This window comes from Azoarcus taiwanensis, assembly GCF_012910885.1.
Classification (GTDB): domain Bacteria; phylum Pseudomonadota; class Gammaproteobacteria; order Burkholderiales; family Rhodocyclaceae; genus Azoarcus_F; species Azoarcus_F taiwanensis.
The window spans coordinates 1-93106 of sequence record NZ_WTVM01000001.1 but is presented as its reverse complement, the minus strand read 5'-3'; the positions used below and the strand labels follow the sequence as shown (position 1 = coordinate 93106).

General features: G+C 63.3%; 89 protein-coding genes. 53 read left to right on the top strand and 36 right to left on the bottom strand.

Features of this window, described 5'->3' with window-relative positions:
• Positions 1–112 precede the first annotated feature (112 nt).
• Genes GPA21_RS00440 through GPA21_RS00430 form a run of 3 tightly spaced genes read left to right on the top strand, consistent with a single transcriptional unit; the run spans position 113 to position 2735 of the window.
• On the top strand, positions 113–1480 hold the full coding sequence (locus tag GPA21_RS00440) for a S41 family peptidase (protein WP_168986234.1): 1368 nt from the start codon (positions 113–115) through the stop codon (positions 1478–1480).
• Positions 1481–1505: 25 nt separating this feature from the next.
• A complete protein-coding gene (locus GPA21_RS00435; RefSeq protein ID WP_168986233.1) occupies positions 1506–1955 on the top strand; it encodes a hypothetical protein in 450 nt (149 codons plus the stop codon).
• Positions 1956–1985: 30 nt separating this feature from the next.
• Entirely contained in the window at positions 1986–2735 is a 750-nt protein-coding gene (locus GPA21_RS00430) for a HesA/MoeB/ThiF family protein (protein WP_168986232.1), read from the top strand.
• A gap of 11 nt (positions 2736–2746) precedes the next feature.
• On the opposite strand, the gene ribD is transcribed toward GPA21_RS00430, so the two are convergent.
• The 4 genes from ribD to GPA21_RS00410 form a co-directional block, all read right to left on the bottom strand.
• A complete protein-coding gene (gene ribD, locus GPA21_RS00425) occupies positions 2747–3841 on the bottom strand; it encodes a bifunctional diaminohydroxyphosphoribosylaminopyrimidine deaminase/5-amino-6-(5-phosphoribosylamino)uracil reductase RibD (RefSeq protein ID WP_168986231.1) in 1095 nt (364 codons plus the stop codon).
• The gene (gene nrdR, locus GPA21_RS00420; protein WP_168986230.1) at positions 3822–4337 is read right to left on the bottom strand and encodes a transcriptional regulator NrdR; all 516 of its coding nucleotides are present in this window, start codon (positions 4335–4337) and stop codon (positions 3822–3824) included. Before nrdR ends, ribD begins: the two co-directional genes overlap by 20 nt.
• A gap of 36 nt (positions 4338–4373) precedes the next feature.
• Positions 4374–5621, bottom strand: coding sequence for a serine hydroxymethyltransferase (glyA, locus tag GPA21_RS00415; protein WP_168986229.1), 1248 nt, complete (start codon positions 5619–5621; stop codon positions 4374–4376).
• Between the two features lie 83 nt (positions 5622–5704).
• Positions 5705–6337, bottom strand: coding sequence for a histidine phosphatase family protein (locus GPA21_RS00410; RefSeq protein WP_168986228.1), 633 nt, complete (start codon positions 6335–6337; stop codon positions 5705–5707).
• Positions 6338–6568: 231 nt separating this feature from the next.
• Between GPA21_RS00410 and GPA21_RS00405 the strand changes: the two genes are divergently transcribed.
• Positions 6569–7129 carry a TRAP transporter small permease subunit gene (locus GPA21_RS00405; RefSeq protein WP_168986227.1) on the top strand — a complete coding sequence of 187 codons (561 nt, stop codon included), beginning with the start codon at positions 6569–6571 and terminating at the stop codon, positions 7127–7129.
• 6 nt (positions 7130–7135) lie between these two features.
• Positions 7136–8527: a TRAP transporter large permease gene (locus tag GPA21_RS00400; protein ID WP_168986226.1), complete on the top strand. Its 1392-nt coding sequence runs from the start codon at positions 7136–7138 to the stop codon at positions 8525–8527.
• A 150-nt stretch (positions 8528–8677) separates the two neighbouring features.
• On the opposite strand, the gene GPA21_RS00395 is transcribed toward GPA21_RS00400, so the two are convergent.
• Entirely contained in the window at positions 8678–9778 is a 1101-nt protein-coding gene (locus GPA21_RS00395; RefSeq protein WP_168986225.1) for a TRAP transporter substrate-binding protein, read from the bottom strand.
• Positions 9779–9936: 158 nt separating this feature from the next.
• Positions 9937–11277: a metalloprotease PmbA gene (gene pmbA / locus GPA21_RS00390; RefSeq protein ID WP_168986224.1), complete on the bottom strand. Its 1341-nt coding sequence runs from the start codon at positions 11275–11277 to the stop codon at positions 9937–9939.
• A 59-nt stretch (positions 11278–11336) separates the two neighbouring features.
• Between pmbA and yjgA the strand changes: the two genes are divergently transcribed.
• Together yjgA and mog are read left to right on the top strand one after the other, a co-directional pair.
• Complete coding sequence (yjgA, locus tag GPA21_RS00385; protein ID WP_168986223.1) at positions 11337–11912, top strand: ribosome biogenesis factor YjgA; 576 nt, start codon at positions 11337–11339, stop codon at positions 11910–11912.
• Positions 11909–12499 carry a molybdopterin adenylyltransferase gene (gene mog, locus GPA21_RS00380; RefSeq protein WP_168986222.1) on the top strand — a complete coding sequence of 197 codons (591 nt, stop codon included), beginning with the start codon at positions 11909–11911 and terminating at the stop codon, positions 12497–12499. The genes yjgA and mog overlap by 4 nt, the downstream gene beginning before the upstream one ends.
• A gap of 18 nt (positions 12500–12517) precedes the next feature.
• Here the strand turns inward: mog and GPA21_RS00375 are convergent, their stop codons facing one another.
• Positions 12518–13213 (bottom strand): protein-methionine-sulfoxide reductase heme-binding subunit MsrQ, encoded by a 696-nt coding sequence (locus GPA21_RS00375; protein ID WP_168986221.1) that lies wholly within the window; start codon positions 13211–13213, stop codon positions 12518–12520.
• A 40-nt stretch (positions 13214–13253) separates the two neighbouring features.
• A complete protein-coding gene (gene msrP, locus GPA21_RS00370; RefSeq protein ID WP_168986240.1) occupies positions 13254–14201 on the bottom strand; it encodes a protein-methionine-sulfoxide reductase catalytic subunit MsrP in 948 nt (315 codons plus the stop codon).
• A gap of 132 nt (positions 14202–14333) precedes the next feature.
• Here msrP and aroG point away from each other — a divergent pair, with 132 nt between their 5' ends.
• Positions 14334–15419 (top strand): 3-deoxy-7-phosphoheptulonate synthase AroG, encoded by a 1086-nt coding sequence (gene aroG / locus GPA21_RS00365; RefSeq protein WP_168986220.1) that lies wholly within the window; start codon positions 14334–14336, stop codon positions 15417–15419.
• 26 nt (positions 15420–15445) lie between these two features.
• On the opposite strand, the gene GPA21_RS00360 is transcribed toward aroG, so the two are convergent.
• The 5 genes from GPA21_RS00360 to GPA21_RS00340 all read right to left on the bottom strand — a co-directional run bounded on the left by GPA21_RS00360 (position 15446) and on the right by GPA21_RS00340 (position 21152).
• Complete coding sequence (locus GPA21_RS00360; RefSeq protein ID WP_168986219.1) at positions 15446–16447, bottom strand: TAXI family TRAP transporter solute-binding subunit; 1002 nt, start codon at positions 16445–16447, stop codon at positions 15446–15448.
• A gap of 4 nt (positions 16448–16451) precedes the next feature.
• Positions 16452–16919 (bottom strand): universal stress protein, encoded by a 468-nt coding sequence (locus tag GPA21_RS00355; RefSeq protein WP_168986218.1) that lies wholly within the window; start codon positions 16917–16919, stop codon positions 16452–16454.
• A 60-nt stretch (positions 16920–16979) separates the two neighbouring features.
• Positions 16980–19184, bottom strand: coding sequence for a TRAP transporter permease (locus tag GPA21_RS00350; RefSeq protein ID WP_168986217.1), 2205 nt, complete (start codon positions 19182–19184; stop codon positions 16980–16982).
• Between the two features lie 98 nt (positions 19185–19282).
• Positions 19283–20266 (bottom strand): TAXI family TRAP transporter solute-binding subunit, encoded by a 984-nt coding sequence (locus tag GPA21_RS00345; protein ID WP_168986216.1) that lies wholly within the window; start codon positions 20264–20266, stop codon positions 19283–19285.
• A gap of 334 nt (positions 20267–20600) precedes the next feature.
• On the bottom strand, positions 20601–21152 hold the full coding sequence (locus tag GPA21_RS00340) for a cob(I)yrinic acid a,c-diamide adenosyltransferase (RefSeq protein WP_168986215.1): 552 nt from the start codon (positions 21150–21152) through the stop codon (positions 20601–20603).
• 112 nt (positions 21153–21264) lie between these two features.
• On the opposite strand from GPA21_RS00340, the gene alaS reads away from it, so the two are divergent.
• Complete coding sequence (gene alaS / locus GPA21_RS00335; RefSeq protein WP_168986214.1) at positions 21265–23886, top strand: alanine--tRNA ligase; 2622 nt, start codon at positions 21265–21267, stop codon at positions 23884–23886.
• A 322-nt stretch (positions 23887–24208) separates the two neighbouring features.
• Here the strand turns inward: alaS and GPA21_RS00330 are convergent, their stop codons facing one another.
• The 5 genes from GPA21_RS00330 to nikR all read right to left on the bottom strand — a co-directional run bounded on the left by GPA21_RS00330 (position 24209) and on the right by nikR (position 28424).
• Positions 24209–25603 (bottom strand): phosphomannomutase/phosphoglucomutase, encoded by a 1395-nt coding sequence (locus GPA21_RS00330; protein WP_168986213.1) that lies wholly within the window; start codon positions 25601–25603, stop codon positions 24209–24211.
• Between the two features lie 65 nt (positions 25604–25668).
• The gene (locus GPA21_RS00325; protein ID WP_339379825.1) at positions 25669–26628 is read right to left on the bottom strand and encodes a hydrolase; all 960 of its coding nucleotides are present in this window, start codon (positions 26626–26628) and stop codon (positions 25669–25671) included.
• A gap of 79 nt (positions 26629–26707) precedes the next feature.
• Positions 26708–26908, bottom strand: a complete 201-nt coding sequence (locus tag GPA21_RS00320) for a zinc-finger domain-containing protein (RefSeq protein ID WP_168986211.1) — start codon at positions 26906–26908, stop codon at positions 26708–26710.
• Between the two features lie 11 nt (positions 26909–26919).
• On the bottom strand, positions 26920–27840 hold the full coding sequence (locus tag GPA21_RS00315; protein ID WP_168986210.1) for a branched-chain amino acid transaminase: 921 nt from the start codon (positions 27838–27840) through the stop codon (positions 26920–26922).
• Between the two features lie 113 nt (positions 27841–27953).
• Positions 27954–28424: a nickel-responsive transcriptional regulator NikR gene (nikR, locus tag GPA21_RS00310; protein ID WP_168986209.1), complete on the bottom strand. Its 471-nt coding sequence runs from the start codon at positions 28422–28424 to the stop codon at positions 27954–27956.
• A 300-nt stretch (positions 28425–28724) separates the two neighbouring features.
• Here nikR and GPA21_RS00305 point away from each other — a divergent pair, with 300 nt between their 5' ends.
• From GPA21_RS00305 to hybE, 25 genes are all read left to right on the top strand, one after another.
• Complete coding sequence (locus tag GPA21_RS00305; RefSeq protein ID WP_168986208.1) at positions 28725–28889, top strand: hypothetical protein; 165 nt, start codon at positions 28725–28727, stop codon at positions 28887–28889.
• An 80-nt stretch (positions 28890–28969) separates the two neighbouring features.
• The gene (locus tag GPA21_RS00300; RefSeq protein WP_211163348.1) at positions 28970–29758 is read left to right on the top strand and encodes a hypothetical protein; all 789 of its coding nucleotides are present in this window, start codon (positions 28970–28972) and stop codon (positions 29756–29758) included.
• A complete protein-coding gene (locus tag GPA21_RS00295; RefSeq protein ID WP_211163347.1) occupies positions 29751–30242 on the top strand; it encodes a hypothetical protein in 492 nt (163 codons plus the stop codon). The genes GPA21_RS00300 and GPA21_RS00295 overlap by 8 nt, the downstream gene beginning before the upstream one ends.
• 2 nt (positions 30243–30244) lie before the next feature.
• Positions 30245–30883, top strand: coding sequence for a cobalt transporter CbiM (cbiM, locus tag GPA21_RS00290; protein ID WP_168986206.1), 639 nt, complete (start codon positions 30245–30247; stop codon positions 30881–30883).
• A 23-nt stretch (positions 30884–30906) separates the two neighbouring features.
• Positions 30907–31674, top strand: a complete 768-nt coding sequence (locus GPA21_RS00285; protein WP_211163346.1) for an energy-coupling factor transporter transmembrane component T family protein — start codon at positions 30907–30909, stop codon at positions 31672–31674.
• Positions 31671–32429, top strand: a complete 759-nt coding sequence (locus tag GPA21_RS00280) for an energy-coupling factor ABC transporter ATP-binding protein (RefSeq protein ID WP_168986204.1) — start codon at positions 31671–31673, stop codon at positions 32427–32429. Before GPA21_RS00285 ends, GPA21_RS00280 begins: the two co-directional genes overlap by 4 nt.
• 387 nt (positions 32430–32816) lie before the next feature.
• Positions 32817–33956, top strand: coding sequence for a nickel-dependent hydrogenase large subunit (locus GPA21_RS00275; RefSeq protein WP_168986203.1), 1140 nt, complete (start codon positions 32817–32819; stop codon positions 33954–33956).
• Positions 33949–34290: a hydrogenase maturation nickel metallochaperone HypA/HybF gene (locus GPA21_RS00270; protein ID WP_168986202.1), complete on the top strand. Its 342-nt coding sequence runs from the start codon at positions 33949–33951 to the stop codon at positions 34288–34290. Before GPA21_RS00275 ends, GPA21_RS00270 begins: the two co-directional genes overlap by 8 nt.
• Positions 34291–34384: 94 nt before the next feature.
• Complete coding sequence (gene hypB / locus GPA21_RS00265) at positions 34385–35443, top strand: hydrogenase nickel incorporation protein HypB (RefSeq protein ID WP_168986201.1); 1059 nt, start codon at positions 34385–34387, stop codon at positions 35441–35443.
• Positions 35440–36615, top strand: coding sequence for a carbamoyltransferase HypF (locus GPA21_RS00260; RefSeq protein ID WP_168986200.1), 1176 nt, complete (start codon positions 35440–35442; stop codon positions 36613–36615). The genes hypB and GPA21_RS00260 overlap by 4 nt, the downstream gene beginning before the upstream one ends.
• 3 nt (positions 36616–36618) lie before the next feature.
• Entirely contained in the window at positions 36619–36861 is a 243-nt protein-coding gene (locus GPA21_RS00255; protein WP_168986199.1) for a HypC/HybG/HupF family hydrogenase formation chaperone, read from the top strand.
• The gene (hypD, locus tag GPA21_RS00250) at positions 36858–38018 is read left to right on the top strand and encodes a hydrogenase formation protein HypD (RefSeq protein WP_168986198.1); all 1161 of its coding nucleotides are present in this window, start codon (positions 36858–36860) and stop codon (positions 38016–38018) included. The genes GPA21_RS00255 and hypD overlap by 4 nt, the downstream gene beginning before the upstream one ends.
• The gene (gene hypE / locus GPA21_RS00245; RefSeq protein WP_168986197.1) at positions 38015–39070 is read left to right on the top strand and encodes a hydrogenase expression/formation protein HypE; all 1056 of its coding nucleotides are present in this window, start codon (positions 38015–38017) and stop codon (positions 39068–39070) included. Before hypD ends, hypE begins: the two co-directional genes overlap by 4 nt.
• Complete coding sequence (locus GPA21_RS00240) at positions 39034–40845, top strand: hydrogenase maturation protein (RefSeq protein WP_246261640.1); 1812 nt, start codon at positions 39034–39036, stop codon at positions 40843–40845. Before hypE ends, GPA21_RS00240 begins: the two co-directional genes overlap by 37 nt.
• Positions 40846–40858: 13 nt before the next feature.
• Positions 40859–42307, top strand: a complete 1449-nt coding sequence (locus GPA21_RS00235; protein WP_168986196.1) for a sigma-54-dependent transcriptional regulator — start codon at positions 40859–40861, stop codon at positions 42305–42307.
• A gap of 19 nt (positions 42308–42326) precedes the next feature.
• A complete protein-coding gene (locus tag GPA21_RS00230; RefSeq protein WP_168986195.1) occupies positions 42327–43331 on the top strand; it encodes an NADH-quinone oxidoreductase subunit B family protein in 1005 nt (334 codons plus the stop codon).
• Positions 43328–44788: a nickel-dependent hydrogenase large subunit gene (locus GPA21_RS00225; protein ID WP_168986194.1), complete on the top strand. Its 1461-nt coding sequence runs from the start codon at positions 43328–43330 to the stop codon at positions 44786–44788. Before GPA21_RS00230 ends, GPA21_RS00225 begins: the two co-directional genes overlap by 4 nt.
• A 19-nt stretch (positions 44789–44807) precedes the next feature.
• Positions 44808–46172 (top strand): PAS domain-containing sensor histidine kinase, encoded by a 1365-nt coding sequence (locus GPA21_RS00220; RefSeq protein WP_168986193.1) that lies wholly within the window; start codon positions 44808–44810, stop codon positions 46170–46172.
• 187 nt (positions 46173–46359) lie between these two features.
• Positions 46360–47529 (top strand): hydrogenase small subunit, encoded by a 1170-nt coding sequence (locus GPA21_RS00215; protein ID WP_246261638.1) that lies wholly within the window; start codon positions 46360–46362, stop codon positions 47527–47529.
• A complete protein-coding gene (gene hybA, locus GPA21_RS00210; protein WP_168986192.1) occupies positions 47526–48509 on the top strand; it encodes a hydrogenase 2 operon protein HybA in 984 nt (327 codons plus the stop codon). The genes GPA21_RS00215 and hybA overlap by 4 nt, the downstream gene beginning before the upstream one ends.
• On the top strand, positions 48506–49666 hold the full coding sequence (gene hybB, locus GPA21_RS00205; RefSeq protein WP_168986191.1) for a Ni/Fe-hydrogenase cytochrome b subunit: 1161 nt from the start codon (positions 48506–48508) through the stop codon (positions 49664–49666). The genes hybA and hybB overlap by 4 nt, the downstream gene beginning before the upstream one ends.
• Positions 49667–49678: 12 nt before the next feature.
• The gene (locus GPA21_RS00200; protein ID WP_168986190.1) at positions 49679–51391 is read left to right on the top strand and encodes a nickel-dependent hydrogenase large subunit; all 1713 of its coding nucleotides are present in this window, start codon (positions 49679–49681) and stop codon (positions 51389–51391) included.
• A gap of 2 nt (positions 51392–51393) precedes the next feature.
• On the top strand, positions 51394–51921 hold the full coding sequence (locus tag GPA21_RS00195; protein ID WP_168986189.1) for a HyaD/HybD family hydrogenase maturation endopeptidase: 528 nt from the start codon (positions 51394–51396) through the stop codon (positions 51919–51921).
• A 1-nt stretch (position 51922) separates the two neighbouring features.
• Positions 51923–52189 (top strand): HypC/HybG/HupF family hydrogenase formation chaperone, encoded by a 267-nt coding sequence (locus GPA21_RS00190; protein ID WP_168986188.1) that lies wholly within the window; start codon positions 51923–51925, stop codon positions 52187–52189.
• Positions 52186–52746 carry a [NiFe]-hydrogenase assembly chaperone HybE gene (gene hybE / locus GPA21_RS00185; protein ID WP_168986187.1) on the top strand — a complete coding sequence of 187 codons (561 nt, stop codon included), beginning with the start codon at positions 52186–52188 and terminating at the stop codon, positions 52744–52746. Before GPA21_RS00190 ends, hybE begins: the two co-directional genes overlap by 4 nt.
• A gap of 99 nt (positions 52747–52845) precedes the next feature.
• Here the strand turns inward: hybE and GPA21_RS00180 are convergent, their stop codons facing one another.
• Genes GPA21_RS00180 through GPA21_RS00145 form a run of 8 tightly spaced genes read right to left on the bottom strand, consistent with a single transcriptional unit; the run spans position 52846 to position 59408 of the window.
• A complete protein-coding gene (locus GPA21_RS00180; protein WP_168986186.1) occupies positions 52846–53241 on the bottom strand; it encodes a CBS domain-containing protein in 396 nt (131 codons plus the stop codon).
• Between the two features lie 12 nt (positions 53242–53253).
• Entirely contained in the window at positions 53254–53445 is a 192-nt protein-coding gene (gene nqrM / locus GPA21_RS00175) for a (Na+)-NQR maturation NqrM (protein WP_246261636.1), read from the bottom strand.
• Positions 53446–53503: 58 nt separating this feature from the next.
• The gene (gene nqrF / locus GPA21_RS00170) at positions 53504–54724 is read right to left on the bottom strand and encodes an NADH:ubiquinone reductase (Na(+)-transporting) subunit F (protein WP_168986184.1); all 1221 of its coding nucleotides are present in this window, start codon (positions 54722–54724) and stop codon (positions 53504–53506) included.
• A 19-nt stretch (positions 54725–54743) separates the two neighbouring features.
• The gene (nqrE, locus tag GPA21_RS00165) at positions 54744–55352 is read right to left on the bottom strand and encodes an NADH:ubiquinone reductase (Na(+)-transporting) subunit E (protein WP_168986183.1); all 609 of its coding nucleotides are present in this window, start codon (positions 55350–55352) and stop codon (positions 54744–54746) included.
• On the bottom strand, positions 55353–56015 hold the full coding sequence (locus GPA21_RS00160) for an NADH:ubiquinone reductase (Na(+)-transporting) subunit D (RefSeq protein WP_168986182.1): 663 nt from the start codon (positions 56013–56015) through the stop codon (positions 55353–55355).
• A gap of 3 nt (positions 56016–56018) precedes the next feature.
• Positions 56019–56846: a Na(+)-translocating NADH-quinone reductase subunit C gene (locus GPA21_RS00155; protein ID WP_246261634.1), complete on the bottom strand. Its 828-nt coding sequence runs from the start codon at positions 56844–56846 to the stop codon at positions 56019–56021.
• Complete coding sequence (locus GPA21_RS00150; RefSeq protein ID WP_168986181.1) at positions 56833–58047, bottom strand: NADH:ubiquinone reductase (Na(+)-transporting) subunit B; 1215 nt, start codon at positions 58045–58047, stop codon at positions 56833–56835. The genes GPA21_RS00155 and GPA21_RS00150 overlap by 14 nt, the downstream gene beginning before the upstream one ends.
• A complete protein-coding gene (locus tag GPA21_RS00145; RefSeq protein ID WP_168986180.1) occupies positions 58047–59408 on the bottom strand; it encodes a Na(+)-translocating NADH-quinone reductase subunit A in 1362 nt (453 codons plus the stop codon). The genes GPA21_RS00150 and GPA21_RS00145 overlap by 1 nt, the downstream gene beginning before the upstream one ends.
• Before the next feature lie 342 nt (positions 59409–59750).
• Here GPA21_RS00145 and GPA21_RS00140 point away from each other — a divergent pair, with 342 nt between their 5' ends.
• The 3 genes from GPA21_RS00140 (at position 59751) to mnmA (ending at position 62036) form a co-directional block, all read left to right on the top strand.
• Positions 59751–60206 carry an NUDIX hydrolase gene (locus tag GPA21_RS00140; protein WP_168986179.1) on the top strand — a complete coding sequence of 152 codons (456 nt, stop codon included), beginning with the start codon at positions 59751–59753 and terminating at the stop codon, positions 60204–60206.
• 65 nt (positions 60207–60271) lie between these two features.
• Positions 60272–60922, top strand: coding sequence for a hypothetical protein (locus GPA21_RS00135; RefSeq protein ID WP_168986178.1), 651 nt, complete (start codon positions 60272–60274; stop codon positions 60920–60922).
• On the top strand, positions 60912–62036 hold the full coding sequence (mnmA, locus tag GPA21_RS00130) for a tRNA 2-thiouridine(34) synthase MnmA (RefSeq protein ID WP_168986177.1): 1125 nt from the start codon (positions 60912–60914) through the stop codon (positions 62034–62036). Before GPA21_RS00135 ends, mnmA begins: the two co-directional genes overlap by 11 nt.
• A 76-nt stretch (positions 62037–62112) precedes the next feature.
• On the opposite strand, the gene GPA21_RS00125 is transcribed toward mnmA, so the two are convergent.
• The 4 genes from GPA21_RS00125 to glnE all read right to left on the bottom strand — a co-directional run bounded on the left by GPA21_RS00125 (position 62113) and on the right by glnE (position 68142).
• Entirely contained in the window at positions 62113–63039 is a 927-nt protein-coding gene (locus GPA21_RS00125; protein WP_168986176.1) for a hypothetical protein, read from the bottom strand.
• Positions 63040–63229: 190 nt separating this feature from the next.
• On the bottom strand, positions 63230–63688 hold the full coding sequence (locus GPA21_RS00120) for a SixA phosphatase family protein (protein ID WP_168986175.1): 459 nt from the start codon (positions 63686–63688) through the stop codon (positions 63230–63232).
• A gap of 83 nt (positions 63689–63771) precedes the next feature.
• Positions 63772–65289, bottom strand: coding sequence for a CYTH and CHAD domain-containing protein (locus GPA21_RS00115; protein WP_168986174.1), 1518 nt, complete (start codon positions 65287–65289; stop codon positions 63772–63774).
• 120 nt (positions 65290–65409) lie between these two features.
• A complete protein-coding gene (glnE, locus tag GPA21_RS00110; RefSeq protein ID WP_168986173.1) occupies positions 65410–68142 on the bottom strand; it encodes a bifunctional [glutamate--ammonia ligase]-adenylyl-L-tyrosine phosphorylase/[glutamate--ammonia-ligase] adenylyltransferase in 2733 nt (910 codons plus the stop codon).
• Between the two features lie 124 nt (positions 68143–68266).
• Between glnE and GPA21_RS00105 the strand changes: the two genes are divergently transcribed.
• The 4 genes from GPA21_RS00105 to GPA21_RS00090 all read left to right on the top strand — a co-directional run bounded on the left by GPA21_RS00105 (position 68267) and on the right by GPA21_RS00090 (position 75328).
• Complete coding sequence (locus tag GPA21_RS00105; RefSeq protein ID WP_168986172.1) at positions 68267–72160, top strand: YhdP family protein; 3894 nt, start codon at positions 68267–68269, stop codon at positions 72158–72160.
• A complete protein-coding gene (locus tag GPA21_RS00100; RefSeq protein ID WP_168986171.1) occupies positions 72157–72981 on the top strand; it encodes a carbon-nitrogen hydrolase family protein in 825 nt (274 codons plus the stop codon). The genes GPA21_RS00105 and GPA21_RS00100 overlap by 4 nt, the downstream gene beginning before the upstream one ends.
• A gap of 72 nt (positions 72982–73053) precedes the next feature.
• Entirely contained in the window at positions 73054–74502 is a 1449-nt protein-coding gene (tldD, locus tag GPA21_RS00095; protein WP_168986170.1) for a metalloprotease TldD, read from the top strand.
• Between the two features lie 214 nt (positions 74503–74716).
• The gene (locus GPA21_RS00090; protein ID WP_168986169.1) at positions 74717–75328 is read left to right on the top strand and encodes a bactofilin family protein; all 612 of its coding nucleotides are present in this window, start codon (positions 74717–74719) and stop codon (positions 75326–75328) included.
• Positions 75329–75346: 18 nt separating this feature from the next.
• On the opposite strand, the gene GPA21_RS00085 is transcribed toward GPA21_RS00090, so the two are convergent.
• Positions 75347–78952, bottom strand: a complete 3606-nt coding sequence (locus GPA21_RS00085; protein WP_168986168.1) for an indolepyruvate ferredoxin oxidoreductase family protein — start codon at positions 78950–78952, stop codon at positions 75347–75349.
• 159 nt (positions 78953–79111) lie between these two features.
• Between GPA21_RS00085 and GPA21_RS00080 the strand changes: the two genes are divergently transcribed.
• A complete protein-coding gene (locus tag GPA21_RS00080) occupies positions 79112–79576 on the top strand; it encodes an Lrp/AsnC family transcriptional regulator (protein WP_211163345.1) in 465 nt (154 codons plus the stop codon).
• Between the two features lie 22 nt (positions 79577–79598).
• On the opposite strand, the gene GPA21_RS00075 is transcribed toward GPA21_RS00080, so the two are convergent.
• Entirely contained in the window at positions 79599–80258 is a 660-nt protein-coding gene (locus GPA21_RS00075) for a lytic transglycosylase domain-containing protein (RefSeq protein WP_168986166.1), read from the bottom strand.
• A 4-nt stretch (positions 80259–80262) separates the two neighbouring features.
• Complete coding sequence (locus GPA21_RS00070) at positions 80263–81987, bottom strand: proline--tRNA ligase (protein WP_168986165.1); 1725 nt, start codon at positions 81985–81987, stop codon at positions 80263–80265.
• A 232-nt stretch (positions 81988–82219) separates the two neighbouring features.
• Between GPA21_RS00070 and GPA21_RS00065 the strand changes: the two genes are divergently transcribed.
• The 6 genes from GPA21_RS00065 to coq7 all read left to right on the top strand — a co-directional run bounded on the left by GPA21_RS00065 (position 82220) and on the right by coq7 (position 86723).
• A complete protein-coding gene (locus GPA21_RS00065) occupies positions 82220–82750 on the top strand; it encodes an RNA pyrophosphohydrolase (protein WP_168986164.1) in 531 nt (176 codons plus the stop codon).
• A gap of 213 nt (positions 82751–82963) precedes the next feature.
• A complete protein-coding gene (locus tag GPA21_RS00060; protein ID WP_168986163.1) occupies positions 82964–83386 on the top strand; it encodes a rubrerythrin family protein in 423 nt (140 codons plus the stop codon).
• Between the two features lie 121 nt (positions 83387–83507).
• Positions 83508–84851, top strand: a complete 1344-nt coding sequence (locus tag GPA21_RS00055; protein WP_168986162.1) for a heterodisulfide reductase-related iron-sulfur binding cluster — start codon at positions 83508–83510, stop codon at positions 84849–84851.
• 22 nt (positions 84852–84873) lie between these two features.
• On the top strand, positions 84874–85461 hold the full coding sequence (locus tag GPA21_RS00050) for a DUF3501 family protein (RefSeq protein ID WP_211163344.1): 588 nt from the start codon (positions 84874–84876) through the stop codon (positions 85459–85461).
• A gap of 49 nt (positions 85462–85510) precedes the next feature.
• Positions 85511–86053 (top strand): CNP1-like family protein, encoded by a 543-nt coding sequence (locus tag GPA21_RS00045; RefSeq protein WP_168986160.1) that lies wholly within the window; start codon positions 85511–85513, stop codon positions 86051–86053.
• 49 nt (positions 86054–86102) lie between these two features.
• Positions 86103–86723, top strand: a complete 621-nt coding sequence (gene coq7 / locus GPA21_RS00040) for a 2-polyprenyl-3-methyl-6-methoxy-1,4-benzoquinone monooxygenase (protein ID WP_168986159.1) — start codon at positions 86103–86105, stop codon at positions 86721–86723.
• Positions 86724–86759: 36 nt separating this feature from the next.
• Here coq7 and GPA21_RS00035 read toward each other — a convergent pair whose 3' ends face one another.
• Positions 86760–87179 (bottom strand): OsmC family protein, encoded by a 420-nt coding sequence (locus GPA21_RS00035; protein ID WP_168986158.1) that lies wholly within the window; start codon positions 87177–87179, stop codon positions 86760–86762.
• A 533-nt stretch (positions 87180–87712) separates the two neighbouring features.
• On the opposite strand from GPA21_RS00035, the gene rplM reads away from it, so the two are divergent.
• The 4 genes from rplM to erpA all read left to right on the top strand — a co-directional run bounded on the left by rplM (position 87713) and on the right by erpA (position 90173).
• Positions 87713–88141 (top strand): 50S ribosomal protein L13, encoded by a 429-nt coding sequence (gene rplM / locus GPA21_RS00030; protein ID WP_168986157.1) that lies wholly within the window; start codon positions 87713–87715, stop codon positions 88139–88141.
• Positions 88142–88154: 13 nt separating this feature from the next.
• Entirely contained in the window at positions 88155–88547 is a 393-nt protein-coding gene (gene rpsI / locus GPA21_RS00025; protein WP_168986156.1) for a 30S ribosomal protein S9, read from the top strand.
• A 106-nt stretch (positions 88548–88653) separates the two neighbouring features.
• Complete coding sequence (gene argC, locus GPA21_RS00020) at positions 88654–89682, top strand: N-acetyl-gamma-glutamyl-phosphate reductase (RefSeq protein ID WP_168986155.1); 1029 nt, start codon at positions 88654–88656, stop codon at positions 89680–89682.
• A gap of 140 nt (positions 89683–89822) precedes the next feature.
• Positions 89823–90173, top strand: a complete 351-nt coding sequence (erpA, locus tag GPA21_RS00015; protein ID WP_168986154.1) for an iron-sulfur cluster insertion protein ErpA — start codon at positions 89823–89825, stop codon at positions 90171–90173.
• 67 nt (positions 90174–90240) lie between these two features.
• Here erpA and GPA21_RS00010 read toward each other — a convergent pair whose 3' ends face one another.
• The gene (locus GPA21_RS00010) at positions 90241–91680 is read right to left on the bottom strand and encodes a peptidoglycan DD-metalloendopeptidase family protein (protein WP_339379824.1); all 1440 of its coding nucleotides are present in this window, start codon (positions 91678–91680) and stop codon (positions 90241–90243) included.
• On the opposite strand from GPA21_RS00010, the gene tyrS reads away from it, so the two are divergent.
• Positions 91654–92850: a tyrosine--tRNA ligase gene (gene tyrS / locus GPA21_RS00005; protein ID WP_168986153.1), complete on the top strand. Its 1197-nt coding sequence runs from the start codon at positions 91654–91656 to the stop codon at positions 92848–92850. The genes GPA21_RS00010 and tyrS overlap by 27 nt on opposite strands.
• A gap of 57 nt (positions 92851–92907) precedes the next feature.
• On the opposite strand, the gene GPA21_RS20580 is transcribed toward tyrS, so the two are convergent.
• A partial coding sequence (locus tag GPA21_RS20580) for a hypothetical protein (RefSeq protein ID WP_211163343.1) occupies positions 92908–93106 on the bottom strand: 199 nt, incomplete at its 5' end.

The following is a 93106-nucleotide window of genomic DNA, read 5'->3' as shown; positions in this document are numbered from 1 at the left end:
GGTTTATACTTTGAGATCCGGCACAAGGGGCAGCCGGTCGATCCGATGCAGTGGATCAGGGTTCGCTGAGTCGGTGAGGGCTGTCGGAAGCGCTTTAATGGATGGGATTGTCATGCGCAGCAAGCTTCAAAAACTGAGTCTGGTCCTGACCGGTGTCATTGCCGGCATTCTGATCAGCCTGAACTTCTCGGCCAGCGCCGACCGCTCGGTGCTGGCGCCGCTGCCGGTCGAAGAGCTGCGGGCCTTCACCGACGTTTTCAATGCAATCAAGCAGGGTTACGTCGAGCCGGTAGAGGATCGCACCCTGATCAATCATGCCATCAGCGGCATGCTGAGCAACCTCGATCCGCACTCGGCCTATCTTGACGCAGAGGGCTTCCGGGAGTTGCGCGAGGGTACTCAGGGCGAGTTCGGTGGCCTTGGCATCGAGGTCGGCATGGAAGATGGCTTCGTCAAGGTGGTGTCGCCAATCGAAGATACGCCCGCCTTCAGGGCCGGCATTCTGGCTGGAGATCTTACCGTCAAGCTGGACGACACACCGGTGAAGGGCATGACTCTCAGCGATGCGGTCAAGCGTATGCGGGGCAAGCCGAATACCCAGATCACGTTGACCATCATGCGTCAGGGCGAATCCGCACCGCTCGAATTCACGATTACGCGCGAAGTCATCAGGGTGCAGAGCGTCCGCTCGCGGATCATCGAACCCGGTTTCGGCTACCTCCGCGTGGCCCACTTTCAGGAGAACACCGCAGAGTCTGTGGTCGATCATCTGAATCGCTTGTATACCGAGGGGCCGCTGCAGGGGCTGGTGCTCGATCTGCGCAACGACCCCGGCGGTTTGCTGCACGGTGCAATCGGGGTGTCTGCTGCCTTCCTGGCGCGCGACACGCTGGTGGTGACCACCGATGGTCGCGCTCCGGATGCGCGTCGCGAATACCGTGCCTCCCCGGAGGATTACCTCCGCGGGCGCCGTGGTGACTTCATCCGGCGGCTGCCCGATGAGGCCCGCGAGGTGCCGATGGTGGTGTTGGTCAATGCAGGTTCGGCGTCGGCGAGCGAGATCGTTGCCGGTGCGCTGCAGGACCATGGACGGGCGATCGTGATGGGCACCCGTACCTTCGGCAAGGGATCGGTGCAGACCATTCTGCCGTTGAACAACGACGCTGCGATCAAGCTCACCACTGCGCGTTATTACACGCCAAGCGGTCGCTCGATCCAGGCGACCGGCATCGAGCCCGACATCCTCGTCGAGGAGACCGAGAATGGCTCGGCGCGGCGGATGCGCGAGGCCGATCTCCAGGGGTATCTCGGAAACGGGCGGGGCGACTCGCGCGCGGAGCCGGAAGCAAGTCCGGAGGATGACGAAGGTCAGGCGCAAAGCCAGATGCCCCGGTTCGAGATGGGCGGCCCCGACGACTACCAACTCGCGAAGGCGATTGCGCTTCTCAAGGGTGAGGACATCGGTCAGAATAACGACTGATAGCTCAGGCACATAGGGGCGCGCCATGCGTCGGGAAACCGCTTACAAGCTGGCAGGCCGCAACCACAATCATCCGGTTGCGGGCGCCGGCCTGGACAAGCAACGCGAAATCCGTTTTACCAAGATGCCGCCCGGCCAGGTGGCGCAGGCACTGCAGTCCCTGCGCATGCTCAAGGGGGTGGTGGTTTCGCCAGGTGAGCGCGCGCTGAGCCTCATCGTGCGCTATTCGATCCTCGACTACTCGCTCGAGATTCTCGAGGATGCGCTGCGCGAGGCCGGATTCCATCTCGATAACTCGCTCTACGCCAAGCTCGTGCGTGCGCTCGTCTATTTCTGCGAAGAAACCCAGCGCCACAACCTGGAGTCTCCCGAGCGCCTGATCAAGAAGTCGAACGAGGTCTACATCAAGGTGTACGACCAGCATCCGCACGGCGATCGCGACGATACGCCGCCTGAATTGCGCGAATACAAGTAGGGCGCATCACGCGTCTTGCCGGGTCTGCTCATGAACGACGAACAGCTTCTGCGCTACAGCCGTCATATCCTGCTTCCCGAGATCGGCGTAGAAGGTCAGGAGGCCTTGCTCGCGTCGAGGGTGCTGGTGGTCGGTGCCGGCGGGCTCGGGTCGCCCGCGTGTATGTATCTCGCGGCAGCCGGGGTGGGAACCATCGTGCTGTGTGACGACGACGATGTCGACCTGACCAACCTGCAGCGGCAGATTCTCCACAGCGAGGCGACTGTCGGCAGACCCAAGGTCGAATCAGGGCGCGAGAGCCTGTTGCGCCTCAATCCGCTCGTCAATGTGGAGACCGTGCATGCCCGACTCGAGGGCGACGCGCTCGACGCCCAGGTCCGGATCGCTGATGTGGTGCTCGACTGTTGCGACAATTTTGCGACGCGCCATGCGATCAATCGTGCCTGCGCGCACCATCGAAAACCCTTGGTCTCGGGTGCCGCCATACGCTTCGACGGACAGGTATCGGTTTTCGATCTGCGGCGCGCGGATAGTCCCTGTTATCACTGTCTCTTTCCGGAGGGCAAGGATGTCGAGGAGGTGCGCTGCGCGGTCATGGGCGTTTTCGCACCCCTGACTGGCATCATCGGCGCCACTCAGGCTGCCGAGGCGCTCAAGCTTATCGTGGGTTGTGGCGTGTCCCTGGACGGACGTCTGCTGTTGCTCGACGGCCTGGGCATGGAGTGGCGCAGCATCTCCCTTGGCCGCGATCCCGACTGTGCGGTCTGCGGCGCGGATTAAAGCCGGGCAGCTTACTGGACGCCTGGCCGGGCGATGATGCGAAAGTCGCTGCCGATCTGTCGCAGGTCACGTATGTGGAGCTTTGTCGCCCCTGCGAGCGAGGTCAGCGCCGGCAGGTTGAACAGGCCTTGCGCCTGATCGCCGACCAGCATTGGCGCGATGTAGAGCAGGATTTCGTCAACACAGTTTTCGCGCAACAGCGATCCATTGAGCTTGAGTCCGGCTTCGACGTGGATTTCGTTGAATCCCCGCTCTCCAAGTTCGCGCATCAATCGTGGCAGATCGACCTTGCCGGTTGCGTTCGGCAGGACCAGAAGCTCGGCGCCGAGGTCGCGCAGACGGGCGGATTTTGCCGGGTCGTCGGTGGCGGTGACGATGAGGCAGCCGCCATTCTCGAGCAGGCGCGCCTGCGGTGAAATCTCGAGCCTCGCATCGATGAGGATCTTGAGCGGTTGGCGCTCGCAAGCCACATCGCGCACATTCAGGCGCGGGTCGTCCTCGCGTACGGTGCCTATACCGGTCAGTACTGCGCAAGCTCGTGCGCGCCAGGCGTGACCATCGCGTCGTGCTTCGGCGCCGGTGATCCACTGGCTGACGCCATTGGCGAGCGCTGTCTTGCCGTCCAGGCTTGCCGCTGCCTTGAGTCGCAACCATGGACGACCGCGGCTCATTCGCGACACGAAACCAATGTTGAGTTCCTGCGCCTCGCTCTCGAGCAGGCCGAGCTCGGCGACGATGCCGCTCGCACGCAGCCGCTCCATGCCGCGCCCGGATACCAGTGGATTCGGGTCGCCCATTGCGGCCACGACGCGTGCGACGCCTGCATCGATCAGGGCGTCGGCGCATGGTGGTGTCCGACCGAAATGGGAGCATGGCTCGAGTGTGACGTAGGCCGTTGCGCCTCGCGCGCGCTCGCCCGCCGCTGCGAGGGCGAGGATCTCTGCGTGTGGCTCGCCGGCCCGTTCATGCCAGCCCTCGGCGACGACGAGACCATCCCGGACGATGACGCAGCCGACTCTGGGATTGGGCGTGGTGGTGTTCAGCCCGCGGGCAGCAAGGCGCAACGCCTGAGCCATTGCGGCATGGTCAGCTGCCGAAAAGGTCATCTTCGGGCGCTTGTTCGTTCTTGCGAGATCCGCGAGGACGACGTGGTCGCGCCTGAACCTCGCGAATCACTTCGGAGAACTCGTCGACATCGGCAAAGTTGCGGTAAACGGATGCGAAACGGATGTACGCGACCTTGTCCAGTTTCTTCAGTTCGCGCATGACGAGCTCACCGACTTTTTCGCTCGCGACCTCCGATTCGCCCATGGAGAGCAGACGGGCCTCGATGCGCCCGATTGCAGCCTCGACCGCCTCGCTCGCGACCGGACGCTTGCGAAGCGCCAGCTTCATGCTGCCGGAGAGCTTGGCGTGATCGAATTCGCTGCGGTTGCCGTTACGCTTGACGATGTGCGGCATCTTCAGGTCGATGCGTTCGTAGGTCGTAAAGCGCTTGTCACAGGCGACACAGCGCCGACGACGCCTTACGACGTCGCCGTCTTCGTTTTCCCGGGTGTCGGTGACCTGAGTGTTCGGGTCACCGCAGAAAGGGCACTTCATGCGCGCTGTGCGGCTTTACGGTTCGGGCGCCAGGGTTCAGCCGTAAACCGGGAAGCGGGCGCAAAGCTCAGCGACCTTGCCGCGCACTTTCTCGAGCACCGCCTCGTCCGTCGGTGCGTCCAGCACGTCGGCGATCAGATGAGCAACTTGCTCGGACTCGATCTCGGTGAAACCTCGGGTGGTCATCGCCGGCGAACCGAGACGGATGCCGGATGTCACCAAGGGCTTCTCGGGGTCGTTTGGAATCGAGTTCTTGTTGACCGTGATATGGGCCCGACCAAGCGCAGCCTCGGCTTCCTTGCCGGTAATGCGCTTGGCGCGCAAATCGACCAGAAACACGTGGCTCTCGGTGCGACCGGAGACGATGCGCATCCCGCGCTCCTCGGACAACACGCGGGCCATCACGCGGGCGTTGGCGATTACCTGTTCCTGGTAACGGCGGAAATCGGGCTCGGCCGCCTCTTTGAAAGCCACTGCCTTGGCCGCGATCACGTGCATCAGGGGGCCGCCCTGCAGGCCCGGGAAGATGGCGGAATTGATCGCCTTTTCGTGCTCGGCCTTCATCAGGATGATGCCGCCTCGCGGGCCACGAAGCGTCTTGTGGGTGGTCGAGGTAACGACGTCGGCGTGGGGCACCGGGTTGGGATAGCAGCCCGCTGCGACCAGGCCTGCATAGTGGGCCATGTCCACCCAGAAGGTTGCGCCCACTTCCTTGGCGATGCGCGCAAAGCGCTCCCAGTCGATACGCAGCGAATAGGCCGACGCGCCGGCGACGATGATGCGCGGCTTGTGCTCGCGGGCAAGTTGCTCCATTGCGTCGTAGTCGATCTCTTCCTTGGCATCGAGACCGTAGGCGACGACGTTGAACCACTTGCCGGACATGTTGAGCGGCATCCCGTGAGTCAGGTGTCCGCCTTCGCTGAGGCTCATGCCCATGATGGTGTCGCCAGGCTTGGCGAAGGCCATCAGCACCGCCTGATTGGCCTGAGAGCCGGAGTTGGGCTGTACGTTTGCGGCTTCGGCGCCGAACAAGGCCTTGATTCGTTCGATTGCGAGCTGTTCGGCAATATCCACATACTCGCAGCCGCCGTAGTAGCGTCTGCCGGGATACCCCTCGGCATACTTGTTGGTCAATTGCGAGCCCTGCGCCTCCATGACCGCATGAGAGACGTAGTTCTCCGAAGCAATGAGCTCGATGTGATCTTCCTGGCGGCGGTTCTCCGCCTGAATGGCGGTCCACAGTTCGGGGTCGGTCTTGGCGATGGTGTCTTGGGACGAGAACATGGGGAGCGAGTCCGGGAGTGGCAGAAAATAAACGGCAAATTCTATCACGCGACTCCGGTCGCGGCGTGCATCGGTACTGCAGGTCAGGAATTGGGAAGCTCGTCGCGCGAAGCGGGCAGATGCATGGTCTCGGCCCACGCGATCAGCGCCCAGCCCTCAGGGCCGTGCTCGACCCAGTTCAATGCGGCATTCGGGATCTTGAAGTCGCGTGGCGACTCGAGTGATTTGCCGGTGACCAGGCGGTGCACGATGTCGAGCACGCCGCCATGAGTGACGACCAGGACCTGCTGCCCGACGTGCCTTTGCGCGAGCGAATGCAGTGTGCTTTCCACTCGCGAGCGAAAAGCCAGAAGAGTCTCTCCTCCGCCCCGGAAGGCATAGCTCGGGTTGCGCGCTTCGAAGGCGGCATAGGCCTCGGGTAGCCTTTGTTTCGCCTCCTCGTAGGTCAGCCCCTGCAAGCTGCCGTAGTGGCGCTCGCGAAGCGCCGGCAGTGCAGTCGGAACGGTGTCACCGGCGATGCTGCGCGCGGTCTCCAAAGCGCGGGCAAGATCGCTGCTGTAGACCGCGTCGAAGTGCTTGCCATTCAGCATGGCCCCGGTCGCGCGGGCCTGTATGCGGCCGTGATCGTTGAGGGGAACGTCGAGATGCCCTTGCAGGCGGCGCTCGGCGTTCCATGGGGTCTCGCCGTGGCGCACCAGGCAAAGCGTCGTAGTCATCGACGAGTACTCAGGCCGTTGCTGATCGTGTGAGGGGTGGTGACGCATGCCATTGGTTTCTTGGTGTTTTCCCTGATGGCGTCGAGCCCGGTAAACGCGCACCCTTCGCCCTTCGAAACCGTGAATCTAGGCTAGAATCCGCGCTTTGGCAAAATCGGCGGCGGTTTTTGCCTTTTCACAAGTCGTTGAAAACGCGAGCGGTCGCGGGTTTTGCTCGGTCAAGGGGGGGCGATGGTGCTCAAAATTCTCGCGTTTCTGATGCGCGCGATCAACATGGTGAACAAGATCGTTGGCAACGTATTTTCCACGTTGGCCCTCGGGATTGTTCTGGTCTGCTTCGCGGTCGTGGTCGAACGCTATCTGTTCTCGACCACGCGACTGTGGATGCAGGATCTCTACGTCTGGCTCAATGGTGCGATGTTCACTGCGGTTGCCGGTTATGCCTTGTTTCGCAACCAGCACGTTCGAGTCGATATCTTTTACCGCCCCGCGTCCAATCGTCGCAAGGCGATCGCCGACCTCATCGGCGTCTGCGCGTTTCTGTTGCCATTCATGTACATCGTGACGACTTACAGCATGACCTATGTGCAGCGCTCCTGGCGCTTCATGGAAGGCTCGGCGAACGTCGGCGGTATGCCGGGGCTGTACATCCTAAAGAGCTTTTTGTTCGTGTTCACCGCTCTGGTGGCGCTGCAAGGACTGGCGATGCTGATTCGCTCGGTGCTGATTCTCGCCAACCGCGAGGATCTTGTGCCGGCTGATTTTCGATACCAATACGACGACAAGGAGTAAGCGGGGATGGATCCTGTATTGCTGGGTGAGATCCTCGCCGGCCTGATGTTTTTCGGTGTGATCGGGATGCTGATGCTCGGCTTCCCGGTCGCGTTCACACTGGCCGGCACCTCGCTGATTTTTGCACTGGTCGGCTATCACCTCGACGTCTTCAACCCGTCGAACTTCGCCGCACTTGCTGGGCGTTACGTTGGTTACATGACCAACGAGGTGCTGGTCGCGGTCCCCTTGTTCATCTTCATGGGCGTGATGCTCGAGCGCTCCAAGATCGCGGAGCAGCTGCTGCTGACGATGGGCAAGTTGTTCGGCAACATGCGTGGTGGTCTGGGTTTTTCGGTGGTCATCGTCGGCGCATTGCTTGCAGCCTCGACCGGCGTCGTCGGGGCCACGGTGGTGACGATGGGTCTGATTTCGCTGCCGGCGATGATGCGGGCAGGCTACGATCCCAAGCTTGCGACCGGCGTGATCTGTGCGTCCGGCACACTTGGTCAGATCATTCCGCCCTCGACCGTGTTGATCTTCATGGGCGACATGCTCGGTGGCATCAATGCTCAGGTCCAGATGGCGCAAGGCAATTTTGCGCCGACACCGGTCTCGGTCGGTGACCTCTTCGCCGGCGCGTTCCTGCCCGGTCTGATGCTTGTCGTCCTCTACCTGTTGTGGGTGGGGTACAAGGCGATCTTCCATCCTGAATCCTGCCCGGCCACCCCGGTGCCGCCGGAAGAACGGCGTGGCCTCTTGAAGGAAGTCTTTGTTGCACTGGTGCCGCCATTGGCGCTGATCGTGGCCGTGCTGGGTTCGATTCTGGGCGGTCTCGCGACGCCGACCGAGGCGGCATCGGTGGGCGCAGTGGGCGCCATCGTGCTCGCGGCACTGCGCTGGCGCCTGAACTTCACCGTACTGCGTGAGGCGATGATCCAGACTGCGACGATCACCTCGATGATCTTCATCATCCTCTTCGGTGCCTCGGTGTTCGCGCTGGTGTTCCGCCAGATGGGCGGTGACAACCTGGTGCACGAATTCCTCAGCAACATGCCTGGTGGCGCGATCGGCGCAATGATCGTCGTGATGCTGATCATGTTCGTGCTGGGCTTCATCCTCGACACCTTCGAGATCATCTTCATCGTGCTGCCGATCACTGCACCGGTGTTGTTGTTACTCGGACTTGATCCGGTCTGGGTCGGTGTGATGATTGGTGTGAATCTCCAGACCAGCTTCCTGACGCCACCCTTCGGGTTCTCGCTGTTCTATCTGCGAGGGGTGGCGCCAAACAGCGTGTCCACGATGATGATCTATCGCGGTGCAGTGCCTTTCGTCGCACTGCAGATCGTCGCGATTGCGCTGCTGTTCATCTTCCCGCAGGTTGTGACCTGGCTGCCGACCGTGCTCTACCGTTGATAGCTCACCGGGGCGCGAGCACAGGTTCGCGCCCGGCTTGATGACGGAGGCGTCGCGTCTGTCGGCGGGCGAAAAAAAACCGGAGGGCAGCCTCCGGTTTTTTCTTGTGAGACCGACACTCTGGTGACGTCGGTCTCTTGCTGATGACGCTCAGCTGATTTTGAAGAACTTCTCGCGTGCTTCGAGGAAGCCGAGGTCGGTGCCCTCGGTACGCGTCCGCAGCGTGTTCAATGCGGAAACGAAGCTCTCCGCCGTCTTCTTGGTCAGCGCGTCGCCACTCTGGCGGATCTCGCTCAGCAGGTCCATGGATGCCTTGGCGCCGGCTTCGAGGATGCTGTCCGGGAAGTGGGAGTGCGTGATCACGCCATGGTTGTTGATCAGCGTAGCTAGCGCACGCGGGTCGTTGGCGTAGAAATCGGACGCGACCTGGTCGTACTCGGCCTGGCAGACATCGCGCACGATCGCCTGGATATGAGCGGGAAGTGCCTGGAACTTGGCCTTGTCGACGACGAGTTCGGTAGCCAGACCCGGCTCGATGAAGCTCGAAGTGTAGTAGTGCTTGCGAACCTGATGGAAACCGAGTGCGAGGTCATTGTACGGACCGACGAACTCGGCAGCGTCAAGCGCGCCGGACTGCAAAGCCTGGAAGATTTCGCCCGCCGGCAGGTTGGTGACCGATGCACCCATGCGCTGCCAGACTTGGCCACCAAGGCCGGGTGTGCGGAAACGCATGCCCTGGATGTCCTCAACGCCCTTGAGTTCGTTCTGGAACCAGCCGCCGGCCTGGGTGCCGGTGTCGCCGGACAAAAAGCCCTGCAGGCCGAACTGGTCGTAGATTTCGTCCCAGACTTCCTGGCCGCCCATGTAGCGCACCCATGCGGCCAGCTCGCGGCTGGTCATGCCGAAGGGCACGCCGGTGAAGAAGGACAGGCCGACGCTCTTGTTCTGCCAGTAGTAGGCAGCACCGTGGCTCATCTCAGCGCTGCCGTCGATGACTGCGTCGAGGGACTGCAGGGCCGGGACCATTTCGCCAGCCGAAAAGACCTGAATCGTCAGTTCGCCGTTTGTTGCGGCGGTGATGCGGTCGGCCAGACGCTGTGCGCCAACGCCAAGACCCGGGAAGTTGCGAGGCCAGGTGGTGACCATGCGCCAGGTGGTGCGGCGCTGGGCGATCGCGGGTGCTGCTACCGTGGCGGCAGCGGCACCCGCGCCGGCCAGGCTTGCCTTCTTGATGAATGAACGACGATCCATGCTTCTCATCTCCTCTGAGTGGATGTGATTCCAGTTGGTAGTTTTTCCGGCAGTTGGACTGCGCTCCGAGATTATAGGCCGCCAGTCATACGCCGGAACCGCGGAAAACCCTTACATACGGGAATGTATTACCGATGCTTGAGCGCTGTCGATGCGAATCAGCTGCCGGCCACCGTCATGCGATCGATGAGCAATGATCCGCAGTGCTTGGCGCTGCGGTCGAGCCCGTCGTTGCCGACCGCGACGATGCCGCGGAACATCTCGGCCAGATTGCCGGCGATGGTGATTTCCTCCACCGGGTACTGGATACGCCCGTTCTCGACCCAGAAGCCCGCCGCGCCGCGCGAGTAGTCGCCGGTAACGTAGTTGACCCCCTGGCCGAGCAGTTCGGTGACGAGAAGTCCACGGTCCATCTTGCGCACGAGGCCGTCGAGATCGAGCTCACCGGGTTCGAGCAACAGGTTGTGTGAGCCGCCTGCGTTGCCGGTGGTCTGCAGACCGAGCTTGCGAGCCGAGTAGGAGGAAAGAAAGTAGCCCTGCAGGACCCCGTCGAGCACAACGTCACGTGCATGCGTCGCGACCCCTTCGCTGTCGAAGGGGCCGACACCGAAGGCCTTGCGCAGGTGCGGTCGCTCACGGATGGTGACCGTGGGCGAGAAGACCTGCTGGCCAAGGCTGTCCAGCAGGAACGATGATTTGCGATACAGTGCGCCTCCGCTCACTGCGTGGACGAAGTTGCCGAGCAGGGTGACCGCGACCGGGGCTTCGAACAGGACCGGGACTTCGCAGGTCTCGATCTTGCGCGCACCCAGGCGGGCGATCGCGCGCTCCCCGGCGAGCCTGCCGACCGCTGCAAAGTCGCCGAGGTCTGCGGCATCCCGCCGCGAGTCGTACCAGTACTCGCGTTGCATGCGGTCGCCCTCGCCGGCGATGACCGAGCAGGATACGCCGTGTCGCGAACTCGCGTAGCCGCCGATGAAACCCAGGCTGTTGGCCGACACGAAGTGCGACTCCTGGGTCGAAATGCTGGCGCCTTCGGAGTTGGTGATCTCCGAGGACACGTCGAAGGCCGCCTGCTCGCACGCGCGGGCATGCTCTATCGCTGCGGCGACAGGCAGGCGCCAGGGGTGGTGGAGATCGAGGTCCATCGACTCGCGTGCGAGCAGCGCCTCTTCGGGGAGGCCCGCGCAGGGGTCGCTCGCGGTGAAGCGCGCGATCGAAAGCGCAGCCTCCACCGTGCGCTTGATCGCCTCGAGCGAGAAATCCGAGGTGCTGGCGTGGCCTCGCTGCTGGCCGACATACACTGTGACGCCCACACCCTTGTCGCGGTTGTACTCGATGGTTTCGACCTCACCCTTGCGTACCGTGGTCGTTTGCCCGAAGCCTTCCGAAACATCGGTTTCACAAGCGGTTGCGCCGTTGTGGCGGGCGTGTTCGAGCACCGTCGAGGCGATTTCGCGTAGGTGTTCCTGACTGAAGGAGAAACCGGGATCGGACATGGGATGGGCGCTGGTCGTAAAGCTATAATGGTACCCCAACCCAACCGGCAAGACTTTCGATGAGCAGCGAACACCCCACGTCGGATGCCGACGACGGCGAAGACTTCTACCGCGGGCCGAGCAAGAGCAGCAAAAAGCGCGAGATGCACGCCCTGCAGGCGCTGGGCGAGGCGCTCGTGGCCTTGTCATCGGATCAGCTTGCGCGCGTGCCGATCTCCGACAGGCTGCTCGACGCGGTGCGTGATGCCAAGCGCTTCACGAAGCATGAGGCCCGTCGGCGTCAGATGCAGTACATCGGCAAGCTGATGCGCGACATCGACCCGGAACCGATACGCGCACAGCTCGAGATATTCAGCGGCGCCTCCAAGGCCGAGGTTGCCAGGCAGCATCGACTCGAGCGGCTGCGCGACGGTTTGCTCGAGGACGAAAAGCGCATTGGCGAAATCGTCGCGCTCTGGCCGGAGGCCGACCTCCAGCACCTCAGGACCTTGCGCCGCAATGCCCTCAAGGAGCGCGAGCAGAGCAAGCCGCCGCGAGCCTACCGCGAGATTTTTCGGGTACTGCGGGATCTGGATCGTTCGGCGGATGACGCAGTCGATACAAGCGAAGAACAAGACGACACGGAGAGACAATGAGCGAATCCATCACCATCGGCCTGGTGTCGATCAGCGACCGGGCGTCCGACGGCACCTACGAGGACCAGGGTATCCCCGCGCTGCGTGACTGGTTGGCGAGTGCGCTGACCTCGCCCTGGCAGGCCGAGACCCGCCTGATACCCGACGACCGCGAGACCATCGAGCGGACACTGCGTGAGCTGGTCGATGAGGCAGGCTGTTCGCTGGTACTGACCACTGGTGGCACCGGTCCCGCGCCTCGTGACGTCACCCCGGAGGCGACGCTCGCCGTCGGTGAAAAGGAAATGCCGGGTTTCGGTGAGGAGATGCGTCGAATCAGCCTCAATTTCGTGCCGACCGCGATTCTGTCGCGGCAGGTCGCGGTGGTGCGCGGGCAATGCCTGATCGTCAATCTGCCGGGCCAGCCCAAGTCGATTCGCGAAACCCTCGAGGGCGTGCGCAACGCAGACGGGAAGGTCACCCATGTCGGCGTGTTCGCTGCGATTCCCTACTGTATCGACCTGATCGGCGGCCCCTATGTCGAGGCGGACGAGACCGTCATCAAGGTGTTCCGGCCAAAACACGCGCTACGACCGCCACAGGCGTGAGCCGGGGTTCGAGCGCAATCATTTGGGCACGATACGAATCACTTTGCCCTTGAAAGAGGGGGAGCCGGGGATCGCGGCGAGTTGACGACGCCGCTCCTGCTCTCGCCACCAGGCGCGAACGCCGAGCAGTGCCGCCAGGATCAGGGCGTAGATCAGTGGTTCTCGTATGTCGGCCTTGACCAGCCACCAGTAGTGCACCACCGCCAGGATGGCGATGCCGTAAACCGAGCGGTGCAGGGCCTGCCACCGCTGGCCGCCCATGCGGCGCATCGCGCCCTGAGTGGACGTGATGGCGAGCGGGATCATCAGCACGAAGGCAGCAAACCCCACGGTGATGAAAGGCCGTTCAAGGATGTCGAGGGCGATCGCGCCCCAGTCGAAATAGAGATCCAGCCAGACGTAGGCGGCGAAATGCAGGCTGGCGTAGAAGAACGCGAACAGCCCCAGCATGCGGCGTAGCCGAATCAGCCAATGCAGACCGGTGAAGCGTCTCAGCGGCGTGACCGCGAGCGTGATAAGCAACATCCGCAAGGCCCAGTCGCCGGTGGCGTGGGTCACCGCCTCGATCGGATTTGCGCCAAGACGCATCGCGAACCATTCATTCGCGAGCAGGAGGGCTGGCGCGAGGCAGGCGGTGAAGACTGCGATTCGAATCGCGACAAGCAGGGCCGGTGCCGGGCTGCGAAGCCCGGCGAGCAGGGAAGAACTGGACATGGGGCGAATGGTAACAGGCGCCGACTGGCCCGGAGGCTGATCAATAGAAGGTCTTCAGGTCCATGCCCTGATAGAGGTGAGCGACCTGGTCGCCGTAGCCGTTGAACATCAGCGTCGGTCGGCGCCGCAACTCGCCGATGCGGCGCTCGGTCGCCTGGGTCCAGCGAGGGTGGCGCACTTCCGGATTGACGTTGGAGTAGAAGCCGTATTCCTGCGGCGCCGCCTTGTTCCAGGCGGTGGCCGGTTCGTTTTCGGTCAGCCGGATCGTGACGATGGACTTGGCGCTCTTGAAGCCGTATTTCCAGGGTACCACCAGTCGGATCGGCGCCCCGTTCTGGTTGGGCAGGACCTGGCCATAGAGGCCGACCGACAGAATGGTCAGCGGATGCATCGCCTCGTCTATGCGCAAGCCTTCGGTATACGGCCAGTCGATGATTGGACGCCTGTTCATGATCTCGGGGTCGTAATGGGTGACGAACTCGACATACTTCGCGCTCCCCAGCGGTTCGACCTCCTTGAGCAAGGCTGAGAGCGGAAACCCGACCCACGGGATGACCATCGACCAGGCTTCGACGCAGCGCAAGCGGTAGATGCGCTCCTCAAGCGGTGCGATTCGGAGCAGGTCCTCGATATCGAAAGTGCGAGCTCTGGCTGCGAGGCCCTCCACCGAAACTGTCCATGGGCGTACCTGCATCTTGTGTGCATGGGTCATCGGATCGGTCTTGCCAGTGCCGAATTCGTAGAAGTTGTTGTACGACGTTACCGATTCGATTTCGGTCAGCCCCTCGTCAGTACTGAACTCGCTCGGCAACAAGGGCTCCAGCTTCCGCACCGAGGCCATTGACGTTCGCGGCCAGGCGCCCAGCGCGAGCGCGCTACCGGCCAGAGCGAGCGCACCGGCGTCGCGCATGAAGCGACGTCTGTGGCGATAAACGTCTTGGGGCGTGATCTCCGAGGGCAGGATATCGGCGGGGCGGCGGATCAGCATTGGGGCACCGTGCGGTTCGTTGTCGTTGTCCTGACTGCGACCGATGTGCGGCAGGAAGGTTCGCATGTCGCGGTGAGCGCTGGCTTCGGGTTAGTATTGTCTTCTTTAGGCAAGCCATATCGAGTCGCAAACATGTCCGCTTCGGTGAAAATCCATATCGACGACGTCCGCATCCAGGAAATCAAGGAGTTGATTCCGCCTTCCCATGTGCTGCGCGAGTTCCCCGCCACGCCGAAGGCGGCCGACGTCGCGTTCCAGACGCGTCAGGCGATTCACCGAATTCTCTTTGGCGCAGACGACCGCTTGCTGGTCATCATCGGACCGTGCTCCATCCATGACACAGACGCGGCGATGGAATACGCGCGGCGCTTGCTGGTGCAGGCTGACCGCCTCAAGGACGATCTGCTCATCGTGATGCGGGTGTACTTCGAAAAGCCGCGTACCACGGTGGGCTGGAAGGGGCTGATCAACGACCCGTATCTGGACAACAGTTTCCGCATCAACGAGGGGGTACGCCTCGCGCGCAAACTGCTGTGGGAAATCAACGAGCTTGGCCTGCCGGCTGGTACCGAGTTCCTCGACATGATTACGCCGCAATACATCGCGGACCTGATCTCCTGGGGGGCGATCGGAGCCCGGACGACCGAGAGCCAGGTTCACCGCGAGCTGGCCTCCGGTCTGTCATGCCCGGTCGGGTTCAAGAATGGCACCGACGGCAACGTGCGGATCGCGGTCGACGCGATCAAGGCTGCGCAGTCTCCACACCATTTCCTGTCGGTGACCAAGGCGGGTCATTCGGCGATCGTGTCCACCCGGGGCAATGAGGATTGCCACGTCATTCTGCGCGGTGGCAAGAGCACCAATTTCGATGCTGAAAGCGTCGATACGGCCTGCAAGGACCTCGCGGCATCCGGCGTGCCGCCCAAGGTCATGATCGACTGTTCGCACGCCAATAGTCGCAAGCAGCATGCATTGCAGATCGAGGTCGCACAGGATGTCGCAGATCAGCTGGCTGCGGGAGAGGATCGCGTCATCGGTGTGATGATCGAGTCCCACCTCAAGGAGGGGCGTCAGGACCTCGTGCCGGGCAAGGAACTCGAATACGGCAAGAGCATCACCGACGCCTGCATCAGCTGGGAAGACAGTATCGGCGTGCTGGATACCCTGGCCGAAGGCGTGCGCGCGCGCAGGGTCGCCCGCGCTGCCAAACTGGAATAGGGCGCGCGGCCCTCGGTGATCTTGCGTCAGTTTTCACCGGCTGGGGCTTCGGCGCCGTGCCAGAAGCGTTCGGCTCCGGGGTGAAGCCGCGTCACGACACCGCGCAGGCCATTGTCACGGTTCAGTTCCCGTGCACTCTCCGACACTGTGTGCATGAAGCTCAGCCCTGGCTCGGAATACAGGGTTTGCAGTGAGTCGGTGACGATATCAGCCGGTACGTCGGCCGACGCGACCCATAGCGCGGCCTCCTGAAAGCTCGGAACCGGGTTATCCACACCAACATACATGCCCTCCGGTATCGTCGTCGGGGTGTAGTAGGGATGCGCGTTCGAGAGTGACTCGAGCTTGGCGGCGTCGAGCAGTGGCAGAACACGCAACGGCGCCTCGCCCGCAAGCTGGATCACGGTGACGCTCGGCATCTCCTCGAACAGCCACAGCGCGTCTACCCGTCCCTCGACCAGGGCATTCGCACCTTGGGATGCCGGCAGGAACACCGCGTCGAAGCGACCCCACAGATTCACAGCCTCGAAATAGTGACGTGCCGCGTTAGCTGTGGCAGATCCTGCCGGACCGATCGAAATGGTTTTACCAGTCAGGTCCGCGACCTGGTCGACCGGAGTGTCGCGCAGCGTCAGCAGATGTCCGGTGACGCCGAAAAGGTGGGTTACTGCCAGCGCAGCCGGCGCCTCCGGGGCGCCCCCGGCTGCTGCCCGGAACAGATCGCCGGCGTAAACGATCGCAAAGCCCGGTTGGTCCCCCGCGAGACGACGCAGGTTTTCCTGGGAGCCGGCCGATGCCGTGTAGGGCACCTGTACGCCCTCCAGAGCGCGCGACAGCAGGGTGGAGAGGCCATCTGCAATGTGCTGCAGTGTTGTTGCATCCGCGCCGCCCGAAATTGGCACCCTGTGTATCTGTGCCTGGGCCAACGAGGCAGCGATGCAGGCCGCAGCGACAGCGAGCGCCCGCATGAATCGCAGCGCTCGGCCCTGCAGGTTCTCCGTCAGGACCGACGGGCTGCTGGCTGGCACCGGATCAGTCCTTCCCGTCGTGATGACCACGGACGATCAGGACGGACACACTCACCTTGCGTACCAGGTTTTCCGCGACGCTACCCAACAGCAGGCGGCGCACGCCGCGGCGGCCGTGCGAACCCACCACGAGCAGATCCGCGCCGGAGTTCTTGACTGCATTCGCGATGAGGTCGTCGGTGTGTTCGCCGTGTCCCTTGAGCAAATGAGTCTTGGTCTTGACGCCGGCGGCCTGTGCCTTTTCCAGCGCTTTCGAGAGCACATCCTGGCCCCCGGTCTCCAGCACCTGCTTGAGCTGTTTGGCGCTGGTCGTCGTCACGCCGCCGGCGTGGAAGACATGTACCAGCTGCTCGTCGATCGCGTGAGCGATCTCGAGGGTAGCATCGTGTGCCTTGGCAACTGCGATCGCCTCTTCCAGTGCTTTCTGGGAGGTCCGGCTGTCGTCGATGGCGATGAATACGTGTTTGTACATGCAATGCTCCTTGGTTTGGCCAGCGCGCCCCTCGGGGTGCGCCGGCCGAGCGCTGTTGAATCAATCCAAGCCGCGCGCGACGTTCTTCGGTGTGACGAACTTGCGCTGGATCAGGAAGACCAGGGCCGCCACCGACAGGCCGATGATATCGGACATCAGACCGCCGGCGATCATGGCGAGCGCCGCGACGATGAGCACGATTCGAAGCGCGCTTCCGACGACTCCGAAGAACCACCCCTGGATGCCGGAAGCGAGCAGATAGATGCCAAAGGCGGCGGTGACGAACGCGTGCAGGTTCTGATGCCATTCGCCTTGCATCAGCAGCGGGGCCGAATAGAAGAACATGAACGGCACAACGAACGCGGCGAGACCGACCTTGAAGCTCTCGACGCTGGTCTTCATCGGATCCGACTGCGCGATGGCCGCACCGGCGTATGCGGCCAGCGCCACCGGCGGGGTGATCGCCGACATCACCGCGTAGTAGAAGATGAAGAAGTGCGCGGTCAGCGGCTCGATGCCGAGCTGGATCAGGCCCGGAGCGATGACGCTGGCTGCCACCGCATAGGCAGCCGTTGTCGGCATGCCCATGCCGAGAATGATCGACACACACATCGCGAAGAACAGCGCGACCAGCTGGCTCTGGCCGGCCAGGCCGAGCAGCATCGAGGAGAAGCGGGTGCCGATGCCGGTCAGCGCGATGACGCCGACGATGACCCCAGCCGCCGCACACACCGCGACCAGTTGCAGCGACATGCGCGCAGCGATCTCGAAGGCGTAGAGGATTTGCTTCGGTCCCATGCGGAACGGCGTGAACCAGCTCACCACAGCAGCCGCGGCCATGGCCAGAGTGCCGGCCCGGATGACAGAGTAACCGAGGAACAGCGCGCCGATCAGCGTGAAGATCGGGATGAACAGGAAGGCCTGGCGCGCCAGTTTGGCGAACTCCGGCAGTTCCTCGCGCGGCAGGCCGCGCATGCCCTTCTTCAGTGCCTCCTTGTCGACCATGAAATAGACCGACAGGAAGTACAGGGCTGCAGGGATTATGGCCGCGATGACGATGTCGGCATAGGCGATGCCGGTGATCTCGGCCATGATGAAGGCGCCGGCGCCCATGATCGGCGGCAGGATCTGGCCGCCCGAAGAGGCTGCGGCTTCGATCGATGCCGAGGTCTGAGGCTTGTAGCCGACCCGTTTCATCAGCGGGATGGTCAGCGAGCCGGTCGACACGACGTTGCCTGCCGAGGTGCCGTTGATGGTGCCCATCAGCGCGGATGAGAAGACCGCGACCTTGGCGGGGCCGCCGCGGGTCCCGCCTGCTGCCGCGAAGGCAAAGTTGACGAAATATTCACCGACGCGACTCGCTTGCAGGAAGGCCGCGAAGGTGATGAACAGAATGATGTAGGTCGACGAGATCGCAGTGGTCGGGCCCAGCACACCGTTGTCGGTATAGAGGAACGCGAAGAAGCGCTGCGGTGCATAGCCGCGGTGCTCGAGTACCCCGGGCAGCCACGGGCCCACGAAACCGTATGCGATGAACACTGCGACGATGATCACCAGCGCGAGGCCGGCGAGGCGGCGGGTGAGTTCGAGGATCAACAGAATGCCGGCGATCGACGCATACATGTCGTTGATGTGCGGGAAAACCTGAGCGCGAATGCGGAGGAATTCGGCGTGGGCGATGATGTAGACGCCGACGGTGATCGCCGCGATGGCTAGCAATACATCAGGGAGCGCAACCCGCCCGCGGTTCCGCGTCGGCGAGGTCCATGACGCGAGCAGTGCGAGTGCCGTGCCGGCGATGATCGGATAGCCGAAGGTCATCAGCATCTTCTCTTTCGGTGCGCCGGTGCGCACGAGGTCGCCGGTGACGATCGCGAAAATGATTTGCCCAAGCGCGGTGAAGATCAGCACCGCGGCAGGGAGCAGGAGAATCCATTCGAGCGGCGTGGCTGACTGCCTGCCGCCGGATTCGGCCGGGAAGGCCCGTGCCGAGAAAAAGATGAAACCCAGTGCCAGGCCGCCGGCGACGTGGATCAGGCGGTATACCCAGGTCTCGAGCGGGTAGAGGTTCATGACCCCTACATGGAAGGCGGTGTAGATGATGCAGGCCGCGGCGAAAATCAGGCCGAGCTTGCCGGTAAACACCCGTTGGTTGGAAACGACGACCTCGGCATCGACGCCTGCGGCGATGTTGTCCTTGTCACGGATCTCGAATTCGTTGCCGCTGTCGGCGGTTGTCGCCTCTTGGGGCGCTTGGCTGGTCATTGGGATGCCTCCCGGTGCTGTTCTCTATGTGCTAACAAAAAGGGCCAGAGTGCCCGTGTTGCAGCGATCTCTGGCCCATCGGCGTCAGGGGGTACGGCTCAGTCCCTGAGTTCGGCCGGGATGTTCACGCCCTTCTCGTCGTAGTAACGGACGGCGCCTTCGTGGAACGGCAGGAAGCCGTTGTTGCCGACGTTCTCGAGCAGGGTTGCGCGCGCTGCGGCGTGGATCTGGACCATGCGGTCATTGTTTTCCATGACCAGCTTGGTGACCTCGTAAGCCAGGCTCGCCGGCATATCCTTGTGAGCGACTGCGAAGTTCCACATCGCGACCGAGTTCTGGTTGTCCGGCTGCACAGTGTAGGTGCCGCCCGGGATGGTGAAGTTGGACACTTCCGGGAAAGCCTCGAGGATCTTCGCATGCTCGTCGTCGTTGAAAGCGAAGGTCACCACGTCGGCTTCGGCAGCCAGTTGAGAGAAGGCGCCGATCGGCAGGCCGGCGGCGAAGCAGAAGGCGTCGATCAGGCCGTCCTTGAGCTGGCTGGCCGCATCGGCTGCGCCACTGTTCGACACGCGGGCATTGACGCCGAGGCTGTCGAAGAAGCGCGGCCAGTAGGTGCCAGGGGTGCCGCCAGCGGGGCCGACGCTTACACGCTTGCCGGCGATGTCGCCCACGTTGTCGATGCCGGAAGCGCGCATCGCGACGCACTGGAATGGGGTTTCGTACATCGGGAACAGCGCGCGCACGTCGGTGTGCGGCAGGCCCGGGGCGAGTTCGCTCTTGCCGGTCCAGGCTTCGTACATCGGGCCCATGGTGACCAGGCCGATATCGTGTTCCTTCATCTGCACCAGGGTCACGTTCTGAACCGGGCCGCCGGTCACTTCGCCGCTGGCGTTGATGCCGAGGGATTCGCCGATGAAACCGGCCAGGCCGTTGCCGTAGACGAAGTAGACACCACCCTGGCTCGCGGTGCCAACGGTGAGGTCGCGTGGCCAGCCGGTGCGATCCTGCGCAAACGAGGCGCCTGCGCTTACCAGCGCGGCGCCGGTGACGACTGCTGCGATCGTTTTGACGATACCTTTCATACCTGTCTCCTGGTCAAGTTGATTACCCGAATGGCACGACTGATTCGCGCCCTGCAAGGGTGGGGTAGCCGGGCAGCCTGGTCGGTACAGGCGACGGTTATGCGTTTGGGAGTGGACAGATGGGCGCGGCATCGAATCGAACTACGACCAGCGCTCTTTCATGTCTCCTCCGTGTGCGCACTTTGCCGTGCGTTCTACCTGGAGGCTGCTGACAGCTCAGGACGTAGATTAGTCGTCGACCTTGCTGGCGGCTATTGTGGATTGTCCGTAGGTCGCGATCGCGTTCGGGCCTCTCCCGGGCCGGAAAGGTGGACCAGAGGGGATCGGCCGGCGCTCAGGCGTTCTTGCCTTTCTGCCACAACACGTCGCCACGACCGCCGGCGCGATTGAGCACCCGGCCGAGCACGAAGAGCAGATCGGAAAGGCGGTTCAGATATTGGCGGGGGCCGTCGTTGACCGCCTCTTCCAGTGCGAGCGCGACCAGTGATCGTTCGGCGCGACGGCAGACGGTGCGCGCATGGTGGGTAATGGCCGCGGCGCGAGTGCCGCCCGGCAGGATGAAGTCCTTGAGCGGTTCGAGATCCTCGTTGAATCGATCGAGCTCGGTCTCGAGATGACTGACTTGCTTGTCGGTGATCATGCTCATGCCGGGAATGCAGACCTCGCCACCCAGATCAAAGAGATCGTGCTGCACGTTGGTGAGCAGCCCGCGGACGTCCTCGGGCAGTTCTTCGGTCAGCAGCAGGCCAATGACCGCATTGACCTCATCGACTTCGCCCAGCGCATGGATGCGGAGACTGTTCTTCGAAACCCGCTTGCCATCACCGAGGCCGGTGGTGCCGGCATCGCCGGTGCGGGTATAGATCTTCGATAGTCTGTTGCCCATGAATCATGTCTCCTGTACAGGGTTACCTTGGCGCGGCCCGATCAAGCCGCATGCTAAACTTTCCGCTTCACCGGCAAGGCCGGTTCCGACGAATTTCCGAATCCGAGTATCCATGAAAAGCGCTGAGATCCGCCAGAAGTTCCTCGAGTTCTTCGAGTCCAAGGGCCATCAGGCCGTCGCTTCGAGTTCGCTCGTACCGCATGACGACCCGACCCTGCTGTTCACCAACGCGGGCATGAATCAGTTCAAGGACGTCTTTCTCGGGTTCGACAAGCGGCCTTATTCGCGGGCGGCCACAGCGCAAAAGTGCGTGCGCGCAGGAGGCAAACACAACGATCTCGAAAACGTCGGCTATACCGCCCGACACCATACCTTTTTCGAGATGCTCGGCAACTTCTCCTTCGGCGACTATTTCAAGCGCGACGCGATCGCGTACGCTTGGGAGTTGCTGACCGAGGTCTACAAGCTGCCCAAGGACAAGCTCTGGGTCACGGTCTATGCCGAGGACGAGGAGGCCTACGGCATCTGGACCGGCGAGATCGGCGTGCCGGTCGAGCGCGTGATCCGCATCGGCGACAACAAGGGTGCGCGCTACGCGTCCGACAACTTCTGGATGATGGGCGACACCGGGCCCTGCGGTCCCTGCACCGAGGTGTTCTTCGATCACGGCCCCGAGATCTGGGGTGGGCCACCGGGGAGCCCGGAAGAGGACGGCGACCGCTACATCGAGATCTGGAACGTGGTGTTCATGCAGTTCAACCGTGATGAGCAGGGTGTCATGCATCCGCTGCCCAAGCCGAGCGTGGACACCGGCATGGGGCTCGAGCGCGTCGCCGCGGTGCTGCAGGGTGTGCATTCGAACTACGAGATCGATCTGTTTCAGAATCTCATTCGCGCAGCAGCCCGCGAGACGGCGTGTGACGATCTCGACAGCCCCAGCCTGCGCGTGATCGCGGACCATATCCGCGCCTGTTCCTTCCTGGTGGCAGATGGCGTGATTCCCGGCAACGAAGGCCGTGGCTACGTGCTGCGCCGGATCATCCGTCGCGCGATTCGTCACGGCTGGAAGCTCGGCGCCCGTGCGCCATTCTTCCACCGCCTGGTCGCCGACCTTGCTGGCGAGATGGGTGCCGCGTATCCGCAATTGGTGCAGGAGCAGTCCCGCATCGTCGGTGTGCTGCGCCAGGAAGAGGAGCGCTTCTTCGCCACGATCGAAAACGGCATGGACATTCTCGAGGCCGAACTGGCCGCGATGGCGCAGCGCGGCGACGCGACCTTCAGCGGCGAAACCGCCTTCAAGCTGCACGACACTTTCGGCTTTCCGCTCGATCTCACGGCGGACGTCTGTCGCGAACGCGAGGTGCAGGTCGATGCCGCGGCCTTCGACACCGCGATGACGCGCCAGCGTGAGCAGGCGCGTGCCGCCGGCAAGTTCAGGATGGCGGTCAATCTCGAGTACGAAGGTCCCGAGACCGCGTTCGAGGGCTACGATCGCCTGGAAACCAGGGCAAACATCCTCGCCCTGTATCGCGACGGCAGCCCGGTCAATGAACTCGCCGAAGGCGAGCTCGGCGTGGTGGTGCTGGATCACACGCCTTTCTACGCAGAGTCCGGCGGCCAGGTCGGCGACTGCGGTCAGCTGCGCGGCGGCAACGGCATCTTCCAGGTCGAGGACACGCAGAAGATCCAGGCAGCGGTGTTCGGTCACCACGGCGTGGTCAAGACCGGCACGCTCGCCGTCGGCCAGGCGGTGCAGGCCCGGGTCGATACCGACGCACGTGCGGCCACCATGCGCAACCATTCGGTGACCCACATCATGCACAAGGCCTTGCGTGAGGTGCTCGGCGCCCATGTGCAGCAGAAGGGCTCGCTGGTCGATCCGGACAAGACGCGTTTCGACTTCACCCACAACGCGCCGATGAGCGCCGAAGAGATCCGTGAGGTCGAGGAGCTGGTCAACGCCGAGATTCTCGCCAACTCGGCGACCCGCGCCGAGACCATGTCGATGGAAGCCGCGCAGAAAACCGGCGCGATGATGTTGTTCGGCGAAAAATACGGTGACGAAGTCCGGGTGCTGAGCATCGGCAGCTCCACCGAATTGTGTGGTGGCACCCATGTGGCGCGCACCGGAGACATCGGACTGTTCAAAATCGTGACCGAAGGCGGCGTGGCGGCCGGAGTGCGTCGTGTCGAGGCGGTCACCGGCGCCAACGCGCTGCGCTATCTGCAGGAGCAGGAGCGGCGGGTGCAGGGGATGTCTGCCCTATTGAAGGTGCAGCCCGACGATGTCGCCGAGCGGGTCGCCGGCATTCTCGACAACGTGCGCAGCCTCGAGAAGGAGATTGCTCGCCTGAAGAGCAAGCTGGCGAGCAGTCAGGGCGACGAGTTGTCCGCTGCGGCGAAGGACGTCAAGGGTTGCAAGGTGCTCGCGGTTACGCTCGAGGGCGCCGACGTGCCGGCGATGCGAGAGACCATGGACAAACTGCGCGACAAGCTCGGATCGGCTGCGGTCGTGCTGGCGTCGGTCAAGGATGGCCGTGTCACGCTGATCGCAGGGGTTACCGCCGATCTGACCGCCAAGGTCAAGGCCGGCGAGCTGGTCAATTTGGTCGCACAGCAGGTTGGAGGCAAGGGGGGTGGTCGTCCCGACATGGCCCAGGCCGGGGGCAACGATCCGTCGGCACTGCCGGCGGCGCTGGACAGCGTCGCGGACTGGGTGGCGGCCAGGCTTTAACCTAGAAACCTCAGTTGACCGCTCTCCGTGATCATGTATGCCTTACAGAGCCTGAGATACACAGCTTCGGCAACGCTCACCCAATGGGTGAATTCGCTACGTGCCCGATTGCACGCCTGGTGCGCCGCCTGGCTGCGTTGCTCCTCCTTGCAGGGAACAACCATGCCGCGTCGTCGCGCCTTGCCAGACGACGCACCAGACGCACACTCGAACACGTCCAACTGAGGTTTCTAGGTTTAAGAGACTCGCAGTCACCAAAAGAATCAGGGCGCCCAACTGGCGCCCTGATTTCGTTCCGGACTCTGCGTGCTGCCGGGCGCGTTCAGAACGGCATCGACAGCCCGGGCCAGATCTTGTCGATCGCAGCGCGGAAGTCCTGCTGGATGCGTGCCAGCGCAGCTTCGCTGTCCGCCTCGAAACGCAGTACCACCACCGGCGTGGTGTTGGAGGCACGGGCAAGACCGAAGCCGTCCGGGTATTCGACTCGCACGCCGTCGATGGTGATGACCTCGCGCGCGCCGTCGAAGCGGGCTTCTTCCCTGAGCTTGCGGACGAGCTCGAAGGGTTCGCCCTCGTTCATCGCGATGTTGAGTTCGGGCGTGCTGATCGCGTCCGGCAGCGCCTCGAGCACCGCAGACGGGTCGGCGTGGCGTGACAGGATCTCGAGCAGGCGGGCGGCGGTGTAGAGGCCGTCGTCGAAGCCGAACCAGCGCTCCTTGAAGAACACATGGCCGCTCATCTCGCCGGCCAGCGGTGCCCCGGTTTCCTTGAGTTTGGTCTTGACCAACGCGTGACCGGTATTCCACATCGTCGGCTTGCCGCCGTGCTCGCGGATCCAGGTGGCGAGATTACGGGTGCATTTGACGTCGTAGATGATCTCGCCGCCGGGCACCCGCGAGAGCACGTCGGCCGCGAACAGCATCAGCTGGCGATCGGGAAAGATGATCGCACCGCCCTTGGTGACCACGCCGAGGCGGTCGCCGTCGCCGTCGAACGCCAGACCCAGCTCGGCATCCGTCTCACGCAGGCGGGCGATCACGTCCTGCAGGTTCTCCGGGCGCGACGGGTCGGGGTGATGGTTGGGAAAGCGGCCATCGACCTCGCAGAACAGATCGACGGTCTCGCAACCGAGCGCCTGAAGCAGTCGCGGCGCAATTCCGCCGGCGACCCCGTTGCCGCAATCGACGACGACCTTCATCGGGCGCGCAAGCTTCACGTCGTCGATGATACGGGCTACATAGGCATCGGTGACCGAGGCGGTGCGCAATGAGCCCGTGCCGTGGGTCAGGTCGTTGTCGACGATGCGGCGCCTCAGGTCGCGAATCATGTCCCCGTAGAGCGTCTGGCCGCCGAGCACCATCTTCAGGCCGTTGTAGTCCGGCGGGTTGTGGCTGCCGGTGACGCTCACGCAGGACTGGGTGCCCAGTTCGTGGGCGGCGAAGTAGGTCAGCGGCGTCGGCACGCAGCCGATGTCGACCACATCCACGCCCGCAGCCCGGATGCCGTCGGCGAGCGCACCGGCCAATGCCGGCCCCGACAGCCGGCCGTCCCGCCCGACCGCGATCTCGGCTTGCCCGCGTGCGCGCGCCTCGGAGCCGAGCGCGTGGCCGATGCGGCGTACCGCGTCAGCGGTCAGCGTCTTGTCCACGATGCCGCGAATGTCGTAAGCCTTGAAGATCTCGGGCGCCGGTGCATCCTGTGTGACGGTGTCGTTCATGCTTTCATCATCATGTTCAGGTCGGGGCTGGATTATCTCAGATACAGAGCACTCCCGCAGTCCGCTTATCGCTGGCGGTCGAAGTGCGCCAGCAGGCGCTGAGGGAGCCATTCCAGCGAGCCCGGCCAGTTTCCGTGGAGAAAGCCGACGTGGCCACCGCGCGGCGGGCATTCGAAGCCCACGCCGGGGCCGAGATCCCTGGCCGTCGGCAGCGCATCCAAGGGTACGAACGGGTCGTTGGCGGCGTTCAGCAACAGGGTAGGGAGTCGGATCCCGCCGAGCGCGGGTTTGGCAGACGCCCGTCGCCAGTAGTCGAAAACGTCCGCAAAGCCGTGTGCTGGCGCGGTGTAGGCATCGTCGAAGTCCTGCAGGCTGGCGGCCCGACGGATGCGGTCTCGGTCGAAGTGGCCGGGGAAGCGCTCCGCCTTCTCCAGTGCCTTCGGGATCAGCGTCTGCAGGAAATGCCGGGTGTAAATCCGGTTCAGGCCTTGCCCCAGGTTCAGGCCAGAGAGAGTGAGATCCAGCGGTGGGCAAACCGCAGCCGCGGCATCGAGGTGTTGCTGCGCGGCCGTCTCCTGCTCACCAAGCCATTTCAGGAGGGCGTTGCCGCCGAGCGATACACCGACCGCGAACAAGGGAGCATCGCAGGCGTTGAGCCGCATCCAGGCCAAGGCCCAGTCGATCTCATGGCTGTCACCCGAGTGGTAGGCGCGCGACAGGCGGTTGGGCGAGCCGGAGCAGCCCCGAAAATGAAACACTGCCCCTTTCCAGCGCCGCGCGGCGACTGCCCGCATCAGGCTGCGCGCGTAATGCGACCGGCTGGAGCCCTCGAGGCCGTGAAACAGAAGCACGAGCGGCGCGTCGTCATCGCTGGGGGTATCCAGCCAGTCGATGTCGACGAAGTCGCCGTCAGGTGTGTCTATACGCTGCCGGCGATAGGGGGGTGTCACACCTTTGCGAGTCAGCGGATACAGCGTTTCGGCATGTCCGCCGGGGAGCCACCATGGCGCACGGTAAGCATTCACGGTATTTGACGCATGGTTTGTGCTGGCAAGGGCGCATAAAACAGAAGGCACCCGTCGGGGTGCCTTCTGCATGCCTGTCTCAGTGATGACCCTTCGGGCGCTCGCCGGTGAAGACGTAGCGCGTGCTGCAATAGGGGCAGGTCACGTCGCCGGTCTTCAGTACATCGAGATAGACCTTCGGGTGACGCGCCCACAGCGGCGCGCCGGGTTGTGGGCAGGCGAGCGGCAGGTCGGCCTTGGTGACCGCCACGGTGATGTCCTTGTCGACGGTTTCGCTCATGACGGCAATCCTCAAACGAATGCAAGCCAGCTTTCGTACTCCGGCGCACGACCATTGACGATGTCGAAGAAGCGCGCCTGGATCTTCTCGGTGATCGGGCCACGGCGACCCTCGCCGATGGTCCGGTTGTCGAGTTCGCGGATCGGGGTGACCTCGGCTGCGGTGCCGGTGAAGAAGGCTTCGTCGGCGATGTAGATGTCGTCACGGGTGAGTCGTTTGGACTGAACCTCGAGGCCGAACTCGGTGGCGACGCGGATCACCGAATCGCGAGTGATGCCGGTCAGCGCCGAGGCGATCTCGGGCTCGTAGATCTTGCCGTCCTTGATCACGAAGAGGTTCTCGCCGGCACCCTCGGCAACGAAACCCTGGGTGTCGAGCAGCAGGGCCTCGTCGTAACCTTCGCGTGTGACTTCGAGGTTGGCGAGGATGGAGTTGGGGTAGGTGCCAGCCATCTTGGCCCGCGGCATGGTCACGTTCACGTGATGGCGCGCGTAGGAGGAGGTCTTTACCCGGATCCCCTTCTCAAGACCCTCTTCGCCCAGATAGGCACCCCAGGGCCAGGCTGCAACGGCGACATGGACCTTGGAGTCGCGCGTGGAGATACCCATCTTCTCCGAGCCGTAGAAGGCGATCGGGCGCAGGTAGCAGGATTCGAGCTTGTTCGCCCGCACGACCTCAAGCTGGGCGTCCATCAACTCCTGTTTGGAGTAGGGGATGTCCATCATGTAAATCTTGCCCGAGTTGATCAGGCGCTGGGTGTGCTCGGCCAGACGGAATATGGCAGTGCCCTTGACCGTGTTGTAGGCGCGGACACCTTCGAAGACCGCGAGGCCGTAGTGCAGAGAGTGGGTCAGCACGTGCGTGGTCGCTTCGCGCCACGGGACGAGCTTGCCGTCGTACCAGATGAAACCGTCGCGATCGGCCATGGACATGGTGAAATCTCCGTCGAATTTGAGGTGAAGGTCCCAGGCGCATCCTGGCGCCAGATAGCCGAGTAGTTTAGCGCAAACTGCGCGCGGCCGGATCCATCGCTTGCGCGCTACGTTCAGCGGCGTGGACGGTAATGGATATGCGGCTCGGCGTGCGGATGGCTGTGGGTGTGGGTGTCGGCGCTGCGTTCGACGCCGATGAGGTTGAGGCTGCCATGATGGACGCCACTCTGTGTGATCACGGCGTCGGCAAAACGCCGCACGCTGTCGGTCGGGCCGCGAAGGATCGCGCATTCGATGCAGTGGTCGTGGTCCAGATGCGCGTGCAGGGTGGAGACGGTCAGGTCGTGGTGGTCATGATGGAGCTCTGTGAGCCGGTCACCCAGGTCGCGTTGATGGTGATTGAACAGGTAGCTCAAGGCTGCGACACACTGTTCGTGTGACGGCTTGCGCAAGCGCGCGGTCTCGATCTCGTGACGCAGCAGGTCGCGTACCGCTTCTGAGCGACTGCGGTAGCCGCGTTCGGCGATCAAGGCGTCGAACGCTTCCGCCAGTTCCGGCTCAAGAGAAATCGTGATCCGCTCCATGCGTGCCAACTCCAAGGGTGCTCTTCGCGCGAGCTTAGCACGCGGAAAACCGCGCCGCATGTCGCGACTGGGCGCGCGCCGTGCGCTGGAAACCGCGTTGGCAGGGATGTCCGGATTGTGGAAACCAGCTTGCCGCGTGCGTGTGCCAGAGCCGACAAGGAGCGTGCGTGCACACAGGGTTTCAAGGGAGCGTCGTGACTGGCACGGAAATTGTTATGAACTTTTTCGGGATTGTTCATAACATTGAGATCCGCCCCGCATCATCGATGCGACGAGGTGGCTCGGAGGAGGGTCTTCAAAGTGCCTGCATCGAATATGCCGCACCGACTGGCGCTGGCCTGTCTGTTGTCGGGGGCCACCGCCGCGCAGGCCCAGAGTCTGCCGGCGCTTGGCGAGGTGGTCATCACCGCGACCCGCACGCGGAGTTACAAGTCGAATCCGAAGCGCCGGCAAGCTGAGAGGTGAGGCTCAGGATGATCACGCAAATAGTCCATACGCCGCGCTTCCCCACAACATGCGCTTTTCTCTGTTCCGGAGTTGTCCAGATGATGCAATCGCTATTCACGGTATCGCTCAGTGCATTCCGTGACCGTGCTTTTCCGTGGGCAGCAGCCTTGTGTGTGTCCGTGCTCGGCATGTCCTCGGCGGTCCTGGCCGATCAGCTCCGATTTCAGGCCAGCGGTGAGGATCTGGCCACAGGCGGATTCGTGGCGCCGCGTCTTACCAAGGATGGCTGGGCGCTGAGCTTTTCCCACATCCAGGTTACGCTTGGCGATGTCGTCGCCCATCAGGCGAGCCCGGCGTTCGAGCCGCAGGCTGGAGGCGAAATCACCGGTCAGGCGCAGGTGGCTTTGCCTGGCGTGGTGACGATTGACCTGGTGACTCAGGCTGATGGTGATGACATGGTCACTTTGGCGGAGTTGCCTGCACCTGCCGGGCACTACAATGCCCTGGCGTGGAGCATGCTGCCCGCACCTGATGGCAAGCATGCCGGTGATAGCCTGGTCCTTATCGGCGAGGCGGAGAAGGATGGCACGCGCGTGGCGTTTCATATTGCCAGTCGCGATGCCGTTCATCACCGATGCGGTGAATACGTTGGTCACGAGCGCAAGGGCTTCGTGACCGCTGGTGCGCCTGGCGAGGTCGAGATCACCCTGCACCTTGATCATCTTTTTGGTCGTGCCGACAAGGCGGCCGATGATCCAATGAACGTGGACGCACTTGGCTTTGCGCCTTTTGCTGGCGGCGGTGAGCGTCAGACGTTCAGCCTCAACGGCCTGCATCTTGGCCATGTGGGCGAGGGCCACTGCGCAGTGGCCCTGGTTGATGACTGAGTCGGGTTTGATGTGGGCCGTTGGCGCGCGCCGGGTTCTGATCACCGGCGCCGCGGCTGCCGTGTGTGCTGCGACCGGGCAGGCGTTTGCGCATGCGGCCTATATTCAGTTGTCGCCTGCGCGTGGCGTCGAGGTTCGGGCGGCCTATGACAGCGGCGAGCCGATGGTCAGCGCGCAGGTACGTATCTACGCGCCTGATGCGCCCGCCCGAGTGTGGCTCCAGGGGCTGACTGACGAGTCGGGCGTGTACCGCTTCGTACCTGACCCGGCAATTGACGGTGCGTGGGCGGTGCAGGTCCGTCAGGCCGGTCATGGAGCGATGGGCGAGATTCGTCTCGAACCCACCAGTGTTCCCGCTGCCGAAGCGGCGCTGCCTTTATCGACTTCGGCGACTGGGCCTGATCCGCTGCAGAAGGCGCTGATGGCCGCCGCCATAATCTGGGGCTTCATCGGCACCGCCCTGTACTTCAAACGGCCGCGTTGATCATGCATCTGCCTGACGGGATCGTGCCCTTGCCGCTTGCGCTTGCTGGCTATGTCGCCAGCGGTCTGATCGCCTGGGCATGCCTGCGTCGCATTGAGCGGAAGCCTGATCCGCGCCGCGAACTGCCGCGCGCCGCCATGCTCACAGCAGCCTTCTTTATAGCGTCGCTGATCTACCTGCCGCTGCCACCGGTAAGCGTGCATCTGGTTCTCAATGGGCTGCTGGGTGCCGTGCTGGGTTGGTTTGCATTTCCCGCCATTCTGGTCGGCCTGTTGCTGCAGGCCGTGATGTTCGGCCATGGCGGCATCACAACGCTGGGTCTGAATGGTTTGATCTTCGGCCTGCCAGCGCTCGCCAGCTATGCGGTGTTTGTGCTGGGGCGCAAGCTCAGTCGAAGTCCGCGCAGCGATGCTCTGTTCGGGTTTGTTGCCGGCGCTTTTGCGGTGGCGGCTTCTGCGCTGCTGTTTGTTCTGTTGCTGTTATGGCAGATGCCGGCGGAGCTCGATTCTGCGCTTGAGCAACAGGCACTGCGGGTTTTCGTCATTGCTCATGTGCCGGTGATGTTGCTGGAGGGGTTGGTGACCGCTACGCTCGTCGCCCTGTTCGTGCGCATTGACCCCGCTCTGCTGGTGCGGGTATGAGCCGGTTGGGGATACAGGCGTTCGTGCCACAGTCGACCGGATCAAGCGCGGTGTTGTCGCGTCGCGACCCCAGGGTCCGGATCGTGCTGCTGTTGCTGCACGCCTTCGCGTTCGCTGCCGTGTCCCAAGTCGCGTTGCTGCCTGTGCTGGTTCTTATTGCCGCTGGTGTCTATGGGCTATCGGGGCTCGCATGGGGGGCTCTGTTGCGGCGCTTGCGCGTGGCGGTCTTGCTGATCGGCCTGCTGGTGATTTTGCTCCCCTTCGTCAGTGGGTCCAGTGTTCTCATGCAAGTGGGGCCAGTTGCGCTATACCGCGAAGGCGTCGAGGCTGCCGCATTGATCGGGGTGCGTTTTCTGGCCATTTTCACGGTGGCGAATGCCTTGCTCGGTTGCGGTGCGCTGTTTGATCATCTGCGTGCCCTGAGAGCACTCGGTGTGCCGGTCTTGATGACCGATCTGGCGATGCTGGTGGTGCGCTACATCGAAGTCGCCCACCACGATCTGCACCAGATGCACCTGGCGATGCAGGTGCGCGGAGGCAAGGGTCATCGTGGCGGGGCGGTGCTGTCGCTTCTGTCCCGAGTGCGTGAGCATGCCTGGCTGATCGCCGCCTTGTTGCTACGCAGTCATGAGCGATCCGAGCGAGTCTACAGCGCGATGCAAGCGCGGGGCTACGGTGCCCGAGGTCTATCCGTACGCATGCCGCCCCTGAACGTCGCGGATCTGGTTTTCCTGATGAGTGGCGGGGCTTTGGCCGCGTTGGTTTTCATCCTTGAGTGGCATACAACATGAGCGTGGCGCTCGCCATTGATGACCTCTGCCTCGCCTATCAGGACCGGGCAGAGGTGCTCACTGACCTCAGTCTGCGAATCGCCAGTGGTGAGCGGGTCGCGCTGGTTGGCCCCAACGGTGCAGGCAAGAGCAGTCTGTTTCTGGCGATTGCGGGCATCCTCAAGCCTGTGTCCGGGCGAATCAATCTTTTTGGCAACGAGGTGAAGCCGGGCGCTTTTCATCCTGATGTGGGCCTGATCTTCCAGCAAGCGGATGACCAATTGTTTTGCCCGACGGTTGAAGACGATGTGGCTTTTGGGCCGCGTAACCTGGGTCTTGACGCCGATGCAGTCGCCGAACGGGTAGCCTCGTCCTTGGCAGTCGTGGGTGCCAGCGAGTTGGCTCAGCGTCCGGTGCACCATCTTTCGGGCGGTGAAAAACGGATTGTGTGCATCGCGGGTGCGCTCGCTCTGCAACCTCGATTGTTGCTGTGTGACGAACCGACCAGCGGACTGGATCTCCGCAACCGTCGTTGCTTGATCAGATTGCTGCAATCCGCACAACAGGCCATGCTGATTGCCTCTCACGACCTCGAGTTTCTACTGGAGGTCTGTGACCGTGCGCTGCTACTGGATGCAGGCAGGATGGTCGCCAACGGTCAGGTGGCGGCAGTGTTCGGTGATGTGGCCCTGATGGAAGCGCATGGGCAGGAGCGTCCCCATTCACTTCACCCGCACCACGTCCGGCATCATCAGCATCCGCGTTCCGACGCCTAGAGTCAGTCAGATCAGGACCCGCGATGTTGTTCTCGCGGCGCGACGGCGTTGTCCACGCTGGCAAGCCACTAGCGCGGGGTGAAAGCGGTAAGACTCTTTGCAGTCGAAGTGTGCCATGCCATCTGCAAGCGACATGACCTCTTGTTGTCTGGAAGCGGGTTTGTCGTTTTGAGTGGCAGGTGCATACTTTGTTTGCAGTCAAAGCCTGCGCCGCAGCCTCGCAAACGGGGTTCTGCGGATCAGTGCCGCGTGGCACGCTTCCTGCAGACGGAGAACGATGATGTTTACGCGCCTCAGCCTCCCTCCCTGTTCCTGTCTTGAGCCGACCCCGGCGCGTCGCATGACGAACGATGGCCGGCGCTATGACGCCTGTCCCGGAGCCGACCGATGAATGGCCTGGGCGGTCTGCATCTTCGGGCGCAGTGGGACGGCCGGGCTGTGAGCGCGGTCAGCGTCGAGAACAGCCGGCCGATGGCGGCCTCAGTGCTGGCTGGCCGCTCGGTGGACGAGGCCGTGTCACTGGTGCCGGTCATGTTCAGTCTTTGCGGAAGAGCTCAAGGCCTCGCAGCGCGGGCAGCGTGCGCGGCTGCCCGGGGTGACGACTTGAGCAAGCTCGACGCGCAGGAGGCGGAGCGTGCGGTCGCGGTGGAGACCGCGCAAGAGCACCTCTGGCGCCTGCTCATCGACTGGCCGGCCTTGTTCGACATGCCTGAGCGCAGAAGCCGTTTCGCATCCTTTCACAAGCGTTTGCGCGGCATCGCCGAGCGGCCTGAGTCGGCCTTCGACGTCGGCGGGGAGTTGTTGGACCTTGTCGTACTGGACTTGTTCGGCGGTTTTTTCCGATCGGCACGCGAACCGGTTACGTTGAGCGAATTCGTGGAATGTGCGCGCGCCAGCGGTGATGTCGGTGAGGTGCTCGCCGCGCTGCTCGACATGGGGGCGTCGGTGCCGGAGTCCGCGGACATGGCGTTGGTCAGGCCGCGCCCGGCTGCGGATTGGGTGGCCTGCCTGGGTGGTCTGCCGTCGCCCGCATACTGTCGGGCGCCCACGCTGGCGGGCGTGCCGTGCGAGAACGGGGTTCTTGCGCGGCAGGCGGACAGCCGAATGGTGTCCAGCCTGATCGCCCACAGGCACCGTATCGCCGCCCGTCTGTTCGCGCGCGTCGTCGACCTAGTGGACTGTGCCAGCCGCTTGCGTCGCCCGCTGGCGGATGACGTGCTGCCGCTGGTGGATGCGATGGCGATGCAGGATGGCATCGGCCTCGCGAGCGTCGAAAGCGCCCGAGGCACCTTGCTGCATGTCGTGAGTGTCGATGGTGACACCGTTGTCGACTACGCGATCGTCGCGCCGACCGAATGGAATTTCTGTCCGGGTGGCCCGTTCGAACGGGAAGCGTCGGGATGGACCGCACCTGATCGCGAAACCGCGTTACGGCGATTGCGAGCGCTGACCCTGTCGCTCGATCCCTGCGTCGAGTACTCCCTCGAGTTGGTGGATGCAGTGGATGACGGAGGTGGGTATGCATGAAATGGCGCTGGCCGAGAGTGTGCGCGGCATCGTCGAGAACGCGGTTCGCGACCGGCCCGGATGCAAGGTCAAGACCGTCGTGCTGGAAATCGGCACCCTCGCCTCGGTGGAAGTGGATGCGTTGCGATTCTGTCTCGAGGTCGTCCTGCGCGATTCGGTGGCCGATGGTGCGAACGTCGAGGTGGAGAACGTGCCGGGTCAGGGGTGGTGCATCGAGTGTGCCGGAAACGTGCCGATCTCGAGCCTGTTCGACGCCTGCCCGGACTGTGGCGGCTACCAGGTGCGTCCCACGAGCGGAACCGAGATGCGGGTCAAGGAGCTGGAAGTCGAATGAATCAAAGAATCCGGAGAGTTTTTCGGTTACACCTGCTGCCATGCGGGGCGCGGCACGCGTCGCCACGGCGACTTTCTCATTGAGGAGCGACAAGATGTGTACGGTGTGCGGTTGCGGCGGTGGCGGGGCGAAGATTGGCACTGCGGCGAGGCGTCCGAAGGCGCGACCGGTCAGCGGCAAGACGGTCGCGTGGCGGCCGGTCGGCGAGCATGAGCACGAGCATGTGCATCTGGACGGCACCCGGCACAGCCACCCGCACGAGCATCCTCACGACCACGATCATGCGCCGGATGAGCACGAGCATGTGCATCTTCACGCAGACGGCACGCGTCACGGTCATGCCCACTCACATCCGCATGATCATACCCATGGCGAAGCGCATGCCGGCGTCGAACATGTGAGCGAGGGCGCCGGGCACATGCACTTTGGCACGGGACCGGCACATGCCCACGTACCCGGCATGTCACAGTCGCAGATGCTTAAGATCGAGCAGGACATCCTCGGCAAGAATGGCGCGCTGGCTGCGATCAACCGGCGCGAGTTCGCCGCCCGTGGCATCTTCGCGCTGAATCTGGTTTCCAGCCCGGGTTCGGGCAAGACCAGCCTGCTGGTGCGCACCATTCGTGAGCTGGCCGACCGTGTCGCGGTGACCGTCATCGAAGGCGACCAGCAGACCGAGTTCGACGCCGAACGAATCCGCGAGACCGGTGTGCCCGCGCTGCAGATCAATACCGGCAAGGGTTGTCACCTCGACGCCGACATGGTCGCCCGCGGGCTGCGCAAGCTGGCGCCGGCCGACGACAGCCTGCTGCTGATCGAGAATGTTGGCAATCTCGTCTGTCCGGCGGCGTTTGACCTGGGCGAGGCGCACAAGGTCGCGATCCTGTCGGTCACCGAGGGCGAGGACAAGCCGCTCAAGTATCCCGACATGTTCGCTGCCGCCGACCTCATGTTGCTGAACAAGATCGATCTGCTTCCGTATCTGGATTTCGACACCGAGCGCGCGATCGATTACGCCCGTCGGGTGAACCCGGCGTTGGTCGTGATCCGGGTGTCCGCGCGAACCGGCGAGGGCTTCGACGAATGGCTGGCCTGGATCGACGCCGGCCTTCAGCGCGCGCGTCGGGATCGCTCCGCGCCCCAGGCTCGATGAACGCGCCGCTGCCGAATCCGACGACTGCGATTGGAGCGACGCTGTCGCTGCCGCGCCTACGGATGGCCGCGCCGGTGCTTGCGTTGGGCGCGTACTTCAAGAACACACCCTGTCTGCTGGGCGAAGGCGGGGCGGTGTTCGGGCTCGATGTCGGTGATCTCGACCGGCCGCAGGCCTGTGCCGAACTGGAGCGGGTGGCCGAAGCCTTGCTCGACCACATCGATTGCACGCCGATGGCGGTGGCGCACGACCTTCATCCGGACTTTCACTCGTCGCGGCTGGCGCAACTGATTGCACAACGGCTGGGCGTGCCGGCGCTGGCGGTGCAGCACCACCATGCCCATGTCGAAACTGTGCTGAGCGAAAACGGCTGGCTGACCGAATTCGACGGACCTGCGCTGGGACTCGCGCTCGATGGCGTCGGCCTGGGCAGCGACGGTGAGGCCTGGGGCGGCGAGTTGCTGCTCACCCACGGGGCGCGCTTCGAACGGCTCGGGCATTTGGTGCCACTGCCCCTGGCGGGCGGCGACCGTGCGGCTCGGGAGCCCTGGCGAATGGCGGCCGCCGTCCTGCACCGGCTTGGCCGCGGTGATGAGATTGCACGCCGCTTTGCAGCGCAGCCGTCTGCTGGCCGACTCGCCCAAGTGCTCGAACGCGCGCATCTGTGTCCGCTCACCAGCAGCATGGGGCGCTGGTTCGATGCCGTGGCCGGACTTCTGGGCGTGTGCGAGGTGATGCGCTTCGAGGCTGAGGCAGCCATTGCGCTGGAGCGGGCCGCACGCGAATACGGCCCGGTCACACCGGAAGCCGGTGACTGGCGTATCGACGAGCGCGGCCGGGTAGACCTGCTGCCCTTGTGCGCACACCTGGCCGATGACCGGGACCCCGGACGGGGTGCCGCGCGCTTTCATGCCGGACTGGTCGAGGCGCTCGACGTCTGGGTGGCGCGAGCTGCCGAGACGTGTGGTACGGAAACCGTCGCGCTGTCGGGCGGTTGTTTTCTGAATGCCATCGTTTCGTCCGGTCTGCGCCAGCGCTTGCGCGCGCGCGGCCTCCGGGTGTTCGAAGCGCTTCAGTTGTCGCCGGGCGATGCCGGCCTCGGCCTGGGGCAGGCGCGGGTCGCGGCGATGATGCTCGCGGCGGGCGCCGAAACAAGCATGACGGAGAGTTGAAAGATGTGTTTGGCCATTCCGGCGCGTGTCGTCGCGTTGCTCGATGATGAAAACTGCACCGTCGACCTCGGGGGCGTGAAGAAGACGGTTTCGCTGGCCCTGGTCGAGGATGTCGTGGTCGGCGACTATGTCATCGTCCATGTCGGCTACGCCTTGTCGAGACTCGACCCGGAGGAGGCGGCGCGCACACTGGCGCTGTTCGCCGAAGCCGGTATCGATCCAGGCAGTACCCCGGAGGCCGCGTGAAGTACGTCGATGAATTCCGCGACGGCGAACTCGCGGCGACCCTGGCCGTCGCGATTGCCCGTGAGGCCGATACAGGCCGGGACTATGCGTTCATGGAGTTCTGCGGCGGACATACGCACGCGATCTCGCGCTATGGCGTGACCGATCTGCTGCCGGCCAACGTTCGCATGATCCACGGGCCGGGCTGTCCGGTCTGCGTGCTCCCGGTCGGGCGGATCGACATGGCCATCGGGCTCGCGCTGGCTCGCCCGGAGGTCATCATCTGCACCTATGGCGACTGCCTGCGGGTGCCGGCGTCGGGTGGTCTGTCGATGCTCAAGGCCAAGGCCCGTGGTGCCGACATCCGCATGGTGTACTCCGCCGCGGATGCGCTGGCGCTGGCGCAGGCCAACCTGGGGCGCGAGGTGGTGTTTTTTGCGATCGGCTTCGAGACGACGACACCGCCGACCGCGCTCGTGCTGCGCGCCGCACGGGAGCAGGGGCTCGGCAACTTCAGCGTGATCTGCAATCACGTGCTGACGCCCTCGGCAATCTCGAGCATTCTCGAGTCGCCCGAGGTCCGGCGTCTGGGTACCGTGCCGCTGGATGGCTTCGTCGGGCCGGCCCATGTGTCCACCGTCATCGGCAGCCGCCCCTACGAGTTCTTCGCCGAGGAATACCGCAAACCGGTGGTCATCGCCGGTTTCGAACCACTGGACGTGATGCAGGCCATCCGCATGCTGATCCGCCAGGTCAACCAGGGTCGGGCGGAGGTCGAGAACGAGTTCAGCCGGGCGGTCAGCCGGGAGGGCAACCTCAAGGCCCAGGCGCTGGTGGCCGAGACCTTCGAGCTGCGGCGCAGTTTCGAGTGGCGCGGCTTGCGTGAGGTGCCTTATTCGGCCCTGCGCATACGACCGCCATTCGCGCGATGGGATGCCGAGACGCGTTTCGATCTGACCTACCAGCCGGTACCCGACAACAAGGCATGCGAATGCGGCGCGATTCTGCGCGGCGTCAGAAGACCGACCGACTGCAAGCTCTTCGGCACGGTATGCACACCGGAGAACCCGATGGGTTCGTGCATGGTGTCGAGCGAGGGTGCGTGTGCCGCACATTACAACTACGGCCGCTTCCGCGATGTGCCGCTGAAGGTCGAGACCATGGAGACGAGCACATGAGTGTGGTGAAACCCGGCTACGTGCGTCCGCTCGACGTCCGCCAGGGCTGCATCGACATGGGGCACGGCGCAGGCGGACGGGCGATGGCGCAACTGATCGGCGAGCTGTTTGCCCCCGCCTTCTGCAACGCCTATCTCGACCGGGGCGACGATGCTGCGGTGCTGCCGGCGCTGGCCGACGGCGAGCGGCTGGTGATGGCGACCGACGCCCATGTGATCAGTCCGCTGTTCTTCCCCGGTGGCGACATCGGCTGTCTGTCGGTGCATGGCACGATCAACGATCTCGTGGTCATGGGCGCCCGCCCGCTCTATCTTGCGGCGGCCTTCGTGCTCGAAGAGGGTTTTCCGCTCGCGGACCTGAAGCGCATCGTCGAGTCGATGGCCGCCGCATCGCGCGAGGCCGGCGTGCCGGTGGTCACCGGCGATACCAAGGTCGTCGAGCGCGGCAAGGGCGATGGGGTATTCATCACCACGACCGGTGTCGGGGCGCTGGCGGTTGGCTGCGAGCTGAGTGGTGCGAATGCGCGGCCCGGCGATGTCGTCCTTGTCTCCGGAACGGTGGGTGACCATGGCATGGCGATCATGGCGCAGCGCGAGTCACTGGCCTTCGATGCCGAGATCCGCTCCGACACTGCGGCCCTGCATGGGCTGGCAGAGGCCATGCGCGCCGCCGCCCCGGGGCTGCGGGTACTGCGCGACCCGACCCGCGGTGGTCTGGCGACGACGCTGAACGAAATCGCCGCCCAGTCCGGGGTTGGCATGGAGCTGCTCGAATCGGCAATACCGGTGCTGCCGCAGGTCGATGCCGCATGCGAGTTGCTCGGCCTGGATCCGCTCTATGTCGCCAACGAAGGCAAGCTCGTCGCGGTCTGCCCCGAATCCGAAGCCGACGGCTTGCTGGCCGCGATGCGCGCGCACCCGCTGGGTGCGAGTGCCGCGCGCATCGGCGTGATCACCGAGGACGCCAACCGCTTCGTCCAGGTGCGGACCGGATTTGGCGGGCGCCGGATGGTCGATTGGCTGTCGGGCGAACAATTGCCGAGGATCTGCTGACCATGCGTGTGCTGCTGCTCACCCACAGTTTCAACAGCCTGACCCAGCGTCTCTATGCCGAACTGGCGGAAGAGGGGCACACGGTGTCGGTGGAGCTCGACATCGCCGACTCGGTGACCGAGGAGGCGGTAGCACTGTTCAAGCCGGACGTGGTCGTCGCCTCCTTCCTGAAGCGTGCGGTGCCGGCATCGGTCTGGCAGCGCGAACTCGTCCTCATCGTGCACCCCGGCATCGTCGGCGACCGCGGTCCTTCGGCGCTGGACTGCGCGATCATGAACGACGAACCCGATTGGGGGGTCACCGTGCTGCAGGCTGAAGCGGAGATGGATGCCGGGCCGGTATGGGCCAGCGTCGGCTTTCCGATGCGCGCGGCGACCAAGGCGAGCCTGTACCGCAACGAGGTCACCGAAGCGGCCCTCGATGCGGTGCGCGAGGCGCTTTCACGGGTGCCGGACTGGCGTGCCGGGTGCTGGCAACCGACTCCACTGGCCGCTTTCGGCCAAACCCGAGGACAGGCGCGACCGCTGATGCGCCAGCACGACCGTGCCATCGACTGGCAGCGCGAGCCGACCGCCCGTGTGCTCGCGCGCATTCGCGCCGCCGACGGCTTCCCGGGAGTGGCCGATGAGCTGTTCGGTACCCGCTGTCATCTGTTCGACGCATCGCCGGCGGTGGTCGATTGTCCGCCTGGGGCGCCTGGCGAGTTGGTCGCGCGTCGTGGCGGGGCTTTGTTGCGTGCGACCTGCGACGGTGCGGTGTGGATCGGCCATGTCAAGCGGGCCGACGCACCCCATCCCTTCAAGTTGCCGGCGGCCGAGGCCTTCGCCGCCGAGGCGGCGGCCTTGCCCGAGTGGGCGACCCATCCATCTTCACTCTCACGGAGCCCGGCCGGGGGCGAGCTGCACTACCGTGAGAGCGCCGATGGCCGGGTCGGGTATCTCGCTTTCGAGTTCTACAACGGTGCGATGTCCACCACGCAGTGCGAGGCGCTGACTGCCGCACTGCACGAGGCCGCGCAGCGGCCGACGCGGGTGCTGGTGCTTGAAGGCGGTGGCGATTTCTGGTCCAACGGCATTCACCTGAATGCCATCGAAGCTGCGGACTCGCCCGCAGACGAGTCGTGGCGCAACATCAACGCGATCGACGACGCCTGTCTTGCGATTCTGACCATGACCGACAAGCTCACCGTGGCCGCGGTGCGCGGCAATGCCGGCGCCGGTGGCTGCTTTCTGGCGCTGGCGGCCGACGAGGTGTGGTTGCGTGACGGGGTGATCCTCAACCCGCACTACCGCAACATGGGCAATCTTTACGGCTCGGAATACTGGACCTATCTGCTGCCGCGGCGCGTCGGCGCCGAGGACGCTGCGGCCATCATGCACAACCGGCTGCCGCTACTTGCGCGCAAGGCGGTCGCCAGCGGCTTTGCCGATGCGGTGCTCGCGGGCGGGCGCGAGGCCTTCGCCAAGGTCTGCGCGCAGCGCGCGCAGGCGCTCGCGAACGACCCGGCGCTGGCGCAGCGGATCGCGCGCAAGGCCGCGCGGCGGGCGGCCGACGAGGCGGCCAGACCGTTGGCCGAGTATCGGGCGTCCGAACTGGCGCACATGCGGCGCAACTTCTACGGCTTCGATCCAAGCTATCACGTCGCACGCTATCACTTCGTGTTGAAGAGTCCGCACTCGTGGACGCCGCGCCATCTCGCGCGCCACCGGGACCTGGGCTGGCGGGTGCCGGACCAGGCCGGTGAGCGGTCCGAGCCGATTTCCAACACCGCCTGAACGAACGGCCGCCATGTCCTCACGCCTGCCCACCGTACTGGTCGTCGATGATGAAGTCCGATCGCAGGAGGCCTTGCGACGTACCCTGGACGAGGATTTCGAGGTATTCACCGCGTCTTCCGCGGCCGAGGCTGTTGCGGTGCTGGAGCGCGAGTGGATTCAGATCGCGCTGTGCGACCAGCGCATGCCGGGCACGTCCGGCGTGCAACTGCTGCGCGAAGTGCGCGAGCGCTGGCCGGACGTAGTGCGCATCATCATCTCCGGCTATACCGACTCGGAAGACATCATCGCAGGGATCAACGACGGCGGTATCTATCAGTATCTGATGAAGCCCTGGCAGCCTGATCAGCTGTTGCTGACGCTGCGCTCGGCGGCCGAGATGCATCGTCTGCAGAGCGAAAACCAGCGCTTGTCGCTCGAACTCAAGGTGTCCGGGCCGGTGCTGACGCAGCGTGTGTCGGGCAAGCGCGCGACTCTGCGCCGCCGCTTTGCGCCGGATGCCTTGCTGCGGGCGCCGGATTCGCCGATGAACGCGCTGTGTGATCTGGTCGCGCGCATTGCCGACTTCGACATACCGGTGCTCCTGACCGGGGAATCCGGCACCGGCAAGGAGTTGCTGGCGCGCGCCTTGCACTACGGCAGCGCGCGTGCCGAGCACGGTTTCGTCGTCGAAAACTGTGGCGCAGTGCCGGATACGCTGCTCGAGTCCGAGCTCTTCGGGGCGCGCCGCGGCGCGTACACCGGTGCCACCGAGGATCGTGAAGGTCTGTTCCGGCAGGCCGACGGCGGGACCATTCTGCTCGACGAGATCGGCGAGACCTCCGCGGCCTTCCAGGTCAAGCTGTTGCGCGTGCTGCAGGAAGGCGAGGTGCGCCCGGTGGGGGCGAGTCGGCCCGTGTCGGTGGATGCGCGGGTGGTGGCGGCGACCAATCGCGACCTCGAAGCCGAGGTGCGTGCCGGTCGGTTCCGGGAAGATCTCTACTACCGCCTTGCCGCGATCACGATTGCCGTGCCACCGCTGCGTGACCGGCCGATGGACATTCCCCTGATCGCCCGGCATCACCTCGATCTCATCGGCGAAAGCCTGGGGCGCGCGTACAGGCCGTTCGATGAGGAGATTCTTTCATGCCTCATCGCTTATCGCTGGCCGGGCAATGTCCGCGAGTTGCGCAACGAGATCATGCGCATGGCGGCGCTCGCCGACGGCGACCGGCTGTCGGTTGCGCATCTTTCGCCACGTGTGCTGCGGGCCGCAGACGACCACCAGGAGGCTGAGCTTTCCCTGCTTGCAGGGCTCGATGGCGATCTGAAGACGCGCCTCGAAGCGCTCGAGGCGCGTATCGTGAATGAAACCATGCTGCGTCACCGCTGGAACAAGACTCACGCGGCAAGCGAGCTCGGGCTGTCGCGGGTCGGCCTGCGCAACAAGCTGGTGCGATATGGGCTGGAGCGACGCAAGTGATGTTCGAAGGAGGAAGGCCATGAATCTGCTCTGGCTGCAGTCCGGTGGTTGCGGAGGCTGCACGATGTCGCTGCTGTGTCATGAGCCCGGCGACGTCGTTGGTGTGCTCCGCGACGGCGACCTTGAGTTGCTCTGGCATCCGGCCCTGTCCGAAGCGACGGGGTCCGAAGCGGTGGATATCCTGCGAGCGTGCATCGAGCGTCGTACGCCGCTTGATGTGTTGTGTGTCGAGGGTGCACTCTTGCGCGGTCCTGGTGGAAGCGGCCGGTTTCACATGCTGGCCGGTACCGGGCGGCCGATGATCGACTGGGTCGTCGAGCTTGCCGCAGTGGCACGATACGTCGTGGCGGTGGGCAGTTGTGCGGCCTTCGGCGGCGTCTGCGGTGCCGGGCCGAATCCGACCGAGGCCTGTGGGCTGCAGTTCGAGGACGAGCATCCGGGCGGTTTGCTCGGGCCGCAATTTCGCGCGACCAGTGGCATGCAGGTCATCAATGTGGCCGGTTGTCCGACGCACCCCGGCTGGGTTGTCGAGACCCTGCTGGCATTGGCGATGGGCGAGTTCGGCCCGGATGATCTCGATGCGTTCGGGCGGCCGCGCTTCTATGCCGAACAACTCGTGCATCATGGCTGCAATCGCAACGAATACTATGAGTTCAAGGCCGCGGCGCGCCACATCTCCGAACTGGGCTGTCTGATGGAAAACCTCGGCTGCAAGGGCACGCAGGCGCATGCCGACTGCAATGTCCGGCCGTGGAACGGCACCGGCTCATGCACCACGGGTGGTTACAGCTGCATCGGCTGCACCGAACCCGGCTTCGAAGAACCCGGGCACCCGTTTGCGCAGACGCCCAAGGTGGCCGGTATTCCCATCGGGCTGCCCTCCGACATGCCCAAGGCCTGGTTCGTGGCGCTTGCGGCGCTGTCCAAATCGGCGACCCCGCAGCGCGTACGTGCCAATGCCACCTCCGATCACGCGCTGGTGCCGCCGGCGATCCGGCAGACGCGATTCAAGGGGTCCCGGTGAGCGACGCACGCCGCATTCTCGTCGGGCCGTTCAACCGGGTCGAGGGTGACCTCGAGGTGGATCTTGATGTGGTCGCCGGCCGGGTTGAAGCTGCTCGCGTCAGCTCGCCGCTGTATCGTGGATTCGAGCAGATCATGGAGGGCAAGCACCCGCACGATGCGATGGTGCTGGTGCCACGCATCTGTGGCATCTGTTCGGTGTCGCAGTCGGCGGCGGTGGCTGCGGCCTTGCGTGACGCGACCGGGCTGATCGCCCCGCCGAATGGTGAACGGGTTGCGAATCTCGTGCTTGCAGCGGAGAACCTTGCCGACCACCTGACGCATTTCTACCTTTTCTTCATGCCGGATTTCGCCAGGGATGCGTATCGCAGGCGGTCGTGGTTCGATGATGCCCGCCAACGTTTCAAGGCGGTGGAAGGCAGCGCGCCGGCAGCGGTCTTGCCCGCACGGGCTGCGTTTTTGCATCTGACCGGGATGCTGTCGGGCAAATGGCCGCATACGCTGGCCTTGCAGCCCGGAGGGGCGTCGCGTGCGGTGGCCGCCAACGAGAAGGTACGCCTGCTTACCCTGTTGCGCGCATTTCGCAGCTGGCTGGAACAAACGCTGTTCGGCGCGCCACTCGAGGAAATCTCGGCGATTGCTTCGAGCGATGCCTTGCACGCGTGGGCGCAACAGCGCGCTGCGGATGCGTCCGACTTTGCCCGCTTTCTGGCGATTGCCAGGGAACTGGGCTTGCAGCGGCTGGGACGAGGGAGCGAGCTGTATCTGGCGTTCGGAGCCTATGAGATTGAAGGCCGGCACCTGTTCGCGCGGGGCGTACGAGGTGTCGGCGAGGCCGGACGCGCCTTCGACCCGGCTGAGATCACCGAGGATGTCAGCCATGCCTGGCTGATGGACGATGAAGCGCGGCATCCTCTTCATGGCCGGACGCTGCCGCTCCTCGACAAACCCGACGCCTACACCTGGTGCAAGGCCCCGCGTCTGGCGGGGGAGGTCGCGGAGTGCGGCGCCTTGGCACGGCAGTTCGTCGCCGGACATCCGCTGATCGTTGATGTCGTCACCCGCGACGGCGGAAGCGTTTTCGCGCGGGTGCTTGCGCGCCTTCTGGAACTCGCACTGGTCGTGCCGGCAATGGAGCGCTGGGTGCGAGAGATACGGCCCGGCGAGCATTTCTGCGTGCACGGCGAGCTGCCGGACGAAGCCAGTGGAGTCGGCCTCGTCGAGGCGGCGCGCGGCGCCCTGGGCCACTGGCTGGTGATCCGGCGGGGCAGAGTAGGCAGTTATCAGATCGTCGCACCGACGACCTGGAATTTCTCGCCGCGCGACCGTGCGGGCGTGCCCGGCGCGCTCGAGCAGGCGTTGGTGGGGGCGCCGGTGGGTGACAATGAGACAGTACCGCTGGCGGTGCAGCACATCGTGCGGTCCTTCGATCCGTGCATGGTGTGCACTGTCCATTAGGGTTTCTTTGGAGCGTGACATGAGCGACAACCCTCCAAGCGATAGACCTGGCGCGAGGCGGCGCGTCAGCCCGGGCAGCGAGCTGGTCGGCGTCGGGGAAGAGGTGTGGATGGACGTCATCCAGAAGATGGATGAGGTGTATTCCGACTTGCTGCAGTACGAGGTGGCGCTCGAAGAAAAGAACGCACGCCTGGAGGAGTCGCAGCAGTTCATCCTCTCGGTGCTGACCTCGATGTCGGACATTCTCGTCGTCTGCGACCGCCTGGGCGTGATCGAAGACGTCAACAGTTCGCTCGAAGACTTCTGCGGCCGCTCGGCCGAGCAACTGCGGGGAACGAGCATCACCGAGCTGTTTGCCGACGAAACCTCTCGCCGGCAGGCGCAATCTCTGCTGGCGATGGCCGGGGACAAGGGCATGTACGATTGCGAGCTTCCGCTGCGTGCCTATGACGGCACGCCGGTGCCAGTGTCGCTCAACTGCACGCCGCGATATAGCGCGGTCGGAAAGTCCCTCGGCATGGTGGTGACCGGCCGCCCGGTGGGTGAGTTGCGCCGTGCCTACCAGGCGCTTCACCGTGCGCACGAGGATCTCAAACGCACCCAGCAGCAGTTGCTGCACTCCGAAAAGATGGCGTCTCTTGGCCGGCTGGTGGCCGGGGTGGCGCACGAACTCAACAATCCGATCAGCTTCATTCTCGGCAACACGCATGCCCTGCGCCGCTACGCAGAACGCATGCACGAGTATCTCGACGCGGTGCATGCAGGCATGTCTCCGGAGGGACTGGCGGCGCTGCGTGAGGACTTGCGGATCGACCGCATCCTGTCGGACCTGTCTCCGCTCATCGAAGGCACGATCGAGGGTGCAGAACGCACCCGCGACATCGTCGACGGCCTGAAGCGCTTCTCGGCGATAGACCGCGACGAGAACAAGTCCCTGGATCTGGTCGAGGTCGTCGAACGGGCTGTGCGCTGGGTCACCAAGGCCGCTCGAGAGCAGTTTCGCGTGAGTCTGTCCCTGCCGGTATCCCTGCCGGTATCCGGCTCCGCCGGGCAGCTGCAACAGGTGGTCATGAATCTGGTGCAGAACGCCTGCGATGCGACCGCCGATATCGAAGCGCCAAGCCTCGAGATCGTGGCCGAAATCCTCGGTGACGAGGTGCAGCTGCGTTTCTTCGATAATGGACCGGGCATCGGTCCCGCGCATCTGCCGCACGTGTTTGACCCCTTTTTCACGACCAAACCGGTGGGCAAGGGTACGGGGCTCGGGCTGGCGATCAGCTACGGCATCGTCGAGCGTCACCGTGGAAGCTTGCGCGCGGAGAACCGACCGGAGGGTGGCGCGGTGTTCACCCTGAGCCTGCCGCGCGACCGGGCGGCACGCTGACGCGGGCTCGGTACTGGAAGCCCGCTTACCGGTGACGGGTTTGCAGTGCGAAGCCGCTTTGCTCCAGAAGTGACAGTCAGGCGGCCTTTTTTCCAAAAACACGCGGAATAATAGTGACTTAGGGAGCAGGCACGTTTCTTGTTAGTGGAGTGCATACATCCGATCGAATCGACGATCCACGGGGGAGATGATGCACAAGGAACTCAAGGAACTTGCCGAAGCCTGGTACGCGCGGCCCATCGAAGACCGACTTGGCATGACGCGGCGCGGCTTCATGCAATTCTGCGCGACGCTGGCAACCACGCTGGGACTGAGTCGGGGCGCGGAAGCCCAGATACAGAAGGCGATCGAACAAGCACGGCGACCGTCGGTGATCTGGCTGCATTTTCAGGAATGCACCGGTTGCACCGAATCCATGTTGCGTGCCGAGCATCCGACGTTGGAGAAGTTGATTCTCGACGTCATATCGCTCGACTACCACGAAACCCTGTTCGCGGCGGCCGGCCACCAGTTCGAGGCCGCCCGAATTCAGGCGATGACCGAGAACAAGGGCAAGTATCTGCTCGTGATCGAAGGCGCGATCCCGACCCGTGAAAACGGCATCTATTGCAAGATAGGCGGGCACACTGCGATCGACCTGGCCCGAGAATGTGCGGCGGACGCCGCAGCGGTGATCGCGATCGGTTCCTGTGCCGCCTGGGGTGGCATGCCTTCGACGTCGCCGAATCCCACGGGTGCCACCGGTGTCGACAGCATCCTCGACAGACCGGTCGTGAATATCCCCGGGTGCCCGCCCAATCCCTACAACTTCCTGGCGACGGTGGTGCATTTCCTGACATTCGGCACTTTGCCGGAAGTCGATCATGAGGGGCGACCGCTTTTCGCCTACTCGCGCCTGATTCACGACCATTGCGAACGTCGCGCGCATTTCGATGCCGGTCGCTTTGCGATGGAGTTCGGTGACGAGGGGCACCGCAAGGGCTATTGCCTTTACAAGCTGGGTTGCAAGGGCCCGGAAACCTATGCCAACTGTCCGACGGTGTTGTTCGGCGACGTCGGCGCCGGCACCTGGCCGGTCGGCTGCGGCCACCCCTGTATCGGCTGTACCGAGCAGGGTGTCGGGTTCGAAAAGCCGATCCACACGCTGGCGCAACTCAAGAGCGTTCATCCGCCGATCAGCTTCCCCCGCATCCACGAGCAGCAGGGCAGCGGGGCGAAGACCGGCGAGGCCGCAGTCATCGCCGCCGTGGCCGGTGCGGCGGCAGGCGCTGGCGCCATGCTGGCCCGCAACCTCGGCAAGGCTCGTCCGGCCGACGCACCGGCCGAGCGCACCGACAAGGACGGAGGCTCGGCATGACATCCCGGCGCGATTTCCTGAGAGGAACTCTGGCTGGAACCGGTGCGGTCGCGGCGGCGGCAGTTGCCCCGCGCGCTGAAGCCCGGCCGATGCCGGAGCGCTCGCCCGACGCGGTGGGTCTGCTGTTCGATGGCACCCTGTGCATCGGGTGCAAGGCCTGCGTATCGGCGTGCAAGGAGGTCAACGACCTGCCGCTCGACTACAACTCGCCGGTCGATGCCCTGTGGGACACGCCGCTGGACACTACGGCGCGAACTTTCAACGTGATCAAGGTGTACAAGGACGGCGATCTGTCCCAGAAGGATTCGGTCGAGAACGGCTATGCCTTCACCAAGGCCTCCTGCTATCACTGCGTTGATCCGTCCTGTGTGTCGGCGTGTCCGGTGTCGGCGATGACCAAGGACAAGGTCACCGGCATCGTCGAGTACGACGCCAACATTTGCATCGGGTGCCGCTATTGCGTCGCCGCCTGCCCGTTCGGGATCCCCAAGTACGACTACGATTCACCGACCGGCGCGATCGGCAAGTGCGAACTCTGCCGTCATCGCACGGAGGACGGCCAGTACGCGGCCTGCGCCGAGGTTTGTCCGACCGGGGCAACGCTGTTCGGAAAGGTCGGCGACCTGCTCGAAGAGGCTCGGCGTCGGGTTGCGCTCGAGCCCGGCGGCACGACGGTCTATCCCCGTGGCGACATCACCAACGGGCCGGACCAAAGTTGGGAAGGGCCGGTCGCGAACTATCAGCAGCACATCTACGGCGAGCACGAGGGCGGTGGCACCCAGGTCTTGCATATCGGCGCGATTCCGCACCAGAAGCTCGGCTTGCCGGCCCTGCCGGAATACTCCTACGCGTCGCGCTCGGAGGGCTTGCAGCACGGCCTGTACAGCGGACTGGTGTTGCCGCTCGCGCTGTTTGGTGCGATGACCTGGGCAGCCCGGCGCAACAGCCGTCATGACGATGAAGAAGGAGGTGAGAAATGAGTTCGCACGGTCATGTCGAGCATGCGCCGGTAGGCGGGCGGTTGTTCACGCCGGTCACCTTCTTTCTGGCGATGCTGGTGATTCTCGCGCTGGCGGTGCTTGGGGTACGTTTCATTCACGGCCTGGGCGCGGTCACCAACCTCAACGACGGCTATCCCTGGGGCATCTGGGTGGTGGCTGACGTGGTGATCGGTTCGGCCTTTGCCTGCGGTGGTTTCGCGGTGGCGGCGCTGGTCTACATCTTCAACCGCGGTGAATACCATCCACTCATCCGTCCCGCGTTGCTCGCGAGTCTGCTCGGCTACACGCTGGCCGGCGTGGGTGTGCTTTTCGACCTGGGGCGTTACTGGAACTTCTACCACATCTTTCTGCCGGGCTATGCACACGTCAACTCGGTGATGTTCGAGGTCGCGTTGTGCGTGTCGCTCTACATCATGGTGCTGTGGATCGAGTTTTCCCCCGCGATCCTCGAGAAGTTCGGGCTGAAGCATGCCCGCAAGAAGCTGGTCGGGACGATGTACATCTTCATCGGCCTCGGCATGGTGCTGCCGATGATGCACCAGTCCTCGCTCGGGTCGCTGTTGATCGTGTTTGGCCACCAGGTCCATCCCCTGTGGCAGACCATGTGGTTGCCGCTGATCTTCCTGCTGACTGCCATGTTGATGGGCTACGCGATCATCCTGTTCGAAAGCTGTGTAGCGGCCGCCGGCTATCGACGCTCGGTCGAGGTGCATCTGCTCAATCCGATGGCCCGCCTGATGCTGTGGCTGCTCGCCGGCTTTCTGGCCTTCCGTTTCGCGGATCTGATCGCTCGCGGCGCGCTTGGCTACGCTTTCGAGGGCAGCCTGCAGGCGATCTTCTTCTGGCTGGAGATTGCTTGCTTTGCGCTGACCTTCTACCTGCTGCGCTCGAGCGAGGCGCGTCGAAATCCTGCCAATCTGTTCCTGGGCGGCGTCGCACTGCTGATGGGCGGCATCCTGCTGCGCATCAATGCCTATCTGATCGGCTACGACCCGGGCGCGCACTGGAGCTACTTCCCGTCGGTGGGTGAGCTCGTGGTCACCATCGGCATCTTCGCGCTGAAGATCCTGGCCTACATCATCATCACACGGCGTTTCCCGGTGCTGCCGCGCGAACACGCGCCAGCCACCCACTGAGGAGAATGAACAATGACGCAACGAATCACGATTGACCCGGTCACGCGCATCGAAGGACACCTGCGAGTCGACGTGGAGGTGGACGATGGGCAGGTGAGCAAGGCCTGGTCGTCGGGCCAGATGTATCGCGGTGTGGAGAACATCCTGATCGGGCGTGACCCGCGCGACGCATGGGCGATCACCCAGCGTATCTGCGGCGTCTGCACCACGGTTCACGCGATCTGTTCGGTGCGCGCGGTGGAGAATGCGCTGGATCTCGAGATCCCCCTCAACGCCCAGTACATTCGCAACCTGATCATTCTCGCGCATGCGGTACACGACCATATCGTGCACTTCTACCACCTGTCGGCGCTCGATTGGGTCGATGTCGTCAATGCACTCAAGGCCGACCCCGACAAGGCGTCGGCGCTGGCCGAAAGCCTCTCGACGTGGTCTGGCAACTCCAGGCACGAGTTCCGCAAGGTGAAGGATCGCATCTCCGGTTTCGTCGCCACCGGTCAGCTCGGCATCTTCACCAACGGCTACTGGGGACACCCGGCGATGAAGCTGCCGCCGGAGGTGAACCTGATCGCAGTGGCGCATTATCTGCAGGCCCTGGAGGTTCAGCGTCACGCGAACAAGATCGTTTCCATTCTCGGTTCGAAAACGCCGCACATCCAGAACGTCGCGGTGGGCGGAGTGGCCAACCCGATCGCCACCGATTCACAGGCGGTGCTGACCATGGAGCGGCTGATGGCGGTGCGCGAGTGGATCGGCAAGCTCGAGGACTTCGTGAAGAACGTGTACCTCGTCGACGTCGGCGTGATCGGTGCCTTCTACCCGGAGTGGACCACCTACGGCCGCGGCATCGTCGACTATCTTGCATCGCCGGACATCCCGCTCGACACCAAGGGCACCCGGTTCGCCCTGCCCGGGGGCTATGTCGCCAATGGCGACCTGGGCCAATACACGCCGATCGGCAGCTTCGCCGACGCCGGGTTTCGCGACGGCGTCAGCGAGGCGATCAAGCACTCCTGGTATACGTACAAAGGTGGTGAGAACGCCTCATTGCACCCCTACGAGGGAGAGACCACGCCGCACTACACCGACTTTCAGGACGACGGCAAATACTCCTGGATGAAGTCTCCGACGTATTACGACAAACCGATGCAGGTGGGGCCTCTGGCCCGGGTGATGACGATGCTGGCGGCCGGCCACGAGCCGACGACGCGTTATGCAACCGAGACGTTGAACCGGGTGTCGTCCATAGCGGGTATCGAGGTCGGGCTGGACGCGATGCATTCGACGATCGGCCGTCATGCCGCTCGCGCGATCTCGTGCGCGGTCCAGGTGGACGAACTGGCGAAACAGTGGGACCTGTTGATTGCCAATATGGCCAGCGGCGACAAGTCGACCTTCAACGCGCCGACTTTCCCGCGCGGCGAGCAGCGCGGCTTCGGCTTTCATGAAGCACCGCGGGGCATACTGTCGCACTGGGTCGTCATCGACAACGGCAAGATCAAGAACTACCAGTGCGTGGTGCCGACTACCTGGAATGCCGCCCCGCGCGACAATAAGGAGCGGCCGGGTGCCTACGAGGCGTCGCTGGTCGGCAACCCGGTTGCCGATCCGGATCAACCGCTCGAGGTGTTGCGGACGGTGCATTCATTCGACCCCTGCCTGGCGTGTGCGGTGCATGTACTCGACACCGAGCACAATCAGGTCGTGCAAGTGAAGGCGGCTTGACGATGACCAGTCTCGACGCCGCAACCGACCCGCAGCGGGCAGTCCTGCTCGGGGTGGGGAACATTCTGCTAACCGATGAAGGCGTCGGGGTCGAGGCGGTGACGCGGTTTGCCGCGACGCATGATCTCCCGTCGGGGTTGTCGGTGCTCGATGGCGGCACCAGCGCTATGGAGATGCTCGACGACCTGGAGGACCTTGACCTGCTGGTCGTGGTCGACTGCGTCCGGGTCGGCAAACCCCCGGCCAGCGTCGTCGTGTTGCAGGACGACGAGGTGCCGGCTTTCTTTCGCACGCGTCTGTCTCCTCATCAGGTCGGACTGTCCGACGTCTTCGCGACCATGCTGCTGACCGGCCGTGCGCCGAGGAGGATCGTCATCGTCGGCGTCCAGCCGGTCGAGGTCTCGACCGCGATGGGCTTGACTGCCGAGATCGAGGCGGTGATGCCGCAGGTAATCGACGCGGTGCGTCGGGCGCTGGCCGAAGGCGGTTACCCCACGCAACCTCGCAAGGTCGTCGCCGGAGCTCACTGAGATGTGCCTGTCCGTCCCGATGCAGGTCGTGGAGAACCTCGCGGACGGCGATCTGGCCATCGTCGAGCGTGCCGGGCGTCGACAGCAGGTCAACATGCTGCTGGTCGGTCCGCAGGGGTTGGGCACCTGGGTGCTGGTTGCGCTCGGATTCGCCAAGGAAGTGGTCGAACCGGGGGAACTCGCGTTGATCGAGGATGCGCTCGCTGCGTTGGCGGCTTCGCTCGACGGTGATTATGACCCCGCGACCCATTTCAGGGATCTCGCATGAGCGAGACTCAGGGCTTTCTGCGCAACGTCCGAGTGCCTGCGCTGCGTGCGCCTGCGGCGCTACCGGCGACGATTCGTGTTGATGACCCCTCACCGGTGCTCGCGGCTCACTACGCTGCGATCGCCACGACACGCATGGCGGGCTTGCCGTTTCTGAATCCGGCGCTTGAGGTCGAGGTTGCGCAATGCCGGCGGTTGGCAGGAGACTGGCTGGCGGTGGTGATCACGCCCTGGAGCATTCTTCTTACGCTGGTGTTCGGCGGGGGCGCGCTATGGCGTGACGCAGGACAGGGCGAGCGAGTTCGCTGCGAACTGCCGGTAGGTGAGATGGCGTTCATCGCCGATGTAGGCGAGAACGGCTTGGGGCCGTTCCTGTATTGTCCGCTGATCGCGCCTGCGCAAGGTATCGAGTCTCAGGCCTGTGCGAGAGCGATCGCGGCCGAGGCGATTGACGCCTGCTTGCAGGCAGCGCCGGTACTCATGCCACAAGCGGATCGGTCGGACAGCGAGCCGCAAGGCCTGACACGGCGAACGTTCCTGCTCGGCAGGCGGGTCTGATCTGAACCAGGTGCAAGGGCGTCCGGCCGCCCTCTGAGCATCAGAGGGCAAAAAAAAGCAGCCCGAAGGCTGCTTTCGCGATTTCTCGTTTGAACAGAATCACCAGAGCTTCTCGAGCGCCTTGAGAATATGGCTTCGGTTGAGCTGGCCGATCAGTTTGCTTTCGCTCACGACCGGATAGCTGCGAAAGGGTTTGGCCAGGAACAGTTCAGCTGCATCTGTCAGGGTGGCGTCGCCCTCGAGGGTCAGCACGTCCTTGGTCATGAATTCACGGACCTGACCACCGCGCTGTTCGTGGTAGGAAGAGTTCAACGCCACCTTGATGCAGTCCTTCTCGGACAGGAAGCCCACGACTTTTCCCAGGTGGTCGACGACCGGGGCGCCGGTCATCTCGTGCTTGAGCAGGTTGTGAATGGCGTCCAGCACGTCCATCTCGGGATGAAAGCTGAGCGGATCTCCGGACATGTAGTCCTTGACGAGCAGTGATCGGAGCATGGTCTCTCCTTTTCAGTTGTTCTGTTCTTGTGCCTGCAGACGGGCGAGTCGCTTGGGGCAAGGCTTGTCGCACCCGGCCTGACACTCGATACCCATCTTGTTCATGCCACCGCAACTGCCTGCAATCGGTTTGCGACCCGCGATAACGCCAATCGCCATGCCGACGATGGCCAGAGCCATGACAAAGAAAGTAACCAGAAACATCGACATAAAGCCTCCTGCAGTGTTTGGCCGGGGCGCCTCGGCACCCCGGCGCGAGGCGTCATCCGCCGAAGTCGTCCAGCATGATGTTTTCGCGTTCGACGCCCAGGTCGAGCAGCATCTGGATCACGGCCGCGTTCATCATCGGTGGTCCGCACATGTAGAACTCGCAATCCTCCGGCGCCGGGTGGTTCTTGAGGTAGTGCTCGTAGAGCACGTTGTGGATGAAGCCGGTATAGCCTTCCCAGTTATCTTCGGGCAGCGGGTCTGATAGTGCGACATGCCATTCGAAGTTTTCGTTCTCGCGCGCGAGCATATCGAAATCCTCGACGTAGAACATTTCGCGCTTGGAACGGGCGCCGTACCAGAAGGAGACCTTGCGCTTGGTCTTGATCCGGCGGAGCTGGTCGAAGATGTGCGAGCGCATCGGCGCCATGCCGGCGCCGCCGCCAATGAAGACCATCTCGGCGTCGGTGTCGCGAGCGAAGAACTCGCCGAACGGCCCGGAGATCGTGACCTTGTCGCCTGCCTTGAGATTGAAGATGAAGGACGACATCTTGCCCGGCGGGACACCCTCGGCGCGCGGCGGCGGCGTGGCGATCCGAACGTTGAGCATGATGATGCCCTCTTCTTCGGGGTAGTTCGCCATCGAGTAGGCGCGCACCACGTCCTCGTCGACCTTGGAGACGTACTGCCAGACGTTGAAGCGGTCCCAGTCTTCGTGGAAGCGTTCGTGGATGTCGAAGTCCTTGAAGTTCACGGTGTGAGGGGGCGCTTCGATCTGGATGTAGCCACCAGCGCGGAAGTCGACATGCTCACCGGCCGGCAGCTCGAGGACGAGCTCCTTGATGAAGGTCGCGACGTTGTCGTTGGAGCGCACGGTGCACTCCCACTTCTTGACGCCGAAGACTTCCTCGGGAACCTCGATCTTCATGTCCTGCTTGACCGCGACCTGACACGACAGGCGCTCGCCCTCGCGGGCCTGACGCTTGTTGATGTGACCGGTCTCGGTCGGCAGGATCGCGCCGCCGCCTTCGAAGACCTTGACCTTGCACTGTGCGCAGGTGCCGCCGCCGCCGCAGGCCGAGCCGACGAAGATGCCGGCGTCGGCCAGTGCGCCGAGCAGCTTGCCGCCGGTGGGCACTTCGATGGTCTTCTCGTTGTTGATGTTGATCTTGACGTTGCCCTGGGCGACCAGCTTCGAGCGCGCGCTGAGAATGATGAATACCAGCGCCAGCACGATGGCGGCGAAAAAGATGACACCTAGAATGATTTCTGCCATTTGGAGATTCCTCGTCGCGTCAGAGCTGGATGCCGGAGAAGGCCATGAAGCCGAGCGACATCAGACCCGTTGCGATGAACGTGATGCCCAGACCCTGGAGGCCGGCAGGGATGTCGGAGTACTTGAGCTTCTCGCGAATGCCCGCCAGCGCGGTGATCGCGAGCGCCCAGCCGACGCCGGTGCCGATGCCGTAGGTGATGCTCTCGCCCAGGTTGTAGTCACGCTCGACCATGAACAGCGTGCCGCCGAGGATCGCGCAGTTCACCGTGATCAGCGGCATGTACACCCCCAGCGCGTTGTAGAGCGCCGGCACGTACTTGTCGAGAAACATCTCGAGGATCTGCACCAGTGCAGCAATGACGCCGATGTAGCAGATCAGGCCGAGGAAGCTCAGGTTGACCTCCGGCATACCGGCCCAGGCCAGTGCGCCGTCGCGGAGCAGGTAGTAGTAGATCAGGTGGTTCACCGGTACCGTGAGGGCCTGAATGAAGACCACCGCGACGCCGAGGCCAAAGGCCGCACTGACCTGCTTGGAGATGGCCAGGAAGGTGCACATCCCGAGGAAGAACGCGAGCGCGAGGTTCTCGACGAAGACCGCGCTGATGAACAGGTTGAAGTAGTTTGCCATTTACGACACCTCGGACTGTTGTGCAGTCTGGATCTTGAAGTCGGGTTTCTCCACTTGAGCCGGCTTCCAGGTGCGTACGCCCCAGATGATCAGGCCGATGATGAAGAACGCGCTCGGCGGCAGCAGCAGCATGCCGTTGGGCACATACCAGCCGCCGTCCTTGGCCAGCGTCAGAATCTGAACGCCGAACAGCGAGCCTGAACCCAACAGTTCGCGGATGAAGCCAACTGCCATGAGAATGGCGCTGTAGCCCAGCGCGTTGCCGAGACCGTCCCAGAAGGCCGGAAGCGGCGGATTCTTCAGTGCGAAAGCTTCTGCACGACCGAGCACGATGCAGTTGGTGATGATCAAGCCGACGAACACCGACAGTTCCCTGGACAGACCGTAGGCGAAGGCCTTGAGCAGCTGATCGACCACGATCACCAGCGAGGCAATGATGGTGATCTGGATGATGATCCGCACGCTCGACGGGATGTGATTGCGGATCAGGCTGATGATCACGTTGGAGGCACACAGCACTGCGATTAGCGCGAGGCTCATCGTCAGTGCGGTGGACATCTTGGTGGTGACCGCCAGCGCCGAACAGATTCCGAGCACCTGCAGGATGATCGGATTGTTGTCGGCGATCGGCTTATTGATCAGGTCCTTTGTTGTTTCAGCCATGGCTTAGCCCCTCTCTGCACGCAGGCGGGCCAGCAGCGGGCCGTAGCCGCTGTCTCCCAGCCAGAAGTTGATCAGGTTCTCGACGCCGCGCGCAGTCAGCGTCGCACCGGCGAGGCCGTCGATCCGGTGCTCGGCGTTCGGGGTGGTGGCCTCGACCGTGCCCTTGATCACTTCGATCACAGGGCGGCCGGCGTCGTCGAATGCGACCTTGCCGTTCCATAGTGCGCGCCAGTTCGGGTTGTCCACCTCTCCACCAAGACCGGGGGTCTCGGCGTGCTGGTAGAACTTGAGACCCTGGATGGTGCGCATGTCGCCCTCCAGTGCGAGGAAACCGTAGAGCGTCGACCACAGACCTGCGCCATGCACCGGCAGAATCAGGGTTTCGATGTCGCCGTCACCGCCGCGCACCTTGTACACCGGCATGTAGGACGGCAGGCGCTTGATATTGGCGGGATCCTCTGCGCGGATCAGCGCCCTGGACAGCTGCGGGTCCTTGCTGGCCCGTTCGATGCTGAAGGTGTTGACGTCGTGCGCGTCGGTGGCCTGGCCATCTGTCAGCCGGATGAGCACCGGCTCGATAGCCTGAAACGCCTCCTGGAAAGTCTGGCCGGGGCGTTGTACGCCAGCAACCTCGACGATGTTGCGAATGCGATCGGCTTCCTGGTTGGCGACCTGCAGCGGGCGCAGGCCGACTGCGGCCGAGGCGACCACGATCGAGCAGGACAGGCAGACCGCGAGTGCCATGAAGATGGTCTTCTTGGGATTGTCGTTCGGCAGCGCCAGGATGGCTCCCAGCGGGCCGCCGGCTGATTTCTGATCAGGCGCTGACATGGCGGCGCTCCCTCCGTCGGATGTTCGATTGGATGACGACGTAGTCGATGAGAGGCGCGAACAGGTTGGCGAACAGGATCGCCAGCATGATGCCCTCGGGGAAGGCGGGGTTGATCGCGCGTATCAGGACGGTCATGAAGCCGATCAGGATGCCGAACACCAGGCGGCCGGTGTTGGTCATCGAGGCAGAGACCGGGTCGGTCGCCATGAAGACGAGGCCGAAGGTCAGGCCGCCCACGACGAAGTGCCAGTAGAACGGCATCGCCATCATCGGTCGCGCGTCGCTTGCGAGCAGGTTGAACAGCAGCGAGGTGGCGATCACGCCGATGACCACGCCAAGCATGATCCGCCACGAGGCGATGCGGGTGTAGAGCAGGAACGCCATACCGATGAGGATCGCCAGCGTCGAAGTCTCGCCCAGTGAGCCCGGCATCAGGCCGACGAAAGCCTGCCACCAGGTCAGGCCGCTCTCGGCGATCGCCGCCATGCCGCCGGTTTCGCCGAGTCCGAGCGGAGTGGCGTGAGACCAGCCGTCGACCGCGACCCAGACCTGATCACCCGAGATCTCGGCAGGATAGGCGAAGTACAGGAACGCCCGCCCGGTCAGTGCCGGGTTGAGGAAGTTCTTGCCAGTGCCGCCAAATACCTCCTTGCCGATCACGACACCGAAACTGATGCCGACGGCCACCATCCAAAGAGGCATCTCCGGCGGCAGCGTCAGCGTGAACAGCATCGAGGTGACGAGGAAGCCTTCGTTGACCTCGTGGTTGCGCACCGTGGCGAACAACACTTCCCACAGACCGCCGACGATCAGGGTCGTCAGGTAGATTGGCAGGAAAAGCAGGAAACCGTGCACCAGGTTGGCGAATGGGTTGGACGGGTTGAAGCCGATACCGAACATCGACAGCAGGCCGCCGCGCCAGTCGTCTCGGGCGACGCCGAGCTCGGCCAGCGCCAGGTTGGCCTGGTAGCCCGAGTTGAACCACGCCCAGATGATGCAGGGAATCAGCGCCACGACCACGTAGCTCATCATGCGCTTGAGGTCGATGGTGTCACGCACGTGCGGGGCAGTGCGTGTGGAATTGTTGGGTGAATACATGAACGTATCCACCATCTCGTAGACAGCGTAGTACTTCTCGAACCGGCCGCCCTTGTGAAACTGCGGTTCGATGCTGTCGAGGAAACGTCGCATGCGTGACATCAGCCTTCCCTCTCGATTTGAGTCAGATTTTGACGAAGCACGGGTGCGTAGTCGTACTTGCCCACGCAAACGAAGGAGCACAGCGCGAGGTCTTCCTCGTCGAGCTCCAGGCAGCCCAGTTTTTGCGCCATGTCCGTGTCGCGCACCAGCAGATAGCGCAGCAGTTGGGTGGGCAGGATGTCGAGCGGCATGACGTCCTCGAAGGCGCCCACTGGCACCATCGCGCGCGGGCTGCCGTTCTGGTTGGCGGTGAAGTCTATCGCCTGTCCGGACCCGCGCTTGAACGCGTTGAACGTGACGTTCAGGAACGAGAACTTGAGCTTGCCTGCCGGATTGAGCCAGCCGAGGACTTCGCGCGGCGAGGTCTCCTCGATGACACTGATCTGCAGGTGGTGGCAGCCGAGGTAGGAGGACCAGCCCGCGGCCCGACGGCCGGAGAGCACCGATCCGGAGATCGCGCGATTGTCCCCGTCATGAACCTCGTCTTCGAGCAGCTCCTCGATACAGGCTCCCATACGGGTTCGCAGCAGTCGCGGCTCCTTGACCTGCGGGCCGGCGAGCGAAACGACCCGCTCGGTGCTGAGCCGGCCGGTGACGAAAAGCTTGCCGATTGCGATGACGTCCTGATAGTTCAGGTGCCACACGGTCTTGTGAGCGTCGACTGGGTCGAGAAAGTGGATGTGCGTGCTTGGCAGGCCAGCCGGGTGCGGACCCTCGAAGCTTGCCGTCACAGCGTTTGCCGGCAGGCCGGAACTCGGCAGTGCGGCATTGGCTGCCTTGCACATCCAGAGCTTGCCGTCGGTCAGGCGCGAGACCACGTTGAGGCCATTGACGAAGGCCTCGCCTTCGGCTTCGATGATCGGCGCGGGATCGGCCGCAAGCGGATTGGTGTCCATTGCTGTGACGAACACCGCAGCAGGGCGGGTGGTCGGGTCGGGCAACTTGCCGAATGGCCGGGTGCGCAGTGCGGTCCACATGCCGGAGGCAAGAAGATTCTCGACGACCTGTTCTCCGCTCAGCCCGGCGAGTTCGCTTGCCGGGTAGGCGGCAAAGGTCTCTTCCTCTTCGGTTTCGTCCAGGCGGATCACCACCGACTGGAGCATCCGGCGGGCGCCCCGGTTGATGGCGACCACTTCGCCGGCGCCTGGCGCGGTGATGCGCACGCCGGGCAGTTTCTTGTGTTCGAACAGGGCCTGGCCCAGCTTGACCCGATCGCCTTCGGCGACGAGCATGGTGGGCTTGAGATCGACATGATCCACGCCCAGAACCGCCACATGTCGAACAGGCCGGGCGGCGTGTATACGCTGCTCCGGCTTGCCGGCAATCGGCAGATCCAGGCCTTTATTGATCTTGATGTGCATAGAGGTCTCGATCGTGGTTGTCGGGCGCCGAGCCGTCTGCCTGACAGCGATTGGTCTGAGCGACCGGCCTCCCGATCGGTCGCATCAGACTGTTGCTGCCGCTCTGCGTCGGCGTGAAAAAATCCGCGCTATTCTACGTTTTTGCGGCGCTCCCATCAAACAGTCTCCAGTGATATGCGAGTTGCGCTAAGGGTTTACGAGCGGTTGCATCTGAACAAGGCCAGTTTTCGTTCGCGCGTACCGGCCGCCATTGCGAATCAGGGCAAGCCCCAAGGGGGCGCACGCGATACAATTTTGGCCTTTGACTGCTGGGCGGGTTCCGGCCGGCGTGCGTGGAGTCGGATGATGCGACAGTGGAAGCCCAACGTGACCGTGGCGGCAATTGCCGAGCGGGATGGGCAGTTCTTGATGGTCGAGGAGCAGACAGACGAGGGGCTACGTTTCAATCAACCCGCGGGCCATCTCGAGCCAGGAGAGTCGTTGCTCGAAGCAGCCGTGAGGGAGGCGCTGGAGGAGACCGGTCATCGTTTCGTGCCCGACAGTCTCGTGGGAATCTATCAGTGGCCGCGTCCGCAGGGCGACATCACGTATCTCCGCTTTGCATTCGGTGGTGTGGTGGCGTCGCTGGACACCGATCACGTGCTGGACGAGGGCATTGTCCGCGCCCTGTGGTTGAGTCGGGACGAGTTGCGCGATTGTGCCGACCGCCATCGCAGCCCGCTCGTGATGCAGTGTGTCGAAGACTGGTGTGCCGGGAAACGACACGATTTGTCGCTGATCAGACATTACGCGGCATGATGCGCGTGATGGTTTCGCCTTGCCGCGTCCGTGCTTGGGTGTTACGAGCGGTGCTCGCAGGGTTCATGCTGTTTTCTGTCGTCGCCCAGGCGGCATCGGATGCGTCCATCGATTTGTGCTTCAATTACGGCTGCAATGCCGAGGTTCCGGTATGGTTTCGCGGGGTGGATCTGGTAGATGTGCGCGAGTTGTTGGCGCAGGCTGCGGATGCCGAATCGGAGCGCGAGGCGATCGCTCAGGCACTGGCACGGCTCTACCGGGTCGCCGGTGAGCAGACCCCGATCTTTGCCGATCGAGCGGGAAATCTTCGAGATGCGGGGGTTGAAGGACGCATGGACTGCATCGATCACTCGACCTCGACCACCCGGTTACTCGAATTGCTCGAAGCAAGGGGGTGGATGCGATTTCACCGTGTGGTCGAGCCGGCGCGGCGGGCCCGCCTCATTCTCCAGCACTTTTCGGCAGTGATCGAAGAGTCTGATGCACCGGCCGTGGGTTCGGTCGATGAGCGGGAAATGGATTATGTCGGTTATCTGCTGATGCTGTGCGATTGCCCGGACGTGCTCGACGACCTCGAAGTGGAAGGGGGTAACGGCCTGGCGGTTGCCCCCGGTGCGCGATTTGCGGTCGACAGCTGGTTTGTCGATCATGGTGAGCCGGCGGTGATCCTGCCGCTGGCGGACTGGTTGAAGGGAGAAGGACCGAATGTCCAGTAAAACGGACCCCAACGGCGCGAAGGTCGTGGTGGGCATGTCCGGCGGTGTAGACTCGTCGGTTGCGGCGATGTTGCTCAAGCAGCAGGGCTATCAGGTCACCGGCCTGTTCATGAAGAACTGGGAGGACGACGACGACTCCGAGTACTGCTCGACTCGGCAGGATCTCGTGGATGTCGCTTCGGTTTGCGACGTGCTCGGTATCGACCTCGAGGTGGTGAATTTTTCGGCCGAGTACAAGGATCGGGTGTTTGCCGAGTTTCTCGCCGAGTACGAGGCGGGGCGGACGCCGAACCCCGACATCCTCTGCAACTCCGAGATCAAGTTCCGCTGCTTTCTCGATCACGCGATGCAACTCGGTGCCGAACGTATCGCCACCGGACACTATGCCCGGGTGCGCGAGTGGCACAACGACGGCCGCAGTGAGTTCCAGTTGCTCAAGGCCGAGGACGGCACCAAGGATCAGAGCTACTTCCTCTACCGTCTGAATCAGGCCCAGCTGTCCAAAACCCTGTTTCCGCTCGGTGACCTGTACAAGCGCGAGGTGCGTCGCATGGCGGCCGAGGCCGGGATGCATGTCGCCGAAAAAAAGGACTCGACCGGCATCTGCTTTATTGGCGAGCGCCCTTTCCGCGAGTTCCTGATGCGCTACCTCCCGGCACGCCCGGGTGAGATTCGCGCCCTCGACGACGATGTGCTGTTGGGCGAGCATCAGGGGTTGATGTATCACACCATCGGTCAGCGCAAGGGCTTGCATATTGGCGGCATCAAGGGACATCAGGACGCCGCAGGTGAGCATGATGCCTGGTACGTGGCCGGTAAGGACGTCGAACGCAATGTGCTTTATGTGGTTCAGGGGCATGAGCATCCCGCGCTTCTGCGTGACAGACTGAGCGCAGCGCAGCTCAACTGGATCGCCGGGCGCGATCCCCATACTCACTGGGTTTATACCGCCAAGCCCCGCTATCGCAGCACCGACATGCCGTGCGAGATAGACCGCATCGAAGGCGGCCGGGCCGAGATCGCGTTCGCGCAGCCGCAATGGGCGCTAACGCCGGGACAAAGCGTCGTCGTCTACGAGTCGACGGTGTGCCTTGGCGGCGGCATTATCGAGTGACGTGGTGCGCTTCGCTCACCGCGTGTGAACGAAGCGACCGCGCCAACTGATTGCTCCGTTGCCTGACTGCAAGCACTCAGTTGGTCGCGTGGCTGCTGAAACGCGCGGTGACGAGTTGCGCGTAGCGCTCGCAGCGCTCGATGTATTCGCGGGTGCTTTTCGGCATTGTGACGCGTGCTCGCGTCACGTAGCTGATCAGCTCTCCACCCTGGCGCAGCAACTGCTGGCCGTCGGCAGCGAGCTGGAGGAGGTCGGGTGTGGCAGCCCCGGCGAGCTTGGGCATGAAAGCCTCGAGGTGCTCGTGCGCTACCGCGAAATCTGTCCAGATGTTGAAGATGTCGGCGTCAGTGCGCAGGGTCTCGCATTTGCGTTTGGCCGCGGTGCCGAGTCGGCTGATCTCCACAGCCGCGCCCTCGAATAGCGGGTTGGGACCGAACGCTGCGCACATCGTCTCGGTCAGCCGATCGATGTTGCGCAGGGCCTGGGCGATCTTGATGTACCGACTCTCGTAGAAGGCCTCGATCGGGATCGAAAAGGCACGAAAGGGTTCACCCCACAACTCGTCGATGCCCTCGTCGCCGCTGATATGGCGAACCAGTTTGCCGAGGTTCAGCGCCTCCTGCAGGCACTGGCCGCATTCTCGCATCAGCGCGCTGTCCTGGGTCACATCGACGCCCTCCTGCTGGAGGTCGACCAGTTTGGTGAAGATGTCGGTGGCGCGGTTGAAGAGGGCGCCTGCCAGCATGGCGCCTTTGACCCGTTTGCGCTCCGGATCGGTTTCCTCCTCGAAAGCCGCACGGGCCTCCTTGAGACGCTTGCCGGGGATGTTGATGCCATGCTCGACATGGTTGAACAGCCGGCGGGTGAGGGCCTCGATGAGGCGTCGCTTTTCGACGAGGCTGTTCTGCGGGGCCTCGTATGCCTTGATCCAGTAACCGTCGTAGAAGACGCGTCTGACGCCGTCATCGTCACGGATCGTTCCGTTTTCAGGGGTCGTGTTCATTTCTCGCTTCGGTCGTTTTGGTCATGCCACCGGAGCTCCGGTGGATGAGCGTTGGCCGAAGGATACGCCTGTTGGCCGGGGGGAAAAAGCCCCAGCGCTCTGTGTGGTTGGTGACCGAACGGATCCGAGTAGGAATGCCCGGCCCGGTTTCTTTGCCCGGGCCGGGTTCTGCACTGGTTGCGTGCTGATCCTACTTGTCCAGCAAGTCGTTGGCGATGACGGTGCGCAAGACGGTCTGGGTTTCACCGTTGCGGACCCGGTTGGTGAACCACCACAGCCCGCCTTTCTTGACGGTCCAGTCGGCCTCGGTTCCGGATAGCAGCAGTGCCGCGATCCGTCCTAGGGTGGGTTGGTGCCCCACGATGAGACAGGCGCCGGAAGCATCCGGCCAGCCGGTGGCGGCGAGTATGTCGGCCACTGTCCGCTCGGGCCCAAGCGCGGAGACGATCTCGAAGTCGTCGGTGAATGCTTCGGCCGTCTGCCTGGTGCGCACCGTCGGGCTGACCATCACCTTGAGCCGCTGCGGTCTGTTGCGTTTCAGCCAGTCTGCTATGCGTTGTGCTTGCTTGATGCCTCGCGGGGTCAGTTCGCGCGCATGGTCCGGTGTGCCATCCACCGCTTCTGCGTGGCGCCACAACAGCAGGTCCATTGCCTCCTCCTTCGTTTTCGAGCTTGCCGCGCACGGCTGCGTCGGCAAGCCACGGATTGTTGCAGAAGAAGATTACAGTGCAGTTACTTGCCCTGAGTGAGCTTCTTCCAGCGAGCGCTTTCCTTGAGCAGCGGAGCGAGTTCCCGAATCGAATTGCGACATGCCTTGGCGTATTGCGGGCCGTGCCAACCGCAGCTGAAAGCTGCCGCGCGTGCGAGTTCGACATCGTCACCCGCCATCGCGGACAGGCGATGACGCGCGACATCGAGATCGTTGATGAAACCCAGCGCATTCTGCGCTTTGGCGAGGGACTTGCCGAAGCGAACCACTTCGCGGGGATGCAGCAGAGGTGTGAAGAACTCGATGCCGTAGCGCAGTTGCTTGAGCGCGATACGCAGGGCGTGCAGGCGCGCCGGTATGAGCGTTCGGGCAGCTTCGAAACGCCTTTTTACGCGCTTGCGTATCCGGCTCAGCTGCAGCCGGGCGAAGGTGCGCAGGTCGACCGAACGGTGCAGTGCGTTTTCCGGCATCGCGTGCAGGGCGGCCATGAAGCCGATGATCAGACGTCCTTGTTCGGCTGGATCCAGCCGGGCAAGCGCCGCGTCACGCGCGCGGTCACGTTCGATGCGCACCTTCTCCTGCAGACGGCCGAGGGCGGCATCCTCGTCTGCGGTGGTGCCGGCCACCGGCGCGAGGATCTCGTCGCTGAGCACATCCAGATCACGGGCATCCCCGAAGCTGTTCGCATTGTTGCGCAGGCGCTCGCTCCAGTCGGCGACGAAGGTTTCCGGCAGGGCGGGGGCAAACAAGCGCAGCAGGGACCGCAGACGTCGCTGGGACACCCGCAGCTGATGGATGAACTCCGGGTTCGTGCTGTCCATGGCGCCGATGGCGTTCGCCTGCCATTGCTGCACGCAACTGAATGCCAGCGTGGTGAAGGCTTCGACCGGGCCTTGATCGGGCGTGATCGTCGAAGCCGCCGCGCGCAGGGGTTCGGCCTGCTGGCCGTTGTGCAGGCGAAAGCCTCGCTCGGCCTTGCTGACGTCGCTTGGCACCAATGGCAGATCGGCGGCGAGGCGGCAGGCGAGCAGCAACAGGTCGAGCGGCTTGCCCTCGACCAACTCGAGTTCAAGCTCGCAGATCGGTGCGACATGCTCACCACACACGACCTCGCCGGTGTCGATCATCAGCAGTATGCGGACGTCGCGTTCGCAGTGCTCGCGTGTTTCACGCCGGAAGCGAGTGGAGAACACCGGCACCAGTTCGTCTCGGCGGGCCTCCAGCAGCTTTCGCACCGCACCCGCGTCTACCTCGCTGAAATCGAAACCGCCGTCGAACGGCCGCTCCCACTCCGGGCGACTCGTCAGCCCGCCAGTCGATTGCGCCGAGCATTTGACGGTCTGCAACAGCAGGCGCCCCTGGCGACGGGTTCGCACGGCGATACGGCGCTTGCGCAGGGCCAGGTCGGCGGTATCGAAGTAGGTATTGTCCAGCGTGCGGGTCGGGCCGGGTTTGGCGGCCGCCTGCACGATGGGGTGGCGGCGCAGCGCGGGAAGGGCCTTGCGCGGCAGGGCCAGCTTGAGTTCGATTTCCTGGCTCATCGGTGTGGACTGTGTCGGAGCTTGCGCTCCGGCACGAAGTCTGTGATTCGAGCGGCCGATTGTACTCCGGGCCCGAATGCGTTTGTGTTACAGCCGAAATCGGGCCGGCCGACAGCCGATTCAGCTTTGCTGCAAGCGCGCAGGCTCCGTGTCGGCGTATGGGTCCGCTTCCGTGGTGCCGAATACGAATCTCCAAAGCTGCATCACCGGCGCGCGCGCTGTTTCGACCTGCTCCACAGCGACGCGCGAGGGCTGGCCGTTGAGTCGCTGGCGGTGTTGCAGGCGCCGCAACAGGCGGTAGGCGTCACCGCACTGAAGCGCGAGCTCTGACGGGATCAGGCCCAGCTCGCCGGCGATCCGCAGCAGCGCGATGTTGCCCAGATTCTCGGTCAGCGCCTGATGTTGATGCGAATGCCACAGCACCAGGTACTGGATGAGAAACTCGACATCGATGAGGCCACCATGGTCATGCTTGAGAGCGAACAGTTCGCTCTTGCCGGCGTGGGCGTCGCGCATGCGGCGGCGCATCGCGAGCACCTCCTCGCGCAACCGAGCCGGGTCGCGTTTCTGACGCAGGATCTCGCAGCGAATACGCTCGAAGCCCTCACCGATACGCGGGTCTCCGGCGGCGAACCGCGCCCGGGTCAGTGCCTGGTGCTCCCACACCCAAGCCGCCTCGAGCTGATACTTGCGAAAAGCCTCGAGCGAGGTTACGAGCAGACCGGCGTCGCCGTTGGGGCGCAGGCGCAGATCGGTTTCGAACAGAGTGCCTGCCGCGGTCTGGGTGGACAGCCAGGTGTTGATACGCTGCGCGAGCCGGGAATAGACCTCCATGGCCTCCGGGGCGTCGTCGTCGAACAGGAAGATTATGTCGAGGTCCGAAGCGTAACCGAGCTCTTTGCCGCCCAGCTTGCCGTAGGCAATTACCGCGAAGGCCGGGGTGTCGCGGTGGGCCTTCTTGATCTTTCGCCATACCAGCGGCACGGTCAGCTCGAGAATGAGGTCGGCCAGTGCCGACAAGTGGTCGGCAAGCCGTTCGACCGTGAGTTTGCCGGCGATGTCCTGGGTCAGCAGCCGGAAGACCTGGGCATGATGCTGTTCGCGCATCATGTCCATCTGCCGCTCCATGTCGGGCTCCTCGGCGTCGAGTGCGGCGCTCAGTTCCGCACGCAGACGGGGCCAGTCCGGTTCGGTTTCCAGATTTCGATCGTCCAGCAGTTCATCGAGCAGAATCGGATGGCGAGTGAGGTATTGCGCCGCCCAACTCGATGCGCCCATGAGGTCCGCGACCCGCTTCAGGGCTTGCGGATATTGCTGCAGAAGGGCCAGATACGCGCCACGGCGGGAAATGGTTTCCATCAGCTCGAGGCAGCGGAACAGGGTCTGATCCGGGCTCTGGGTCGCCGCGGCTGCCTCGACGACCCGGGGCATCAGTGCGTCCAGACGGCTGCGGATATGGTTGGGCAGCTGCTGGTAACGCGAACTGGAATGGATTGCCCCCAGGCGACGTGATACCGCCTGGGGGTCGTCGTAACCGAGCTCGGCGAGGATCGGGTCGACGTCGTCCGGTGAATCGCTGGTGCTCCACACGCGATCGAGTTTGTGGGCTTCTTCGCTGGGATCGCTGAACACGTCGTCGAAATGACGGCTGACCACGCTCCGCCACACCTCGAGTTGCTGGTGCAGCGCGTCGAAACTGTCGAAACCCGCCGCCTGGGCGATCAGCTTGCGGTCGCTCTCTTCGGCGGGCAGATCGTGGGTCTGGGCGTCATCGAGATACTGCAGACGATGTTCGAGATTGCGCAGGAATACATAGGCCTCGCTAAGTTCGGCGACCGTATCGGGTGCGAGAATGCCCCGCTGCGCGAGTTCGCCGAGCACCTTCAGCGTCGGACGGATCTGCAGCCCGGGGTCGCGTCCGCCGCGAATCAGCTGGAAGACCTGGGCGATGAACTCGATCTCGCGGATCCCGCCCGGTCCGAGCTTGACGTTGTCGGCGCGGTCGCGGCGCGTGACCTCGCGCCGGATCTGGGCATGGAGGTCGCGCATCGCATTGATCGCACCGAAGTCGAGGTACTTGCGAAAAACGAAAGGACGAGCGACGGACTCGAGTTCGCGGAAACGTTCGCCGTCGAGCACCCGCGCCTTTATCCACGCGTAACGCTCCCACTCGCGGCCTTGAGTAATGAAGTAGTTCTCAAGCATGTCGAACGAGCACACCAACGGTCCGGAGTCGCCGTTGGGACGCAGCCGCATGTCGACCCGAAAGACCTGTCCTTCCTCGGTTACCTCCGAAAGCGTCTTGATGATGCGCTTGCCGAGGCGCTCGAAGAATTCGAAGTTGCTGATCACTTTGTCGCCACCGGTGTCGCCATCTTCCGGATAGACGAAAATAAGATCGATGTCGGACGAGACGTTGAGCTCCCTGCCGCCGAGCTTGCCCATGCCGATGATGAGCAACTCCTGTATCCAGCCGGTCCGCGAGAGTGGTTCGCCGTGGCGGCGGACCAGCGCGTTGCGGGCGCTGTCGTGCGCTGCCCGGATGCAGGTCTCGGCCAGCACCGTCATGGTTTCGGTCACCTCGGCGAGGTCCGCATTGCCATTGATGTCGCGGGTGATGAGGTGGCACATCACCCAGATGCGCAGTCGCCTCAGTGCCGCGGGCAGGCCGGCTTCATCCGGCGCTTGTCCTGTGAGCCAGTTTCGCATCGTGTCTGCATCGAGCGGCTCGGTGATCGATTCGCGAAGCCGTTCGGCAAGCCATGGCCGGCTCTGCAGCATGCGGGCGAGGTAGCGCGAGAAGCTTGCAGCATTGCTGATGCCGTGTGGCAATTGTTGAGAATCGAAAGACATCGGGTGAGTATCCGGTTCATTGTTAAAATGCTCGATTCGATGCGGACTCGGCATGCATGCAGCGGCGAACCGCGAGTGATCGCCCGCTTGCGATTGTAGCCAAGTCCGCCGGACCGTATTCGACATGGACAACACTTCTCCGCCTGACAGACAGACAGCGGCCTCATCCGAGCAGCGTTCGGGCAGTGCGTTGAATCGCGCGCTGGTCAATGTGGGCATGCTTGTAGTGTTCGCCGTCCTGTTGTCAGCGCTGGTTCTGCGCGAAGTCGTGATGCCGAGGGCGCAGGACTACGTACCCACCGTCGAAGCCGCGCTGGAGCAGGCAATTGGCGCCCCGGTTCGTATCGAGTCGCTTTCCGCCGATTGGCACGGATTCCGGCCCCGCCTGCATGTTCGCGGACTGCGCGTCGTCGGCCCGCAAGGCGAGACGGTGCTCGGCTTCGATGAGGTTGATGCCACGCTGGCGTGGTCATCGCTCGCGCTGTGGCAACCCCACTTTCACCGCCTGGTCATCCACTCACCCCGGCTAACGGTGCATCGTGAGATCGATGGGCGTATGGGGGTGGGTGAGATCGGCCTCGAGCGCGAGCAGGCGGTCGAGAACCAGGCTGCAAGTGCGCTGCTTGCATGGGCGCTGGCTCAGCGTGAGGTGTTGATGCTCGGCGCCAGGGTGCAATGGCTGGATTGGTCGCGTGCCGCGGCTCCACTGGTGGTCGAGCAAGTGGATTTCCGCTTGACCTCGGAGCTTGGGCGCCACCGCTTCGCTATCCGCACCTCGGCCCTGGGCCACTTGTGGCAGGGGCTCGAACTGCGCGGGGATCTCGACAGTCCCGACGCCTTCGATCGTGAGACCTGGAATGGTCAGCTCTACTTCGCCATCGACGAGCTGGATTTCACCGCAGCCCAGTTCTGGCTGGATCTGCCCGAGATGCCGGGTGGCTACGGCAATCTGAGGGCCTGGCTCGATTTGAGGCGCGGGGTGATTCAGGCCGCAACCCTCGACCTTGCGCTGGCTGATCTCGCGGTTCGCCTGGCTCCGGCGCTGCCGCGACTCGAACTCACCGACGTCGACGGCCGAATCAGCATCGCGTCGCTCGACCGCTTCTCACTCTCTTTAAGGGGACTGGGTTTTACTGCCGCCGATGGCGAGCGCGTCGGCCCGCTGGATTTCGAACTGGAAACCGACGGCCCGCTGGATCGGTTTGCCCGCGGGGCGCGGGTGTCGTTCGACCGGGCTGATCTCGCACAGGCCGGCAGGCTGGCCGGCTACCTGCCGTTGTCGTCCGAGATGCGTGAGCTGATCGAACAGACGCAGGTCTCGGGCGTCGTCAGGGACTTCCGGGCGGATTGGCGGCAAGGGGGCTCCTCTGTGGTTCAGTGGCAGTTACGTGCCACCTTCGACGATTTCTCGTCGCAGGCGATCGGGCAGCTGCCGGGCGTCACCGGTTTAACGGGCATGGTCGACGGCGACCGCGATGGCGGTCGGTTCCGGGTCGCAGCCAGCGAGGCGGCGGTGTCGCTGCCCGCGGTTTTTCCGAACCCGACCATTCCTCTGGAGCAGATCTCGGGCGAGGGCAGCTGGGCTCGCCGTGATGGCCAATACGCGATTTCGGTCAGTGAGCTGCGCTTCGAGAATGAAGACGCGGCTGGCACCTTATCGGGTGCTTACCGGCTCGGGGTAGGGCGACGAGGAGAAATCGACATGGTCGCGCGCCTCACGCGTGGCGATGGGGCTGCGGTGCCACGCTATCTGCCGCTTGTGATGAATCCAGCCGCACGGAGTTGGCTGGCATCGGCGCTCGAGGGCGGCACTATCCAGGATGCACGGCTGCAGTTGCGCGGAGAGCTCGATCGCTTTCCGTTCGATGATGGAGCGGAGGGCCAGTTTCTGGTGACTGCGCGGGTGTCCGGGGTCGGCCTCGATTATGCGGAGGGCTGGCCGGCAATCGACGACATCGATGGCGAGCTGCGCTTCGAGGGCCGTGGCATGCGCATCGAGACCGAGCGCGCGAACATACTCGGCGTGGCGCTTGGCGACGTGGTCGCGGAGATTCCGGCGTTTGGTGCAGAGGGAGGCGAACTGCTCAGCGTCAGCGGGCAGGCGCGCGGGGCGACGGCCGATTTTCTGCGCTTCATCGAACAGAGCCCGGTGCGTGGCGTTGCCGGCGCCTTCACCGATGGCATCCGGGCGACAGGGAACGGGCAGCTGAACCTGGAACTGGCGCTGCCGATTCGCAACCTGTCTGCGACACGGGTCAATGGTGAATACGGCTTCAGCGGCAATCGCCTGAGTCTTATCGAGGGTTTGCCGGAAGTGACCGAGGCGCGAGGTCGCGTGCGATTCTCAGAGCGCAACTTCGAGATACCCGAGGCAACCGGCAGAATGCTGGGCGAGGCCTTGAGAGTGCGCGCCAGCACCGACGAAGGCGGCCGTGCGCGTTTTCGCGCCGAGGGGGGCGCGACGGTGCGCGGCCTGCGGGAGCATCAGGATTGGCCGTGGCTGGTCCATCTTTCGGGCAGCACTGCCTGGAGCGCGGACATCGATGTCGTCGAAGCGGGGGTCGATGTGCGTGTCGAGACCGCACTCGAGGGCGTTTCGTCCAGTCTGCCGCAGCCCCTGAACAAGCGAGCGACGGAGCCGTGGCCAAGTGTTTTCGAGATGCGGCTGCGCGAGCGCGGCGCAGTGCGGACGATTGCGCTCGATCTCGGCGGGCGTGCATCGCTCGCGCTGGCGCTCTCCGGTCAGGGCGATGCGATGCGGCTCAGCCGTGGTGGTATGGCATGGGGTCGGGCGCTGGACGAGATCGACGCAGGCATCAAGATCACCGCCGCGTTCGATGCACTGGATGCCGACGCCTGGCGACGCGCGGTGTTCACCGGCAATGGCGAGGACCGGGGCTGGCTCGCCGCCTTGTTCGCGCAGGGCGCGGCCGATGTCTCACTCGGTCGCTTGACGCTCTTCGGTCAGGATTTTCGTGATGCCGAACTCGGTGCCCTCTTTGATGCGAGAGGCTGGCGCGGGCGTGTTGCGAGCGACCGTGTCGCCGGCAGTTTCGACTGGCGGGAAACTGATGGCGGCGTGCTCTCGGCGCGGCTGACCAGGCTTGCGCTCGGCCAGGCCGGCGAACGCCCTGCGGAGACGACGGCGCGTGACGAAGACGCGGAGCCGCTGCGCCGGCTGCCCGCGCTGGACATCGTGGCTGACGATTTTGTTCTCCGTGGTCGCAGCCTTGGTCGCCTTGCGCTGGAAGCCAGAAACGAGAATCCGTTCTGGCGTCTCGACCGTTTCGAGATCGCCAATGACACGGATCGACTCCGCGGGTCGGGTCGTTGGTTGACCGGGAGCGACCTGCTGACCGAGCTGGACTTTCGCCTCGAATCCAGCGATGTCGGCGCCCTGCTTGGACGCGTGGGCTATCCCGACGTGGTCAGTCGCGGTCGAGCCAGTCTGGAGGGCAGGGCGAGCTGGCAGGGGACGCCGTTGCGATTGCATTATCCGTCTCTGTCAGGCGCATTTGACGTCGATGCGGCCGACGGCCAGTTTCGCCAGCTTGAGCCCGGGGTGGGGCGTCTTCTCGGTGTGTTGAGCCTGCAGGCTCTGCCGCGCCGTCTGGCACTCGACTTTCGCGATGTGTTCAGTGAAGGTTTCGCCTTCGAAAGCGTTTCCGGTAGCATCACCATGGATCGTGGGGTGATGGCCACCGAGGATCTGCGGATTGCCGGACCCGCGGCCAAGATCTGGGTCACCGGCAAGGCTGATCTCAACCGCGAAACCCAGGACTTGCGTGTCATCGTGCAGCCCACGCTCAGCGAATCGGTTGCAGTCGGCGCGGCTGCGGGCCTGATCAACCCCGTGGCCGGTGTCGTCGCGCTGCTCGCACAGCGGATCATGGCCGATCCGATCGAACGCATGTTTGCCTACACGTATGAGATCACCGGTACCTGGGCGGACCCCCGGGTGGAAAAACTGAGCGGTACGGCGCGCGGTACCGAGGGTTCTCAGGAGCCAGTTCAATGACGCAGCAAGCTGTGAATGCCGTCGGTGGTCAGATCGCCGCGGTGCAAATGGTGTCGGGGCCGGATGTCGGCCCCAATCTTGAGGTGGCTGCCCGTCTCGTCGCCGAGGCCGCGGAGGGCGGGGCGCAGCTTGTCGCGCTGCCGGAGTACTTTGCGATCATCAGTGGCGACGAGCGCGCCAAAGTCGCTATCCGCGAGCGTGATGGCGTGGGCCGGCTCCAGGACTTTCTCAGCGAAACCGCCAGTCGCCACGGCATCTGGCTGGTTGGCGGCACGGTGCCATTGGTTGCCGAGGCCGATGGCAAGGTGCGCAACACGACGTTGGTGTGCGGACCGGACGGAAAGCGGGTGGCCCGCTATGACAAGATTCATTTGTTCGGCTTTTCGCGCGGGCAAGAACGCTACGACGAAGCCGAAACCATCGAGCCTGGCGACAGCGTGGTCACCTTCGATTCGGCAGTCGGTCGGGTGGGGCTCTCCGTGTGTTACGACCTGCGCTTTCCGGAGCTCTATCGGGCAATGGGTGCGGTGGATCTGATTCTGGTGCCGTCGGCGTTCACCTACACCACCGGCAAAGCGCACTGGGAAATACTGCTGCGTACCCGTGCGATCGAGAATCAGTGCTATGTGATGGCGCCGGCTCAGGGCGGGCGCCATCCCAGCGGCAGGGTGACCTGGGGCCACAGCATGATCGTCGACCCCTGGGGCGAGATTCTGGCCTGTCGCGACGAGGGGGAGGGCGTGGTTGCCGGGCTGCTCGAGCCGTCCCGCATTGCCGCGGTGCGCGAGAGCCTGCCTGCGCTGCGCCACCGCCGTTTGTGAACCGGGCGCCTCATTGATCGTTTTACCGTGTCGCTTGTCCCACAAGCGTTCGCGTATTCACTGGAAGAAAGCATGACTCATCAGACTGACGCTCTCGCAATCGCCGATCGTTACCTGCTTGACCCCAACCAGCTTGGTCACGCGGAGATCGAGCGGGTCTTCGGCACTCTGTTGCACCATCGGCTCGATTATGCCGATCTGTATTTCCAGTATCACCGGTCCGAGGCCTGGAGCCTGGAAGAGGGCATCGTCAAGTCCGGCAGTTTCAACATCGAGCAGGGCGTCGGCGTTCGCGCGGTGTCAGGCGACAAGACCGCCTTCGCCTATTCTGACGATATCTCCTTGCCGGCGCTGACCGCCGCGGCGGAGGCGACGCGGGCGATCGCCGATGCCGGCGGCAGCGGCAAGGCAGCTGCGACATCTCGGCGTCGCGCCGACAAGGCGCTCTACCGCGCTGACGATCCGCTGGGTTCGCTCGACGATGCCGCGAAGGTTGCCTTGCTCGAGAGGCTCGAGGGATTTGCGCGTGCCGAGGATCCTCGGGTGACCCAGGTCATGGCTCATGTCGCCGGCACCTGGGAGGTCGTGCTGGTGGCCCGGAGTGACGGCCGGCTTGCGGCCGATGTCAGGCCTCTGGTGCGGGTGTCGCTATCGGTCATCATGGAAGAGAACGGCCGCCGCGAGCAGGGTAGTGCAGGCGGTGGCGGTCGCTTTGACTATGCCTGGTTCGACGACGAGCGGCTGCGTGAATACGCCAGGGCGGCGGTGCATCAGGCGCGGGTCAATCTCGGTGCCGGACCCGCCCCGGCCGCTACGATGACCGTCGTGCTCGGACCGGGCTGGCCCGGCATCCTCTTGCACGAAGCCATCGGCCACGGGCTCGAGGGCGATTTCAACCGCAAGGGCAGTTCGGCGTTTTCGGGCCGGATCGGCCAGCGGGTCGCCGCGCCCGGGGTCACGGTGGTTGACGACGGCACCATCGCGGATCGTCGCGGTTCGCTGACCATCGACGACGAGGGCAATCCTACCGAACGCACGGTACTGATCGAGGACGGCGTCCTCACCGGCTACATGCAGGACATCATGAATGCCCGTCTGATGGGTGTGGCGCCGACCGGTAACGGCAGGCGTGAGTCGTATGCTCACCTGCCGATGCCGCGGATGACCAACACCTACATGCTCAATGGTGGGCATGATCCGGAGGAGATCCTGCGCTCGGTGAAGAAGGGCCTGTATGCGGTGAACTTCGGCGGCGGACAGGTGGACATCACCTCGGGCAAGTTCGTTTTTTCGACTTCCGAGGCCTATCTCATCGAGAACGGCCGGGTGACCCGTCCGGTCAAGGGGGCGACCCTGATCGGAAACGGCCCGGACGCGCTGACGCGGGTGTCGATGATCGGTAACGACATGGCGCTGGATCCCGGTGTGGGCACTTGCGGCAAGGAGGGGCAGAGTGTGCCGGTGGGGGTCGGGCAACCGACTCTGCGTATCGATGGTCTGACTGTCGGCGGCACTGCCTGAGGATTGGCAGCCGGTACCGGGTGGATGTCCGGCACTATGCTTATGGCGTCTTGTCTGCCCGCCCGGGCTTGTTTGTAAAGATATCTTTCCCCGCGCCGGGAATCATGCGGCAGGGGCGTAAACTGTGCAGCTCAACGTCGTATTGAATCGAGGTGGGGCTGCGGCGGCGATCGGCCGTTCCGAGTGCCCGTCCCGATGCTTGCCAGGAGAAATCATGTTCAACAAGCCCAATCTCTTTCCCAAGACCAACGAACCCCAGGCGCTGCGCAGTGGTCGCCCGGCAGGCGCCCCCACGGGTGCAACCGGCGGGATGAGTGATTCAGGCGGTATGCCCCGCGAAAGTGGCAGCGCACCGTCCTCGAGTTTTGGTGCCGGCAGTGCGCTCGCGAGTGCATCGCGCCGGGAAGAGGCTGCCAAGCCTGGCGAGAGCCGGCTCATCGTTGGCCCGGACGTCAAGCTCAAAGGTGCCGAAATCCTCGACTGCGACACCCTGGTCGTCGAAGGTCGGGTCGAGGCGACGATGGACAGTCGTGTGCTGCGCATTGCCGAGAATGGTTCGTACTCGGGTACCGTTGGTATCGACGTTGCCGAGATCAATGGCAGCTTCGACGGTGAGCTCACCGCGCGCAGTCAGTTGATCATCCATGCTACCGGCAAGGTGAGCGGCAAGATCCGCTACGGCAAGATCTTTATCGAGGAAGGCGGCCAGATCTCTGGTGATATCCGCGCACTCGACGCTGGCGATGCCGGGCGCCGGGTGGCCGGCGCATCGACGTCGTCAGCGAAGCCCGAAGCCGCAGAGAGCAAGACGGAGACCGGCACCTGATCCGCGTCATGCCCGGTCTCATCGCAGGGTGACGACCGGGATGCCCTTGAGGCCTCCCGCGCGGGCCTGATCGAGCATTTTTTCGGGTACCGCATCGGCGAGAACTGGCGCGAGGCCCAAGCGATGCGCGAGCGTCGCCTCCTGCTTCAACACTTCGGCAAGGCAGCGAGCCTTGACATGGCCGAAGCCCCGAATCCGCTCGGCGAGCGAGGCCAGTTCCGTAGCGGTTGCGAGGTTCTCGCTCGAGAGCCGCGGCAGCAGCGATTCGATCAACGCCGCGTAGTGTTCAGACAACGCACGCTCCATGCGCCGCTCGGGGTTGCGTCCAAAGGGGTCGAGCCAGGTGCCGCGAAGCCGTTTGCCTCGTGCCAGCCAGCGCATGGCCTTGTGCATCCATGAGCCGTAGCGGACCTTGGCCGGTGGTCGCCCGTCCTTGCTCCTGACCAGAATCGGGGGTGCCATGTGGAAGGCGAGGGTGAAGTCGCCGTCGAAGGTCTCTTCCAGTGCCTGACGGAAGCGCCCGTCGGTGAACAGCCGTGCGACCTCGTATTCGTCCTTGTAAGCGAGAAGTTTGGCGTAACCGCGCGCCACCGCGTGGGTGAGCGGCAGTGCCGGATCGGCGCCGAGCGCCTCTTCTGCGGCACGGGTGCGCGCGACCAGTTCGGTGTAGCGGGCGGCATAGGCGGCGTCCTGGTAGCCGGTCAGGTGTTGCACTCGATGTGCGACGAGCCCCTCGAGCGTCATCGGCTCCGGCTTTGGCTCCTCCGCCAGCTCCAGCACCGTGGCTAGCTGCTCTGCGGTCAGCCGGCCGAGGTGGAAGGCCATGCGGTTCATCTCCACCGCGACACCGTTGAGTTCGATCGCCCGTTCGATTGCGGCCAGCGAAACCGGCACGCGGCCACGTTGCCAGGCATAGCCGAGGAGCAGCATGTTGGCGCCGATCGAGTCGCCCAGCAGACGCAGAGCCAAATCATAGGCATCCACCATCTCGAGTGCATCCGCACCGGCGGCGAAGCGAAGCTTGTCCTCGAGTGCCTCGGCATGCAGGCTGGCGTCCGGGTTGCGCACGAAGGTGTCGGTGGGGTTTCGATGGCTGCTCGCAATGATGCGGGTACGCCCGTGGCGTACTGTCTGTAGCGCGTCGGCGCTGGCGCCGACGACCAGGTCGCAGGCAAGAAGCAGGTCGGCCTGCTGGGTATCGATGCGGACCTGATTGAGCAGTTCCGGCCGCCTGGCCCAGCGGATGAAAGCCAGTACCGCGCCACCCTTCTGGGCGAAGCCCATGAAATCGAGCTGCGAGCTGGCGAAGCCGTCCAGGTGGGCCGCCATACTGACCAGCGCCCCGATGGTGACCACGCCGGTGCCGCCGATGCCGGTGATCAACATGTCGTAGGGTGCATCCTCGAGCTTCGGTCGGGGCTGCGGCAGGTGTTCGATGAGCTCGCCGAGGCGGTCGCCGGACAGCCTCGCAACGCGCTTGCGCAAACGAGCGCCTTCGACCGATACGAAGCTTGGGCAGAAGCCCTGCACACAGGAGTAATCCTTGTTGCATGAGGATTGCTCGATCTGGCGTTTGCGGCCGAGCTCGGTCTCCAGCGGCAGCACCGACAGGCAGTTTGACTGCGTGCCGCAATCGCCGCAGCCCTCGCAGACCTCGGCGTTGATGAAGATTCGTCTGTCCGGGTCGGGATACTCTCCCTTCTTTCGCCGGCGCCGCTTCTCGGCTGCGCAGGTCTGGTCGTAGATCAGACAGGTTACGCCGTCTATCACGCGCAACTCGCGTTGAACGGCATCGAGCTCGCCGCGGTGGTGAAAATTAGTGCCTGGCGGGAACAGACTCTCCTGGCCGCGGTACTTTTCCGGTTCGTCGCTGACGATGGCGAGCTTTCGTACCCCTTCAGCCTCCACCTGCCGCGCGATGCGTTCGACGCCGATGACGCCGTCCACCGGCTGGCCTCCGGTCATCGCCACCGCGTCGTTGTAGAGGATCTTGTAGGTGATGTTGGCGCGTGCCGCGATCGCCTGACGGATGGCGAGCACACCTGAGTGGAAGTAGGTGCCGTCGCCGAGGTTCTGGAACACGTGCTTGCGACCGGTGAAGCGGCTGTGAGCCGCCCAGTCCACGCCCTCGCCCCCCATCTGAATCAGGCCGGTGGTCGACCGCTCCATCCAGGAGGCCATGAAATGACAGCCGATGCCGGCCTGCGCTATCGAGCCTTCCGGTACCCGGGTCGATGTATTGTGCGGACAGCCGGAGCAGAAGTAGGGCAGTCGCCGCACCGCGTCGCCTTCGTTCGACAGCAGTTCCGGTGCGGTGAAGTCGCGCACATGTTCGCGACGGTCCAGCGCCGGTTTGTGCGCTGCCAGCCATTCTGCAAATGCCGGCATGATGCGTGACGGGCGCAACTCACCGAGGGCGGAAAGCAGTGGGGGTCCCTCGCGGTTTTGCTTGCCGATCACGACCGGCCGCGCGCCGCTCCGGTTGTAGAGCATCTCCTTGAGCTGGCGCTCGACGACGGGTGCCTTCTCCTCAATGACCAGCACCTCGCGCAAGCCGCTCACCAGCGCATCGATACGGGTCGGCTCCAGCGGAAACACCAGGCCGACCTTGTAGATCCGGATGCCTGCCTGCTCAAGATCTTTCAGCGACAGCCCTAGACGACGCAAAACTTCGAGGAAGTCGTAGTGGGCCTTGCCGACGGTGACGATGCCAAGGTCGGCCTGTGCTGCGGTTGTTATCCAGCGGTCGATGCTGTTGTCGCGGGCGAAGGCGCGCACCGCGTCGAGCTTGAGCTCGAGGCGGGCCTCGAGGGCGAGGCTGGGCAAGTCAGGCCAGCGGTAGTGCAGACCGCCACCCGGCGGCGCAAAGTGCGCTGGTGGTGGAAAATCCGTGCGCACCCGGTCGAGATCGACGGTCATGCCGCTTTCGACAACTTCGGAGATGGCCTTGAAGCCCACCCAGTTGCCCGAAAAGCGGGACAAGGCCCAGCCGTAGAGACCGAACTCCAGGTATTCGGCGACGTTGCCCGGGTGCAGCACCGGCATGCTCCACGACTGCATCGTGAGGTCGCTCTGGTGCGGCATCGACGAGGACACACAGCCGTGGTCGTCGCCCGCCACCACGAGTACGCCGCCGTTGGGTGACGAACCATAGACGTTGCCGTGCTTGAGCGCGTCGCCGGCACGGTCCACACCCGGCCCCTTGCCGTACCACATGGCGAATACGCCATCGACCTCGCGATCGGGGTCGTTCTCCACCTGCTGGCTGCCGAGCACCGCGGTGCCGCCGAGTTCCTCATTGATCGCCGGGAGGAACTCTATGTGTGCGTCGGCGAGCATGCCTCTGGCCTTCCACAGCGCCTGGTCGAATCCGCCGAGTGGCGAACCCCGGTAGCCGCTGATGAAACCCGCGGTTTCCAGCCCACGGCTGCGATCGAGGGCGGCCTGCATCAGGGGCAGGCGCACCAGCGCCTGAATGCCGGTCAGAAACACTGTGCCGCCCCCGGCCTTGAGATTGTCGGTCAGGTGGTAACCGTTGCGGACGACGGGCTCGGATTCGCGGGGGATGTCGACTTCAACGGTCGGCAAGTCGCCCCCGCCCACTTGTGCGGCATGGCTTTGCATTGTCTCTCTCCGTTAGCGCCTGGCATCGCAGTGCGTGCCGGCGCATTCTTGTGTTTTTTCAGTCTAGAGCTGCGGAGTGGATCATGCGTTCCTATTCATTCGCGATTCGGAGTATCTTGAGAATAACTTGACTCCAATCAGAACATTAGAGGAATGAGAATGCTTGATCGGATTTCCCGTCGTTTGCTGTACGAATTGCAGAAGGACAGCCGGCTGTCAGTACAGGAGTTGTCGCGCAGGGTCGGCCTGTCGGCGACACCGTGCTGGCGGCGGCTAAAGGAAATCGAGCGTGCCGGACTGATACGTCGTCACACTGTGCTGATCGACCGTGAAGCCGTCGGGCTCAAGGAGTGCCTGCTCGCACATGTCACCCTGTTGCGGCACGCGGGCAATACGGTCGAGGAGTTCGAGCGGGCGGTGCTGGCCCATCCCGAGGTGATCGAGTGTTACAGCACCACCGGCGATGCGGACTATATTCTCAAGGTCGTCGTCGAGGACATGAAGGCCTACGACCGTTTTCTCCATCAGCGCATCTTCACGCTGCCCGGTGTTGCGAACGTGAGGACCGCGGTGGTGCTGCGGGAGGTCAAGTACGACACGGTCTTGCCGGTGGAGGCAGCGTGAGCGGTCGAGCGTGGGACGCCGATCAGTTGGGCGCGCGTGTATCGACGTTGTCGTCGGCAGCGAGCTGCAGGGTCGGGTAGATCCAGTTGCCTTCCCACGCAGTGCGCACCAGATTCGGGTAGGTTGCTCGACCGAGACTGCCGTTGTAACGCCCGAGCGCGCGGAAGAGGTCGCCTTTTTCGATGTCGAGATAATGGCGCAGGATGATGCTGCCGTAGCGCAGGTTCGTGCGCATGTGGAACAGGTTGTCGTCGGGCCGGCCGATGACATCGACCCAGAAGGGCATGATCTGCATGTAGCCGCGCGCGCCCGCGCTGGAAATTGCGTACTTGCGGAACGCGCTTTCCACCTGAATGACAGCCAGCACCAGCTGCGGGTCGAGGCCGGCGCGGGTGGCCTCGTAGTGGATGGTGACCAGCAACTCTTCGCGGTAGCGTTCGTCCGGCACCCAGCGGCGCAGGCGCTCGGACATCGTGGTGAGCCAGCGCTCGCGCTCGATCTCGTCCTCGATCAGCAGTTCCGGCACACCGCGATCACTCACCGCAGCGTGAAGCGCAGCACGCACGCTCGCAGACATTGGCTCGTACTGCTGCGGCCCGGCCATCGCAGGCAACGCCATAGAGCAGCCGATGGCCACTGCCAGAATGCCTGTTACGCGACGCGGGATGCGGCCGAGAGACATGGTGTCAGCTCGCTGTTGTCAGCTTGCCGCGGATGAAGTCGACCGCCTGGGCGAGCGGGATTTGCAGTGCTTCGACGTCACGTCGCCCCTGGTACTCGATGAGCCCGTCCTTGAGACCTCGGTCCCCGATGACGACCCGGTGAGGTACGCCGATGAGCTCCCAGTCGGCAAACATCACGCCCGGCCGTTCGTTGCGGTCGTCGAGGATGACATCGATGCCGGCCTCCAGCAGAGACTCGTAGAGCCGGGTAGCATGCTCGCGGACCGCGTCTGACTTGCCGAGACCCACCGGGCACAGCACGAGCTCGAACGGGGCGATGGCCTGTGGCCAGATGATGCCGCGCGCGTCGTTGTTCTGCTCGATTGCCGCACCGAGGATTCGGGTCACGCCGATGCCGTAGCAGCCCATCTCCATGTGCTGTTCGCGCCCGTTTTCGTCGAGGAAGCGGCAGCACATCGCTTCGGAGTACTTGGTGCGCAGCTGGAAGATGTGGCCGACTTCGATGCCACGGCAGATTTCCAGCGACCCCTTGCCGTCCGGCGAGGGGTCGCCGGCGACCACATTGCGCAAGTCGGCGACTTCGGGCTCTTCGAAGTCGCGGCCGATGTTCGCGCCGACGTAGTGCCAGTCATCGTCGTTGGCGCCGATGACGAAATCGGCCATTGCAGCCACCGTGCGATCCATTATCACCCGCCCCTTGAAGCCGATCGGGCCGAGCGAGCCGGGGTTGGCACCGAAAGCCACGAGGATGTCCTCCGGCGAGGCGAAGGTCAGCGGAGACAGTATGCCCTCGATCTTTTGTGCCTTGATCGCGTTGAGTTCGTGGTCGCCGCGCACCATCAACAGCACCGGCTCGCCCGCAGGCGTTTCGTCGCCTTTGACGACGATCGCCTTGACTGTGGTTTCGACCGGGATCTTGAGATAGTCGGCCAGATCCGCAATGGTCTTGACGCCAGGGGTATGCACCTTCTCCAGGCTGCGCGAGGGGCTGGGGCGTGCGACGCCCGGGCCGAACGCTTCGGCCAGTTCCACGTTGGCGGCGAAGTCGGAGTCGGGACAGTAGGCGATGTCATCCTCACCGGTCTCGGCGATGACATGGAACTCGTGCGAGCCGGTGCCCCCGATTGATCCGGTGTCGGCCGCCACCGCGCGGAAATCGAGGCCGAGCCGGGTGAAGATGCGGGTGTAGGTGTCGTACATGTTGCGGTATTCCCGCTCGAGATCCGCGTAGTCGGCGTGGAATGAATAGCCGTCCTTCATCGTGAACTCGCGCCCGCGCATGACGCCGAAGCGCGGGCGGATCTCGTCGCGAAACTTGGTCTGCACCTGGTAAAAGTGCCTGGGTAACTGGCGATAGCTCTTCAGCTCGCGGCGCGCGACGTCGGTGATTACCTCTTCGTGGGTCGGGCCTACGACGAAATCGCGGTCATGGCGGTCCTTGAGGCGCAGCAGCTCGGGTCCGTAGGCCTCCCAGCGCTGAGACTCCTGCCACAGTTCGGCCGGTTGCACCGCCGGCATCAACACCTCGATCGCACCCGCGCGATTCATTTCCTCGCGCACAATGGTCTCGACTTTGCGCAAGGAGCGAAGACCCATTGGCATCCAGGTGTAGATGCCGGCCGCGACCTTGCGAATCAGTCCGGCGCGAAGCATGAGCTTCTGGCTCGTGACTTCGGCGTCGGACGGGGCTTCCTTGAGAGTGGAGATGAAGAAACGGCTGGCGAGCATTCTTTGGGTGTCCGGGCAACAGGGTGTCAAAGTCGCGATTCTAGCAGTCTGGCAGCAATCGCAAGACGGTGTGCTGCATACCGGACGGTCGCGGCCACTGCGTTCCGCTGTATTGCCCAGTCGGTGTGCCGACGGGCGCACGAATGGAACCGGGAACCGGCGTCAGTGCGCGCTTTCAAACCACCGGCTTCTGTGGAAAAATTGCAACAATTCAAGAATCAAGGGTTAGATCATGCTCGATCGGGAAGGCTATCGCCCGAACGTCGGCATCATTCTGGTCAATGCGCGTAACGAGGTTTTTTGGGGAAAACGTGTTCGAGAGCATTCCTGGCAATTCCCGCAAGGTGGCATCAAGCATGGCGAATCACCACGCCAGGCGATGTACCGGGAACTGTACGAGGAGGTCGGGCTCAAGCCGGAACACGTCAAGATCCTGGGTCGAACGCGCGGCTGGTTGAGGTACGACGTTCCGAAACACTGGATCAGGCGCGAGTGGCGCAATACCTACAAAGGACAAAAGCAGGTCTGGTTTCTGCTGCGTCTGGTAGGGCGCGACAGCGATGTCTGCTTGCGAACCTGCCGCAAGCCGGAGTTCGATGCCTGGCGCTGGAGTGAGTACTGGGTGCCGCTGGACACGGTCATCGACTTCAAGCGCGGGGTTTATCAACAGGCATTGTCCGAGTTGGCTTTGCATTTGTTCCGGCACCGCGCGTTCGAACTGCCCGAGGCCTATCGATCGCTGGCCGAAGCGCGCGACGTCTGACTCGACGGATTCTTTCTCGAAACGGGGATCGCCGGTTGCGATCCTCGTTTTGTTGTGCCTGGCCCGATAAACGGAGTCTATTCAGGTATTAGCTAATCGCAATGACCTGCGTGTTGTCGCTTGGTCTAGAGTGGTCGCACTGGAACGTATCCAGAATCATTCTTTGGGTGCGTTACGGTCCTCTACACCACTTCGTAGCGACAGGAGAGAAGGATGCCTCAATTGAAAGGATCGAAGACCGAAGCCTGTTTGAAGGAAGCGTTCGCAGGTGAATCGCAGGCCAACCGTCGGTATCTGTACTTCGCGAACAAGGCCGACATCGAGGGTCAGAATGATGTTGCTGCGCTGTTCCGCTCCACCGCCGAAGGTGAAACCGGCCACGCCCATGGTCATCTCGAGTTTCTCGAGCAGTCGGGCGATCCGGCGACCGGCATGCCGATCGGCGCTACCCGTGAGAATTTGATGTCCGCGGTGGCCGGTGAGACCCACGAGTACACCGACATGTACCCCGGTATGGCCAAGACGGCGCGCGAGGAGGGGTTCGACGAGATCGCCGACTGGTTCGAGACGCTTGCCAAGGCCGAGCGTTCTCACGCCAACCGCTATCAGAAGGCGCTTGACGCGCTGGTTGACTGAGCGTTGCCCCCGGTGCCCGGGCTTGCGCACCGCGCAGCCCGGGTTTTCATGTGCCGTGCGCGGGCACGACCCGGCACGGCGTGGTCTGCTGATTCCCCCGCATGCAACGTGAGGAGTGGCCATGAGCGTACGCGAAGGAAACCTGGAGGCGCCAACGCGGCACCCCCTGGACTGGAAGAGCCCGGACTTCTACAACGAAGAGAAACTGAACGAAGAGCTGGAGCGCGTCTTCGACATCTGCCATGGGTGCCGCCGCTGTTTGAGTCTTTGCAACGCGTTTCCGGTCCTGTTCGATCTCGTCGACGAAACCGAGGAGGGCGAGGTTGAGGGGGTGGCCAAGCGGGACTTCTGGAAAGTGGTCGACCAGTGCTACCTGTGTGACGTCTGCTACATGACCAAGTGTCCCTACGTTGCGCCGCACCCGTGGAATCTGGACTTTCCGCACCTCATGCTGCGTGCGAAGGCGGTCAAGCACAAGAAGGGCGAGACCACGCTCCGCGACAAGCTGCTTTCTTCCACCGATACGCTTGGCAAGTTCGCCGGCATTCCGATTGTCACCGCCACGGTGAATGCGGTGAACAAGACCGGTGCAATGCGCTCGGCGATGGAGCGCATGCTCGGCGTCGACAAGAAGGCGTGGATACCACCCTACGCACCCAAGAAGTTCCGTGCGATAGCGCCCAAGTCCGATGCGCCCAAGGTGATCGATGGTGAGCGCACGCCCGGCAAGGTGGCGATCTACGCGACCTGCTACATCAACTTCAACGAGCCCGGGATCGGTCGCGACCTGCTCAATGTGCTTCGTTACAACGAGATTCCCTACGTCATCGTCGAAAAGGAAGCCTGCTGCGGCATGCCCAAGCTCGAGCTGGGCGCCCTGGACGCGGTCGCGGCCAACAAGGAGGTGAACATGCCCCGGTTGGCGAAGCTCGCAGCCGAGGGCTACGCGATCGTGACGCCAATTCCATCCTGTACCTTGACCTTCAAGCAGGAACTCCCGCTGATGTTCCCCGAGTGCGCCGAGACCCAGGTGGTCAAGGGGGCAATGTGGGACCCGTTCGAATACTTCATCGCCCGCCACAAGGATGGGCTGTTGAAAACCGACTTCAAGACTCCGCTGGGCAAGGTTGGCTACCACGTGCCGTGTCATTCACGCGTGCAGAACGTCGGCAAGAAGACCGCCGAAACCCTGCAGCTCATACCCGATACCGAGGTGAAGGTCGTGGAGCGCTGCTCGGGTCATTCCGGCACCTGGGGGGTCAAGAAGGAATATCACGCCACCGCGATGAAGATTGGCCGGCCGGTCTTCAGGGCGATGGGCGAGGCCGAGCCGGACTACATCAGTTCGGATTGCCAGCTGGCCGGGCATCACATCGAGCAGGGTATGGCGGAGGCCGGCATGAAGAAGGCCGAAATGGCCCATCCCCTGACGCTGCTCGCCAAGGCTTACGGCCTCACCGACTAACCGAATGAGTGGAACGATGATGATGGCAACCAAGATTACCCCCGAATCCCTGCTTTCGCTCGAGCAATACCACAAGCAACGCCCGCAGATTCGCGAGCGCATCATCGCGCTGCGCAAGCGGCGCACCGTTCATCTGGGCGAACATCTGACCCTGATTTTCGAAAACGAGGAGTTGATGCGTTACCAGATCCAGGAAATGTTGCGGGTTGAGAAGATCTTCGAGAGCGAAGGCATTCAGGATGAGCTCGATGCTTACAATCCGCTCGTGCCGGATGGCAGCAACTTCAAGGCGACGATGATGATCGAGTACACCTTGGAGCTCGAGCGCAAGGCTGCGCTCAGGCGGCTGCGGGGCATCGAGAACCAGGTGTTCGTCGAAGTCGAGGGGCAGAAGCGCGTGTATGCGATTGCGGATGAGGATCTCGAGCGAACCACGGAGGACAAGACCTCGGCGGTGCACTTCCTGCGCTTCGAGCTCACCCCGCCGATGTGCGCCGCGCTCAAGTCCGGCGCTCAGATGAAAGTCGGATGCGATCACAAGGAGTATCCGATGCACCTCGACGGCCTGTCACCCGAGACGCTCGCCGAGCTGGTATCCGATCTGGACTGAGAGACGCGAGCGACCGCACAAGCTGGAGTGGCTCTGCTAACATTCGCTCATGGCTTCGATCGATTCGTACTTCTTCCTGAATCCCCGCAGGGCCTTGGGTCTGGCGGGGTTTTTGTTTTTTCTCGGTGCCGCTTCAGGCGTGCAGGCCGGGCTCTTTTCCGACCCCGACCCGAACTGGGCCGAAGGTGTAGTCAGCTACCCTGAACCGCCTGCGGAGTCCTCTCTGCGTCAGTTTTTCGTCAGTGCCGCCAGTTCAAACCGTTTCTACCTGGACGAGCGTACGCTGACAGTAGGTGACGACGGCGTGATTCGCTATGTGTTGATCGTGCGTACACCGGGAGGTGCCGAGAACGTGAGCTTCGAAGGCATCCGGTGCGCAACAGGTGAGCGGCGAATCTACGCCCTTGGCCGCGCCGACGGAGAATGGGCGCCGGCGCGGCGCTCCGAATGGGAGCCCATCATCGACAACGCTTACAACCGGCCGCGGGCCGCGCTCGCCTTCGACTATTTCTGCGACGGGCCGGCGGCGCCGCGCTCGGCTGCGGAAGCGCTGCGCCTGTTACGGCAGGACCGGCGGCGTGTGACGCCTTGAACCTTGGATCAGGCGCTTACGTCGAGCGTCGATCCGGAGTGGAGCCAACATGATTGACCAGGCCATCATTCAGTTCGACCGTGCCCTGCGAACGCTTTTTGCGCCAGCTGCGAGTGCGAGACCGACGCCCGGTGCCGAAGCGCCGGATCTGACCCATGACGAGGGCGAGCGCCGAACCGCAGCCGCGCTGATGAGGATCAACCATTGCGGGGAGGTGTGCGCGCAGGCCCTGTACCAAGGGCAGGCGATCACGTGTCGATCAGAGTCGGTGAAGCGGGAGCTCGAACAGGCATCGCGCGAGGAAACCGAGCATTTGGCCTGGACCGAGCAACGGATTGCCGAGCTCGGCGGACACAAGAGCCTCCTCAATCCGATCTTCTATGCGGGCTCCCTGTCGCTTGGCATGCTTGCCGGCAGACTGGGCGATCGCTGGAACCTCGGCTTTCTGGCCGAGACCGAGCGTCAGGTTGAGGCGCACCTGTCCGATCACCTGGAGCGCTTGCCGGAAGGTGACGCGCGGTCGCGCGCCATTCTCGAGCAGATGCGTGAAGACGAACGGGAACACGCGGATATGGCAGTGCGCCTCGGTGCGCATGACTTGCCAATGCCAGTGAAGGGACTGATGAGGGTCATGTCCAGGGTCATGACCGCCACGAGCTATCGGATCTGACCGCCTCGACCTCTTTCGGTTCGGATGCGAGGGGCGTCAGTCGCTATCGACGACCTCGTAATCATGGGTGATTTCGGCGGACTTGCCGAGCATGATCGATGCCGAGCAGTATTTCTCCGCCGACAGCTTGACCGCCCGTTCTACCGCCTCGGCCTTCAGGCCCTTGCCGCTGACGACGAAATGGAAATGGATATGGGTGAACACCTTGGGGTCGGTCTCGGCACGGACCGCACTCAATCGGACTTCGCAGTCGCGAACGGGGTGACGCCCTCTCTTCAGAATAAGCACGACGTCGAAAGCGCTGCAGCCGCCGGCCCCCGCCAGCAGCATTTCCATCGGACGCGGAGCGAGATTGCGCCCTCCTGCCTCAGGTGCGCCATCCATCGCCACGAGATGACCTGAGCCGGTTTCCGCTACGAACGCTGCATCACCAATCCACTTGACCGAACATTCCATGCCTGACTCCAATCCAGTTTTGGGCTGCCTCTCGATCCGGGGCGGCCGGAGGCAAACAGTCGCGGCATTGTAGCGGATGTAGTTCGACGGGTAGCCGGCCCGTCCGAGACTCAAAGCGTGACGAATGCGTGGTGCAGTGCAGCAATTGCGTCGCCCGAAACGGGTATTCTGCGGATTGACGTCAGAGCAAACGAGATTCTCGACGAAGCGAATTGAGCCAGATCAAGAGAAACGGGGTGTATAAATTCAGTCTATCGCGAAATCAAAAGATTTGTAGTGCGGCGCACAAAAAACACTTGCGGCCTGGGAGATGGGTGTGGATAATCATTCTCAACCGAATCGAATTGCTCGATTCACCCGGTGTCTCCTCCACCCTCCTCCTTTGGTGTGGATTTAACGCAGTCCCACGCGGACTGCGTTTTTTTTGCATTCTTTCGCCCATCGGGTTTGACACCTGGCGGGCGCTTCATTTAACATTGCGAGCTTTCCGTTTATTGGCCGTCTCGCGAGGCCGGACAAGATCGAGGATTCGAATGAAAACGTTTTCTGCCAAGCCGCATGAAGTCACGCGCGATTGGTTTGTTGTCGATGCATCGGACAAGGTTCTTGGCCGTCTCGCAGCAGAAGTAGCCCGTCGTCTTCGTGGCAAGCACAAGGCCATCTACACTCCGCACGTCGATACCGGCGACTACATCGTCGTCGTCAACGTCGACAAGCTGCGGGTGACCGGCAACAAGGCCACCGACAAGAAGTACTACCGTCATACCGGTTTCCCGGGCGGTATCTACGAAACCAGTTTTACCAAGATGCAGCAGCGCTTTCCGGCGCGCGTGCTCGAGAAAGCAGTGAAGGGAATGCTGCCGAAGGGTCCGCTGGGCTACGCGATGCTCAAGAAGCTGAAGTGCTACGCGGGTGCAGAGCATCCGCACAGCGCGCAGCAGCCCAAAGTTCTCGAGATCTGACAGGAGCCGATCCATGGCTGTTAGCTACAACTACGGTACCGGCCGTCGCAAAACCGCGGTCGCACGTGTCTTTATCAAGCCGGGCAGCGGCAACATCGTCGTCAATGGCAAGCCGGTAGACGAGTTCTTCTCGCGTGAAACCGGTCGTATGATCGTTCGCCAGCCCCTGGTTCTAACCGAAAACGAGAACCGCTTCGACATCATGGTCAACGTCGTTGGCGGCGGTGAGTCTGGTCAGGCGGGCGCAGTGCGTCACGGCATCACTCGTGCGCTGATTGATTACGACGCTGAGCTCAAGGGCGAACTCCGCAAGGCGGGTTTCGTGACTCGTGATGCTCGCGAGGTCGAGCGTAAGAAAGTCGGCTTGCGCAAGGCGCGTCGTCGCAAGCAGTTCTCCAAGCGCTAATTCAAACGCGCTTCGTCAGAAAGCCGCCCGAGGGGCGGCTTTTTGTTTCTGGCGAGCGTGAGATAATGTCGGCGTTCTTCAGCGCCTCTTTCAAGGAGATTTACGCATGATCAAGGTTGGTGTCGTCGGTGGTACCGGATACACGGGCGTGGAGCTCCTGCGACTGCTTGCCAGGCATCCGGGGGTGGCGCTGCAGGCCATTACCTCCCGAGGTGATGCAGGCACTGCAGTCGCCGACATGTTTCCGAGTCTCCGCGGGTGGGTCGATCTGGCTTTCGTGACGCCTCAGGACGCCGATCTGGCTGCATGCGATGTCGTCTTCTTCGCCACGCCCAATGGCATCGCGATGAATCAGGCGCGCGAGCTGGTGGATGCCGGCGTGCGCATCGTCGATCTAGCCGCGGACTTCCGTATCCGTGACGTCGCCGAGTGGCAAAAGTGGTACGGCATGGAGCACGCGGCCCCCGAGCTGGTCGCTGAAGCCGTCTATGGGTTGCCTGAATTGAACCGTGAGCAGATTCGTGGTGCGCGGGTTCTTGCCAATCCCGGTTGCTACCCGACCGCCGTGCAGTTGGGTTTTCTGCCGCTTATTGAAGCTGGACTCGTCGATCTCGAACGACTGGTGGCCGACGCCAAGTCTGGTGTCTCCGGTGCTGGGCGTAAAGCGGAAATCCACACGCTTCTTGCCGAGGCGGCTGACAGCTTCAAGGCATACGGCGTTGCGGGGCATCGTCATCTGCCGGAGATCCGACAGGGGTTGTCGCTGTTGAGCGGACAGCCAGTCGGCCTGACCTTCGTGCCACATCTGCTGCCGATGATTCGCGGTATTCACGCAACCCTCTATGCGACGCTGACCGGTGAGGCCGACCTTCAGGCCTTGTTCGAGAGCCGCTATCGAGACGAGCCCTTTGTCGATGTCATGCCTGCGGGGGCGCACCCCGAGACGCGCACGGTTCGTGCAAGCAACATGTGCCGCATCGCCGTTCACCGTCCGCAGGGCGGTGATGTGGTCGTCGTGCTGTCGGTTATCGACAACCTGGTCAAAGGTGCGGCGGGACAGGCTGTACAGAACATGAACATCATGTTTGGTCTGGATGAGCGCGCCGGACTGGACATCGTTCCGGTGAGCCCCTGAACGAATCTGCAGGTTCGAACCGCACCGAGGCAGTGCAGTGTGGTGGAACTAGGTCTAAAATCGCAAGTCCAACAGCGCAATCGGGCAAACGTCGAATCAGACACATGAGTGACGCCCCGAAACTCAACAGAGGAGTGACAATGAATACTGCAGTCGAAACCCCAGAACTGCTCGTCTTCACGGACAGCGCCGCCAACAAGGTCAAGGAGCTGATCGACGAGGAAGGCAATCCCGACCTCAAGCTTCGTGTCTTCGTAAGCGGTGGCGGTTGCTCCGGGTTTCAGTATGGTTTCACCTTCGATGAAGAGGTGAATGAAGACGACACGCCGTTTGAGAAGAACGGCGTAACCTTGCTCGTCGACCCCATGAGCTATCAGTACCTGGTCGGCGCCGAGATCGATTACACCGAGGGGATCGAAGGTTCTCAGTTCGTGATTCGCAATCCGAACGCGACAAGCACCTGCGGTTGCGGATCCTCGTTCTCGGCCTGAATGCCGTCCGCTGTCGAAAAAAAAGGGCTCCTGCGGAGCCCTTTGATTTTCTGACTGCTTGAAATGCTTAGTCTTGCAGCCTGGCGACAGCCAATGGCTGGTAGTTCAGCAATGCCAGGCGGTCCAGCATGGGAGCAGTGTCGACCTTGAACCGGCCAATTTCGTCCTTGCTGAGTGGCTGAACCTGGGGAAGGGCAATCTTCATTGGGTCGTGCGGCACATTGTTGATGCGGATCTCGTAGTGCAAGTGCGGCCCGGTTGCCCACCCGGTCATCCCAACGTAACCGATGATCTGCCCTTGACGTATCCGCTGGCCGTTGGAAAGGCCCTTCGCGAAACCGTTCATGTGCGCATACAGCGTCGAATAGTTGTCTCGGTGCTGCAGAATGACGGTGTTGCCGTAACCGCGCTGGCTGCCTACAAAGCTCACTCGTCCATCGGACGAAGCCATGATCGGCGTGCCGGTAGGTGCAGCGAAGTCAGTGCCGTTGTGGCTTCGCCAGTTGCGGTGAATGGGATGCATCCGACGACCGAAACTCGAGGAAATTCGCGTGAATTCCAGCGGATAGCGCAGGAAGGCCTGGTTCAGGCCGCGGCCGTCGGGCGTGTAATAAGCTTCATTCCCATCGGCTTCGCGATAGAGGACGACGGTATGGGTCTGGCCCTGGTTCACGAATTCGGCTGCGAGAATGCGGCCGGCACTCACCGGGACGCCTTGGTCGTACACCGTTTCATAAACTACGCTGAAACGATCGCCTTCGCGCAGGTCACGTGTGAAATCGATCTGAGTACCGAAGATCTGGGCGAAACGGTTGGCGACGCTTTCCGGTACGCCGGCGGCGTCGGTCGCGCCGTAAAGCGAGTGCGTGATTGTCCCGGAACGCATCTCGACCAAGGTGTCGACTGCGGCCACGCTCTCGCCAACCTTCTCGATGCCGTTGGGGGTTCGTTCGATAATGAACCGTTCGGCGCCCCGTCCGACGGGAAGGTTCAGGCTCGACAGCAACCCCTCCGCATTCGTGGTCGCGACGAGAGACCTTCCCGCGCGAAGTTGGCGCAACACGTTGCGCGCATCTTCGTCGCTCATCAGAAACGCGATGACTTCGGCGTCGGAGATGCCCAGACGGCGAAGTATCGTTTGAATCGTGTCGCCGGGCTGGATCCGTTCGTCGAACACATAGGGCAGGGCGCTGTCATGTTCAACAGTCACCATTTCCGGAATGCCCAGTCGCTCGATGACGAGCTCCGGTTCGAAAGGCATCTGATTGTCGCCTGGTGCCACTGCAGTTGCCACCACGGCGCCGAGGAGTGTTGTTGCGACCAGCGCACTCAATACCGAATAACGCCTGACAGGTGAGTATTTGCCCGGGCGTTCCGCTAGAATCTCGGCTTTTTCCGTCTGCATGTGATCCCTTTGGCAAAAAATTTGTACGATTCTACCAAAAGTTTGCACATTGCCGCATAGTCTGGAGGGTTTCTGATGTATGTCAGCGAGGCGCTCGCGCACATCAAACGTGGTGCCGAGGAGCTTATCGTCGAATCCGAGCTGGTTTCGCGCCTTGAGGCCGGTCTGCCGCTGCGCGTCAAGGCCGGTTTCGATCCGACTGCACCTGATCTGCACCTCGGCCACACCGTGCTCATCAACAAGCTCCGCCATTTCCAGGAGTTGGGTCACGAGGTCATGTTCCTCATCGGCGACTTCACCGGAATGATTGGTGATCCGTCCGGCAAGAACACAACCCGCCCGCCGCTTTCGCGCGAGCAGATCCTCGAGAACGCGAAAACCTATCAGGAGCAGGTGTTCAAGATCCTCGATCCGGACAAGACGAGGATCTGCTTCAATTCCGATTGGATGGAAGGTCTTGGCTCCGCCGGCATGATCCGGTTGGCGTCTCTGCATACCGTTGCACGGATGCTGGAGAGAGATGACTTCTCGAAACGCTATGCCACTGGGCAGTCGATCGCGATTCACGAGTTCCTCTATCCTCTTTGTCAGGGCTACGACTCCGTGGCGATGAAGGCGGACGTCGAGCTCGGCGGGACGGACCAGAAATTCAACCTTCTGGTGGGAAGGGAGTTGCAGCGACACTATGGTCAGGCGCCGCAGTGCGTGCTCACAATGCCTCTTCTGGAGGGGTTGGATGGCGTCAATAAGATGTCGAAGTCGCTGGGCAACTACATCGGTATCTCCGAAGCGCCGCGCGAAATCTTTGGCAAGGTGATGTCGGTCTCCGACGACCTGATGTGGCGCTACTATGAGCTGCTGTCCTTCCGTCCGCTGACCGAGATCGAAAGCATGCGCGCTGCCGTGGCGGAGGGGCGAAACCCCCGCGACATCAAGGTGCTCCTGGCGCAGGAGCTGGTGGAGCGCTTTCACAGCAGACGCGAGGCCGAGGAGGCTGCCGAAGATTTCGAGGCCCGTTTTCGTCGCGGGCAGTTGCCCGACGACCTGCCTGAGGTGGTCGTGCAGGCTGCCGAGGGTGGGCTTTCGATAGTGCAGGTTCTCAAGCAAGCGGGCCTAACGGGGTCTACCTCGGAGGCGATGCGAATGATCGCACAGGGTGCGGTGCGTCTTGATGGTGAGCGAATCGACGACAAGGATCTCGTGCTCCCGACTGGGGAAGCCGTCGTGCTGCAGGTTGGGAAGCGACGGTTTGCGCGCGTAACGCTGCGTTGAGGGTCGTGTTCCGATCCAAAAGTGATCCAACTGGAGTTGACGCTGCGTTTGTTCTGTTTATAATGCGCGGCTTGCTTCGGCGGCGGGTTGTTTTTGTGGCTGTCGGGGTTGGAGGGGGAAGTGAAGCGCGTTTGGATTTGAGTGCTTCTGGGGGTTGACGAGTTGTTTGGTCTTCTTCATAATTCCGCTTCTTCGCTGCTTGGTCAGCGGTTCTTTAAAAATTTGAACAACCGATAAGATGTGGGTGCTCGGTATT

Coding starts and splice junctions, on each gene's coding strand:
- GPA21_RS00440 (WP_168986234.1), top strand. CDS start 113: ATGCGCAGCAAGCTTCAAAAACTGAGTCTGGTCCTGACCGGTGTCATT.
- GPA21_RS00435 (WP_168986233.1), top strand. CDS start 1,506: ATGCGTCGGGAAACCGCTTACAAGCTGGCAGGCCGCAACCACAATCAT.
- GPA21_RS00430 (WP_168986232.1), top strand. CDS start 1,986: ATGAACGACGAACAGCTTCTGCGCTACAGCCGTCATATCCTGCTTCCC.
- ribD (WP_168986231.1), bottom strand. CDS start 3,841: ATGACCTTTTCGGCAGCTGACCATGCCGCAATGGCTCAGGCGTTGCGC.
- nrdR (WP_168986230.1), bottom strand. CDS start 4,337: ATGAAGTGCCCTTTCTGCGGTGACCCGAACACTCAGGTCACCGACACC.
- glyA (WP_168986229.1), bottom strand. CDS start 5,621: ATGTTCTCGTCCCAAGACACCATCGCCAAGACCGACCCCGAACTGTGG.
- GPA21_RS00410 (WP_168986228.1), bottom strand. CDS start 6,337: ATGACTACGACGCTTTGCCTGGTGCGCCACGGCGAGACCCCATGGAAC.
- GPA21_RS00405 (WP_168986227.1), top strand. CDS start 6,569: ATGGTGCTCAAAATTCTCGCGTTTCTGATGCGCGCGATCAACATGGTG.
- GPA21_RS00400 (WP_168986226.1), top strand. CDS start 7,136: ATGGATCCTGTATTGCTGGGTGAGATCCTCGCCGGCCTGATGTTTTTC.
- GPA21_RS00395 (WP_168986225.1), bottom strand. CDS start 9,778: ATGGATCGTCGTTCATTCATCAAGAAGGCAAGCCTGGCCGGCGCGGGT.
- pmbA (WP_168986224.1), bottom strand. CDS start 11,277: ATGTCCGATCCCGGTTTCTCCTTCAGTCAGGAACACCTACGCGAAATC.
- yjgA (WP_168986223.1), top strand. CDS start 11,337: ATGAGCAGCGAACACCCCACGTCGGATGCCGACGACGGCGAAGACTTC.
- mog (WP_168986222.1), top strand. CDS start 11,909: ATGAGCGAATCCATCACCATCGGCCTGGTGTCGATCAGCGACCGGGCG.
- GPA21_RS00375 (WP_168986221.1), bottom strand. CDS start 13,213: ATGTCCAGTTCTTCCCTGCTCGCCGGGCTTCGCAGCCCGGCACCGGCC.
- msrP (WP_168986240.1), bottom strand. CDS start 14,201: ATGCTGATCCGCCGCCCCGCCGATATCCTGCCCTCGGAGATCACGCCC.
- aroG (WP_168986220.1), top strand. CDS start 14,334: ATGTCCGCTTCGGTGAAAATCCATATCGACGACGTCCGCATCCAGGAA.
- GPA21_RS00355 (WP_168986218.1), bottom strand. CDS start 16,919: ATGTACAAACACGTATTCATCGCCATCGACGACAGCCGGACCTCCCAG.
- GPA21_RS00350 (WP_168986217.1), bottom strand. CDS start 19,184: ATGACCAGCCAAGCGCCCCAAGAGGCGACAACCGCCGACAGCGGCAAC.
- GPA21_RS00345 (WP_168986216.1), bottom strand. CDS start 20,266: ATGAAAGGTATCGTCAAAACGATCGCAGCAGTCGTCACCGGCGCCGCG.
- GPA21_RS00340 (WP_168986215.1), bottom strand. CDS start 21,152: ATGGGCAACAGACTATCGAAGATCTATACCCGCACCGGCGATGCCGGC.
- alaS (WP_168986214.1), top strand. CDS start 21,265: ATGAAAAGCGCTGAGATCCGCCAGAAGTTCCTCGAGTTCTTCGAGTCC.
- GPA21_RS00330 (WP_168986213.1), bottom strand. CDS start 25,603: ATGAACGACACCGTCACACAGGATGCACCGGCGCCCGAGATCTTCAAG.
- GPA21_RS00320 (WP_168986211.1), bottom strand. CDS start 26,908: ATGAGCGAAACCGTCGACAAGGACATCACCGTGGCGGTCACCAAGGCC.
- GPA21_RS00315 (WP_168986210.1), bottom strand. CDS start 27,840: ATGTCCATGGCCGATCGCGACGGTTTCATCTGGTACGACGGCAAGCTC.
- nikR (WP_168986209.1), bottom strand. CDS start 28,424: ATGGAGCGGATCACGATTTCTCTTGAGCCGGAACTGGCGGAAGCGTTC.
- GPA21_RS00300 (WP_211163348.1), top strand. CDS start 28,970: ATGATGCAATCGCTATTCACGGTATCGCTCAGTGCATTCCGTGACCGT.
- GPA21_RS00295 (WP_211163347.1), top strand. CDS start 29,751: ATGACTGAGTCGGGTTTGATGTGGGCCGTTGGCGCGCGCCGGGTTCTG.
- cbiM (WP_168986206.1), top strand. CDS start 30,245: ATGCATCTGCCTGACGGGATCGTGCCCTTGCCGCTTGCGCTTGCTGGC.
- GPA21_RS00280 (WP_168986204.1), top strand. CDS start 31,671: ATGAGCGTGGCGCTCGCCATTGATGACCTCTGCCTCGCCTATCAGGAC.
- GPA21_RS00275 (WP_168986203.1), top strand. CDS start 32,817: ATGAATGGCCTGGGCGGTCTGCATCTTCGGGCGCAGTGGGACGGCCGG.
- GPA21_RS00270 (WP_168986202.1), top strand. CDS start 33,949: ATGCATGAAATGGCGCTGGCCGAGAGTGTGCGCGGCATCGTCGAGAAC.
- hypB (WP_168986201.1), top strand. CDS start 34,385: ATGTGTACGGTGTGCGGTTGCGGCGGTGGCGGGGCGAAGATTGGCACT.
- GPA21_RS00260 (WP_168986200.1), top strand. CDS start 35,440: ATGAACGCGCCGCTGCCGAATCCGACGACTGCGATTGGAGCGACGCTG.
- GPA21_RS00255 (WP_168986199.1), top strand. CDS start 36,619: ATGTGTTTGGCCATTCCGGCGCGTGTCGTCGCGTTGCTCGATGATGAA.
- hypE (WP_168986197.1), top strand. CDS start 38,015: ATGAGTGTGGTGAAACCCGGCTACGTGCGTCCGCTCGACGTCCGCCAG.
- GPA21_RS00235 (WP_168986196.1), top strand. CDS start 40,859: ATGTCCTCACGCCTGCCCACCGTACTGGTCGTCGATGATGAAGTCCGA.
- GPA21_RS00230 (WP_168986195.1), top strand. CDS start 42,327: ATGAATCTGCTCTGGCTGCAGTCCGGTGGTTGCGGAGGCTGCACGATG.
- GPA21_RS00220 (WP_168986193.1), top strand. CDS start 44,808: ATGAGCGACAACCCTCCAAGCGATAGACCTGGCGCGAGGCGGCGCGTC.
- GPA21_RS00215 (WP_246261638.1), top strand. CDS start 46,360: ATGATGCACAAGGAACTCAAGGAACTTGCCGAAGCCTGGTACGCGCGG.
- hybA (WP_168986192.1), top strand. CDS start 47,526: ATGACATCCCGGCGCGATTTCCTGAGAGGAACTCTGGCTGGAACCGGT.
- hybB (WP_168986191.1), top strand. CDS start 48,506: ATGAGTTCGCACGGTCATGTCGAGCATGCGCCGGTAGGCGGGCGGTTG.
- GPA21_RS00200 (WP_168986190.1), top strand. CDS start 49,679: ATGACGCAACGAATCACGATTGACCCGGTCACGCGCATCGAAGGACAC.
- GPA21_RS00195 (WP_168986189.1), top strand. CDS start 51,394: ATGACCAGTCTCGACGCCGCAACCGACCCGCAGCGGGCAGTCCTGCTC.
- GPA21_RS00190 (WP_168986188.1), top strand. CDS start 51,923: ATGTGCCTGTCCGTCCCGATGCAGGTCGTGGAGAACCTCGCGGACGGC.
- hybE (WP_168986187.1), top strand. CDS start 52,186: ATGAGCGAGACTCAGGGCTTTCTGCGCAACGTCCGAGTGCCTGCGCTG.
- GPA21_RS00180 (WP_168986186.1), bottom strand. CDS start 53,241: ATGCTCCGATCACTGCTCGTCAAGGACTACATGTCCGGAGATCCGCTC.
- nqrM (WP_246261636.1), bottom strand. CDS start 53,445: ATGTTTCTGGTTACTTTCTTTGTCATGGCTCTGGCCATCGTCGGCATG.
- nqrF (WP_168986184.1), bottom strand. CDS start 54,724: ATGGCAGAAATCATTCTAGGTGTCATCTTTTTCGCCGCCATCGTGCTG.
- nqrE (WP_168986183.1), bottom strand. CDS start 55,352: ATGGCAAACTACTTCAACCTGTTCATCAGCGCGGTCTTCGTCGAGAAC.
- GPA21_RS00160 (WP_168986182.1), bottom strand. CDS start 56,015: ATGGCTGAAACAACAAAGGACCTGATCAATAAGCCGATCGCCGACAAC.
- GPA21_RS00155 (WP_246261634.1), bottom strand. CDS start 56,846: ATGTCAGCGCCTGATCAGAAATCAGCCGGCGGCCCGCTGGGAGCCATC.
- GPA21_RS00150 (WP_168986181.1), bottom strand. CDS start 58,047: ATGTCACGCATGCGACGTTTCCTCGACAGCATCGAACCGCAGTTTCAC.
- GPA21_RS00145 (WP_168986180.1), bottom strand. CDS start 59,408: ATGCACATCAAGATCAATAAAGGCCTGGATCTGCCGATTGCCGGCAAG.
- GPA21_RS00140 (WP_168986179.1), top strand. CDS start 59,751: ATGATGCGACAGTGGAAGCCCAACGTGACCGTGGCGGCAATTGCCGAG.
- GPA21_RS00135 (WP_168986178.1), top strand. CDS start 60,272: ATGCTGTTTTCTGTCGTCGCCCAGGCGGCATCGGATGCGTCCATCGAT.
- mnmA (WP_168986177.1), top strand. CDS start 60,912: ATGTCCAGTAAAACGGACCCCAACGGCGCGAAGGTCGTGGTGGGCATG.
- GPA21_RS00125 (WP_168986176.1), bottom strand. CDS start 63,039: ATGAACACGACCCCTGAAAACGGAACGATCCGTGACGATGACGGCGTC.
- GPA21_RS00120 (WP_168986175.1), bottom strand. CDS start 63,688: ATGGACCTGCTGTTGTGGCGCCACGCAGAAGCGGTGGATGGCACACCG.
- GPA21_RS00115 (WP_168986174.1), bottom strand. CDS start 65,289: ATGAGCCAGGAAATCGAACTCAAGCTGGCCCTGCCGCGCAAGGCCCTT.
- glnE (WP_168986173.1), bottom strand. CDS start 68,142: ATGTCTTTCGATTCTCAACAATTGCCACACGGCATCAGCAATGCTGCA.
- GPA21_RS00105 (WP_168986172.1), top strand. CDS start 68,267: ATGGACAACACTTCTCCGCCTGACAGACAGACAGCGGCCTCATCCGAG.
- GPA21_RS00100 (WP_168986171.1), top strand. CDS start 72,157: ATGACGCAGCAAGCTGTGAATGCCGTCGGTGGTCAGATCGCCGCGGTG.
- tldD (WP_168986170.1), top strand. CDS start 73,054: ATGACTCATCAGACTGACGCTCTCGCAATCGCCGATCGTTACCTGCTT.
- GPA21_RS00090 (WP_168986169.1), top strand. CDS start 74,717: ATGTTCAACAAGCCCAATCTCTTTCCCAAGACCAACGAACCCCAGGCG.
- GPA21_RS00085 (WP_168986168.1), bottom strand. CDS start 78,952: ATGCAAAGCCATGCCGCACAAGTGGGCGGGGGCGACTTGCCGACCGTT.
- GPA21_RS00080 (WP_211163345.1), top strand. CDS start 79,112: ATGCTTGATCGGATTTCCCGTCGTTTGCTGTACGAATTGCAGAAGGAC.
- GPA21_RS00075 (WP_168986166.1), bottom strand. CDS start 80,258: ATGTCTCTCGGCCGCATCCCGCGTCGCGTAACAGGCATTCTGGCAGTG.
- GPA21_RS00070 (WP_168986165.1), bottom strand. CDS start 81,987: ATGCTCGCCAGCCGTTTCTTCATCTCCACTCTCAAGGAAGCCCCGTCC.
- GPA21_RS00065 (WP_168986164.1), top strand. CDS start 82,220: ATGCTCGATCGGGAAGGCTATCGCCCGAACGTCGGCATCATTCTGGTC.
- GPA21_RS00060 (WP_168986163.1), top strand. CDS start 82,964: ATGCCTCAATTGAAAGGATCGAAGACCGAAGCCTGTTTGAAGGAAGCG.
- GPA21_RS00055 (WP_168986162.1), top strand. CDS start 83,508: ATGAGCGTACGCGAAGGAAACCTGGAGGCGCCAACGCGGCACCCCCTG.
- GPA21_RS00050 (WP_211163344.1), top strand. CDS start 84,874: ATGGCAACCAAGATTACCCCCGAATCCCTGCTTTCGCTCGAGCAATAC.
- GPA21_RS00045 (WP_168986160.1), top strand. CDS start 85,511: ATGGCTTCGATCGATTCGTACTTCTTCCTGAATCCCCGCAGGGCCTTG.
- coq7 (WP_168986159.1), top strand. CDS start 86,103: ATGATTGACCAGGCCATCATTCAGTTCGACCGTGCCCTGCGAACGCTT.
- GPA21_RS00035 (WP_168986158.1), bottom strand. CDS start 87,179: ATGGAATGTTCGGTCAAGTGGATTGGTGATGCAGCGTTCGTAGCGGAA.
- rplM (WP_168986157.1), top strand. CDS start 87,713: ATGAAAACGTTTTCTGCCAAGCCGCATGAAGTCACGCGCGATTGGTTT.
- rpsI (WP_168986156.1), top strand. CDS start 88,155: ATGGCTGTTAGCTACAACTACGGTACCGGCCGTCGCAAAACCGCGGTC.
- argC (WP_168986155.1), top strand. CDS start 88,654: ATGATCAAGGTTGGTGTCGTCGGTGGTACCGGATACACGGGCGTGGAG.
- erpA (WP_168986154.1), top strand. CDS start 89,823: ATGAATACTGCAGTCGAAACCCCAGAACTGCTCGTCTTCACGGACAGC.
- tyrS (WP_168986153.1), top strand. CDS start 91,654: ATGTATGTCAGCGAGGCGCTCGCGCACATCAAACGTGGTGCCGAGGAG.